The following is an 86,348-nucleotide window of genomic DNA, read 5'->3' on the forward strand; positions in this document are numbered from 1 at the left end:
GCGGCGCGGGCCTGACCCGGGCCTGCGGCACCGGCGCCTGCGCCGCCCTCGTCGCCGCGGCCCGCCGCGGCCTGACCGGGCGCGCGGCGACGGTGGAGGTCGACGGCGGCGAGCTGGACATCAACTGGGACGAGGCCACGGACCACGTCCTCATGACGGGTCCCGTGGTGGTCGAACGCACGGGCGCGCTTCGCGTGTGAAGCGCGGCGGCGGCGACGGCGGCTCCCGTCTCCTCCCCGCTCCGCGAGGAGGGGGACCGCGAAGCGGTGGAGGGGGCGGAGGCGGATCGCATGCGATCCGACGACGGGCCGCGCGCGCGGACAGACCCCTCCGTCACGGCGCGAAGACGCCCTGTTATCCGTGACGCTACTCCGCGAATCTATAGTCGGGTTGGCGAGACAATATCCCGCCGCATCAACAGCTTCCGCTTTTCCCAAACTATATTCCTGGCGCCGCTCCCCACGGCCTTATCATTCCCTCATCCCGTCGCGGGGGAGGGCGTCTGGCGCCAGGGCCAATCACGTGCGGCGGGTGTGATCGTTGCGGGACGTCGCGCGTCGCCTTCGGGGGGTGCGCGGCGGAACCGGCCGCGCTGGAGGACGGGTTGCTCCCCCTTCCGGCGCGCGCAGGGACTGTCCTCCGGGTTGAAACGGAGGAGCCCAGGAGCCTGGCCGCTCCTGCCCGCCCGGGCTTAGTTTCGAAAGGGCCTAAATGGCGAGAGATCGGGGGCCGAAAATTGGCAAGCCCCGATTGGCCATGGGATGCCCGCCCCGAAGCGCTCGGAAGCCGCGATCACGCGGAGCGCAGGCGGCGACGCCGAAAACACATCACGGTCCCCGTAACGCGAAAGCAGGGGGCCACATTCCGGTTCCGGGCCAAGCCGCCCGCGCTCCGCGACCTCCCCACCCTTTCCGGCGGCGACGCCGGCGAGACGATGACGCACGCCTGCTGTCTCTCCCTCCCCCTCGTGGGGAGGGTGGCCGCGAAGCGGACGGGTGGGGAACCCCCGCACGGCATCCTCTTCGACATACCCCACCCTGTCGTCGCTTCGCGCCGACATCCCTCCCCATGAAGGGGAGGGAGAACGCACGGGCCCAACACCCCACAACGGTTGTCCCGACCCGTCCCCCGCTCTAGGAACAGTCCATGGCCGACCTGACAGACAAACAGACCTTCTCCGACGAAGACGCCCTGGAGTTCCACCGCAGCCCGACCCCGGGCAAGATCTCCATGGCGCCGACCAAGCCGATGGCGACCCAGCGCGACCTGTCGCTGGCCTATTCGCCCGGCGTCGCCATTCCGGTCCTGGCCATCGCCGACGATGTCGACAAGGCCTACGACTACACCTCCAAGGGCAATCTGGTCGCCGTCATCTCCAACGGCACGGCCATCCTCGGCCTCGGCAACCTCGGCCATATGGCGTCCAAGCCGGTGATGGAGGGCAAATGCGTCCTCTTCAAACGCTTCGCCGACGTCGACAGCTTCGACGTCGAGGTCAAGACCACCGACCCGGACGAATTCGTCACCGTGGTCAAGAACATCGGCGACACCTGGGGCGGCATCAATCTGGAGGACATCAAGTCCCCCGAATGTTTCGTCATCGAAAGCCAGCTGCAGGACCTGCTGGACATCCCGGTCTTCCACGACGACCAGCACGGCACCGCCATCATCTCGACCGCGGCCCTGATCAACGCCGCCCATATCGCCGGCAAGCGGCTGGAGGATATCCGGGTCGTCCTGTCGGGCGCCGGCGCCGCGGGCCTGAGCTCGATCGCCCTGATGAAGGCCGCGGGCGTCAGGCTGGAAAACACCATCATCTGCGATCGTCAGGGCGTCATCTATCACGGCCGCGACAACGTCTCCCAGTGGCAGGCCGCCCATGCCGTCGACACCCCGCTGCGCACCCTGGCCGAGGCCATGGTCGGCGCCGATGTGGTGCTCGGCCTCTCCGCCAAGGGCGCGATCACCAGGGAAATGGTCGCCTCGATGGCGCCCGATCCGATCATTTTCGCCATGGCCAATCCGGACCCGGAGATCACCCCGGAAGACGTGCTGTCCGTCCGCTCCGACGCCATCATGGCCACCGGCCGGTCCGACTATGTCAACCAGGTCAACAATGTCCTCGGCTTCCCCTACATCTTCCGCGGGGCCCTCGACGTGCGCGCGCGGCAGGTGAACCACGAGATGAAGATCGCCTGCGCCCGCGCCCTGGCGGCCCTGGCCCGCGAGGACGTGCCGGACGAGGTCGCCGCCGCCTATCGCGGCCGCAAGCTCAAATTCGGCCGCGACTACATCATCCCCACGCCCTTCGACCCGCGCCTGATCTGGTACATCCCGCCCTTCGTCGCCCAGGCGGCGATGGACACCGGCGTGGCCCGCAAGCCCATCGAGGACATGGACGCCTACCGGACCCAGCTGCGCTCGCGGCTCGATCCGTCCGCGGCCCTGATGCAGAACATCTCCGGCGCCGTGCGCGCCGCCCCCAACAAGCGGGTCGTGTTCGCCGAGGGCGAGGAGACCGCCGTCATCCGCGCCGCCTGGGGCTTCAAACAGGCCGAGCTGGGCACCCCCATCCTGCTGGGCCGCGAGGAGCTGATCCGCAAGAACGCCGCCGAGGCCGGTCTCAATTTCGAGGAGATGGGCATGGAGATCGTCAACGCCCGGGTCAGCGAGCACAATGTCGACTACACCGACTGGCTCTACGCCCGCCTGCAGCGTCGCGGCTATCTGAAGCGCGACGTCCAGCGGATGATCAATCAGGACCGCAACTATTTCGGCGCCGCCATGGTCGCCCGCGGCCAGGCCGACGCCATGGTCACCGGCGTGACCCGCAATTTCAACATGGTGCTGAAAGAGGTCCGGCGCGTCCTCGACGTCAAGGAGCGGATGATCGGCCTGTCAATCCTGCTCGCCAAGGGCCGCACCCTGTTCGTCGCCGACACCTCGATCCACGAACTTCCGAACGCGGAGGAACTGGCCGAGATCGCCATCCAGGCCGCCGCCACCGTCCGCAAGCTGGGCAAGACCCCGCGCGTCGCCTTCCTCAGCTATTCGACCTTCGGCAACCCTCCGGGCGACCGGGCCGAAAAGGTGCGCGAGGCCATCCGCATCCTCGATTCCAAGGGCGTCGATTTCGAATACGAGGGCGAAATGCCGCCCGAGCTGGCCCTCGATCCCGAGGCCCGCGCCGCCTACCCCTTCATGCGCCTGACCGGCCACGCCAACGTCCTGGTCATGCCGGCCATCCATTCGGCCGCCATCTCAACCAAGCTGGTCCAGCAGCTGGGCGGGGCGACCGTGATCGGCCCCCTTCTGGTCGGCCTCGAGAAGTCGGTCCAGATCGTCAGCCTCGGCGCCTCGGTCTCCGAGATCATCACCGCCGCCACCTTCGCCGCCTATGACGAAGGGGCGGTGGTCGAGAGTTGAGGGATCAGGCGGAGGCTTCGAGCTTCCGCTTCTCCGCCGCCAACCGCACCCATTCCAGTATGCAGAAGACGACGGTGATCCCGCCGAGGGCCGCCGCGAAGACGAATACGGGGGCAAAGCCCTGTTTCTCGATCATCTCGCCCAACGCCCCGCGACCGAAGGTGCCAATCAACAGCGCGAGGGAGGTGAACACCGCGAACTGCACCGCGCCGAACATCTTGCTGGACAGCGCCGACAGATAGGCGACGAAGGCCGCGCCGGCGAAACCGCCCGCGATATTCTCGCCGGCGATGGCCAGCATCAGACGCGCCATCGGCTCGCCGAGCCCGAACGCCCCGAACAGGCCATACAGCCCGGTCGCGCTCATGAAGCCGCCGATCACCGGCGCGCCCATGGCGAGGTCGGCGAACAGCAGGTTGGTCGCGGCGGCGAGGACGGCGCCGATCAGCAGGGACGCCATCCGCCCGATGACCAGCAGCGCCCAGCCTCCCAGGCCGATGCCGACGATGGTCATGACGACGCCAAAGGTCTTCGACGCCAGCGCCACCTCGGTCTTGGTGTGCCCAAGCGCCCCGCCGGTGTCGCCCATGTAGAAGGGAAAGGCGAACGGACCCCAGACCCCGTCGGTGATGCGATAGGTCAGGATCAGGCCCAGAACGATCAGCGCGCCCCAGCCCAGCCGCCCCATCAGCTCGACGAGGGGGGCGATGATGGCGTCATACAGCATGGTCAGGATCGGCCGGTCGCCCGGGGCCGGAACCGCCACCCGACCGCGCCAGACGACGAAGCCGGCGAGCGCGCAAGGCAGCAGGACGGCGGCGCCGATGATCCACGGACCCCAGGTCCCGGTGAACTCCCCCGCGCTGGGCGCCGGGGTCGTGGTCAGGGCCGTGACCATGAAGTTGACCAGCATGAAGGCGGCCCAGACCCAGGCCGCCAGGGTCGCGACGAGGGCGAACAGCCTCAGGCGCGGCGAACCGAGCCGCTCCTTCGCGATCGCCTGCGGCGGGGCCGGCGCGGGCTCGGGGGCGATGGCCGCGCCCAGCAGTCCCAGCCCCATCAGCACGCCGCCGACCGCGAAGGTGGCCGGCCAGCCCGCGATGTCCGCCAGGACAAGGGCGCCGGCGCCTCCGACCAGCGCCGCGGTGCGGAATCCGAACTGGTAGATGGTCGACAGCAGGTCAATCGGCGCGCCCGGCCCCGCCACCTCGATCCGCCAGGTGTCGATGACGATGTCCTGTGTCGCGGAGGCGAAGGCCCCCAGAGCGGCCGCGCTGGCCAGCAGACCGAGCGTGCCGCCTTCGGGACTCGACACGGCGATGACGATCAGGGCCCCGCCAATGATCAGCTGACAGCCGATCATCCAGCTACGGCGCCGGCCGAGCCGTTTGCCGATCACGGGCGGAACCAGACCCACGACGGGCGACCAGAGGAATTTGAACGCCCCGAACAGTCCGATCCACGACAGGATGCCGATGGTCGAGATCGCCACCCCGGCGTCCGACAGCCATGCGTTCAGCGTGCCGATCAGCATGGTGAAGGGCAGGCCCGCGGAGAAGCCCAACAGAAGCATGGCCAGGGTGCGCCGGTCGCGGAAGGCGGCCTTGAGCACGCCCAGACCCTTCGGCGCGATGTCGGTGGCCGCGACGGCCGGCGCGTCGGTCGTGGTCGGGTCGGTCATGGGCGCGTCTCTCCGGACGCCCCCGAGCGTCCCTTATGCGACGGCGACCTTGGCGCGCTCCGCGCGGTTCGTCCAGCGGGCCAGAGAGGCGCGCAGACTTTCCAGTTCCAGCGGCTTGACCAGATGATCGTCCATCCCGGCCTCGAGGCAGGTGCGGCGATCCTCGGCGAAGGCGTGGGCGGTCAGGGCCACGATCGGCGTCCGGTCGCCGCCGGCGCGGATGGCCCGGGCCGCGCTGGGCCCGTCCATGCCCGGCATGCGCATGTCCATGAAGACCAGGTCGTAGCGGGCCCGCTTCATGGCGGCGACGGCCTCATGGCCGCTGGCCGCCGTCTCGACGGCGCAGCCCTCGCGCCGCAGCAGGGTCGCGGCCAGCAGGGCCCCGACCGGATTGTCCTCGACCAGCAGCACCCGCGTGCCCGAGAACCGGGTCGTGGCCACGCGATCGTCCTCGGGCGGCGGCGGCGGCGGCAGGCCGGGCTGCAGCGTGGACCGGCCGCCGGCCGCGGCCAGCACCCGTTCGGCCACCGAGGCGCGGCGCAGCGGCTTGATCAGATAGCCGTGGAACCCGGCGCCCTTGTAGCGGGCGATCAGATCGCGTTCCGACGGCTTCAGCAGGATGATGCCGCGCCCCTGGGCCGGGCGGGCGGCCAGTCCCGAGCCCGCCGCGCGGGCAGCGTGGTCGATCAGGACGACCTCGCCCGCGGGGCCCGGGCGTCCGCCGGACGCCTCGATCTGGGCGATGGCCCCGGCGCGAACGAAGGGGTCGGGGCTGATGACATTGACGGTGCAGCCCGCGAGCGGTCGGCCGCGGTCGGCCGCGCCCTTGGCGAGCGGGAAGGCGGCCTCGAAGCGGAATCGGGCGCCCGCCCCGTCGGGCCGGTCGCCGACCGTGACCACGCCCTTCATGGCCGAAGCGAGTTTGGACACCACCGCCAGCCCCAGGCCGGCGCCGCCGAAGCGGCTGGCGTCCGAGGCGTCGACGTGGCCGAACTCCTCGAAGATGCGTTTGCGCGCCTCGGCCGGAACGCCGGGACCGGTGTCGTCGATGATGAAGGCCAGCCGGGGCCGGTTGGCCGCGCCGCCGACCCGCTCGACCGTGATCCTGACCCCGCCGGTCTCGGTGAATTTCACCGCATTGCCGGCCAGGTTGAACAACACCTGCCGCAGCCGGCCCTCGTCGCCGATGATGTCGACCGCATCGGGGGCGACCGACCAGACGATCTCCAGACCCTTGTCGTGAGCCCGGGGGCTCAGCAATTCGGCGACGCCCCGCACCAGGCCTTCCAGATCGACCGGGGCGGCGTCGAATTCCAGCTTGCCGGCCTCAAGCCGGGCGTAGTCCAGCAGGTCGTTGACCAGACCCAGCAGATGTTCGGCCGAGGAACGGGCGGCCTCGGCGTAGGCGCGCTGCGCCCCGTCCAGCCGTGTGCGTTGCAGCAGGCCCAACATGCCGATGACGCCGTTCAGGGGCGTGCGCATCTCATGGCTCATCAGACGCAGGAACTGCTGTTCGGGCGCCTCCCCCCTGGCGGGTTTCAGGTCTGCCGGTTCGGTCGTCTTCCCACGTCGCGCCATTCTGGCCTCGCGTCCCTCACACTGTGCGGGAAACATGCGGCCCCAGGTATTAACGCCCGCTCAAAAGTCCTTCAGAAAACAGGCACGTCTGCGTGATGCGAGGTCTGACGTTCGAAATCGCCCTGCGCCCCCACGGTCGAGCGCCGGTAGACGAGGGCCTCGGCGATGTGCCGCCGCAGCACGCCGTCGCAGCCGTCGAGGTCGGCGATGGTGCGCGCCAGCCGCAGGGTGCGGGTCCAGCCCCGCGCCGTCAGTCCGCCCGCCTCTCCGGCCCGCATCAGCAGGGCGCGGCCCGGCGCGTCCGGCGTGGCGAACCGGTCCAGGGTCTCACCCGAGGCGCGGGCGTTGACGGCCTGGTCGCGGGCGACGGCCGGATCGATCCCGGCGGCGCGCAGCCGCTCCTCCTGCATGGCGCGGGCGGCGGCGACGCGGGCCGCGGCCTCGGCCGTGCCCTCGGCCGGGGGCGGCAGGGCCATGTCCGAGGCCGTGACGGGCGGCGTCTCGACGGTCAGGTCAATACGGTCGAACATCGGGCCCGAGATGCGGTTCTGATAGTCGCGCTGACAGCGCGGGGCCTTGCCGCACGCGCCCTTGCCGCCGCCTCCGACGCCGCACCGGCAGGGGTTCATGGCGGCCACCAGTTGGAAGCGGGCGGGATAGCGGACATGGGCGTTGGCCCGCGCCACCACGATCTCGCCCGTCTCCAGCGGCGCGCGCAGCGAGTCCAGGGCCTGGGCCGAATATTCCGGCAGCTCGTCGAGAAAAAGCACGCCGTTGTGGGCCAGGGAGGCCTCGCCCGGCTTGGCCTTCAGCCCGCCGCCGGTGAGGGCCGCCATGGACGCCGAATGATGCGGCGCGCGGAACGGCCGGGCGCGGGTCAGGGCCCCGCGCTCGATCAGCCCCGCCACCGACCAGACCATCGAGGTTTCCAGCAGCTCCTGCGGCGTCAGGGGCGGCAGCAGGCCCGGCAGGCGGGCCGCCATCATCGACTTGCCCGAGCCCGGCGGACCGACGAACAACAGGTTGTGCCCGCCGGCCGCAGCGATCTCCAGCGCGCGCTTGGCGCTCTCCTGGCCCTTGACCTCGCGCAGGTCGGGGACCGCCGCCCCCATCCGCACCGGACCCGGCTCGGGCGCGCGGAGCACCTGGGTCCCCTTGAAATGATTGACCAGACCGATCAGCGAACGCGGCGCCAGAATGTTGACGTCGCCGGCCCAGGCCGCCTCGGGCCCGTTGGCCTCGGGACAGATGAGGCCCAGCCCCATGGCCGAGGCCGCGACCGCCGCCGGCAGGGTTCCGCCCACCGGCGCGATCTGGCCGTCCAGATTCAGTTCGCCGACGGCGGCCCAGCCGTCGAGGGCGTCGGGCGTGATCACCCCCATGGCCGCCAGCAGGGCGAGGGCGATGGGCAGGTCGAAATGGCTGCCCTCCTTGGGCAGGTCGGCCGGCGCCAGATTGGCGATGATGCGCCGCGGCGGCAGGGCCAGGCCGATGCCGGCGAAGGCGCCGCGCACCCGCTCGCGGCTCTCGGCCACGGCCTTGTCGGGCAGGCCGACGATGGCGAAGACGATCGGCCCGTCATTGCCGACCAGTTGCACCTCGACGTCGACGCGCCGCGCCTCGACGCCTTCGAACGCGACCGTCACCACCCGAGCCGCCACCGCGCCCCTCCCGCTGCCGGCAGGGAACGAAACACGAACCCGGATGAAATGCAATCCAGATTTACGCCGGACCGCAACCCTGCATTGGGATCAGGCGGCGCGTTTGCGCTCGATCGCGTCCCACATCAGGGCGGCCGCATCCACGCCGGTGAAGCGCTTCAGCTGCTGGGCTCCCGTCGGCGAGGTGACGTTGATCTCGGTCAGGTAGTCGCCGATCACGTCGATGCCGACGAACAGCAGGCCCCGCGCCTTCAACGTCGGCCCTATGGCGGCGCAGATCTCGCGGTCGCGGGCGGTCAGTTCGACCGGGGCGGCCGTACCGCCGACGCGCAGGTTCGAGCGTACCTGTCCGGAAGCCGGAATCCGGTTGATGGCTCCGACCGGCTCGCCGTCGATCAGGATGATGCGCTTGTCGCCCTTCGACACCGCGGGGATGAATTTCTGGATCACCAGCGGATCGCGGCTGCCGGTCATGTGGATCTCGATCAGGGCCTCGAGATTGGGGTCGCCGGCCTTGAGCTTGACCACGCCCGACCCCGCCGCGCCGTGCAGGGGCTTGAGCACCACGTCGCCGTGCCGCTCATGGAAATCGACGAGGGCCACGGGGTCGGACGAGACCAGCGTCGGGGGCGTCAGGCCGGGAAACTGCGTCACCAGCAGCTTTTCGGGCGCGCTGCGGACCTCGGCGGGATCGTTCACCACCAGGGTCTTCGGATGCACCGTCTCCAGCAGGTAGGTGGCCGTCACATAGGCCATGTCGAACGGCGGATCCTGCCGCATCAGGATGACGTCGACATCCTCGCCGAGGTCCAGCTTCACCTCTTCGCCGAACGAGACATGGTCGCCTTCGGTCTGACGCAGGGTTACGGGCCGGGCGCGGCAGAACAGCTTCCCGTCCTCCAGGGCCAGGGTGCGGAAGTCATAGACCCACTGCGCGTGGCCCCGGTCCTGCGCCGTGGTCATCATCAGCCAGGTCGTGTCGGACTCGATATTGACCGCCTCTATGGGGTCCATCTGGATCGCGACTCTCAACATGCCCTGTCCTTCCAAACGTCAGCCATGGCTAATGGGCAGCCGGGCGGGGCGGCGCAAGCCTCGTCCGGTCTCAAGCCGCCCGAAGGGCGGCAGGCCGGCCTAATTAAGCTGAAGCCTCACCCGGTCGACCGACATGCGGCGCGTGATCTCCATCGGATCGTCCAGGGTCCGGGCCTGCGAGAGGGCTTCGAGCGCGCCGGCCAGGGCGCCCTGCTTCTCGCGCGCGGCGGCCACATCCAGCCACGGGCGGTGGTCCTCGGGGTCCAGCAAGGCGCGGCGCAGGGCGGACCGTTCGGCCCCTTCGAAATCCTGGGCGTGGATGGCGCGACTGAACAGGACGTTCTGCATCCGGATCAGGGCCTGTCGGTCGCTGACCGGGGCCATCAGCACGTCCAGACGGTCGGCCACATGCGGAGTCAGGCCCGCGCGCAGGGCCCGGCGCGTCAGCTCCGAAGGCAGGACCAGCCGGCCCTGGCTGAATGGATCCAGCGCCACCGGCCCCTCGGGCGTCTCGACCCGGAGCAGGAAATGGCCGGGGAAGTCGACGCCCTGCGCCTTCAGTCCCGCCCGCCGCGCGGCGTCGAGATAGAAGACACTCAGCGCCACCGACAGGCCACGCCGACGTTCGGCCACGTCGATGACGTCGGTGTTGGCGGCGGAGTCATAGTGCAGCAGGTCGCCGTTCAGGCGCAGGTCGACCGCCATGGTTTCGGTCAGGGCGTCATCGGGACTTTCGCCGCCGATGCGTTCGGCCAGCCGGTCGGCGGCGTGGTTGGCCAGTGTCCGAACGGGTTCGGGATCGCGGAACGGATAGTCGTGAATGGCGCAGGCGATGGCAGCCTCAAGCAGCGGAAAGGCGTCGTCGTCTGCCTGTCCGGCCTCGGTCAGCACGGCGATCGCGTCGTCGCGGGTCATGCGCCGCCCCTCCCGAAGGCGTCAACGCCGCGACGATGGCGCGGAAACCGTCCGGGAGCCAGCGCCACCATGTCGATTCGCAACACATGACCGGCCAGGCTGGGTCTTTGGCGCAACACCGCCCGACCCGCCGCCAGCAGGCGATCGAACTGATCCGGCGCCAGGGCGGTCAGGGCGCCTTCCATCGTCGCGCGCCGTTTGACCTCGACCACCGCCAGGGTCCGCCCCCGCCGCGCGAGGATGTCGATCTCTCCGGCGCGCGTCTTCAGCCGGAAGCCGAGGATCTGATAGCCCTCGGCCATCAACAGCGCCGCCGCCAGCCACTCCGAGCCGTGCCCGGCGCGGTGGGATTTCGCCCCCAGCCCGACCCGCCAGTCCCGCTTGATGCGCGCGGCCTTCGGCGCCTTGAGCCGGGTCGCGGGCTTCGGAGACTTCACCGACCCTGCATCTCCAGCGCCCGCTTGTAGAGCGGCTTGCGCGGCAGGTTCAGCGCCCGCGACACCTCGGCGGCCGCCTCGCCGGGCGGAAGACGGGTCATGGCCTCGGCCAGGGCCGCGTCGGCGTCGGCGTCGGAAGCGACCTCGATGTCGCCGGGACCGACGACCACCACGATTTCACCCTTGGGGGATTGGCAGCGGGGGTCGACGGCCAGTTCGGCCAGCGAACCCCGGACGCACTCCTCGTACAGCTTGGTCAGTTCACGGGCGACGGCGGCGGGGCGAGGTCCCAGCACGGCGGCCATGTCGGCCAGGCTGTCGGCCAGGCGGGGCCCGCTTTCGAAGAAGACCAGGGTCTGGCGCGCGGTCCGCACCTCTTCCAGCATGGTTCGGCGCGCGCCGGACTTCGGCGGCAGGAAGCCGGCGAACAACACCCTGTCGGCGGGCAGGCCTGCGATGCACAGCGCCGCCAGCAGGCTGGACGGACCCGGGATCGGATGCACCGGCAGTCCCTCGGCGATCACCGCGCGCGCGACGACGAAGCCGGGATCGCTGACCAGCGGCGTGCCGGCGTCGGACACCAGGGCCACCACCGCCCCCTCGCGCAACCGCTCGATGGCCAGGTCGGCGGCGCGGGCCGAGGCGTGGTCATCGCAGCGCTCCAGCCGGACCTTCAACCCATAGGCCGACAGCAGTTTGGCGGTCACCCGCGTGTCCTCGGCCAGGACCAGATCGGCGGCGGCCAGCACGTCGAGCGCCCGCAGCGTCATGTCGCGCAGGTTCCCGATCGGCGTCGCCACCAGATAGAGGCCCGACGCCACGGTGCGGCGCGGCGGGGCGGTCGGCGGAAACGGCGAAGGATCAGGGGAGGACTCTGGCATCGGCGGGACCGTGCCAGCCGGGGCGTCGCCGCTCAAGGGCGCGGCGACGAACGGAGATGACGGACGGCCGAAAACACCGTTCACACCGTGCGCATCGTGCGCATCGTGCGGCTCCGATTTCTGTGTTGCACCCGATTGTCAAAGACTGGCCTCCCGATTCCGGCAGTGAACCATGCGGCTACGTCAGATTCGGACGTGCGACGGCCTCGGGATCGCGCCGAACGGCCACAGGCCTATGTCAGCAGCGCCCTCAGAACGCCGTCGAGCACGGGTCGGCCTGCCCTCGTGGCGACGACCCTGTCGGCCCGGACGGCCAGGAAACCATCGGCCAGCAGAGCGGAAAGCGGCCCTGTCCCCGCCGCCAGTTCCAGCGTCGCCAGATCGGCCAGCGCCGCGCCCTCGACCGTCCGCAGGCCGAGCAGCACCTTCTCTTCCGCCGCATCCCGGCCCGACTGCGTCTCCCGCTCACTCCACGGCTCCGACGCCGCAACCCCGGCGACATAGGCGCCGATCCCCCGGTGCGCGACCGTCGCCGTCCGCGCTCCGCCGAGCGTCAGCCGTCCATGCGCCCCGGGGCCCACGCCCAGATAATCCCCGCCCCGCCAGACGTGCAGATTGTGCGACGACCGCGCTGCGACGCCGCGCGCGTGGTTGGACACCTCATAGGCCTCGAACCCGGCGCGCTCGAGTACGGTCTGGGTGGTCTCATAGAGGGCGGCCGACAGATCCTCGTCCGGGGGCGTCCAGGCCTGACGGGCGACGGCGCGGCCGAAGGCGGTCGCGGGCTCGATGGTCAGCTGATAGGGCGAGACGTGCTCGAACCCCATGTCCAGCGCCTCGCTCAGCTCCGCCGTCCATCCGCCGACGGTCTGGCCCGGCCGGGCGTAGATAAGGTCGATGGACAGCCGGTCGAAGGCGCGGCCGGCGACGGCGACGGCGCGCCGGGCCTCGGCCGCCGAATGATTGCGCCCGAGGAAGGCCAGGGCCGCGTCGTCCAGCGCCTGCACCCCCATGGACAGGCGGTTGACGCCCGCGTCGGCGAGGGCGGCGAACCGGTCGGCCTCGGCGTCGGTGGGATTGGCCTCGAGGGTGATCTCGATCGGCCCGCGCGGTTCGAACAGGGACCGCGCCCGGTCGATCACCGCGCCCACGGCCTCGGCCGCCATCAGCGAGGGGGTGCCGCCGCCGAAGAAGATCGACGCCAGCCGGCGCGGACCGGTCAGGGCCGCCTGCGCCTCGAGGTCCAGCAGTATGGCGCGGACCAGTCCGGCCTGCTCCGCCGTCCGCCCCCGGTCGCGCACGACGTTGAAGTCGCAATAGGGGCAGATGCGCGCGCAGTACGGCCAGTGGACGTAGAGGGCGACGTCGGTTCCAGGGTCGGGAACAGGCTCAGTCAATCAGCGCCGCCTTCAGCTTCGCGAACGCCCGGGCGCGGTGGCTGATGGAATCCTTCAGCGCCGGGTCCAGTTCGCCGAAGGTCTGGTCGTAGCCTTCCGGAATGAAGATGGGGTCATAGCCGAAGCCCCGGTCGCCGCGCGGCGGGAAGGTCAGCAGGCCGTCGACCCGCCCCTCGACCACCACCGCCGGGCCGTCCGGCCAGGCCACCGCGAGGGCCGAGGTGAACCAGGCGCGGCGATCATCCGAACCGATCTCCTCGAGTCTTTCTTCCACCCGGCGCATGGCAAAGGCGAAATCCTTGTCCGGCCCGGCCCAGCGGGCGGAAAATATGCCCGGCGCCCCGTCCAGCGCCGCCACCGACAAACCGGAGTCGTCCGCCAGCGCCACCTCGCCCGACCGGTCCGCCGCGTGGCGCGCCTTCAGCAGGGCGTTGCCCGCGAATGTGCTCTCGGTCTCCTCCGGTTCCGGAAGATTCAGGCTGGCCGCCGTGACCACCGCGTAATGTCCGTCCAGAAGGGCGTGGATCTCGACCGCCTTGCCGGGATTATGGGTCGCCACGACGAGACGCATCCCCTTGATAAGCCTGAGTTTCATCCCGATCACGCGCTCCGCAACAATCCATTGCCAAAGTTTAATATCGTTAAACGATATGTAACATGACTTCCTACAACGCACGTCCTATCTATGTCTTCAAGAACGGACGCCGCGACGTTCCCCGAACAAGCCGAAACCGGCAAGATCGATGCAGCGGATCAACGAACGAGGGGTGAAAACATCCCTCACTCAGGAACTACGGAGAAAGACCATGAACACCATGAACGCTTCCTACTTCATCGAAAAGGTCGGCCACGGCGTCCTGAACGCCATGCTGCTCGCCGCCCTGCCGACCGCCCTGGTCGCCACTCTGATCCAGGCCCTCTGATTCAGCCGATCCGGTCCCGGGTCGCCCCAACGGCGCCTGACCAAACAGAATGTCTCACCGGAGCTTTGACGATCGGCATGACAATCGCGATGAATAAGCCCGCGTGTGGGTTCGCCGGACCCCGCGCGGCATCCTCGCCCCGACCCCCGGCCTGAAACGAGGCCCCTGCATGCGCTTCCCGAAGACGAGGAAACTCGGGATTCGTGTACCGGCGGTGCCCGGCCTGCGCGCCCGCTCGATGTCACAGCTGCTGAACGCGGCTCTCGGCGTCGCCTACTGGCTGATGATCCTGTTGACGTTGATCGTGGTAGCGGCTTTCGTCGTCACCCTGTTCATTCCCATGGGACCCACCGGCCTGATTTTCAGTGATGAATCGGGCGGCACCCAGATTCCCGTTTCCCGCACCTACATCCTGTTCGGCTTCGGGGCCTTCGCCGGCTATTTCGGCGGGTTCGCCCTGATCCTGAGGCAGTTGCGCCGCATCTTCAGCACCCTGGCGACCGGCGATCCGTTCCATCCCACCAATGTCAGCCGGCTGAAGCAGATCGGCCTGACCCTGAGCGTGGTCACCGGCGGCGCCTGGATCGGCCAGACCCTGGTGGCGCGTCTGGCGCGCGGCGAGATGGATCCCCCCTCCCTGTTCGACCTCGTCACCCCCGCCTTTTCCGTCCTGGTCGTTTTCGTCCTGGCCGAGGTGTTCCGCGAAGGCGCCCGCCTGCGCCGCGAATCCGAACTGACAATCTGAAAAAGGTCCGCTAGAGCCCCGCCATGGCCATTCGCGTCCAGCTTGATCGCATTCTCCTCGAGCGGCGCATGTCGCTGACCGAGCTGGCCGACCGCGTCGGCGTGACCCTGGCGAACCTGTCGATCCTGAAGACCGGCAAGGCCCGCGCCATCCGGTTCTCGACGCTGGACGCCCTGTGCCGCGAACTGAACTGCCAGCCGGGCGATCTGCTGGTTCAGACGCCGGGGCCCCAGGATCCGGGCTCCGACGAGGACGCCGACGGGACCGCCCCCGGCGCGACATGAGCCGCCGCGACGACCTGAGCCCCGACGACCGCCGCATCTGGGCCCGCGTCGCCGGCTCGGTCACGCCCGCGAAGCCGAAGAAGGCCGCCCGCGTCATTCCCGGCGCCGCCATCGTCGATCCGCCCGCCGCCCCGCATCCGAAGACGGCGCCGAAAGGGCGTGGAGCGCCGCCGTCATACACGCCGCCCGTCGCTCACGAGCGCCCGCGCGGCCTGCCCGAGGCGCTGGAGCCGCGCCGTCAGCGCCGCCTGTCGCGCGAGCGGGATCCGATCGAGGCGCGCATCGACCTGCACGGTTTCGGCCGTTTCCAGGCCCAGGACGCCCTCACGGCTTTTCTGATCGGAGCACAGGCCCGCGGCTGTCGCTCGGTGCTGGTCATCACCGGACAGGGTCGGCGCGGCGGGACCGGCGTGATCCGGGCCTCGGTGCATGAATGGCTGCAGGGCGCCGCATTACGCGGCGTGGTGTCAGGGTTCGCCTCCGCCGCCCGCCATCACGGCGGCGACGGCGCCCTGTATGTGACGATCAGGCGGGGTTGAGCCGCAGACCGGCGTCTTTCGCCAGTGACTCCAGCGACGTCATCGGCCGCGGCCCCCAGTGGGCGATGACCTCGGCGGCGGCCAGCGAGCCCAGCTTGCCGGCGTCTTCCAGCGACAGGCCGCGCGCCAGCCCCAGCAGGAAGCCCGCCGCGTACTGGTCGCCGGCGCCCGTGGTGTCGACGACCTTGGCGACCGGCACGGCCGCGACCTCGACGCGCTCGGCCCCGCCCTCGCCGAAGACCACCGAGCCGGCGGCCCCGCGGGTGACGGCGGCGATCTCGACGATCCGGCCCAGATGGGCGGCGGCCTGGTCGAAATCCTCGGTCTCGAACAGGGCGTGGAGCTCGCCCTCATTGGCCAGGACGATGTCGGCCGAGGCCTCGATGAAGGCCAGCAGCTCGGTGCGCCAGCGGGCGACGACGAAGGTGTCGGACAGGGTGATGGCGACCTTGCGCCCGGCGGCGTGGGCGGCGGCGGCGGCGGCCTCGAAGGCGGCGCGGGCCGGGGCCGGATCGAACAGATAGCCTTCCAGATAGACGATGGCCGAGGCGCCGATCAGGTCCGCGTCGATGTCCGCGACGGCGAGCTGGTTGGCGGCGCCGAGGAAGGTGCACATGGTGCGCTGGCCGTCCGGCGTGACATTGATCATGCACACGCCGGTGGCCAGGCCCTTCTCCGCCCCGTCCTTCAGCGGCGGCGTCTCGAAGGCGACGCCGGCGGCGCGGATATCGTGGGTGAAGACGCCGCCCAAGGTGTCGTCCGCGACCTTGCCGATATAGGCGGCGCGACCGCCGAACGAACCGACGCCCGCGACCGTGTTGCCGGCCGAGCCGCCCGAGGCTTCCACGCCCGCGGCCATGGCGGCGTAGAGGTCGGCGCTCTGTCGCGCGTCGACCAGCTGCATCGAACCGGCGGTCAGGCCCTGGGCCGTCAGGAAGGCGGGCTCGCAGGGGGCGAGGACGTCGACGATCGCATTGCCGACGGCGCAGACATCATAGGAGGCGGGAATCTGGGTCATGGGCGGCCCATAGCCGAGGACCGACCCCGCGTCATCCAAAAACCCATAAGGAAAGCCTTATGCATTTGCCGTCGGTTCGCTAAGACGCGGTCATGACCGAAGTCGCCGTCCTCACCCCTGATCCGTCCGATCCCTCCTACGCCGGTCAGTGGCCCGGCGTGCTGGAACGGCTCGCTCAGGCCCTGTCGCTCGCCGACGTGACCGTGGCGCCGACGCCATGGACCGGGCACGTCGACGACGCTTCCGGCCTGACCGGCTATCCGCTGGTCCTGCCGCTGATCGTCTGGGGCTATCACCGGGACCACGGCCGCTGGATGCAGGCCTGCGCGACCTGGGCGGCGGCCGGGGTGCGGATGCTGAACCCGCCGTCGGTGCTGGGCTGGAATTCGGACAAGCGCTATCTGGGACGGCTGGCCGATCAGGGGATCGCCATCCCGGACACGGTCTGGATCGACAATCCCGGACAGGCCGACGTCGACGCAGCCTTCAACCGCTTCGGGACGGACCGGCTGGTGGTCAAGCCGCGCGTCTCGGGCGGGGCGTGGAAGACTCTCAGGCTGTCGCGCGGCGACCGGCTGACGGATGCGCCCGCGGGTCCGGCGATGATCCAGCCCTATCTGCCGACCATCGAGACGGAGGGCGAGACCTCGCTGCTGTTCTTCGGCGGCAGGCTCAGCCACGTCGTCAACAAGCGGCCGGTTCCCGGCGAGTTCAGGGTCCAGGTCCAGTACGGCGGCGGCTACACGGCGCTGGCCGAACCGCCGGCGGGCGCCCTGGCCCTGGCGGAACGGACACTGGCCGCCATCGATGAGGACCTGCTCTACGCCCGCATCGACATGGCCCCCGACGCCGACGGCCGCTGGCTGCTGATGGAGGCCGAACTGATCGAGCCCGACTTCTACCTGGGCTCGGCGCCGGAAGGCGGCCGGAATTTCGCGGACGCGGTGCGAGCCCGGCTCGGCTGATTCCTCATCTCCGAAGCAGGTAAGCTGATCGGAGGTCTTCGTACTCGAAGTAGCCGAGCTTTCCGGGAATGCAGGACAGGAAGGTTCCGAAATCGGATCCGACAACGCCAGACAATGCATCCCTCAGCGGCATTTCGCGTCCATCCATCTGCTTGTCGGAAGAGATGACAAAACAGGTTGGGGGCGCCCCGTACCTAAGGAGCAGCGCTTCCACGTTCGGCGCCGAGGCGACCGCTCCGTCCAGAAGGGTCGCGTGGCGATGATCGAGCGCAATGGCGTGGTCAAGCAGTGCGCGCACCTCCGGTCGCCGCTTCGCCCCCCGTTCCAGAAGGGTTCGCATCCGCCCCCGACCGGGTTCGGCGAGAAATTGAATAAATCCGAGCTCGTGATCGTTCACCTTACCCCTCCTCAGGCCGCCTCGCCCATCGCCACCAAATCGGGCCTCGACGGGCACAGGTCGCTGATCAGACAGGCGCTGCATTTCGGGCGCCGCGCCGTGCAGGTGTATCGGCCGTGCAGGATCAGCCAGTGGTGGGCCTTGGGCAGCCATTGTTCCGGCACGACGCGGAACAGCTGGGCCTCGACCTTGTCGGGGGTCGCGGCGTTGGCCAGGCCCAGCCGGTGCGAGACGCGGAACACATGGGTGTCCACCGCGATGGCGGCCTCGATCCCCAGTTCGTTCAGCACCACGCTGGCGGTCTTGCGCCCCACCCCGGGCAGGGCCTGAAGCCCGGCCCGGTTCAACGGGACCTCGCCGCCGTGCTGCTCAAGGATGATCCGGCTCAGGGCGATGACGTTGCGCGCCTTGCCGCGATAGAGGCCGATGGAGGCGATGTAGGGGACCAGCCCGGCCTCGCCGAGCGCCAGCATCTTCGCCGGCGTGTCGGCGACCTTGAACAGTTTTTCGGTCGCCTTGTTGACCGAGACGTCCGTCGCCTGGGCCGACAGGGCGACGGCGACCACCAGGGTATAGGGGCTGGAAAAATTCAGCTCGGTCTTCGGCTCGGGCATCACGGTCGACAGCCGTTCGAAGACGGCCTCGACCCGATCCTCGTCCGGCGGCCAGCCGAGCACGGGGATGACCGCGCCGGTCATCACGGCGGGGCGCCGGGGCAGGGCTTTCGTTCGGGCCTTCACGGGCTTCATGCGGTGTCGTCGCCGGGAGGGCCGCCGGGGTCAAGTCCGGCGCGGGGACAATGCGAAACATGACGTGTTGCGGCGCCGAACAGGCGGTATTGATTTTTGGACAGTATCGTCCATTTTATGTCGTCCTCCCCGACACCCTTCCCGAGCATTCCCCCCATGCCCCTGTCGCCCACCCTGAAAAAGCGCCTGCCCCTGATCGTGGGCGCCGTCGTCGCCGTCGCCGTCGTCATCGGCGGGATCGTCTGGTGGCAGGGCAAGCAGCGCTGGGTGTCCACCGACAACGCCTTCGTCGCCGCCGACACCACCGAGGTCAGCCCCCAGATCGACGGCTATGTCGTCGAGGTGCTGGTGGCCGACAACCAGCGCGTCGCGCCGGGCCAGATCCTGATCCGTCTCGACGACGCCAACGCCCGCGCCGCCCTGAGCCAGGCCGAGGCCAACCTGGCCTCGGTGATCGCCGCCGTCGGCAATGTCGACGCCCGCGCGGCCCAGGAGCAGGCCCTGATCGCCTCGCGCGCCGCCGGCGTCGCCCAGGCCCAGGCCCAGGCCGATCTGGCCCGCCAGCAGGTCGACCGCTACGGCAAGCTGGCCGAGCAGGGCTGGGTCTCGCAACAACGAATCCAGACGGAACAGGCCGGCGCCCGCACCGCCCAGGCCACCGTGGCCGAGGCCCAGGCCGCCCTGGTCGCCGAACAGCGCACCGCCGGCGTGCTGGGCTCGACCCGCAGCCAGAGCGTCGCCGCCGTCGACGTGGCCCGCGCCCAGGTCGAACAGGCCCGCATCGCCCTGGACCGCACCGTCATCCGCGCGCCTGTCGGCGGCGTGATCGGCGCCCGCGGCGTCCGCGTCGGCCAGTACGTCCGCCCCGGCGGCCAGATCCTGTCGATCGTGCCGCTGGGCGACGCCTATGTGGTCGCCAACTTCAAGGAGACCCAGGTCGACCGCCTGCGCCTCGGCCAGACCGTCGAGATCACCGCCGACGCCTTCCCGGGCGAACGCCTGACGGGCCATATCGACAGCTTCTCGCCCGCCACCGGATCCGAGTTCGCCCTGATCCCGATCGAGAACGCGACCGGCAACTTCACCAAGATCACCCAGCGGCTGCCCGTGCGCATCCGCGTCGACCATACCGCCGGCGCCGCCCTGCGGCCCGGCCTGTCGGTCGAGGTCAAGGTCGATCTGAAGAGCCGCGGCGGCCTCAGCTTCGCCCAGGCCGCGACCGGGACCATGGCCACGGCCGCCGCCGACACGGGCGTCGCGGTCCAGTGACCGCCGCCGCCCCCGCGGTCGCCGGGGCCCCTCCGGCCGAACCGAAGATCAACTGGACCATCCTGCTGCTCGGTTTCGCCGGGATGGTGATCGGCCAGTTCATGGCCATTCTCGACATCCAGATCGTGGCCTCGTCCCTGCCGCAGATCCAGGCCGGGGTCGGCGCCTCGGCCGACGAGATCAGCTGGATCCAGACCGCCTATCTGATCCCCGAGGTCGTGATGATCCCCCTGTCGGGATACCTCTCGCGCCTGTGGGGAACGCAGAAGGTCTTCCTCGTCTCCTGCGCCGGCTTCATGCTGATGAGCGTGGCCACGGGCCTGTCGACGTCGATCGACGCCATGATCTTCTTCCGGGCGCTTCAGGGCTTCGTCGGCGGGGCCATGATCCCGACCGTCTTCGCCGTCGCCTTCACCGCCTTCCCGCCCGAGAAACGCATCACCGCCAGCGTGGTCATGGGGCTGATCGTGACCCTGGCGCCCACCGTCGGCCCCACCCTCGGCGGCCACCTGACCGAGTGGCTGAGCTGGCGCTGGCTGTTCTTCATCAACGTTCCGCCCGGACTGCTGGTGCTGTTCCTGGTCGGCCGCTACGCCAATTTCGACAAGGGCGATCCATCCCTGACCAAGGGCTTCGACTGGTGGGGCCTGGCCCTGATGGCCGTCTTCCTGATGAGCCTCCAGTTCGTGCTCGAGGAAGGGTCGAAGAACGACTGGTTCTCGGACGACAACATCCTGTGGCTGTCGGTCCTGGCCGCCATCACCGGCCCGGCCTTCATCTGGCGGTCGCTGACCTACCGCAACCCCGTGGTCGAGCTGCGCGCCTTCACCAACCGCAACTTCATGGTCGGGGTGGTGATGACCTTCATCGTCGGCGCGGCCCTGTTCGGCGGCACCTTCCTGCTGCCGCTGTTCCTGTCGCGGGTGCGCGAATATTCGGCCGCCGAGGTCGGGACCACCATGGTGGTGTCGGGTCTGGCCATGTTCGCCACCGCGCCCTTCGCGGGCCGGCTGGTGCGCAAGGTCGACGCCCGCATCCTGATGTTCGGCGGCTTCATGCTGTGCGCCTGGGGCATGTGGGACGCCCACGCCGTGACCAGCGAATGGGGCTTCTGGCAGTTCGCCGGGGTTCAGGCCCTGCGCGGGGCCGGCGTCATGATGGCCATGATCGCGGCCCAGCAGGTGACCATGTCGACCCTGCCGCCGCACATGGTCAAGAACGCCTCCGGCCTGGTGAACCTGTCGCGCAACGTCGGCGGAGCCTTCGGCCTGGCCTTGTTGAACACCTCCCTGACGCAGAATACGGCGTCGCACATGAGCGAGCTGACCCAGAACATTTCCGTCACCAGCGGCGGCATGCAGGGCATGCTGGCCGGAATGCAGGAACGGTTCGCCGGCTCGATCGACCCGGCCGGGGCGGCGATGAAGGCGCTCTACGGCATGTTGTACAAACAGGCGACGACCCTGGCCTTCGGCGACGCCTTCGCCATGCTGGCGGTGGGCTGCGTCTTCGCCGCCTTCGTCACCCTGCTCTCCCGCCCCGCGAAGCCGGCCGCCGGCGCGCCGCCCGTGGACGCCCACTGATGGCGCGGGTCATCGGACAGGTCGACGAGACCAAGACGGAGGCCATTCTGGACGCGGCCCTCGCCCTGTTCTCCGAAAAAGGCGCCCTCGCCTCGATGGAGGCCATCGCCCGCCGGGCCGGGGTCTCGCGCCAGACCCTGTACAACCGCTTCCCGTCCAAGGTGGAGATCGGCCGCGCCCTGGCGGCCCGTCGCTCCGACGCCATCAGCACGCCGCTGCGGACCGGCGGCGATCCGGAAACGGTGTTGACCGCCATGGCCGCCGGCATGCTGGAAAAGCTGTGCGGCAAGGAGGCCGGCGCCTCGATGCGCGGGGTCGCCCTGATGTCGCCCAGCGATCCGGAACTGGCCCAGGCCATCTATCAGGCCGGGCCCGCCGAAGGCCTGCGCCGCCTGTCCGCCTGGCTGGCGGAGCAGGACGGCAAGGGGCTGCTGCGGATTCCCGATCCCGACGCGGCGGCCGAGATGTTCTCGGGCATGGTGCTGGGCCACGGCCATCTGCGCGGCGTGCTCGGCGTGCCCCACCCGGCCTTCGACCTGGGCGTCCGCGCCGCCGAGGCCGCCCGCCGCTTCCTGCGCGCCTTCGCCGCCTGACGGTTGGCCTCGTCCGCCAATCGGACTAGACCGCGCGGAGACTGTTCCGGAGCGTACCCATGCTGATCCATCTCTCCTCATGGCCCGAGATCGATGCGCGGCTGAAGACGACGAAGACCGTCGTCGTGCCCATCGGCTCCAATGAACAGCACGGCCCGACCGGCCTGCTCGGCACCGACTGGCTGTGCCCGGAGATCATCGCCCAGGCCGCCGAGGCGCAGGACGAGCGCCTGGTCGTCGCCCCGACCTTCAACATCGGCATGGCCCAGCATCACCTGGCCTTCGCCGGCACCATCTCGCTGCGGCCCTCGACCTTCATGGCCGCCATCACCGACTGGGTGTCCTCGCTGAGCCGCCACGGCTTCGAGCGGATCTACTTCCTCAACGGCCACGGCGGCAATGTCGCCACCATCGAGGCGACCTTCGCCGAGATCTACGCCGAATGGTCGTTCGTCGAGGAGCAGCCGCCCTTCGTGCTCAAGCTCAGAAACTGGTGGGATTTGCCGGGCGTCCACAGCCTCTGCAACCGGATGTTCCCGACTGGCCACGGCATGCACGCCACCCCCTCCGAGATCGCCGTCACCCAGGCCGCCTATCCGGACCGCATCAAGGTGGCCGATTACAGCCCGCAGATCGCCCCCAGCGGCCCCATCCGCGACGCGCTCGACTATCGCGCGCGGTTCCCCGACGGCCGGATCGGCTCGGACCCGGCCCAGGCCAGCCCCGAGAAGGGACAGACCATCATCGACGCGGCCGCGCCGGCCCTGTTGAAGGACGTGGCCGACTTCGCCTCGGAGGTCTTGCCCGCGACCTGATTGGGGCCCAAGGCTCGGCGCATGACCCAGTTCGACAAAGCCATCAAGACCGGCCGCCGCCTGACCCGCGACGGCGCCCGCGCGGCAAACACCGCCCTGTCCGGCGGCGAGATGCTGCAGGCGGCGGGCGACGTGATCAACGCCCGTATGGGGATCATGGCCGCGGGCATGGCCGATCCGCGCAAGGTCGACCTGAAGGAAATCTCGCTCATGAGCACCGAAAAGGTCGAGGCCCTGTCCGCCTCGGCCTCGGCCCTGGCGAAGACATTCGGCGACATAAGCGGCCGTGTCGGCTCCAGCGCCCTGACCGAAGCCGGCCTGGCGTCGAAGGCGGCGGCGTCGATCGCCTCCGCCTCGACCCCGGCCGCGGCCCTGCAGGCCCAGTACAGCTACGCCGTCGGCTGGTGGAGTCGGGCGGCGGGTCAGATGCTGACCCTCAACACCGAACTGCTGAAGGGCCACGCCGACGCCATGCGGCCGATCCACAAGACCGCCGTCGCCAATGCGAAACGGCTGAAGACGTAGCGGGAACGACCTGCCCCGCCCGGGATTACGTCAGGGCATCGAAGGAGTGATCGCCATGAGCGACGACCCGAAAAAAGACCCTCATCCCGGCATGATGGGCGACGGCACCGAAGAGCAGAACCTCAACCAGCCCGGCGATCCGTCGAAACGGATCACGAAGGACGAGGTCGAGGACGCTTTTTCGGACAAGACAAAAAAGCCCGACTGACTATCTGAACGGCGGTTCGTCGAAGGCGCGCAGTTTGCGCGAATGCAGGCGATTGCCTTCCGCGCGCAGCAGGTCGATGGCGTGAATGCCGATCTGCAGGTGCTCGGAGATCGAGCCCTCGTAGAAGCGGTTGGCCTGCCCCGGCAGCTTGATCTCGCCGTGCAGCGGCTTGTCCGAGACGCACAGCAGCGTCCCGTAGGGCACGCGGAAGCGATACCCCTGGGCCGCGATCGTGGCTGATTCCATGTCGATGGCCACGGCCCGGCTCTGGTTGAAGCGCAGCGCCGACTTGGAATAGCGCAGCTCCCAGTTCCGGTCGTCGGTGGTCACCACCGTGCCGGTGCGCAGCCGCCGCTTGACCTCTTCGCCGGGCGCGCCGGAGACGATCTTGGCGGCGTCGTACAGCGCCCGCTGGACCTCGGCGATCGACGGGATGGGGATGTCCGGCGGCAGCACCGCGTCCAGCACATGGTCGTCGCGCAGATAGGCGTGGGCCAGCACATAGTCGCCGATGCTCTGGCTGGGACGCAGGCCGCCGCAGTGGCCGATCATCATCCAGGCGTGCGGCCGGGTCACGGCCAGGTGGTCGCAGATGGTCTTGGCGTTCGACGGTCCGACGCCGATGTTGACCAGGGTGATGCCGCGATGGCCCGGCGCCGTCAGGTGATAGGCGGGCATCTGGTGCTTCTTCCAGGCCGCGTCCATGACCGCCGTCTCGGGGCTGGGCGTGTCGCGCGTGATCTCGATCCCGCCGGCGCAGACCAGCTTCTCATAGGCGCTGTTGGGATCCTGAAGCTGGGCGCAGGCCCAGCGCACGAACTCGTCGACATAGCGGTTGTAGTTGGTGAACAGGATGTAGCTCTGGACGTCCTCCACCGGCGTGCCGGTGTAGTGCCGCAGACGGGCCAGCGAGAAATCGGTCCGCAGCCCGTCGAACTGGGCCAGCGGGAAATCCCTGGTCAGGTCGAACATCCCGTCCGAGATTTCGTCGCCGATGTGGGCCAGGTCCGTGGTCGGGAAATAGCGCGCGACCGAGGCCGTCTGGCTGCGGTCCAGGGCGACGTCCGAGCCGTCCATCACATAGGGGAAGGGGATTTCCTGCTCCGACGGGCGCACGTCGAAGGTCGCGCCGTAATCGGCCTCCAGCAGGGTCAGCTGTTCCAGCAGATAGGGGCGGTACAGGTCCGGCCGGGTGATGGTCGTCGCATAGGCCCCCGGCCGCGAGAGCCGGGCGTAGGCGCGCTGCTCCAGATTGGCGGGCCGTTCGCCATACCAGCTGACCCTGAGCTCGGGATAGGCGAACAGCCCGCTGGCCCGGGCCTCGGGATCGGCGCGTTCGCCGGTCCGCAGGAAGGTCCCCACCGCGGTGCGCAGGTTGGAGACGGATTGATTGTAGAGGGTTTCGAGGCGGTCCAGCGCCGCCTGTGGAGTCATCGTTTCTGTCATGGCCTCCTCTAGCGGAAGAAGATGACCTTGGCGAGACGGTGGAGCTTCAACCCAGTTCGCGGTGCAGGAAGGCGGTGACATCGTCCAGCACCGGGGCCTTGCGACGGAACAGGGGCGAGAAGGTCGCGATCAGGTCGGCGTGGTTCAGCCCCGGATAGAGCCTGGCCTCGCACTGGCCGCCGACGGCCTTCATCCGCTCGCACAGGATGGTGGTGTCCTCGGCGTGGACCACCACATCCTCCACCCCATGCCCCAGCCAGAGCGGCGGGGCGTCGGCGCGGGCGAAGGTCACCGGCTGCGTCAGGGTCGGGTCCGGAACCCGTCTGAAGGCGTTGATCGAGGCCGGGACATCGAAGGGCAGGAAGTCGTAGGGGCCCGCCAGACCCGCCGCCGCCCTGATCAGGCCCGGCGCGCCGGCTCCGGTCATGTATCGCCGGTCGAGGGCGATCATCATCGCAAGATGGGCCCCGGCGGAGTGGCCGATGACGCCCAGCCGCGCCGGGTCCGCACCAAGCCGGCCCGCGATCTCGCCGGCCTTGGCGGTCGCCGCCGCGGCGTCCTCGATGAAGGCCGGGAAATGAACCTGGGGAACCAGCCGGTAGTCGGGCGTCGCCACCACGAAGCCGCGCGCCGCGAGCGCCTGCGCGGCCCAGGCGTACAGGCGACCCTCGCCGCTGTCCCAGCCGCCGCCGTAGAAGAAGACCAGCATCGGCCACGGCCGGTCGCCCGCCTCCACCGGAGCATGGACGTCCATCGTCTGCCGGGGGTCGTCGCCATAGGCGACGCCGCGCGCCACACGCCGCACGCCCCGGTCGCGCGGCCCCAGATTGTTCAGCAGGCCCAGAGGCGAGCAGGCCGCGGCGATCAGGCCGAGAGCGGGGGCGAACAGGCCTCTGCGGGTCATGCGATCCCTGGGTTCGGACGGAGAAGGTCCAAGATACGCATGGAAGGCCGTTCCGGCTCAACCATGCGCGAACTTATCGCGCGCCCGAGATCAGGGCGCCGCAGTTGGCGTCCTCGGCCAGGCCCGGATCGACGAACGGCAACAGCGCCACCAGCGGGTTGATGAGCGCCCCGAGCACGGTCCCCAGACCCACCTGACCCACGATCGCGGCCTTGTCGACGCCGATCCGCGGCGCCGTCAGCGGGCCGGTGATGTTGATCGGCGACCACAGCCGGATCAGGCGCGGCGACTTGGTCTCGCCGTCGATGCGCAGGTTCATCGTCTCGGCGCCCAGATCGATCGTGCCGCTTCCCCTGGCCAGGACCGGCGTGGTGTCGATGATGAAGGTGCGGGCCGTCGCCGTCCCGCCGCTGACCGTGAAATCGGCCACGGCGCAGCGGATCTCCGACGTTCCGCTGTCGCCGGACAGCAGCTTGCCCAGACCGGCGCTGGCATTGATCCCCAGAAGCTCGGCGAAGGCGGCGCGCATCCGGCCCTGCGGCACGACCAGGCTCATCACGCCCTTCGAATTGGCGGCGAAGTCGTGGATCGAGGCGCCCGGCCCCTCCAGCTTCGCCCGGCCGATGGCGCTGCCCGTCACCGTCGGCGCTCCGTTCCTCGCCGGCACGATCGATTCCAGCGGATAGCCGCGAAGGCGGAAGTCAGCGGTCGAATACGGGACCTTGTGATTGGCGTTGATGCGCGCCGTGCCGTCCAGCTCGCCGCGGTTGAAGTCGAAGGAGACGGGGTCGAGATTCAGGATGCCGTCCTTCAGGTCGGCGCCGAGATTCACCCGCCGCACGTCCAGTTCGTTGCGCTTCACCTGGGCCGCGCGATAGGTCAGCGTTCCGTCCATGACCCGCAGCCGCTCGACGTTCAGCGGCGCGTCCGGCAGCAGCTTGCCCGGCGCGCCGGAGGTCGCCACCGTGTCGCCCGACGCGGTCACCCGCGGCTCGGCCCCCAGCACGGACGCCAGGTCGTCGATGTCCAGCAGGCGCGAAAACAGGCTGGCCTCGACCCGCAGGCGGTTGTCGACCCTGTCGATCTTCAGATCGCCCGAGAGGTCGGACGAACCGACCCGGCCGTTGAAGTCGTTGAACGTATAGACGGTCTCGTCCCGGGTCAGCTTGCCGCTCAAATGGTAGGGCGGGGTGTTGGGCGTGGTGATCCCGGTCAGCAGATAGAGATCGGCCAGGTCGCGGCCGCGCAGGCTGAGGGTGGCGTTGAACTGGCCCAGGTCGAACGGCCGGGTGATCGCGCCGTCGGCCGTCAGGGTCGTGCCCACGCCCGACAACTCGGCCTTGAAGCCATAGGGCCGGTTCCGCTTGATGTTGATGAACGGCCCGCCCCGCACCTCCAGCGTCAGCGGCGTGCCGTTGACGGTTCCGCGCCCCGCCAGATGGAAGCCGGCGTTCCCGTCCGACCCCTCCCGCGCGTTGATCGTGGCGTTCAGGCGGATGTCGCGCGCCTGCTCGTCCAGCGACACCTGACCGTCGCGGATGACCAGCCGGTTGATCGGGGGCAGCTTCATCGGCCCCGTGTCGGGCTTGTCCGGATCCAGCACCCAGCTCTTGCGACCGTCCGCGGTCGAGATCAGCACCACCTGCGGCCGGACGATCTCCACCAGCGGCATCTCCACCTGGCCCGACAGCAGCGGCAGGAAGCGCACGGACGCCAGGGCGTCCTCGACCGTCAGGGTGTCCTTCTCCTTCGCCCAGTCGGGGCCGCCGACGCGCACGTCGCGGATGTGGGCCGACGGGGTCCAGCTGAACAGCTTCACGTCCAGATCGCCCTGCAGCACGATCTCCCGGTCGTATTTGGCCGAGGCCCAGCGGCCGATCGGCCCGCGCAGCCAGTTCCAGTCGAACAGCGCCAGGAAGACCACGACCAGGACGATCAGCGCCAGGGTCACGCCGGCGGCGATCTGTTCGGTCCGGCCGGGGCGGCGGAAGCTGGTGAAGACGGCGTCGTTCGCCTTGACCCAATCGCGCCGGTCGCGCGCCCACGCCCCCGCCGGGACCAGGGCGCGGTCGCGCACGGCCAGCCAGTTCGGATGGTCTTTCAAGGGGTTGGGCAAGGACGGAACTCCATCGAACCCTTCACAACGCGCGAACCGCTCGAAAGGCTCAGACGAAGGTTGCGTTTGCTCGCGAGCGACAAAAAGGGCGCGCCCGATGCGGACGCGCCCTTCCCTCATCCCGGCCCGGTCAGGGCGCGGGCTTCAGATATTTGTCCAGCCAGCCGAACACCTCATTGTGCCATTGCAGGCTGTTGGCCGGCTTCAGCACCCAGTGGTTCTCGTTCGGGAAGACGATCAGCCGGCTTTCGACGCCCCGCCGCTGAAGGGCGGTGAAGGTCGACAGGCCCTGCGAGGTCGGGATGCGGAAGTCGAGGTCGCCCTGCACGACCAGCATCGGAGTCTTCCACTGGTCGACGTGATGGACCGGGTTGAAGGCCTCATAGCCGCGCGGATTGTCATAGTGGGCGCCGCCGTATTCCCACTCGGTGAACCACAGTTCCTCGGTGCCATAGGCCATGCCGCGGATATCGAAGACGCCGTCGTGGTTGACCAGGCATTTGAATTCGTCGGACCAGCGCCCGGCGATCCAGTTGATCATGTATCCGCCGTACGAGGCGCCGAGGGCGCAGGCGTTGTCGCCGTCGAGGAAGCCGTAGCGTTCCTGCGCCGCGGCCCAGCCCTTCTGCAGGTCTTCCAGCGGGCGGTCGCCCCAGTGCTGGCTGATCGAATCCGTGAAGGCCTGGCCGTAGCCGGTCGAGCCGTGGAAATCGATCATCACCACCGCATACCCCGCGCCGGCGTAGGTCTCGGGGTTCCAGCGGTACGACCAGCCGTTGCCGAACGATCCCTGCGGCCCGCCGTGGATCAGGAAGGCGACCGGGTATTTCCGACCTTCGACATAGTTCGCCGGCTTGATGACATAGCCATGCACGGTCTCGCCGTTCCAACCGGCGAAGTTGAACTGTTCCGGCTCGCCGAAGACCTGGCCGTCCAGTTGCGGGTTCACATTGGTGATCCGGCGCGGCATGTCGCGGCCGCGGAAGGTCTTGACGAACAACTCGCTCGGGCGGGTCAGGCTGTCCTGGGCGAAGACGAAGCCCGACGGCGTCTGGGCGAAGGCCGAGACATGTCCCGGTCCCGTGACGGGCGTCACCGCGCCGTTGCGCGTGTCGATGGCGAAGATGCGGGTCTGGCCCACGTCGCCGGCCGTGACATAGACGGTTTTTCCGTCGGCCGCCCATTGCAGGCTGTCCGCCGAGCGGTCCCAATCCGCCGCGATCTGACGCGTCCGGCCCGTCGCGACATCGCGCAGGATGATGGCGAACCTGTCCGCCTCGAAGCCCGGGCGGGCCATGGCGCGGTACGCCATCGTCCGGCCGTCCGGCGAGAACACCGGGCCGGTGTCCCAGGCGTCATTGTCGTCGGTCAGGTTCTCGAACGTCCCGTCGCCCGACAGGCCATTGGTGCGCCAGAGATCGAAATTGGTGCTCCACGGCTCGCTCTGGCCGGCCAGACGGGCCGAGAAGACGATCGACTGTCCGTCGGGAGCGAAGGTGAACTCGCTCTCGTCGCCGAACGGCTTGGAGGGCGTGTCGCCGTCGAAGCCCTTCGTCACATGGACCGGCTGGCCCGTGGCGCGGCCGTCGGCGCCGATCGACTGGACGAACAGATGGTTCTGGGTCCCGTCGTTCCAGGTGTCCCAGTGGCGCACGAACATCCGGTCATAGACCTGGCCCGTCGCGGGATCGTCGGCCACGGCCTTGGTCCGGTCCACGGTGCAGGCGATGTCGCCGCATTCCGGGAACACCGCCAGTGACACCGCCACCTTGTCCGCGGCGGGGCTCAGCCGGTAGGCGTTGACGTCCACAGCCAGGTCCGTGACCTGCACCGGCCGCGTCCCGTCAGCCTCGGCGCGCCAGACCTGGCTCGTGCCCGAGCGCCCCGAGAGGAAATAGAGCCGGCCGTCCGAGCCCCAGCGCGCGGTGTTGGCGCCGCCCTCGCTGATCGCCAGCCGGCGGCCCTCGCCGCCGTCTCGCAGGTCCATGATGTAGAGCGCCCCCGCCCGCCTGTTGGCGGCCACGTCGGTCGTCGTCACCGCATAGACGACCCAGCGGCCGTCCGGCGACACCTGCGGATCGCCCAGCCGGTTGGCGGAGATCATGTCGCGATAGTCGAAGGCGTCGGTCGCCTGGGCCGTCGCCGCGGAGGGGGCTTCGGGGGGCGCTTCGGCCACGGCCGGAACGGCGGCGAACAGGGCGAGGGCGGCGCTGGCGCCGGCGAGCAGTGAACGGTGACGCATGGGCGGTTTCCTCGGTGATTTTGTCGTCAATCCCGGGCGCTGGCGTAGCACCACGCAGCGGGAGGCGGAAGCTGCTTGCCGTGCGCCGCGCGAGCGGCGACAACCGGCGTCGAATGACCGAGACCGTCGCCATCACGCCGACCCGCCGGGAACCGCACGTCTGCGACGTGCTGATCGCCGAGCGCGCGCCGCGCCTGACCGGATCCCTCGCCTGGCCGCTGGCCCGGCCCTTTCTCTACAAGCTGCTCAACTACCGCGCCGCCGTGCGCATGGCCGACGCCGTCAGACCGCTCTCCGGAGCCGGGGCGCTGGACTATATGAGCGACCTGCTCGACCTGAAGGTCGCGGTCATGAACCCCGAGCGGATTCCGTCGACGGGCCGCTGCATCGTCGTCGCCAACCACCCGACCGGCATCGCCGACGGCATCGCCGTGTTCGACGCCATCCGCACCCGGCGTCCCGACGCCGTCTTCTTCGCCAACGCCGACGCCCTGCGCGTCTCGCCCCGGCTGGGCGAGGCCGTCATCCCCGTCGAATGGGTGGTCGAAAAGCGCACCCGCGAGAAGACCCGCGCCACCCTGCACGCCGCCAGGGAAGCCTTCGAGGCCGAGCGCTGCGTCGTCATGTTCCCCGCCGGCCGCCTGGCCCGGGTCGCCCGCGACGGCTCGGTCACCGATCCGGACTGGGCCCCGACCGCCGCCTCCCTGGCGCGCAGATACGGCGCCCCCATCGTGCCGTTCCACGTCGCGGGACCGACCTCGCGCCTGTTCCACTTCTTCGACCGGATTTCGCCCGAACTGCGGGACATCACCCTGTTCCACGAACTACTGAACAAGCGCCGCAAGACCTACCAGCTGAAGGTCGGCAAGCCGATCCCGCCGACCCGCCTCGACATCGATGCGGTCAAGGCCACCTACGGGCTCAAGGCCTTCACCGAACGGGTCCTGCCCAGCCAGCCGGACGCCGACTTTGCCTGACCCGGACGCGATCCGCCTGACCCTGGCCGACGCCGACGCCACCGCCCGCCTCGGGGCCGCCATCGCGCCGCGCCTCGGGCCCGGGGAGACGGTGCTGCTGTACGGCCCGCTGGGCATGGGCAAGTCGACCCTGGCGCGCGGCCTGATCCGCGCCCTGACCCGCCCCGACGAAGACGTGCCCTCGCCCACCTTCACCCTGGTGCAGTTCTATGAGAGCGATCCGCCGGTGGCCCACTTCGACCTCTATCGCCTGACCCGGCCGGAAGAGGCGTCCGAGATCGGTCTGGACGAGGCGCTGGACGACGGCTGCGCCATCATCGAATGGCCCGAACGGCTCGGCGACCACCCGGCCCGCTGGCTGGGGCCCGACATCCTGACCGTGACCTTGGCCGAAGCGGGAGAGGGCCGGGTTGCGGCCCTTTGCGGCGCAGGGTCATGGGAGACCAAACTGAAGGACCTTCATGTCTGACCGCGAACAGCAGCGTCTCGACTTCCTCAGAGCCGCCGGCCTCGCCGATGCGGCGCGCACACCCTTGCCCGGCGACGCCTCGACGCGCCGCTATGAACGACTGACCACGCCGTCGGGCGTCCATCTTATGCTGATGGATCAACTGGCCGCCGCCGAGAGTGCGCCCGCCGATCCGTCATGGTCGCCCGAACGTCGCAAGGCCGAGGGCTGGAACGCCGTCGCCCGTCTGTCCGCCGGCCGCATCGAGGCCTTCGCCGCCGTCGCCGGCCATCTGAGATCGCTCGGCCTGTCCGCCCCCGAGATCGTCGCCGTCGACGCCGCCGCCGGCCTCGCCGTGCTGGAGGATTTCGGCGACGACCTGTTCGCCCGGGTCATCGAGGCGGGAGAGCCGGAGGAACCGCTGTATCTCGCCGCCGTCGAGGCGCTGGCGACCCTCCACGACGCCCCCGCCCCCGCCATCCTGTCCGGGGCCGCCGGCGACTGGCCCCTGCTGGCCTATGACGAGACGGCCCTTCAGGGCGGGGCTGATCTGTTCGTGGAATGGATGCCGGGGCTGGACCCGGCCCTGTCGTTCGACGAGGCCGCCATCGACGAATGGCGCGCGGCCTGGGCCCCGGTCACGGCCCGCGGCGCGGCCGGGGCCACGGTCATGGCCCATCGCGACTATCACGCTGAAAACCTGATCCGCCTGCCGGGCCGAAGCGGCGCCGCCGGCGTCGGGCTGATCGACTTCCAGGACGCCGTGCGCGCCCATCCGGCGTGGGACCTGCACTCCCTGCTGCAGGACGCGCGCCGCGACGTGCCGGCGGCGCTGGAGGCCCGGGCCCTGGATCACTATTTCGCCCTGCGCCCGGCGACGGACCGCGAGGCCTTCCTGCGCGACTACGCCGGTCTCGCGGCCCTGAACGAGGCCCGTATCCTCGGCGTCTTCGCCCGGTTGATCGTGCGCGACGGCAAGCCTCGCTACCGGGCCTTCATGCCGCGCATGTGGGCCCATCTGAACGCCAATCTGAAGACGCCCGGGCTCGAACCCGTCGCCCGCTGGTTCGACGCCCATGTCCCGCAAGCGAGACGACAATGACCGCGCCGACGTCAGCCATGGTCCTCGCCGCCGGCCTCGGCACCCGCATGCGCCCCCTGACCGACGACCGCCCCAAGGCCCTGGTCGAGGTCGGCGGCCGCGCCCTGATCGACCATGTGCTGGACCGCCTGGCCGAGGCCGGGGTCGAGCGGGCGGTGGTCAATGTCCACTGGTTCGCCGACCGCCTCGAACGTCATCTGGCCGCGCGCGGCCGGGGCCCGGCCATCGTCATCTCCGACGAACGCGCCGAACTGCTGGAAACCGGGGGCGGATTGAAGAAGGCCGCGGCCCTGCTGGGGCCTGACCCGGTCTTCGTCGCCAACATCGACAGCGTCTGGACCGACCCGCGCGGCGATGCACTGAATCAACTCGCCCGCCTGTGGAATCCGTCAATCATGGACGCCGCGCTTCTTCTCGCGCGACGCGAAGGCTCGATCGGGTTCGAGGGCGATGGCGATGTCTTCCTCGCCGACGACGGCAGGCTGACCTTCCGGGGCGACGCTCCGTCCGCGCCCTTCGCCTATATGGGCGTCCACATCTGCCGCCCCGACTATGTCGCCGACGGCCCGGCCGGACCCTTTTCGTTGAGCGGCTTCTGGCGCCGCTCCGCCGCCGCCGGTCGCCTCTACGGCTGTGTGCTCGATGGCGACTGGATGCACGTCGGCGATCCGCAGGCTCGCGACGAGGCCGAGGCGAAGCTGGCGGGCGGCGGATGATCGCATCGCGCCTCAATCAGCGAGACGCCGCGCGTCGAGCGGTAGGCGCCACATGACCCGCCGCTTCGATCCCTTCGAACGGGCGGGCCCGCGCTGGTATGCGATCGAGGCGCGCCGGCCCTTTCTCGAGGATCTCGCCGCCGGGGTGCTGGACTGGCTCGGCGACCATCCGCCGGAGGCGTTGTCCGACGCCGTCATCCTGCTGCCCAACCGCCGCGCCGCGCGCGCCTTCACCGCCGCCCTGTCGAAACACGCCGGCGGACGCCCCCTGCTGCTGCCCCAGGTCCGGCCCCTCGGCGATCTGGAAGAGGATGAGCCGCCCTTCGCTCCGGGCGAACTCGGCCTCGATCTGCCGCCGGCCATCGCCCCCCTGACCCGTCGTTTCGAGATGGCGCGGATGATCGTCGAGGATTTCCGCCCCGGCCTGTCGCCCTTGCGCGCGCTGGAGATGGCCGACGCCCTCGGCGGCTTCCTCGATTCCTGCCAGCTGGAGGAGATCGAGGACCTGCACCGGGTCGCGACCCTGGTCGAGGGCGATCTGGCCGAGCACTGGCGCGAGTCCGCCCAATTCCTCGCCCTGGCCGTCGAGGCCTGGCCGAAGCGTCTGGAGGCCATGGGGCTGGTCGACCCGGCCTGGCGCCGCGCCCGCCTGCTGCGCCTGCTGGCCACAGCCTGGACCGAGCGGCCGCCGGGCCAGACCGTCATCGCCGCCGGCTCGACCGGCACCGCCCCCGCAGCCGCCGACGTCCTGGCCGCCGTCGCCGCCGCGCCGCGCGGCTGCGTCGTCCTGCCCGGCCTCGACCGCGAGCTCGACCCGGCCGTCTGGGCCACCCTCGGCGACAATGAACAACACCCGCAAAACGCCCTCTGGCGGCTGCTGGACGGCCGCGCCGAGCGCGACGCCGTGGGCCCGTGGTTCCAGCCCGTCGAAGACCCCGTCGCCGAAGCGCGCGGCCGCGCCCGTCAACGGCTGATCAACGAGGCCCTGCGTCCGGCCGACGCCACCGACGACTGGCGCGCCGTCATCGCCGCCCTGCGCGCCGACGCCTTCCGCGAACAGTCCGCCGACCCGATCGCCCAGGGGTTGGCGGGCCTGTCGGTGGTCACCGTCCGCGCCGAGGAGGACGCCGCCGCCGCCCTCGCCCTGATGATGCGCGAGACCCTGGAGACCCCGGGAAAGACCTGCGCCCTCGTCACCCCCGACCTCGCCCTCGGCCGCCGTGTCGCGGCCCGGCTGGAGCGCTGGGGCGTGGTCGCTGACGTCTCGTCGGGCCAGCCGCTGTCGCGCATGGGCGCCGGCCGCCTGATCGACCTCGCCGTCCGCTTCATTGCGACGCCGCTCGACCCCCACGCCCTGCTCGGCCTGCTCAAACATCCCCTGACCCGGCTCGACCTCGGCGGGACCGACGCCGCGGCCGCCCTGCGCGCCCTTGAACACCACGCCTTGCGCGGCCCCCGACATCGCGACTGGGCCCGCCTGCGCCGCGCCCTGCTCAAGGCCGGCGAACCCCGCGACGATGGCAAGGCCCCGTCAGAGGGAACCCGCGCCCGCCTGACCGCCGCCACGGCCCTGGTGGACCGGCTGGAAGCCCTGTCCGCCGCCGCCCTCGCCCCCTTCACGCCGGACGCGCCGCTGGACGCCGCCGCCCGCAGCCTGACCGAACTGATCGAGGCCCTCGCCGGTCAGGACGCCTGGGCCGGCCCCGACGGCGAGGCCGCCGCCACCCTGCTGTCCGGCCTGATCGAGGGCGGGGCGTCTCTGGGGGGCGTCTCGCGCGCCGAATTCGCCGACCTGATCCGCGCCCTGCTGGCCGAGGAGACCGTGCGCACCGGCGGCGCCACCCAGCCGCGCCTGCGCATCCTCGGCGCCATCGAGGCCCGGCTGGTGCGGGCCGACCGCATGATCCTAGCCGGGCTGGAGGAGGGCGTCTGGCCCAACGCCGCCCCGACCGATCCCTTCCTGTCGCGGCCCATGCGCCAGACCCTCGGCCTGCCGCCGCCCGAGCGCCGCCTCGGCCAGACCGCCCAGGACTTCGTCCAGGCCGCCTGCGCCGACGAGGCCATACTGGTTCATTCCGAGCGTCGGGGCGGCCAGCCCGCCGTCCGCTCGCGCTGGCTGTGGCGGCTGGAGATGCTGACCCGCGGCGCGGACGCCCCGGCTGCGCCCATCGTCCTCGAACGGACTTCCGCGTCGGTGGCCGCCGCCCGGGCGCTTGATGTCCCGCCGCCGGGACCGCCGCGCTACGCCCGCCGTCCGGCCCCGACCCCGCCCGTCCATCGCCGCCCGCGCCGGCTGCCCGTCACCGGGATAGAGCGCTGGGTCCGCGACCCGTACGCCGTCTACGCCCGGCGCATCCTCGGCCTGCAGAAGCTCGAGCGGCCCGGCGCCTCGGCCGAGGCCATGGCGCGCGGCAACGCCGTTCACCGCGCCATCGAGCGCGTCGTGGTCAGCTGGCCCGACGCCCTGCCCGAGGATTGCGCCGACCAGATCGAGGGCTTCCTGCGCGAGGAGCTGGACGCCGCCGGCTTCGAGGACCACGCCATGGCCCGCGAGACGCCCCTGGCCCGCAACTGCGCCGTCTGGCTGGCGGGCTGGGAACGCGAACGCCGGGCGCGCGGCGCCACCCTGCTGATCGAACAGACCGGCGAACTGACCTTCGGCGCGCCCTTCGGCCCCTTCACCCTGACGGCCAAGGCGGACCGCATCGAGCTGGACGCCTCGGGCGCAGCCGTCATCGACTTCAAGACCGGCTCAACGCCGAGCGCGAAACAGGTCGCCCAGGGCTTCGCGCCCCAGCTGACCCTGACCGCCGCCATCCTCGCCGCCGGCGGTTTCGCGGACGCCCCGCCGACGCCGGCGTCGGAGCTGCTGTACGTCAAGGTCACCGGCCGCAAGACGCCCGGCGAGGCGATCGACGTCGGCAAGGTCAGCCGCAACCAGCCCCTGACCGCCGCCGAACTGGCCGAGCGCGAACTGGCCCGGCTGGTCGACGGCGTCGCCGCCTTCGACGACGAGTCCCGGCCCTATGTCTCCTGGGCCGCGCCCCAGTTCATGGGCAATTTCGGCGGCAACTACGACCATCTGGCCCGGGTCTGGGAATGGCACGTCGTCGGCGGCGAGGACGAGGCCCCGGAATGACCCTCTCCCCCCTCGACCAGGCCCGCGCCCACCAGACCGCCGCCGCCGATCCCGGCCGCTCGGTCTTCGTCACCGCCAACGCCGGCTCGGGCAAGACCACCACCCTCGTCGACCGCGTGGCCCGCCTGCTGCTGCAGAAGGCGCCGCCCGGCGAGATCCTGTGCGTCACCTACACCAAGGCCGCCGCCGCCGAGATGCAGGCCCGTCTGTTCGACAAGCTGGGCCGCTGGGCCGTCATGGACGACGCCGACCTGTCCGGCGATCTGGCCCGGCTGGACGGCCGCGACCCCGCCGGCCTGAAGCCCGCGGACCTGAAGGAAGCCCGCCGCCTGTTCGCCCGCGCCCTGGAGACGCCCGGCGGGCTGAAGATCCAGACCATCCACGCCTTCTGCGAAAAACTGCTGCGCCGCTTCCCCATCGAGGCCGGCGTCTCGCCCGCCTTCAAGGTGCTGGAGAATGAGGCCGCCGTCGCCCTGTCGCATGCGGCCCGCGAGGACCTGGCCCGCGCCGCCCTCGCCGATCCCGACGGCCGTCTGGGCGGCGCCTACGCCCATTTCGCCGTCGACCTGGACTGGAAATCCTTCCACGACCTGCTGGCCATGATCGAGGCCGAGCGCGGCAAGCTGGTCGCCTATGTCGATCGCTGGACCTCGGGCGCCGCCCCCGGTCCGCACATCCTCGCCGGCGTCTCGGAGGACGAGACGCCGGCCGCGATCGAGAGCGACTTCCTCAACTGGCTCGATCCCGCCGCCTGGCGCGCCGCCGCCGACGGCTTCGCCACGGGCTCGGCCAACGACCAGAAGATCGCGGCCCAGATGCGCGAGGCCGTCCCGCCCCACTCCAGCCTCGCCGCCATGAAGGCCCTCTTCATCGACTCAAAGGGCGAGGCGCGGACCAAATTCGGCACCAGGAGCGCCCCGCCCGCCGCGGCCGCCTACCTCGACTCCGTCTCGCTCAAATACTGCGCCGTCCTCGACCGGATGCGGGCCGCGAAGGTCGCCGACGATACGGTCAAGGCCCTGACCCTCGCCCAGGCCCACGCCGCCCTCTACGAGACCGCCAAGGCCCGGCAGGGCGCGCTCGACTTCTCCGATCTCGTCGTCCGCACCGTGGACCTTCTGACCAAGCGGGCCACCGCCGCCTGGGTGCTGTTCAAGCTGGACGGCGGCATTGAACATGTCCTCGTCGACGAGGCCCAGGACACCGCTCCCGACCAGTGGGCCATCTTCAAGGCCCTGACCGAGGAGTTCTTCTCGGGCGAAGGCGCGCCGCGCCGGGGTGAGACCGTTCCCCGCATCCCCCGCACCGTCTTCGCCGTCGGCGACGAGAAGCAGTCGATCTACTCCTTCCAGGGGGCCCGCCCCGAGCGGCTGCGGCAGGAGGCCCAGGCCTATGAGGCCCTGGCCCGCGGCGCGGGACGCCCGTTCGAGGAGGTGCCGCTCGACACCTCCTTCCGCTCGACCGAGGAGGTGCTGGCCTTCGTCGACGCCGCCTTCGAGGGCCCCGAGCGGACCCGCGCCCTCGTCGGCGTGGCGGGCGACATCCCGACCCACCATCCGGCCCGCGTCGGCGAGCATGGCGCGGTCGACCTCTGGCCGCTGTTCCGCGATCCCGCGACCCCCGACCGCGAGGCCTGGAACGCCCCGGTCGACAAGGAGGACGCCCGCAGCGGCCGCAAACAGCTGGCCCAGGCCCTCGCCCGGGACATCCGCAAACAGGTCGAGGCCGGGACCGCCGTCCACGACCGCGGCGCGCCCGAGGGCCTGCGCCCGGCCCGCTGGGGCGACTTCCTCGTGCTGGTGCGCCGCCGCGACGCCCTGTTCGAGGAGATCATCCGCGCCCTCAAGGCCGAGGCCGTGCCCGTCGCCGGGGCCGACCGGCTGAAGCTCAGCAGCCATATCGTCTTCGACGACCTGATCGCCGTGGCCCGTTTCGCCCTCTATCCCGACGACGACCTCAGCCTCGCCGAGGTCCTGCGCAGCCCCTTCTGCGACGTCACCGATTTCGGCGATCCGCACAGCCTGTATCCGCTGGCCGACAAGGAAGCCCGCGAGGGCCGCTCCCTGTGGCGCGAGCTGCGCGACCGCGCGGAAGAGCGGCCGCAATGGCGCCGCGCCCGCGACTTCGTCCAGGCCGCCCTGGACGCCCGCGACCGCGACCCCTTCGCCTTCTTCTCCAGCCTGCTGAACCGGGTCGATGCTGCCGGCGTCACCGGCCGCGCCCGCATCCTGGCCCGGCTGGGCCGCGAGGCCGAGGAGGCCATCGACGAAACCCTGGCCCAGGTCCTGGCCGCAGAGGACCGCGGCGGCGTCGATCTGGAAACCTGCGTCGCCCGGCTGGAAGCCGCCGACGTCGAGGTCAAGCGCGAGATGGAAGGAGCCCGTAACGAGGTGCGGGTCATGACCGTGCACGGGGCCAAGGGACTGGAGGCGCCCATCGTCATCCTTCCCGACACCACCTCACGCGCCAAGCCACAGGGCCCGACCCTGATGCCGGCCGCCACCGACGACGGCGGCGAGGGCGAAGGCTGGCTGATGTGCCCCGGCTCCTCGAAGGAAGACTGCCCCGCCTCGAAGGCCGCGCGTGAGGCCCGGGTCGCCCGCACCGACGCCGAGACCCTGCGCCTGCTCTATGTCGCCCTGACCCGCGCCCGTGACCGGCTGGTGATCATGGGACGGGCGGTCCGCCGGCCGGAGGAGGGGTTCGAGGCGGGCAGCTGGTGGAGCGTCATCGCCGAAACCTTCCAGCGGCTGGGCGACGAGGATCCGCTGAACGTGCGCGACATCGGCGACGGCGTGCTGCGGTCCGGCGTCGATCCCCGGGCCCTCGCCGCGAGGATCGCCCCGTCTCCGGCGCCCGTCGCCGTTCCGGCATGGGCGCGCACGCCGCCGGCGCCCGACGCCGCCGCGCGGTTCGCCTCTCCGTCGAAGATGGACGAGCTGATCCGCATTCCCGCCCCTTCGCCCCTGGCGACGACGGCCGGACCGGGCGCGCCGCTGGGCCGCTTCCGCCGGGGCGACCTGATCCACCGGCTGCTCGAGCGCCTGCCGGAAATTCCGCCCGCCGACCGCGCCGACGCCGCGCGTCGCATCCTGTCCCGCGAGCGTGACCTCGACGAGGTTCAACGCGCGGAGATGATCGCCGCCGCCTTCGCCGTCCTCGACGACGCCCGCTTCTCGCCGGTGTTCGGTGCGGGATCGCGGCCAGAGGTCGCCCTGACCGGCTCTGTCGGCCCTGTCCCGGTCTCGGGACGCATGGACCGGCTCGTCGTCACCCCGGACCGGGTTCTGGTGGTCGACTACAAGACCAACCGCCCGGCCCCCGACCGGATCGAGGACGCCGACCCCGCCTATGTGCTGCAGATGGCGGTCTACGCATCGGTTCTGGCGCGGCTGTATCCCGACCGGACGGTCGAGGCGGCCCTGGTCTGGACCGACGGGCCGCGCCTCATGCCGGTTCCCGGCCCCCTGCTGGAGGCGGCGCTGGCCGGCGCTTTGGAATCGTCGCCCCGGCCGCGTTGATTTGCGGCGCGGAACATCCCACATCGTCCGTAACGGGCCGGAATCAGCCAGTCTGACCGGCCGATCATTCGCGCCGCCGCCGCTCGCCGACGGGCGCCCCGGAACAGGATATCCCGCATGGCTACCATCAAGGTCACCGACGACAGTTTCGAAGCCGACGTTCTCAAGGCGTCCCAGCCGGTGCTGGTCGACTTCTGGGCCGAATGGTGCGGCCCCTGCAAACAGATCGGCCCGGCGCTCGAACAGATCGCCGACGACCTGGCGGGCCAGCTGGTCATCGCCAAGGTCAATATCGACGACAGCCCCATGATCCCGTCCAAACTCGGCGTGAAGGGGATTCCGACGCTGATGCTGTTCAAGGACGGCCAGATGGCCTCGATGAAGGTCGGCGCCATGCCCAAGGGCAAGATTCTGGAATGGCTGGCCGAGGTCGGCATTACGGCGCCCGCCGCCTGAGCCTGCCGGGGCAGGACGGCCCCGGATTTGCCTCCTCCGAGGATCGGTGTTCTCCTGCGGGCCCCTTGGGACCGCAGGAGTGACATCGCCATGCTGACCGCCATCCTGATCGCCGCCGCCCTCACATTCGACGGCGGGCAGGCGGTGACCGTCATCGCCTCCACCGCCCCGCCCGCCGAAGCCCGTCCCGCCGGAGCGCCGGAGGGGCCCGAGGGCGACTCCCGCCGCGTCTGCCGTCTCGAGCGCGCCACCGGTTCGAACATGCAGCAGCGCGTCTGCCGCAACATTCGCCGGGCCGGCGTCCAGGACCAGCAGACGCGCGAATTCATGCGCAATCTGCAACGTGTCCGCTTCCCGGATGAAGGCGCGGCGGCGACGCCTGGCGGCCCGAACGGCTGATCCCCGGCTCAGCCCGGCCAGGTTTCCCGCGCCGCGCCCAGGACTTCGCCGGCGAGATACAACGACCCGCAGATCGCCACCCGCCCCGCCCCGAGACGCAGGGCCCGCTCCAGCGCATCATTCACCGACGCACAGGCCGTCGCGCCCAGGCCATGGCCGCGGGCGACGGCGGCCAGAGCCTCGGGTTCGGCCGCGGCGCCGTCGAAGGGCGCGGTGAAGACGGCGGCCCCCGAGTCCTTCAGCGCCTCGAAGAAGCCGCCCGCATCCTTGTTGGCCAGCATGCCGACGATCAGGGCCAGCGGTCGCGGGGCCCGGGCCTGACGCTCGGCCAGGGCCGCGGCCAGGGCCCGGGCCGCGTGCGGATTGTGCCCGCCGTCCAGCCACAGCTCGGCGTCCGCCGCCCGCGCCGCCTCGCCATAGGGACCCGTCGTCAACCGCTGCAACCGCGCCGGCCAGCGCACGGCCCCCAGGCCCTCGACGATCGCGGCCTCGGGCAGATCCAGCTCCAGCGCCACGGCGACGGCCAGGCCGGCGTTGGCGATCTGGTGCGGCCCCGCCAGCGCCGGGGCCGGCAGGTCGAGGAACCGTTCCTGATCCTGAAAGGCCATGCCGCCGCGCTCGGCCCAGGCGTCGAAATCCACGCCCATCACCGTCAGCGGCGCATGCACGGCCTGCGCCGCCTTCTCGATGACCGCCATCGCCTCTTCGGATTGCCGCGCGATCAGGCCGCGCACGCCCGGCTTGAGGATGCCCGCCTTTTCCGCCGCCACACTGGACAGGGACGTGCCGAGGAACTCCGCATGATCCAGGTCGACGGGGGTGATGACACTCAACAACGGGCGTTCGATCACATTGGTGGCGTCCAGCACCCCGCCCAGACCGACCTCGACGATGGCCAGATCGGCCCGCGTCTCGCTCATGGCGACGAAGGCCGCGGCCGTGGTGCTTTCGAACACCGTCGCCTCGACCTCCAGCGCCTCGATGCGGTCGAGAATTTCGTTCAGCGCCGCGTCCCCGATCAGCTTGCCGTTTAACCGGATGCGCTCGTTGAACCGGACCAGATGCGGCGAGGTGTAGGCATGGACCCGCAGGCCCGCCGCCTCGGCGATGGCGCGGATGAAGGCGACGGTCGAACCCTTGCCGTTGGTGCCCGCCACATGGACGACGGGCGGCAGCCGGTGCTGCGGATCGCCCAGGGCGGCGCACAGCACCTTCATCCGGTCCAGCGACAGATCGATGCGCTGCGGGTGGCGCGCCCTCAGGCGTTGGGAGATCGGGTCCACGCCGCTCAGGCCGCCCGGCGCCGTCCGCCCATCAGCATCGACAGGATCTGGCCCAGCACCTTGGGCAGGTCCTCACGGGCGACCACGCGGTCGACCATGCCTTTTTCCTGCAGATATTCGGCGCGCTGGAAGCCCGGCGGCAGTTTCTCGCGGATCGTCGCCTCGATGACGCGCGGGCCGGCGAAGCCGATCAGGGCCCCCGGCTCGGCCAGATGCACATCGCCCAGCATGGCGTAGCTGGCGGTGACCCCGCCGGTCGTCGGATCGGTCAGCACCACGACGAACGGCAGCTGCGCCGCCTTCAGCTCCTGGATGGCCAGGGTGGTGCGCGCCATCTGCATCAGGCTCAGCGCGCCTTCCTGCATCCGGGCCCCGCCCGCGGCGGTGTAGCAGACCAGGGGCACGCCCCGCGCGACGGCCGCCCGGGCCGCGGCGATGAAGGCCTCGCCCGCCGCCATGCCCAGCGATCCGCCCATGAAGCTGAAGTCCTGGACGATCACCACCGCGGGCGTGCCGTCCAGCTCGCCGAAGCCGATCGCCATGGTGTCCTTGCGGCCGGCGGCCTTGCGGGCGGCGGCCAGACGCTCCTTGTACGGCTTGCCGTCCGAGAATTTCAGCGGATCCTCGGGCACGTCGGGCGTGTCGATGGCCTCGAACGCGCCGTCGTCGAAGGTGTAGCGCAGCCGCTGATCGGCGTTGATGCGCATGTGCCGGCCCGAGGGCGTGACCCACAGCGAGGTCTCCAGGTCCGACCGGTACAGCATCTCGCCCGTATCGGGGTCCTTGACCCAGAGGTTCTCGGGCGTGTCGCGCCGGCTGACGATCTTGCGCACGCCGGGGGCGAAGCGGCTGAGCCAGCCGCCGCGTTTCTCTTGTGGAGGTTTGTTCTTGTCGACCATGACGGCGCTTTAGACGCTTTCCTTGACGCGCGCACCCCGGACCGCGTCGGCGAGGGACCGCACCCTGGCCAGAACCCGCGTCGTCGCGGATTCGTTCGCCTCGAGCGCGGCGGCCACCTCGTCCACCAGCACCGAGCCGGCGACCACCGCATCGGCCACGCGGGCGATCTCGGCGGCCCGCTCCGGCGTCTTCACCCCGAAGCCGACCGCCACGGGCAGGCCCGAGGCCTTGCGCACCCGCTCCACCGCCGGCGCCACCGACAGGGCCTGGGCCTCCTTGACCCCGGTCACGCCCGCGACCGAGACATAGTAGACGAAGCCCGAGGTCCGCTCGGCGATGAGCTTCAGCCGCGCGTCGTCCGAGGTCGGCGTGGCCAGCCGGATCAGCGACACCCGCGCCGCGTCCAGGGCGTCCGACAGCGGCCCGGCCTCTTCGGGCGGGCAGTCGACGACGATCAGCCCGTCCACCCCGCTGGCCGCCGCGTCGCGCGCGAAGGCGGCATAGCCATAGGTCTCGATCGGATTGAGATAGCCCATCAGGATCACCGGCGTGTCGGCGTCGCCCGCCCGGAAATCCGCCGCCAGCGCCAGCGTCCCCTTCAGCGTCAGCCCGGCCTTCAGCCCGCGCAGGGCCGCGCGCTGGATCGGCGGCCCCTCGGCCATCGGATCCGAAAAGGGAAAGCCCAGCTCGATCAGGTCGGCCCCCGCCGCCGGCAGGCCGCGCAGGATCTCCAGCGCCTCCTCGCGCGTGGGGTCCCCGGCCATGACATAGGCCACGAACCCGGCCCGGCCCTCGGCTTTCAGGGCGGCGAAGCGGGCGTCGATACGCGGGGTGGTCATTGCGCCGGCGGAACCGCCGCCGCCGGAGCGGCCGGCCGGGCGGCGCAGACGTCGCCCGGAATCGGGCCGAAGCCGAGATAGCCGAGCGACCCCGGGCTGGCCGGCCGGGAGGTGTCGTAGAAGGCCTGCATCTGCAGGCCGTCGCACCCGCCGGCGTCGCGGCGGCGCACGAACACCACGCGATTCTCGTCGCCCCCGGCCGCAATCCAGCCCTTGGTCTGCAGCTCGGCGATATAGGCGTCGGCCAGGGCGCTGATCCCCGCCAGCGGCGCGCTGACGCAGAAGGCCCGGCCGGCCAGCCCGTACAGATTGCCGCAATCGGCCGCCAGGGTCGCGCCCGGCAGCACCAGACCCTCCGCCCCGGGGATGGCGGGCGCGGGGGCCGCCGGCTCCTGCGCCCGGGCGGGCCCGCTCAGAAGGACCGCCGCGGCGGCCAGCATCACGATCTTCATGGTCTACAACTCCACGCCCAGGTGTTTCGCCACAGCGAAAATGTCCTTGTCGCCCCGTCCGCACATATTCAGCACGACATCGCCGCCCTTGCCCACCTCCTTCGCGATCTCGCCGATCCGGGCGAGCGCGTGGCTGGGCTCCAGAGCGGGGATGATCCCCTCCAGCTTCGAGCACAGCTGGAAGGCCTCCAGCGCCTCGGCGTCGGTGGCGGCGCGATATTCGGCGCGGCCGATGTCCTTCAGCCAGGCGTGTTCGGGGCCGATGCCGGGATAGTCCAGCCCGGCCGAGATCGAATGGCCTTCCAGAATCTGGCCGTCGTCGTCCTGCAGCAGATAGGTGCGGTTGCCGTGCAGCACGCCCGGCCGACCGCCCTGCAGGCTGGCGGCGTGATCCGGGCCGTCCAGCCCGCGCCCGGCCGCCTCGACCCCGATCAGCCGCACGCCGGCGTCCTCGATGAAGGGGTGGAACAGACCGATGGCGTTGGACCCGCCGCCGATGGCCGCCACGCAGGCGTCAGGCAGCTTGCCCCGCCGCGCCAGCATCGCCGCCCGCGTCTCCTTGCCGATCACCGACTGGAAGTCGCGCACCATCGCCGGATAGGGATGCGGCCCCGCCGCCGTGCCGATCAGATAATAGGTGTCCTCGACATTGGTCACCCAGTCGCGCATCGCCTCGTTCATGGCGTCCTTGAGCGTCGCCCGGCCCGCCGTCACCGGCACGACCTCGGCCCCCAGCAGCTTCATGCGGAAGACGTTGGGCGACTGCCGCTCGACGTCGGTCGCGCCCATGTAGACGATGCATTTCAGGCCGAAGCGGGCGCACACCGTCGCCGTCGCAACCCCATGCTGGCCGGCGCCGGTCTCGGCGATGATCCGGGTCTTGCCCATCCGCATGGCCAGCAGGATCTGGCCCATGCAGTTGTTGATCTTGTGCGCGCCCGTGTGATTCAGCTCGTCGCGCTTGAACCAGATGTCGGCGGCCCCGTAGTGCTCCGTCAGCCGCTCGGCCAGATACAGCGGGCTGGGCCGGCCGACATAGTCGGTCAGGAAGCCGTCCAGCTCGGCCTGGAAGGTCGGGTCCGCCTTCGCCGCCTCATAGGCCGCGCCCAGCTCCAGAACCAGCGGCATCAGCGTCTCGGCCACGAACCGCCCGCCATAGGGACCGAACCGGCCCTCGGCGTCAGGCATGGCGTAATGGTTCGGCAGGATGGCGTTCACAGGCTTGTCTCGCGCGGGGGAGCGGCGGAAATCAGGCGGCCCGCACCGTATCGAGGAACGCCGTGATCAGGGCCGGGTCCTTAACACCCGGCGCGCTTTCCACGCCAGAGGACACATCCACCAAAGGCGCCCCTGACAGCCGGATCGCCTGCGCCACATTGTCCGGGGTCAGCCCCCCGGCCAAGAACCAGGGATGGCGGAAGGCCCGGTCGGCCAGCAGCGCCCAGTCGAACCGGGCCCCGACCCCGCCCGGCAGGACCGAGCCCTCGGGCGGTTTCGCATCGAACATCAGATGATCGGCGAACGGCTCCCAGTCGTCGGCCTCGGCGAAATCCTCATGCGTCCGGATCGGCAGCACCTTGATGATCCCCGCCCCCGCCAGCATCCGGACCCGCCCGGCCCGCTCGCGCGTCTCATGACCGTGCAGCTGGATCAGGTCCGGCTTCAGGATCAGGGCGATTTCGGTCAGCAGGGCGTCGTCGGCGTCTACCGTCACCGCCACGATCTTCGCTTTTCCCCGCGCCCGCTCGAACAGGGTCGCCGCGTGCAGCGGTTCGATGTGGCGCGGGCTCTTCGGGAACACCACCGCCCCGACGAAGGCCGCGCCGCCGGCGAGGGCGGCGTCGAGGGTTTCCGGCGTGGTCAGGCCACAGATCTTGGCGTGGGTCACAGGTCGATCACCTTCATGCCCTCGGCGACGGCGGCGTCCCTGAGCACGATGTCGAGCGTCGCCAACTCAACGCCATTCCGCAGCGCAATCGCGAGATGCAGCGCATCAGGCGCCCTCAAACGGGAATGCCTCTGAAGAAGGACGCGCGCGTTGTTGAACATGTCGGCCTCGAATTCGAGCATCTGGCCTTTTCGGCTCCAGCGGTCGAACGCTCTCTCAAGAGCCTTGCGTTCGGCTTCTGTGACATTCTTCAGGCGTACCTGCATGGACAGGGCGGATGAGAATTCGGTCACCGTCCATGCGCTGAGGACGATGCTCCGGTCACTTACCGCCCATGCGCGCACCCGGGGCGCGTGATCATCGTCCAGAAACAGAGGAACGACGACACTCGTGTCCAGATAAACGGTCAATAGCGGTAGCCGCGCCGCATTTCCTCGACGATGGAGCCCTTGATCGGCCCCTTGGCCGGCGTGACCCGGTTCGCATCCAGCCAGGCGAGATCGAGGACAAAGCCGACCTCCCGCTTCGTCTCCGGCGCCAGTCGCGCGATCGGCTTGCCGCGCCGCGTAATGACGACCTCCTCGCCGGCCAGCATGCGGTCGAGGAGTTTCGGCAGGTTGTTCTTGGCTTCCGCGACGGAATAGTGGCTCATAGGATGAAGATGTCTATCTTGATGGCCATCGTCAATCATATTGCATAGAGGTCCGCGTCCGGGTCCGCGCCGCCGCGCAGCGCCGCCGAAACCACCTGGGAGGCGATGACCGAATAGGTGATGCCGTTGCCGCCGAACCCCATCACCGCCCAGGCGTGATCCATGTCCGGCACGGGGGCGATCGACGGCAGGCCCGTGGCGCTCTCGCCGAACGCCCCGGCCCAGCTGTAGTCGACCTCGAACGCCAGCCCGGGCAGCAGGGCGTGGAGTTTTTTCACGATGGTCTCGCATTTCCGCTTCAGCTTCGCCGGATCGGCATGGGCGTCCGGCGTCGGCTCGTCCTCGCCGCCGACGATCAGCCGTCCATCGCCGCCCATGCGGAAATACAGATACGGATCCGACGCCTCCCACACCAGGGTCTCGCGCAGCCAAGCCGGGCAGCGCTGGCGCGGCTTCGAGGCCATGGCCCAGGTCGAGATCACCTTCGCCCCCGGCGTCGGCACGCCGCGGGGGAACTCATAGCCGCAGCAGAACACCACCGACCTGGCCCGCACCGCATGCCCGGCGTCGGTCAGCAGGGTCACGCCGTCCGGATCGCTGGCGGCCTCCATCACCTCGACGCGGGAATAGACTTTCGCCCCGGCCTTCTGGGCCCGCCGCAACAGCCCCGCCGCCAGCCGCGCCGGATCGGCGCTGGCCGAGCCCTGGCTGACGATGGCGCCCGTCCGCTCGATGCCGAACCGGTCGCTCAATTCGGTCGGACCGATGTACCGGCTTTCCAGCCCCAGCGCCGCCCGCGCCTCCGCCTCGGTTTCCAGCGCGCGATGGCCGTATTCGTCGCCGGCGAGGTACAGCGTATCCTTGTCCTTCAGCCCGCAGACGATTGTTTCCCGGCCCACGGTCCGCTTCAGGGCGTCGACGGCCGAGCGCGAGCGCAGATACGCCCGCTTCGCCTTCGCCATGCCGATCCGGTCGGCCAGGGCCGTCAGCGGCAGGTCGATCTCCCATTGCAGCAGGGCGGTCGAGGCCACGGTCGAACCCGTCAGCGGCGGCCGCCGGTCCAGCACCGCCACCGTGTGATCCCGGCTCAGCTCATGCGCCATGAAGGCCCCGCTGATCCCGGCCCCGACGATGGCGACATCGACCGAGATCGCCTCTTTCAGGGGCCGCACCGGCACGCCCAGCCCCGGACTGTCGGCCCAGAGCGATCGCCCGGTGCGCAGGTTTCGCTTGATCGTCGCCCCCGTCATGTCATCTCCGCTGCAAGCGGAGCGATAAGTCAGGCGCGCGTGCGAGGTTCCGTCACTGGAAAATCAGATCGATCTGGCCCTGATCCAGCAGCCGCCAGTCCCCCGGCGCCAGATCGTCCGGCAGGGCCAGTCCGCCGACCCGTTCGCGGTGCAGGCCGTCGACGTGATTGCCCACCGCCGCGAACATCCGCCGCACCATGTGATAGCGCCCCTCGGTCACCGTCAGCCGCGCCTCCGTCGGCGACAGAACCTCCAGCACGGCCGGCGACAGCGGCTTGTCCTCACCCTCCAGCACCAGCCCCCCGGCGGCGAAGACGTCCCCCTCGCTCCCGTCCAGCGGCCGCGCCAGGGTCGCGCGATAGACCTTGGCCACATGCCGCTTGGGCGAAATCACCCGGTGCAGCAGATCGCCGTCGTCGGTCAGCAGCAGCAGGCCCGTCGTCTGCTTGTCCAGCCGGCCGATGGTCGAGATGGCCGGATCGCGCCGCCGCCAGCGCGGGGGCAGGATGTCATAGACCAGGGCCCCGTCCTCCTTGCGCGAACAGGTCATGCCCAGCGGCTTGTGCAGCATCATCACCAGACCCGGGACGGGATCCAGCGGCTCGCCGTCGATCTCCATCCGCGCCGGCAGATCCGGGGTCACCGCGATCCGCTTCGACACGTCGGTCAGATCGACCCCGTCCAGCACGATACCGCCCGCCTTGCCCAGCCGCGCCATCTCGGTCCGGGAACCGTAGCCCATGGAGCCCAGCAGCTTGTCCACGCGGGCGGTCGGCGTCTTCACTTCACCGCCTCGAACACCTTGTAGCCGCCGACGTCGGCGGCCATTCGCACGCGTTTGAAGGCCGCGTTCAGTTCCGCCTCATAGGGCAGGTGACGGTTGGCGACGAGCCACAGCACTCCGCCCTTGCCGAGCATGCCCGCCGCCTGGCGGATAAAGGCCTGCCCCAGCCGCTTGTCCTCGGCGCCGCCGTCGTGGAACGGCGGATTGGTGACGATGAAGTCCAGATCGCCGGCCGTTTCGATCGTCCGCGCGTCAGCCCATTCGAAGGTCGCGCGGGGGTCGGTCACATTCTTCCGCGCCGCCGCGATGGCCCGGCGGTCCAGATCGATCAGCCGCAGCGAGGTCACCGCCGGCGACCCCAGGACCACCGTGGCCAGGGCGCCGTAGCCGCAGCCGAGATCGGCCCCCGCCCCCTTCAGCCCCGGCGCGGTCTGCGCCAGCAGCAGCGACCCCGCGTCGATCCGGTCCCAGGCGAAAATGCCCGGCTGCGACCAGGCGTCCAGCCCCTCGACCAGCCGGGGCGCCCCGGCGGCGATGGCTTCGTCGATCCCGGTCAGGGTCTCCGGCCGGATGACGACGCAGCGGCGGTGGTGCGCCTTGGCGCTCTCCCCGACCTCGACGCCGAAGCCTTCCAGCTCCTTCTTCAGCCGCGACCCGCCCTTGTCCTTGGCCGCCATGACGTCCAGCCGCCCGCCCGGCTTCAAGGCCTTCAGCGCGAGGGCCAGCGCATGGCGCCGTTCCAGCACCCCGGGCGGGGCGTAGATCATGACGGCGTCGGCCGAGCCTTCGGCGACATCCTCGAGCGGCGTGGAGCCGGGGATCAGCGGCGAAACCTGCGTCGCCTCGCCGGGGGGATCAAACACCGCCGGCGGGCGGCCATACAGAAGGGTGGTCATGGCGGGGCCTATAGCGGGAATGCGGCGCGGCGGGAAACCGCGCCCGCCCACTTCCCCTTCTCTCCTTGCGGGAGAAGGATCGTGATCCAATGCTGGCAATTCCCCGCCAGCCGGACGACTCCATCTTCATCCGGGCGATGGCCCGGACGCTCCGCCAAGCCTCCCGTTCACCGCCTGCTCCACAGGCGGGGCTTCCGCGCGCCGACTTCGCCGATGACAAATGAGAACAAATGAGGCACAAGCGCGTAATGCTCGCGGATTCAACCTTAACGTCAATTCCCTCGCCGTCGCTCGCCGACGCCCGCGCGACGCTCGAGCGGGTCTGGGGTCATGGCGACTTCCGCGGGCTCCAGGCCGACGTCGTCACCGAGATTCTCGCCGGCCGCGACGTCCTGGCCGTCCTGCCGACCGGCGGCGGCAAGTCGGTCTGCTACCAGATCCCGGCCATGCTGCGCCCCGGCCTCGGCCTCGTGGTCTCGCCCCTGATCGCCCTGATGACCGACCAGGTCGAGGCGCTGAAGCAGCAGGGCGTCGCCGCCGCCCGGCTCGATTCCGGCGTCTCCATGGACGACCGCTCCGCCATCTGGCGTCAGGCCCGGGCCGGCGAGCTCGACCTGCTTTATGTCTCACCCGAGGGACTGGCCCAGCCGCACCTGATCGACCGGCTGCACGACCTGCCGCTCAGCCTCATCGCCATCGACGAGGCCCACTGCGTCAGCCAGTGGGGTCATGACTTCCGTCCCGACTACCGCACCCTCGGCCGTCTCTCCGAGCTGTTCCCGGGCGTGCCCCGCATCGCGGTGACGGCCACCGCCGACGCCCGCACCCGCGACGACATCGTCCGCTCGCTGCGGCTGGAGGGCGCCCGGGTCCTCGTCGACAGCTTCGCCCGCCCCAATCTGCAGCTCTCGGCCGTGCGCAAGGAGAACGCCTCGCGGGCGAAGACCGACGCCGCCGTCATCGATCTGGTGCGTCAGCGGCGCGGCAAGTCCGGCGTGGTCTATTGCGGCTCGCGCGACGGCTGCGAGCGCGTGGCCGACGCCCTCAAGGCCGCCGGAACCAACGCCATCGCCTATCACGCCGGCATGGACGCCCGCGACCGCGACCGCCGGCTTGAGCGCTTTCTCGCCGAGGACGGCGCCGTCATGGTCGCGACCATCGCCTTCGGCATGGGGGTCGACAAGGCCGACGTCCGCTTCGTCATCCACGCTGATCCGCCCGGGTCGCTTGAAGCCTACTGGCAGGAGATCGGCCGCGCCGGACGCGACGGCGAGCCCGCCGAGGGGCTGACCCTGTACGGCCCTTCCGACATCGCCTGGACCCTGAAGCGGCTCGAGGGCCGCCCCATGGCCGAGGAGGTCAAGGCGGTGCAGGTGCGCAAGGCGCGCCAGTTGTTCGCCATGCTGGACGGGGCGACCTGCCGCCCGCAGACGGTGCGCCGCTATTTCGGCGAGGCCGAGGCCCGGCCCTGCGGCGTGTGCGACATCTGCCTCGACCCGCCCGCCGTCTTCGACGCCACCGTCCCGGCCCAGAAGGCCCTGGCCGCCGTCCAGCGCCTCGGCGAGCGTTTCGGCAAGACCCGCATCATCGACCACCTCCTCGGCAAGACGAAGGAGGTCCAGCCGTGGGAGACCGCCCTCTCGACCTGGGGCATCGGCGCCGACGTCGCCCTGCACACCTGGCGGGACGTGGTCGACCATCTGATGTTCGAGGGCCTGCTGGTCGAGGATCCCAACGACGGCAAACCCCTGGTCCGCATCGGCGACCCCGAGGCCGTGCGCGCCGTCTATCGCGGCGAACGAACCGTCGAGGTTCGCCTGACCCCCGCCCGCGTCGTCGGCGCGAAGGAGCGCGTCCGCACCGGCCGCAACGCCGCGCTCGAAACCATGGACGCCGACGTCCGCGCCCGCTTCGAGACCCTGCGGGCCTGGCGCCGCGACCGCGCCGCCGAACAGCGCGTCCCGCCCTATGTGATTTTCCAGGACAAGACCCTGCTGGAAATCGCCCTCGCCGAGCCCGGAAATCTCGAGACGCTCGGCCATATCTCGGGCGTCGGCCAGACCAAGCTGGACCGTTACGGCAAGGGCGTTCTGGCGGCCTTGTCCCAGCCTGTGGATTGAAACCGGCGTTCGAAAGGTAAGGTTCGGGCAAGGTCTTGGAAGGGGCGCCTTAAACATTCGCCGTCACAGTCCCGTTGTGATCCCGAACCGCGCCCCGATTCCGGTCGATAAACTCGCTCTGGCCGTCGTGCACGCGCCTGAGCGCGCCATTCCCGCGCCGGCCGGCGCGCGTGAGGAATCGCTGCGCTTCCTGCTCCAGACCGCCGCCGATTCCGGCGTCACCCGCGTCGCCACCCGCCCTGACGGCGACGGCGAACGCTGGCTGGGCCAGTCCTGGCCCTTCCCCTCGCCCTTCCAGGTCTCGGTCCGCACCGTGCCGGTCAGCGACGGCGTCGACCGGGTCGAGGCCCGCGCCCGCCGCTCGCTGGAGCGGCTCGGCCTGCCGCGCGGCGACGCCCTGCTGATCTCCAGCGCCGGCGATCTGGCCGGAACCGAGGGCCGCGCCCTGTGGGACAAGCTTCTGGCCCTGAAGGACCGCGGCCTGTACCGCCGCATCGGCTTCTGCGCCTCGGTCGAGGACGGCCCGGCCCTGCTCGCCCGCCGCTTCCAGCCCGACATCGTCCAGCTGAAATGCAACCTGCTGGACCAGCGCGCCCAGCACGCCGGCGTCCTCTCCGAACTGGCCTCGCTGGACGTGACCGTCCACGCCTCCTCGATCTTCGCCGACGGCCTGCTGTTCATGAACAGCGAGGCCCTGCCGGTCGAGATGCATCGCCACGCCCCGACCCTGTCGCGCATTCGACGCCGCCTGGCCGAGGCGCGGGTCGATCCGATGCAGGCGACCCTCGCCTATGCGCTGGGCCTGCCCGAAGTGTCCGCCGTGGTCGCCAGCGTCGCCTCGGCCGCCGAATTGCGCGCCGTCGTCGCCGCCGCCCACGCTCCGACCCCGGCCCTCGACTGGGCCTCGATGCAGCTGGAGCCGGCGACGGCTTCCGCCGCCGCCGGTCCCCGCCGGATCAGTAGCGCAGCCTGACCCCGACATAGCCGGACCGTCCCGGCTCGCCGTAGCCCAGCACCTGCTGGTATCGTTCGTCAGCCAGATTCTCGATCCGCGCCGTCAGCGTGACCTTGTCGGTCAGCGCATACGACCCGTTCAGATGGGCCGTGATGAAGGCCTTCCGGACTCCGCCGGAGTCGTCCTGATCGCTCTCGCCCCGCACCGTCAGGGCGCCCGAAAGCCGCTCGCCGGTCCAGCCCAGGGTGGCCGATCCCGATCGCTCCGGCACGCGCAGCAGCCGGGCGCCGGTCGTCTCGTCCCGTGCATCCGTCCAGGCGTATGCGATGGTCAGGTCGAAGCCGCCGCCCAGCCTGCCCCGGCCTTCCAGCTCGATTCCGTCGGTCGCCGTCTCGGCCACATTGACGTAGGCGCTGTCGAAGGTGACCGGGTCGAACACATAGGTGATCTGATCCTCGACGTTGAGCCGATAGAAGGTCAGCCGCCCCGCGACGCGGCCGTCCGCCGATCCCCAGCCGATCGCCCCCTCATAGCCCTCGGCCGTCTCGGGCCGCAGGACCGGGAAGGGCTGTGACGAGAAACAGAAGTCGCACACCGCCTGGCTGATCGACGGCGCCTTGAACCCGGTCCCATAGGCCGCCGACAGGATGAAGCCCGCGCCCGCCTCGAAGGCGCCTGACACCCGGCCCGTCGTCTTCGAACCGAAGTCGTCCGTATCGTCGAACCGCAAGGCCCCGGTCAGGCTCAGCCGGTCGGTCGCATCGATCCGCGCCGTGGCGAAGGCCGAACTCGTCCCCAGCGCCTCGGTCAGCCCACTGGACAGGCTCCCCTCCGTGTCCTCGCGCTCGGTTCCGATGACGAAGGCGACGCCCGCCGCCGATCCGTCCGCCTGCCAGCGGAAGACCTGCCTGTCGGCCTCGAACACCGAAGGGAAGGACGACACGACTTCACGGGTGATGTCTGACGCCGAGACGCTGAACTGATGCGCCAGGCCCAGCGCGCTCAGTCGCAGCCGCCCGAACCCGGACCACTGCTCGCTGGCCTGCGCGTCCAGGGTGTCCGCGAGGGCGTAGGCCGGCGCGGGATAGCCGTCCAGATCGACCTCGCTGTCGGTCCACCGCGCCGAGCCGTCCACGGCCACGCCGGGCGTGAAGGCGTAGCGCCCCCTGGCCCCGATGGTGGTCGAGGTGAAACCGTCCGCCTCGGGATTGCCGTCCGCCGCGTCGGCGGCGGAGACGCCGTCGGTGTCGAAATGCGAAACCCAGGCGCCGAAGCCGTACTGTTCGCTCGACACCCCCGCCGCCAGCCGGCCGCGAACCGTCCCGAACGAACCGGCCTCCAGATCGGCGCCGAGGCCGTCCAGATCCCGCGTCGTGAAGGCGATGACCCCGCCGATGGCGTCCGAGCCCCACAGCGACGACTGCGGGCCCGACAGCACCTCGATGCGTTCGATGTCCGACAGCTCCAGGCCCGAGAAGTCAAAGGCGCCATTGACCTCGGCCGGGTCGTTGACGGGCACGCCGTCGACGAGAACCAGCGTCTTGCCCGGCGTCGCGCCGCGCATCCGCACCTGGGCCACGCCGCCGAAGGCGCCGGAGCGCACCACCGACAGGCCCGGCACGTCATGCAGGATGTCGGCCGCGAACACCGCCCCGCGCTGCTCGATGGTCGATCGGTCGATCACCCGCGCCCCCGGCGTATCGGCGACGATGGCCGGCAGGCGGGTGGCGGTGACCACCACCTCGGACAGGGCGTCAGGATCCGGGGACTGGGCGTAAGCGGACAGGGGAAACAGCACGGCCGCGGCCGTGGCGTAGAGGATGGATCGCGTCATGTGCGGATCTCCGTCGGCCCCGCGCTGGCGCTGCGCGGCGGCGTGTGAAAGCGACCGACCCGGCCCCGGAAGGGGCGCGGCGCTTGGGTCGGGTCGCTTCGACGGAACAGCTTCCGCGCGAGCGGAAGGGTTGGCCCCACGCCTCTGTCTGGTCCCGGACAGCGGACGAGCGACGTCGGCGGCCAGGTCTCCTGGCTTGCGGGTCAACAGCCGCCGCTCTCGCCTTCCCGGTTGCCCAGTGGCGCCGGAAGCAAGCTTCCGGATCGAACGACGGCCTCGCCGCCTACAGTTGCGGGCACAGCCGCGGCATCACACCGCGTTCCCTTAACCGCCTGCCGGGCTTGTCGCAGTGCGGCAGAGCTTGCGCAAGACGCTTGAGGCGCGGCGCGCAATCCTTCACCTTGCGGCGCTCCCATGAACGCCCCCCTCGTCCACCCTCCGAAAGCCGACGCGGTCCCGTCCAGCGAGGGGACGACGCCGGTCATGGCCCAGTTCCTGGCGGCCAAGGCCAGTCAGCCCGACGCCATCGTGTTTTTCCGCATGGGCGATTTCTACGAGCTGTTCTTCAAGGACGCCGAGATCGCCTCCGCGGCCCTCGGCATCACCCTGACCAAACGCGGCAAGCATCAGGGTCAGGACATCCCCATGGCCGGGGTGCCGGTCCATGCGCTCGACGGCTATCTGGCCCGCCTGATCCGCCAAGGGTTCAAGGCCGCCATCTGCGAACAGCTGGAAGCCCCGGCCGAGGCCCGCAAACGCGGCTCCAAGGCCGTGGTCCACCGCGACATCGTCCGCGTCGTCACCCCCGGCACCCTGACCGAGGACAGTCTGCTGGACGCACGCGGAGCCAACCGTCTGGCCGCCGTCTCGATCCGCAAGGGACGCGCCGCCGTCGCCGTGGTGGAGCTGTCGGCCGGCTCGGTCGACGCCGTCGCCTGTTCGCTGGAAGACCTCGGCGCCACCCTCGCCTCGTTCAGGCCGTCCGAGGTCCTCGTGCCCGATCGCCTGTTCTCCGACGAGGCGACGAAGGCCGCGCTCGACGGCTCGGGCGGCGTGGTCCAGGCCCTGCCCCAGGCGCTGGCCGAGCCGGTCGGCGCTCGCGCCCGGGTCGAGCGGATGTACGGCGTCGCCTCGCTGGACGGCTTCGGCGCCTTCGAGGAGGCCGAGGTCTCGGCCCTCGGGCTGATCGCCGCCTATCTGGAGACGACCCAGGCCGGAAAGATCCCCGCCCTGGCCCCGCCGCGCCGTTCGGGCGACAGCGGTTTCCTCGCCATCGACCCCGCGACCCGGCTCAGCCTCGAGATCGACCGCACCCAGCGCGGCGAACGCGACGGCTCGCTGCTGGCCTGTATCGATCGCACCGTCACCTCGGGCGGTGCGCGGGCCCTGGCCGAGCGGATCGCCCGTCCGCTGCGCGACACCACAGCCATCAACCATGGACTCGACGCCGTCGAATGGCTGCTGGAGCGTCGCGACCTGCGGCGCGACCTGCGCGACGGCCTGCGGGCCTCGTCCGACGTGGCCCGCGCCACCTCGCGCCTCGTGCTGGGCCGCGGCGGTCCGCGCGACCTCGCCGCCATCCGCACCGGCCTGTCGATCGCCGAAGGCATCGCCGGCCTGTTCCCGCCCGCCCGCGATCCGCTGACCGGCCCGCCCGCGCGCATCGTCGCCGCCCTGGACCGACTGGCCCTGTCGCCGGAGCTCGGCCGCCTGCTGATCGATCTCGCCGAGGGTCTGGTCGCCGAGCCCCCGCACCTGGCCCGCGACGGCGGCTTCGTCTCGGCCGGCTACCGCCCCGAGCTGGAAGAGGCCCGCCGCCTGCGCGACGACAGCCGTCGCGTCGTCGCCGATCTTGAGGCCCGCGCCGTGGCCGAAGCCGGCGTGCCGTTCAAGATCCGCCACAACGCCGTCCTCGGCTATTTCCTCGAGACCAGCGCCAAGGCCGCCGAACCGCTGCTGCGTCCCTCGGGCGAGAGCCCCTTCATCCACCGCCAGACCCTCGCCAACCAGGTCCGCTTCACCACCGTCGAACTGTCCGAGCTGGACGCGAAGATCAGCCAGGCCGGTCACCGCGCCCTCGCCATCGAGGGCGAGACCTTCGAGGGCTGGCGCACGGCCGTGCAGTCGCTGGCCCAGCCGCTGCAAGCCGTGGCCGAAGCCCTCGCCGAACTGGACGCCCACGCGGCGCTGGCCGAATGGGCTGAAGAAGTGGGCGCCGTCCGACCCGCCGTCGACGATACGACCTGTTTCGAGGTCACCGCCGGCCGCCATCCTGTGGTCGAGGCGGCGGTCAAGGCGCAGGGCGACCCGTATACGCCGAACAACTGCAAGCTCGACGGATCGGGGGCCGGCTGCGCCCGCCTGTCGATCGTCACCGGGCCGAACATGGCCGGCAAGTCGACCTTCCTGCGCCAGAACGCGCTTCTGGTCGTGCTGGCCCAGGCCGGGGCCTTCGTGCCCGCCCGCGCCATGCGGCTGGGCGTGGTCGACCGTCTGTTCAGCCGCGTCGGCGCCGGCGACGATCTGGCCCGCGGCCGCTCCACCTTCATGACCGAGATGGTCGAGACCGCCGCCATCCTGACCCAGGCCACGGACCGCAGCTTCGTGGTGCTGGACGAGATCGGCCGCGGCACCGCCACCTATGACGGCCTCGCCATCGCCTGGGCCGTCGCCGAGGCCCTGCATGACCGCAACCGCGCCCGCACCCTGTTCGCCACCCACTATCACGAGCTGGCGGGCCTTGAGACGCGTCTGGCCCACGTCTGCAACCTGTCGATGGTCGCCAGGGAATGGAACGGCGACCTCGTGTTCCTGCACGAGGCCGCGCCCGGCGCCGCCGATCGCAGCTACGGCGTCCAGGTGGCCAGACTGGCCGGGGTTCCAGCCGCCGTCGTGACCCGCGCCCGCGAAGTGCTGGACCGGCTGGAAGGCGAGAAGAACGCGGCCATCAGTCTGGATGACCTGCCCCTGTTCGCCATCGCCGAGCCGGCCCGCCCGCCCCTTTCATCCGCCGTCGAGGACGCGCTCCAGGCCATCGAGCCCGACGAGCTGTCGCCGCGCGAGGCGCTGGAGGTCCTGTACCGGCTGAAGGGTCTGGGTCGCCGGTGACCCCCGCCCTCGACGACCGGCTGATCGAGGCCGCGTCCGCCCCCGATGTGCGCAAGGCGGTCGCCGCCATCCTGCGCGAAAATTATGACGCCGCCCGCGCCCGCGCCGCCCGCCGCCTCGACGCCGGCGGCGAGGGGGTCGAGGTGGCCCGGCTCTATTCGAGCGCCGCCGACGACCTGCTGACCGCCTTGTGGCGGTTCACGACCGAGACCCTCTATCCCGCCCACAACCCGACCGAGGCCGAGCGGCTCAGCCTGATCGCGGTGGGTGGTTACGGCCGGGGCGTGCTGGCGCCCTTCTCGGATCTCGACCTGCTGTTCCTGCGCCCGTGGAAATCGATCCCGCGCACCGAGCAGGTGATCGAGTTCATGCTCTACGTCCTGTGGGACCTGGGCCTGAAGGTCGGCCAGGCGGCGCGCTCGATCGATGAATGCCTGGCGCTCGCGAAGTCCGACATGGTCATCCGCACCACCCTGCTCGAGGCCCGGCCGCTGGCCGGAGACGACCGGCTGGCAGAGGACTTCATCGTTCGTTTCCGGGCCGTGGTGATCAGGGCCGACCCGCGCCCCTTCATCGCCGCCAAGCTGGAAGAACGAGACCTCCGTCACCAGAAGGCCGGCGCCGTCCGCTATCGCGTGGAGCCGAACGTCAAGGACGGCAAGGGCGGCCTGCGCGACCTCAACACCCTGTTCTGGATCGCCCGCTCGCTGGCCCCGGAAAGCCCGTTGGGCGCCCGTGTCCTCGACGATCTGCTGACAGCGCGCGAACGACGAACCTTCGAGGAGGCCTTCGATTTCCTGTGGCGCACCCGGGCGCACCTGCACCTGACCGCGGGCCGCGCAGAGGAAAAACTGACCTTCGACTTCCAGCCCGAGGTCGCGCGGCGCATGGGGTGGCGCGGTCGCGGCGACGAGCCGGCGGTCGAGCGTTTCATGCGCCGGTATTTCCTCGTCGCCCGCGACGTCGGCGCCCTGACCCGCGCCATGTCGGCCAAGCTGGAGGCGCGTCAGCAAAAGCCGACCATGAGCCTGTCGCGCCTGATCCCGGGCCGCAAACGCAAGCTGGGCGTCGAGGGCTTCATTGAGGACGCCGGTCGCCTGTCCGTCACGGGTCCCGGGATTTTCGCCGCGGCCCCCGAGAAACTCCTGATGCTGTTTCGCTGCGCCGACGAGCATGACCTCGACCTGCATCCCGACGCCTTCTCGGCCGTCAGCCGCTCGCTGTCGCTGGTCACGCCGTCCCTGCGCCGCGACCCCGAGGCGACCCGCGCCTTCCTCGACATCCTGGCCCACGGCCAGCGCCCCTACCGCGTCCTGACGCTGATGAACGAGACGGGTCTGCTGGGCCGGTTCCTGCCCGAATGGGGACGGATCGTCGGCCAGACCCAGTTCAACATGTACCACGCCTATACGGTCGACGAGCACACGCTGCAGGCCATCGGCATCATCAATGACATCTGGCGCGGCAAGCTGAAGGCCGACCATCCGGCCTCGACCGAGATCGTCCACCGCATCGACGACTTCGAGGCCCTGATGCTGGCCATGCTGCTGCATGACGTCGGCAAGGGCGGCGACCGGGGCCAGCTGGAAGACGGGGCCATCGCCGCGCGCCGAGCCTGCGACCGGCTGGGTCTCGATCCGCGCCGCACGGAATTCGTGGTCTGGCTGGTCCGCAATCACCTGGCCCTCAGCGACTACGCCCAGAAGCGCGACGTCTCCGACCCGGCGACGGTCCGCGCCTTCACAAGGCTGGTCGGCGACCCCGAACGGCTGCGGACCCTGCTGATCCTGACCGTGGCCGACATCCGCGCCGTCGGCCCGGGCGTCTGGAACGCCTGGAAGGGCAACCTCATCCGCGACCTCTACCAGCGCACCGAGGGCGTGTTCCGGGGCGAGGACATGACCCATGCCGACCCGCTGGACGACTATCCCGATCTGGTCGCCCGGGCCCGGGCTGATGGTGCGGCCGCGGAAGCCGTGACCGTCGGCGGGAGCGAGGACGATGAGCGGGCCGCCACCCGCGTCGCCGTCGCGGCCCGCGACCGGCCAGGCCTGTTCGTCGATCTGGCCGACGCCCTCGCCGCCGCCGGGGCGGATGTCGTCGGCGCCCGCGTGGCCACCGCCCGCGACGGCACGGCCCTGGACGTGTTCGAGCTTCAGGACGGCGGCGGCGCTCCCTATGGTCAGTCCGAGCCGCGCCGCCTGACCCGGCTGATCGAGGGACTGGAAACCGCCGCGCGCGGCGGCGTCCCGACAGCGCCGGCCCCCACCGCGCCGCATAACCCTCGCCGCGCCGCCTTCGACGTCCGGCCGACCGCCATGATTGATCTGGACGAGAGCCCCTCGGCCGCGGTGGTCGAGGTCTCGGGCGCGGACCGCCCCGGTCTGCTGGCCGATCTGGCCCGCGCCTTCGCCATTCACCGGCTGTCGATCCGTTCGGCCCATATCGCCGGCTTCGGCGAACGCGCGGTCGACAGCTTTTACGTCACCGACGCGGCGGGCCAGAAGCCGAAGCCGGGCCCACAGCTGGATGCCCTTCGCGCCGATCTGGAAGCCGTCCTCGACTTCACCGAGCGCGGCGATCACCGAGTCTCGGCTCCCGTCCGGGCCAGCCTGCGCGACGTCTCCGAGGTCGGCCGCCGCCGATCGACGCAGGAGCCGGTATCGCGCGCGCCGGAACCACGCTAAGGCGCTGACATGGCCAGAAAGATCGACCCCGAAGCCGAGCCGATCGAGGCCGCGCCGCCCGTGCCTTCGGCCACGGCGACGACCGATCCGATGATTCAGCCCCCCGCCTCGGCCATCACTTCGCGCAAGGGCGGCGGGATGATGCGGTCGTCGGCGATTTTCAGCGGCCTGACCCTGGTCAGCCGCTTCGCCGGGTTCGCGCGCGACATCCTCATTTCGGCGGCGCTGGGCGCCTCGGTCGGCCCGGCGGCGGACGCCTACAATACGGCGCTGAACTTCCCCAATCTGTTCCGCCGCATCTTCGCCGAGGGGGCCTTCGCCGCCGCCTTCGTGCCGGCCTACGCCAAGACGCTCGAAACCGAGGGCGAGGCCGTCGCCGACAAGATCGCCACGGATGCGCTGGCGGCGGTGGCGTTCGCCACCTTGGCGCTGACCATCGTCGCCCAGCTGGCCATGCCGTGGCTGATGGCCGTGATCAACGTCGGTTTCCTCGACGATCCTGCGCGTTTCAAGCTGGCGGTCGTCCTGACCCAGATCACCATGCCCTACCTGCCCTGCATGGCCGTCGCGGCCCTGCTCAGCGGCGTGCTGAACGCCCGGGGCAGGTTCATCGTCTCGGGCGCCTACCCCATCCTGCTCAACCTCATCATGCTGGTCGCCGTGATCCCGGCGCAAGGCGGTCAGATCGGCGCGGCCTATGCAGCGTCCTGGGCCGTGCTCGTGGCGGGCATATCGCAGGCCGGCCTGTGCTGGTGGGCGGCGCGCCGGGCGGGGGCCGACATCCGCCTGGCCCTGCCGCGGCTGACGCCGGCGGTGAAGGCCATCATCATCACCGCCATTCCCGCCGCCATCGGCAATTCGGCGACCCAGATCAACGTCTTCATCTCGGGCAACCTGTCCAGCTTCGTGGCCGGCGGCCGGACCTGGCTGGCGACGGCCGACCGTCTGTACCAGCTGCCGCTGGGCCTGGTCGGCGTCGCCATCGGCATCGCCCTTCTGCCGCGCCTGTCCCGCGCGGTGGCGTCGCAGGATCACGGCCAGCAGCAGGCCTCGATGGATGAGGCCCTGACCCTGTCCATGGCCCTGACCCTGCCGGCCGCCGCGGCCCTGATGGCCATGCCCTATTTCCTGATCGACGCCCTGTTCACGCGGGGCGCCTTCCTGCAGATCGACGCCGTCAATACGGCGCGCGCCCTGTTCCAGTTCGGCTGGGGCGTGCCGGCCTTCGTCCTGATCCGCATCCTGGCGCCCGCCTTCTTCGCCCGGCGGGACACGCGCACGCCGATGATGTTCGCCCTGGTCTCCGTGGCGGTGAACGCGGCCTTGGCCATCGGCCTGTTCAACCTCGGTTGGGGCATAGCCGGCATCGCGGCGGCGGTTTCCGCCGCCGCCTGGACCAATGTGATCCTGCTGGCCGTTACGCTCTGGCGGCGCGGGCTCTACCGGCCGAGTCCGCTGGCTCTGGCGCGCCTGGCGCGGATCGGCCTGTCCGCCGCCGGTCTGGCGCTGATCGTCGGTCTGGCGGCCGCCAGCCGGTCCCGGATCGAGGCGCCGGTGGCCGATATCCTCGGCGCCGTCGGCGTCGGCGTGGGCGCCAAGGAGGCCGCCCTGCTGCTGGTCACCGCCGCCGGCGGACTAGCCTACATCGGTCTGGCCTTCGCCACCCGGGCGATCACGCCGGCCGAGGTGAAGGGCCTGCTGCGGCGAACCGGCAAGTAACGGCTTGCTCCTTGGGCGGCGGTCGGGCATTGCGCCTCGACATGACCGACGCCTCCCCCGCCGTTCCGGCCTATCAGGGCCCTCGCCGCGTTCTCAGCGGCATCCAGGCCTCCGGCGCCCTGCATCTGGGCAACTATCTGGGGGCGTTGAAACGCTTCACCCAGCTGCAGGACACGGGCGCGCCCTGCTTCCTGTTCGTGGCCGATCTGCACGCCATCACCGTCTGGCAGGACCCGGCCCTGCTGACCGCCCAGACGCGCGAGATCGCCGCCGCCTACCTGGCGTCCGGCCTCGACCCGGCGCGCTCGATCATCTGGCCGCAGTCGGCTGTGCGCGCCCATTCGGAGCTGGCCTGGATCCTGAACTGCGTCGCCCGCCTCGGCTGGCTGGACCGCATGACCCAGTTCAAGGAGAAGACCGGCAAGCACAAGGAGCGGGCCTCGGTCGGCCTCTACACCTATCCGGTGCTGCAGGCCGCCGACATCCTGCTGTACAAGGCCACCGAGGTGCCGACCGGCGAGGACCAGAAACAGCATCTGGAGCTGACCCGCGACATCGCCCAGAAGTTCAACACCGACTTCAACGCGCCGGGCTTCTTCCCCCTGCCCGAGCCCCTGACCCAGGGGCCGGCGCCGCGGGTCATGAGCCTGCGCGACGGGGCGGCCAAGATGTCCAAGTCCGATCCGTCGGACCAGTCGCGCATCAATCTGACCGACGACGCCGACGCCATCACGGCCAAGATCCGCAAGGCCCGCACCGACCCGGACCCGCTGCCCGAGACGCTGGAAGGCCTCGAGGGCCGCGCCGAGGCGAAGAACCTCGTCACCCTCTATGCGGCCCTGGCCGACATGAGCCGTGAGGCCGTGCTGGCCGAGTTCGCCGGCCAGGGCTTCGGCGCCTTCAAGCCGAAGCTGGCCGATCTGGCCGTCGCCTCCATGGCGCCGGTGACCGCCGAGATGCGCCGGCTGATGGCGGACACGGGCGAGATCGACCGCGTCCTCAAGGACGGCGCCGAACGCGCCGCCGCCATCGCCGATCCGGTGGTGGACGAGGTCAAGAAGATCGTCGGCTTCTGGCGCGCCTGACGGCGGATTTCGGACGCCGCGCTTCGGCCCCTCTGGCGCCCCGTAGCGCTTGCGGTAGACAGGGCCGATGAGCCCGCCCCATCCGCTGGACCGCGCCGTCTGGAACGCCCTGACCACCCGGCAGGCGCCCCGAGCCCTGGTCCGGGGCGAGGTGCGTCGCTTCGATCCGGCCTTCGCCCTGTTCGCGGCCGCCGGCGGCGGCGCCGACGACGCCGACTGGGTCGCGCTCGCCCGCGCGACCGGTCCGCTCGCCCTGTTCGAGGCCAACCCGGTCGTGCCGCGCGGTCTGGTCGAGGTCGATCGGATCGACTGCCTGCAGATGACGGCGGAGAGGGTGGCCTCCGGCGGCCGCGACATCGCCTTCGAGCCCCTGACCGACGCCGACGGCCCGGAGATGCTGGCGCTCGCCACCCTGACCCGGCCGGGTCCCTTTTTCTCGCAGACCCACCGTCTGGGTCCCTTCATCGGCGTTCGACGCGAAGGGCGGCTGATCGCCATGGCGGGCGAGCGTCTGACGCTCGACGGTTTCAGCGAGGTCAGCGGCGTCTGCACCCATCCGGACCACCGCGGCGAGGGCTACGCCGGCGTGCTGATGCGGGCCGTGACCCGGCGCATCCTCGACCGCGGCGACACGGCCTTCCTGCACGCCCGGGCCGGGCACGCGGACACCATCGCCTTTTACGAGACCCTCGGGTTTTCGGTGCGGACGCCCGTCGCCTACATGGTGCTGGACGAGCCGGAGATGTCTCCAGAGTAGCGGGTCGGTCCCGAAAAATTGTGAAGGCCGGGCGCCCGGGCCGGAGGTCGCGGGCGTTTTGCGAAAGCCGGCGCCTGGACGGCGGCGGCGGAGGGTTCAGCACTGTCAAAGACCAGGCCCGGCGGGCCTCTGGTCAGTATCCACGGCCGTGCGTCAGAAACGGACGCAGGGGTGGGAAGGCCGTCGTTCCGTCTTGAGGCGAAGGGGCGGGAGTGGCGGGTTTCGGGGACGGGAGTCGCGGGTCGGAGGGGGCGAGAGTCTTCATGTCCGCCGGCGGCCTGGCGCCGTGTGACGCACCTGAGGGGGAGCGAGCCTCCACCGTGGGGCCGGTTCAATACGCATCGAAGTCACAGGCGACGAACGTCCGCGTCTGGCCCCGGAGGCCGTGTCCGCTGACGACCCGTTGCGGACATCAGCCGTCTCGCAGATTATGGCAGCATGACTTTTCCGACAAAGCTCGCCTTCATCCATCCGATCTGGTTCCTCGTGCTCACGGTCGTCGCATTCGTCGCGCCGCTCTTCACCATGAACGCGGACATTGGTGCGATGGTCGCGATAGCGTTGATGTCCGTCTGGGTGCTCCTGCTTCCCCTCGGATGGGCGCACGGCATCTACCGGGGGTCGAGGTCAGCGCTCGCCAGGATCGGCGCGGTTGGCCCGAGCCGTGACTGGGTATTCTACATCGCCGAGGTCGGCGTCGTCTGCCTTCCGATTTTTGGTTTGGGAAGCAACATCGTAGAGGTATCTGGGGAAGCTCTTAACGGCATGTTCGGCTTCGGCATGCTCGCGCTCATCGCCAGCTATTTCACGTCCCTGTGGCTCGCTTCGGCGGCTCTGGTGGCATCCGAGGATGGAACGTCGAAGGTCGCGATCCACAAGGTCGTGGGGACGTTTCTGCTGATGGTCTACTGGATGATAGGCGCGTGGGTGATGCAGCGTCGCTTGAAGACGATGCGTGAGGCGCTCACGGTTGGTGGATCGTCTGTCGAATAGGCGTGTCTCCGAAGTTCCGCTTTTCAGCCTCAGATTGCGGTCCGCTTGCGACCCATCGCGGACATTCGCGGGACAGGACGGGCAACGGATACCAACCCCTTGGTGACGCGACTTTCCATCTAGTCCTCGCCCTCGACCGGATCAGCCTCTTGAGCGCCCCGATACTCCCGCGCGATGTTGTCCGAAATCGCGTGCACCTGACTGTTCTGGCTGATGCGGGCCCACGTCGCCCCGTACAGGCCCTCCAGATAGGCTGTGTCCCAACCGCTTAAACCGGCCACGGCAGTCGGATCGTCGAACAGATTGAGGATGGTGTCGAAGCGGCGGGTATCTGCGTCAGGATCAATCTGGGCCAGAGCGACCATGGCGATGTAATCGCTCAGTTGGGCCAGCGTCACGTCGCCCAGTCTGTCGACATCCACAATCACAAAGGTACGCTTCAGGTCCTGCCGATATTGCGCAGACAGGCGCGAAACGCTTCTCACCGGCGTGTTCGGAGCGAACTCGAACACCGAACTGGAGTTGCCGCTCATCGGGCTGCATGACAAGTTGCACTGGCCCGGCATCCGCACGACGGACTGGCCGGTATCCGAATCCGTCGGCTGACTGACATTCCACCAGCGGACGACCTGTCCGGAGTTCATGAACCGGTCCAAGGCAGCGCCACCGCGGTCCATTCCGCTTCCGCCCGGACGGAACAGCACGGGCCTCATGGCGACAAAGTCTTCGGCGAAGGCGTCGGCGTCAGTGGTGGCGATGATAAGGATGGTTGGAGCGCAGGACGGTTGGCCGGCGGTCAGACCCAGCTCGCGGGCTACGTCCGAGACGCGGTCGACCAGGTACTGGGCGATCTCGGGCTGGAGATTGGCCACGCCGACGCAGACGCCCCTGTGCCACCGGGCCATGCCGCGCCTGCGGACCGGAGCCGCCACCTCGTTGACGAACTCTTCAGCGGCGTCTTCCAGCCGCCGGGCGTCGACGACGACATCTTCGAGACGAATATAGGGGTCGGGGTCAACAGGCGCCCGGGGCGCGGGCGTCTGGGGCAAGACAAGAGCGGCGGCGACCATGAGGGTGGTGAGCATGAGCGTTTTCCAGTCCGGACGTTACCTCTCCAAGTATCACACCCGAGGGAACGTTGCTATCTATACGCGCGCGATCTCAGCGTCTCGCGTGGTGCTCACAGCTTCATAGAACCCGCACCCGGGCTGACGTCCGCTAGCCACCCTCAGCGGACATTCCCTGCGTCCGCTGTCCGGGCGTCAGCGCACCCGGACGCCCACTCTCAGCCCACCCGGTCGAGCCGGGCGATGAAGAAGCCGTCGAGGCCGCCCTTTTCAGCCCACATGGAGGGCAGGATGCGCAGCCAGCCCTCGGGGGTCAGGGCTTCGTCAGGCGCGCCGATGTCGGCGGGGACGGCGGGCGTCGTTTTGAAGGCCGGGTTGCGGCGCAGGAAGGCGATGATCTGGGTCTCGCCCTCCTCGCGCTCCAGCGAGCAGACGCAATACACCAGCCGTCCGCCCGGCTTGACCCGTTCGGCGGCGGCGTCGAGCAGGCGGTGCTGGACGTCGGCCAGCTTGGCGACGTCGGCGGGCTTGGTGGCGCGCAGGACTTCGGGGTTGCGGCGGAAGGTGCCGGTGGCGGTGCAGGGGGCGTCGAGCAGGACGGCGTCGAAGGTGCGGGCGTCGTCCCAGTCCTCGGCGGGCGTGGCCACGACCTCGGCGGTCAGGCCCGTGCGGGCCAGATTCTCTTCCAGCCGCTTGAGGCGCACCGCCGAGCGGTCCAGCGCCACCACCGTCGCGCCCGAGGCCGCCAGCTGCAGCGTCTTGCCGCCCGGGGCCGCGCACAGGTCGATGACCGTCTCGCCCGCCTTCGGGGCCAGCAGGCGTCCGGGAACGGCCGCGGCCGCGTCCTGGACCCACCAGACGCCGTCGTCGAAGCCCGGCCAGGCCGAGATGTCGCCCCGGATGCCGGTGCGGACGGTCCCGCCCGGCAGGACCTCGCCCTCGACGGCTTCGGCCACGGCGGCGGGATCGACCCCGGGCTTGACGCTGAGGTCCGTCGCCGGCTCCTCGCGCGCGGCCAGGGCCAGGCCGATCAGGGTCGACTCGCCATAGGAGGCGCGCCAGCGGGCGGCCAGCCATTCGGGCAGGTTGCTCTCGGCCGTGGTCAGGCCGGGACCCTCGCGGTCGATGCCGCGCAGGACGGCGTTGACCAGATTCTTGTAGGGGCGCGTCTTGGGTTCGCGCTCGGCCAGTTTGACCGCCGTCGACACCGCCGCGAAGGCCGGCGTCTCGAGGATCAGCATCTGGGCCAGGGCCACGCGCAGGATGGTGCGCACGGCCAGGGGCGGGCCCTTCTGCAGCTTGCGGTCCAGGATCTGGTCGATCTCGCCCAGGCGGCGCAGGGCCGCCATGGCCACGGCGCGGGCGAAGGCCCGGTCCGGGCCGGGGAGGCTGGAGACCTCGCGGAACGACAGGGCCGCGTCGAGCCCGCCCCGGCCTTCGAGGGCGGCGTTCAGCAGCACGCCGGCGGCGATCCGCGCCTCGACGCCGATGTCGGGGCTGTCATCGACGACCTCGACCCGGGCCGGGCGCGGCGCACGGGTTCCGGCGCGCGCCTTGTCGGCCATGCGGCGGCCGCGGGCGGCGGAGCTGCGCCCCTGTTCCGGCGGGCGGCTCACACCGCCACCTGGGCGCCGAGCTCGACCACGCGTCCCGGCGGGATGTGGAAGAAGTCGGTCGGGTTGGCGGCGTTGCGGGTCAGGAAGATGAACAGCCGGTCCTGCCACAGCGGCATGCCCTGGGTGGCGGAGGCGATGACGGAGCGGCGGCCGAGGAAGAAGCTGGTCGACATGATGTCGAACTTCAGACCCTGTTTGCGGCACACGCCCAGCGCTTTCGGCACATTGGGCTGCTCCATGAAGCCGTAGCTGATGGTCAGCTTCTTGAAGTCGTCCGAGATCGGCTCGATCGTGACGCGTTCGCTGTCGGGCACGCGCGGCCGGTCGGTGGTGCGCACGGTCAGGATGACGTTCTTCTCGTGCAGCACCTTGTTGTGCTTGAGATTGTGCATCAGGGCGACCGGGGCGACGTCGGGGTCGGAGGTCAGGAAGATGGCCGTGCCGGGCGCGCGGTGCGGCGGGCGGGCCCGCAGCATCTCGATCAGGTCGGTCAGCGGCAGGCTGTCCTTGCGGGTCTTTTCCGACAGGATCTGGGTGCCGCGCACCCAGGTCCACATCAGCAGCACCAGGGCCGCGCCCAGCACCAGCGGCATCCAGGCCCCGTCCGGAATCTTCAGCAGGTTGGAGGTCAGGAAGACGGTGTCGATGAAACCGAACGGGATCAGCGAGCCCAGCACGGCCCAGACCGGCCAGTTCCACTTATGCCGGATGACGAACCAGGCCATCAGGGTGTTGATCAGCATCACCCCGGTCACCGCCACGCCATAGGCGGCGGTCAGGTTGTGGGAGCTCTGGAATACGAACAGCAGAACCAGCACGCCGATCATCAGCAGATTGTTGACCGCCGGCACGAAGATCTGGCCGGCCTGGGTCTCGGAGGTGTTCTTGATCTCGATGCGGGGCAGCAGGCCCAGCTGGACGGCCTGCTGGGTCACCGAGAAGGCGCCGGTGATGACGGCCTGGCTGGCGATCACGGTGGCGGCGGTGGCGAGGGCCAGCATCGGCCAGTAGATGGCGGTCGGCACCATGCTCCAGAACGGATTCTCGGCGGCGCCGGGATGGGACAGGATCAGGGCGCCCTGACCCAGATAGTTCAGGGTCAGACAGGGCAGGACGAAGCCGACCCAGCCGATGCGGATCGGCGCCTTGCCGAAATGGCCCATGTCGGCGTAGAGCGCCTCGGCCCCGGTCACGGCGAGGAAGACGCTGCCCAGGATGATGAAGCCGAGGAAGCCGTCCTTGAACAGCAGCATCACGCCATAGTGCGGCGACAGGGCGCGCAGGATCGAGACGTCGTCGAAGATGTGGATCAGGCCCAGCACGCCCAGGCTGAGGAACCAGACGGCGGTGATCGGGCCGAAGAACCGCGCCAGACCCGCCGTGCCGCGCGCCTGGACCAGGAACAGGGTGATCAGTATGCCCGCCGAGATGGGCACGATGAAGGGATCCAGCTTGCCGCCGACGCCGGGGGCGTCCTTGACGCCCTCGATCGCCGACAGGACCGAAATGGCCGGGGTGATGATGCCGTCGCCATAGAACAGCGCCGCGCCGCAGATGCCGAGGATGAAGATGAAGGCGCTGCGCCGGCCGACCGCGTGGGTGGCCAGGGCCATCAGGGCCAGGGTGCCGCCCTCGCCCTTGTTGTCGGCCCGCATGAGGAACATGACGTATTTGAACGTCACCACGATCATCAGCGCCCAGAAGGCCAGCGAGACCACGCCGATCACGGCCAGATCGCCGCCGACGCCACGCTGGGCGTGGCCGATGGCCTCGCGCAGGGCGTAGAGCGGGCTGGTGCCGATGTCGCCGAAGACGACGCCGATGGCGCCGATGACCAGGCCCCATTTGCCGGCCTTGACGTGGCCGCCCTCGCCGGCCGCCGCGGGATGCGGATGGGCCGGGGCGACGGACTTGTCGGAGGGTGTGGGAGAGTTCGAGGCGGCGGCGCCGGCGCCGTCTTCACCTTGGGGAGAGGCCCCGGCCATAGAGTTCCTCCGGGACCCCGCACAACGCGGTTCCCATCAAAAGAGCGGCGAGCCTTTAGGCCCTTTCATTCCGCGGTTCAATCGTGCTGCGAGTGCGAAGGTTGCACAACAGCCCGCCCTGAAGTCGTCCGGTTTGTGAAAGAGGGCCGCAAGGCCTATCTTGAGACCTGAACCATGTCAGACAGCCAACGTTTTCCCGTCGCCGCCCACACCCTGGCCTATCTGGCCCACAAGGGCGCCTTCTCGCCCGCCGATGCGGCGGCGAGCGCGGTTCTGGCCGCCTCCATCCCGACCAATCCCGTCGTCGTGCGGCGCGTGACCGCCCTGCTGGCGAAAGCCGGCCTGATCGCCACCCGCCCCGGCGCCTCGGGCGGGGCCTGGCTGCTGCACCGGCCGGAAGACATTTCGCTGGAGACCGTGCTGCGCGCCGTCAACGGCTGCGCCCACCTGGGTTCGCCGCCGGCGGGGGCCAAGGGCTGTCCGGTCAGCGAACATATCCCGCGTCAGGTGGCCAAGGCCCTGACCGCCGCCGACCAGGCCGCCGGCGCGGCCCTGTCGAAGATCACCATCGCCGACCTGCTGGACCACGAGCCGGCGTCGCTGGCCGCCTTCGCGCCCCACGCCTCCTGTCCGGTCGCCGCCTGAGATGAGCCTGCCCTCGCGGCCGAGGCCGGTCATGCTGGTCACCGGCGCGTCCGCCGGCATCGGCGCGGCCCTGGCCCGGGTCTATGCAGAGGAAGGCTGGGACCTGGTGCTGACCGCCCGGCGCGAGGGCCCGCTGAACGCCCTGGCCGAAGACCTGTCCCACAGGGGCGCCAGCACGGTCCTGACGGAGGATCTCGCCGATCCCGACGCGCCGCGCCGGCTGTTCGACGCGGTGGGCGCGCGCGGCCTGCACATCGACGGCCTGATCAACAACGCCGGCTTCAGCCGCACGGCGGGGTTCCTCAACACCGACCCGGCCGCCCACGCCGCCATGATCCGCGTCATGCTGGCCGCGCCGGTCGAGCTGGCCCGGCTGTTCGCCCCCGGGATGGTCGAGCGCGGCTTCGGCCGCATCCTGAACGTCGCCTCGCTGGCGGGACAGATGCCGGCCACGGGCGGCGACACCCTGTACGGGCCGATCAAGAGCTTCCTGATCAAGGCCTCGCAGGGGCTGCACCTCGAACTGCGCGGGACAGGCGTCCACGTCACCGCCCTGTGCCCCGGCTACACCCTGACCGAGTTCCACGACGTCAACGGGACCCGCGAGGAGGTCTCGACCGCCTATCCCGCCTGGATGTGGCAGACGGCCGACCATGTGGCGCGGGTCGGCTACGCCGCCTGCGAGGCCAACCGGCCCAGGGTCACGCCGGGGGTGATGAACAATGTGCTGGCGGGGCTGGCGAAACACCTGCCCGACCGCATGGCCCTGAACATGGTCGGCGGCCATGCGAAACGGCTGAAGCGGATCTAGTGACCGCCCTGGGGATACGGCGTCGTCACCGCCCCCGAGATCATGCCGGGCAGGGCTTCGGACAGGCCCATCAGGATGAACTGGATCGCCAGGGCGCACAGGATCAGGCCCAGCACCCGGACGATGATGGCCATCCCGACCTCGCCCAGCAGCCGGCTGATCGGGACGGTCAGGGCGAAACAGGCGAAGGTGGCCAGTCCGGCCGCGACGATGGCCGCCACCCCGGCCGCCTGGCCGGCCGGACCGATCTTCTCGGCCTCCCCCGCCTGGATGATGATGGTCGAGATGGCGCCGGGCCCGATCAGCAGCGGCATGGCGAACGGCACCACCAGCCGCTGGAACCGGCGACGGGCGTAGCCGCGCACATCGGCGGCGTCGGCCACCGCATCGGCGTCGGCGAACATCTTGAGGAAATCCTCGCGGGTCATGTCGAGTCCCAGCAGCAGCAGCAGGATGCCGCCCGCGATCCGGAAGGCCGCCAGCGAAATGCCGAAGAACTGCAGCAGCCCCAGGCCGGTGAAGAAGAAGAAGGCCAGGAAGGCGACGATGAACAGGCAGATCAGGAACGACACCGACAGCCGCTGGCGCATGCTGGCGCCCGCCGTCGCCGCGGCGAAGATCGGGATATTGCCGATCGGATCCACCAGGGCGAACAGGGCCACGAACAGGTTGACCCCCAGATCGACCGCGTCCATGTGCTGACCTCGCCCTTGCCCATTCACGTCCCGCGGCCATCAAGGCTGACGCCTGCCCGCGCGTCCAGCCCTAGCCGTTCAGGAGGAGCGACGCCATGACCGCCTTGACGACCGCCGCAAAATCGGACCCCCGCCTGATCGTCGGTCTGGACCTGCCGTCGGTCGACGCGGCCCGGGCCATGGTCGAGCGGCTGGGCGACGCCGTCAGCAGCTACAAGATCGGCCTGACGCTTCTGGCCCGGCCCGGCGGCGTCACCTTCGCCCATGCGCTGCGGGCGGCGGGCAGGTCGGTGTTCCAGGACTGGAAGCTGCACGACATCGGCGCCCAGGTCGAAGGCGCGGCGCGGGCCGTGGCCGAGGGCGGCTGCGACCTGCTGACCGTCCACGCCGAGCCGCAGGTGATGCGCGGGGCGGTCAAGGGACGCGACGCGGCGGGATCGGACACGAAACTGCTGGCCGTCACCGTCCTGACCAGCCTGTCGGACGCCGACCTGTCAGAGCTCGGCTACGGCTTTTCCGCGGCCGGCCTGGTCGAACGGCGGGTGCGGCAGGCGCTGGACTGCGGCGTCGACGGCGTGGTGTCGAGCCCGCTGGAAGCGGCCCGGGTGCGCGAGATCGCCCGGGACGCCGGCCGGCCCGATTTCCTGATCGTCACGCCCGGCGTGCGGCCCGCCGGCGCCGACAGGGGCGACCAGCAGCGGGTGGCGACGCCCGCCGAGGCCCTGGGCGCCGGCGCGAGCCATCTGGTCGTCGCCCGGCCGGTGGTCGGGGCCGCCGATCCCGCCCAGGCGGCGGCGGCGATCGTGGCGGAGATGCGCGCCGTCTAGCCGCGCTCGCCCGGTTCCTGGCTGTAGCGCTGCCGGGGCGGCGGGGCTTCGCCGCCGATGCCGTAATACTGGTTCGGCGTCATCGGGGCTTCATAGACCGGCGCGGGCGGCGGTTCCGGCGCATAGCCGTACGGGGCCGGCTCGGGCGCATGGACGTAAGGCTCGCCATCCCGACCATCGGGGCGGCAGTCGCAATCGCGCCGCCCGTCCATATAGCCCCGGTCGTATTCGCGGGCGCCGATGACAGGGTCGCCGCCCCGTTCTTCATGGCGCCCGTCCCGGCGGCCGTGGTCCGCGTCGCGATAGTCGGCGCGGGCCTCGAACGACCCGTATTCCTCGTACGATTCGTACCGGCTTTCCTCGTAGCGGCTCTCTTCCCGGGATTCGCGCCGCTCGCTGTAGCCGTAGCGGCCGCCGCGGTCGCCGTCCTCATAGTAGCGGGAGCCGCAGACGGGGACATGGCGCTCGTCGCGGCCGAAGCCGCCCAGCACATAGCCGAAGGGGGCGGGGGCGCAGGCGCGACCCTCGTAGACGGCCTCGTTGTAGATCGGGACGCCGTAGAAGCCGCCGCCGTCGCCGCCATAGCCGCCGCCGACATAGACCGTACCGCCGCCGACCGCGCCGCGCGCGCCGCCGACAGTGTAGCTGCGGGCGTTCAGATACGACCGGGCCGAAGCGCCGGCGTAGGCGCTGGCGCTGGCGCTGGCGCTGGCGTTCGCATTGACGTTGACGTTGATGTTTCGGCTGCCGCCGGCGTGGCCGCCGCCGCCGCATCCCGAGCCGCAGCCGGGGCGTCCGCCGCCGGGATGGCCGCCGCCTGTCGGACCGCCGGCGAGGGCGGGGCCGGCGGCGAGAATCAGAAAGGCGGCTCCGGCCGCGACGGTAAGCATACGCATGAGACGAACTCCGGTGTTGAGCCGTTGTAAGTCTCTGGAAAGACAAAGGGTTCGGATTGCACCAAAGGGGGGAAACGGGAGGCGATTCATTCCCCCGGGACCCTTCAATTTAACCTTACCGGCGCCGTTCAGGCCGGGGCGGGCGTCAGAAATCGACCGCCAGACCCTTCTTCTCCCAATCGCCATAGCGCGTCGGTTCGGGACCGCGCGGACCGCCGTGCTCGATCGGAAGGTCCGCCTTCGCCCCGGCCGCGCGGCGCCCGGCGGCCTCCAGCAGGGCGCGGCGCGCGGCCTCGCTCAGCGGCCGTTCGGGCGTGGCGTGGGGCACGTCGCCGTTCAGGGCCGGAGCGGCGGCGGTCTCGGGGGTGGGATGATCGGTCACAGCGGCCTCGCCTTGAGCTGGGCGTTGATCTCCACAAGGTAGGGGTTCGCCCCGCAGGCGCCAGCACCGATCCAGTAAAACGACATGAATCACCTGAAAACCTTTGCGCTCCTGGCGGCCCTGACGGCCCTGTTCATGGGCGTCGGCTATATGATCGGCGGCGTGACCGGCATGCTGATCGCCCTGGTCTTCGCCGGCGGGCTGAACCTGTTCAGCTACTGGAACGCCGACAGGATCGTCTTGAAGATGTACCGGGCCCAGCCGGTCGACGAACAGCATCCCAACGCCGTGGTCCGCGCCTATGTCGCGGACGTGGTGCAGATGGCGCGGGACGCCGGTCTGCCCCGGCCCGTCGTGGCCATCATCCCCAACGACCAGCCCAACGCCTTCGCCACCGGCCGCAATCCGGCCAACGCCGCCGTCTGCGCCACCACCGGCCTGCTGGACATGCTGACCCGCGACGAGATCCGCGGCGTGATGGCGCATGAGCTGGCCCATGTGAAGAACCGCGACACCCTGACCATGACGGTCACCGCGACGGTGGCGGGCGCGATCGCCGCCCTGGCCAATTTCGGCCTGTTCTTCGGCGGCGGCGACGACCGCGAACGGCCCGGCGGGATCATAGGGACCCTGGCCCTGATGATCCTCGCCCCCATGGCGGCCGGTCTGGTGCAGATGGCCATCAGCCGCTCGCGCGAATACGAGGCCGACCGCATCGGCGCGGAGATCGCCGGCGACCCCCGGGCCCTGGCCGCGGCGCTGCAGAAGATCGACGCCTACGCCCGCCGCATCGTCAATGTGACGGCGGAGCGCAATCCGGCTTCGGGCCAGCTGTTCATAATCAACCCGCTGGCCGGACGCGGCGCCGACAATCTGTTCTCGACCCACCCGGCCACCGGCAACCGGGTGAAGGCGTTGGTCGAGCTGGGTACGAAGATGGGTCTGGCGCCGCGCCGGGCGGATTTCGTCGGGGCGCGGGTCTCGACCAGCGTGCCCACGACGCCGTCGCGTGCGGGGCCCTGGGGCTGACAACTCGATCCCGAATTGAAATCATCGCAGCCTGACCCTGGAGGGCGAAAATGACATTTTCAGAGATTGACGGACCCCGACTCCCCACGGACCAGGACCTTCTGATCGACTTCCTCGTTGATCTGAGGTCCGATCTGGACTTCTGGACGTCCGAAGCCGGCGAAAACCCTGACATCGAAGGCTCGGTCCTGTGGCCCGATATCGAGGTCAGAAGGCTGGCGAGGGCGGCGTTCGAAGACGGCGTTGATGCGAGATTGTCCCAGATAATTTCCGCTCTGACGAACAACTGGCTTCTTTATGAGCCGGCCCTTCAGGTCAACGGCTTGACTGGTCCCAATCTGGTCTTGAAGACAACGATGGCTGCCGGGTTTCGCAATCCGGCGCCCGACCGGACCCGATCAACCCGGCGCATGTTCGGGGACCTCAGCCGCTATCTGGGAGTGGCGTCATCCATTCTCAGCAGCCTCAAGGACGTGCTGGAAAACAAGATGCCGTGGTGGGCCAAGCTCCTGGTCGAGCTGGTCAAGGAGTTCGTTGATATGGCGGAGGCCCAGGCCGCCGCCAGATCCGAGCCCCCGCCCCCGCAAGGCGGCAGCTTCACGCTTTGAGGCCCGCCCCATTCCCGCCCTTGCATCGCGGGGCGTCTGGTCCTTTAAGCGCGCGCAACACCGCTGACGCCTCCCCGCGTTCGTTGAAGGATTCCGCATGACCCAGCCCGCCCCCAAGAAGGTCGTCCTCGCCTATTCCGGCGGTCTGGACACCTCGATCATCCTGAAATGGCTGCAGACCCAATACGGGGCGGAGGTCGTGACCTTCACCGCCGACCTGGGCCAGGGCGAGGAGCTGGCGCCGGCGCGCGAGAAGGCGCTGAAGATGGGCATCAAGCCCGAGAACATCTTCATCGACGACCTGCGCGAGGAATTCGTGCGCGACTACGTCTTCCCCATGTTCCGGGCCAACGCCCTGTACGAGGGCCAGTATCTGCTGGGCACCTCGATCGCGCGGCCGCTGATCGCCAAGCGCCAGATCGAGATCGCCCGCATGGTCGGCGCCGACGCCGTCTGTCACGGCGCCACCGGCAAGGGCAACGATCAGGTCCGCTTCGAGCTCGGCTACTATGCGCTGGAGCCCGACATCCGCGTCATCGCCCCGTGGCGCGAATGGGACTTCAAGTCGCGCGAGCACCTGCTGGACTTCGCCGAGAAGCACCAGATCCCGATCGCCAAGGACAAGCGCGGCGAGGCCCCGTTCAGCGTCGACGCCAACCTTCTGCACTCGTCCAGCGAGGGCAAGGTGCTGGAGGATCCGTCGGTCGAGGCCCCCGAATTCGTCCACCAGCGCACCCTGTCGCCCGAGGACGCGCCCGACGTGGCCACCGTCATCACCATCGGCTTCGAAAAGGGCGACCCGGTCTCGATCAATGGCGAGGCGATGTCGCCGGCGACCCTGCTGACCGCCCTGAACCAGTACGGCCACGACAACGGCATCGGCCGCCTGGACCTGGTCGAGAACCGCTTCGTCGGCATGAAGTCGCGCGGCGTCTATGAGACCCCCGGCGGGACCATTCTTCTGGCGGCGCACCGGGGCGTCGAGTCCATCACCCTCGACGGCGGGGCCATGCATCTGAAGGACGAGCTGGCGGTCAAATACGCCCATCTGGTCTATAACGGCTTCTGGTTCTCGCCCGAGCGCGAGATGCTGCAGGCGGCCATCGACCATTCGCAGACGAAGGTCTCGGGCACGGTGCGGGTCAAGCTGTACAAGGGCAACGCCACCGTCATCGGCCGCGAGAGCGCCGAGAGCCTGTACGATCAGGAGCTGGTCACCTTCGAGGACGGCGCCGTCGCCTATGACCAGAAGGACGCCGCCGGCTTCATCAAGCTGAACGCCCTGCGGCTGCGGGTGCTGGGCAAGCGGGACGCGCGCGACCGGGGCTGACCGGCGAATTGATCTCGCCCGGCTGGCGGATATCCGTCATTCTGACGGGAAGGAGCCCGAGCTCCTTCCCGCATCAGGAAGCCGTCATGTCCATCCGAATGATCCTCGCCGCCGCGGCCGTTCTGGCCCTCGGCGCCCCCGCCTTCGCCCAGGACGCGCCGGCCGCGGCGCCGGCTACGCCGCCGGCCGCCGGGGCGGTCGATCCCGCCGAAGCCGCGCTGGAAGCCAGGGGCGAGGCCTTCGGCGCCCGTATGCAGACGATGGGGGCCGAGATGCAGTCCGCCATCACCGCGGCGGCCGGCGACCAGACCGCCGCTGACGCCGCGCTGGACGCCATCGTCGCCCGGTACCAGCCGGAAGCGGACGCCTTCAGCGCCGAACTGAAAACCTTCTTCGACGCCAGGGCGACGACCGGCACGGAGGAAGAAAAGGCCGAGATGGCGACGGCGGCCTCGACCGTCGTGCCGATGATCCAGGGCCTGCCCGCCATGGTGCGCGGCCGGATCCAGCAGGCCGCCGCCGCACCCGCTCCCGCGACGCCGCAGTAAGGTATTGACGCAAAAGGCGGCGGGATCGCACCCGCCGCCTTACCGCGATTTCACTTGAGACAGGACCGCGTTCGGCGGACCTTGCGCCCGCACGCTCAAGGAACCCGCCCGATGATCAAGGCCCTCTCCCTCGCCGCCGCCCTGGCCCTGCTGCCGCTCTCGGCCGCCGTCGCCGCCGATGTGCGCGGCCCGTCCGAAGACGCGCTGGAAGCCGCCGCCAACGCCTTCGAGGCCCGGATGGAAGCCTTCGGCGAACGCGCCGAGGCCATTTCCGACGACAAGAGCCTGACCGAGGACCAGCGCGAGCGGCGCATCGCCGCCCTCTGGACCGAATATCAGCCCGACGTCACCGCCTTCACGGCCGCGGCCACGCAGCACGCCTCGTCCATCGCCGCCGAGGCCCTGGCCGACATCGATGTGAACGCGATCGTCTCGGAAGCCCTCGCCGGCGTCGATATCGGCGCGGTCGTCTCGGAAGCCATGGCCGAGGTTCCCGGCGCCCTGGCCGCCGCCCAGGGCATCGCCGCGAACGGCGCCTGGGCCTCCAATGATCCGGAACACATGGCCACCTACGGCCTGGTGGCCGAATACGCCGTCGGCGAGGCCATGGATTCGCTGGATGAAGCCGGGGTCGCCGCCGATGACGCCCAGGCCGCCGAAGATCTCGCCGCCCGGAAATCCGAAGCGGCCAAGGACGCCGACGAGGACTGATCCGCCGGTCCGGCCGAAGCCGCCGCGCCACACACGGTCCCCGACCGGCGGGCCGGCCGCTCAACAGGCTTGACCGTGACCGCCGGCCGACCGACAGGACGGCATGGCCAGCCTGCCCGTCGATCCGCACCTGTATCTGACCTTCCTCGGGGTCATGACGGTGATGGCGATCACGCCGGGCCCGGCCAACGTCTTCTCCGTCGCCAACGGCGTCCAGCGCGGCAAGGCCGGGGCGCTTCTGGGCGTGGTCGGCATGAACGCCGCCACCCTGGTCTGGTTCGGGGCCGCGGCGCTGGGCCTCGGAGCCCTGGTGATCGCCTTTCCGCAGGTCTTCCGCCTGATCTCGATCGGCGGCGCCCTCTATGTGGCCTGGCTGGGGATCAAGGCCCTGCGCGGCGCCTTCGGCTCAGCCCCCGATCCTGACGCGCCGACCGTCCGCATGGGACGCAGCGCCCTCGTCGACGGCTTCATGGTCCAGATCGCCAATCCCAAGGCGGTGCTGTTCTTCACCGCCGTCCTGCCGCCCTTCATCGATGTGAACCGGCCCGCGGCGCCCCAGCTGGCCCTGTTCGCCCTCGCCACCATCGGCATGGACGTCATTTCGATGTCCGCCTACGGTCTGGGCGGGGCCGCCCTTGCGCGACGCATGGGCGAGCCGCATTTCCGCAAGGGTTTCGCGATCATGACCGGCCTTCTCCTTCTAGCTGCAGCTGTCCTTATTGTTTCGCGTTTATAAGGACTTGCAGCCAGACGGAACCGCGCTGTTCATGTCCCGTTCAGCAAGCAGGGCGCGTCGTGACGCGTCAAGGAGAGTTCCCATGAGACATCGGTTCCTCAAGCCCGCGCTTCTGGCGGCGACGGCGGCTCTGGCCCTGTCCGCCTGCGCCACGGCCACCCCCTACGGCCCCGCAGGCGTCGACAGCCGCTACGGCTATGCCGAACAGCGCATCGACGCCGACCGTTACCGCGTCAGCTTCTCGGGCAATTCCGTCACCTCGCGCGACCAGGTCGAGATGGCCCTGCTGCTCCGGGCCGCCGAAGTGACCACCCAGAACGGCTATGACTGGTTCGCCACCGTCAACCGCGCCACCGACCGCGACGTGCGCCTGCAGGCCACGCCCGATCCCTTCTATTACGACCGGTACAGCCCCTTCTGGGGTCCGTCGTGGCGTTACTATCGCCGCGGCCTGTGGAGCCCGTGGGGCGATCCGTTCGGCCGTGATTTCGACGTGCGCGAGATCGACCGGTTCGAGGCCTCGGCCGAGATCGTCATGGGCCGCGGCGCCAAGCCGGCCAACGACCCCAACGCCTTCGACGCCCGCGAGGTCATCTCCAACCTCGGCCCGCGCGTCACCCGGCCCATGTGAGTTAGGGACTAGGTTCTAGGGTCTAGGGTCTAGGGTCTAGGGTCTAGGGTCTAGGTTCTAGGTTCTAGGTTCTAGGGTCTAGGTTCTAGGGTCTAGGTTCTAGGAGCTTCATCATCAATGCTCCCCGAGCCAACCCTAGAACCTAAGACCTAGTCCCTAGAACCTACCCCACCCTTGGCGACTTGAGCCGGCGCTTGTTGACGTGGGTTTCGGGCGCCGTGCCCAGATCCTCGGGAATCTCGCCCTTGAAATAGTAGCGCTGCCACGCCTCCTTGGCGGCGTCGGGGTCGCCCGAGGCCAGCCGCTTGTTGAAGTCGGTGCGGGCCCGGTTCCAGGCCTCGAACTGGCCGTGCATGACCGGATTGGACTCCAGCGAGCGGATCACCGGCTGCATGGTCTCGACCTTGCGGTGCTCGATCGGGGTGATGAAGCAGAAGGGTTCGCCCTTTTCGAACTTCACCTTGCCGGGGCGGGTGAAAAGCCAGTTCATGGTGAAGGGGAAGGGCAGCCAGTCGGTCTCGATCAGGCCGGTCAGCGGCTGGATGCCGTCCTTCAGATGGTTGGGCGAGCCGCCGGCCAGCAGGCCCCAGCCCGGCGGGGTGCGGAACAGATACTGCGGATGCATGGTCAGCACCCCGCGCGAGAAATGCGAGGTCACGACGTGGGTCAGGTCGGCGTTGGGCCGCTCGGGGGTGATGACGATGTCCGCCTGGCTGGGCCCGCCGTTCCATTCGGCGGTGAAGGTCAGGGGGCACAGGATCTCCCAGCCCGTGGTGTTGGCCATGGTCAGCGGCAGGCAGCGATAGGGGTGCCGGCTGGCGAAGGCGTCCATCCAGTTGCGCGATTGCCGGCCGGGCACCAGGTCCGGCGGCGTTTGCGTCATCGGATAGCATTCGAGTTCCACAGGGAGCCTCCGGGCGGTATCGAGGGGACGTCCTCATCCCTAGCGGCGCCGCATGACCCAAGACAAGCCGACCCCGCCTCCCGCCTTCGACCGCGACAGCCTTCTGGCCTGGATGGCGGCGAACGGCGTGGGCCAGACGACCCACGACCACCCCGCCGTCTTCCGCGTCGAGGAGGGGCTGGAGCTCAAGGCCGCCATGCCCGGCGCCCACACCAAGAACCTGTTCCTCAAGGACAAGAAGGGCCGGCTGTGGCTGATCTCGGCCCGTCAGGACACGGTGGTCGATCTGAAGCGGGCGCCGAAAACCATCGGCTCGGACAAGCTGTCCTTCGGCAATGAGGCCCTGCTGTACGAGACCCTCGGCGTGCGCGGCGGGTCGGTCACGGCCCTGGGCCTGATCAACGACCCCGACCGACGCGTGACCTTTGTCCTCGACAAGGCCCTGTGGGACGCGGACATCGTCAACTTCCACCCCCTGACCAACACCGCGACGACGGCGCTGGGTCAGGCGGACTTCCGCCGCTTCCTGTCACTGATCGGGCGCGAGCCCATGGTGGTGGATTTCAGCCGGCTCGGCGACTGACGTTCTCTTTCAGGTGGCTGGTTTCCTCAGGGACCTGTCGACGGCGCGGTTGCGACTGTCCCGGTTGTCGCGGGCCCTCGGCCTGTCCGCGCGCGCATGCACGCTGACGCACCTGTAGTCCTGCCGCGCGTCACCGGTCTGTCGGCCGGTCGGCGCCAATCTGGCGCCTGAACCGCACTCGGTTGCGTCAGCCAGCGCCAGTTGATCGGGTTCCGCCGAGGTGGCGCAGGCGCCGAGTGCGAGTACGCCTCCGGCCAGAAGAATGGAAACGATCGAAACACGCATACGTCGTCCTCCTCCGGGCCGGAGATCGACCCCTGTATTGAAGCAGACACCTGCCAGCGTTGCCCGTCAAGGTTGATGAACCCGGGCCTGACGTTGCGCTTCCAGTTGCAGGCGACATCCCGAACGTCCGGGCCCGATCGCCCATCCGGCGCCCCCCTCCCCGATTTCTCAGACCCGATCCGACCAGGCCGGTTCAATCCGCGAGCGGACAGTGCTAGAGGCGGCGCGTCTCCCCGACCCCCCACGCCAGATACGGACGCCGCCATGCCCGCCGCTCCCGACTTTCCCCCCGCGCCCGACCGCGTGGCGCCGCAGCGCGCCCTGATCTCCCTGTCCGACAAGACCGGGCTGGAGGAGGCCGCCCGCACCCTGCACGCGCTGGGCGTCGAACTGGTCTCGACCGGCGGCACCCGCGCCGCCATCGCCGGCTTCGGCGTACCGGTGAAGGACGTGGCCGAGCTGACCGGCTTCCCCGAGATGATGGACGGCCGGGTCAAGACCCTGCACCCCGTGGTCCACGGCGGCCTGCTGGGCGTGCGCGGCGCGGCCGACCACGCCGAGGCCATGACGACCCACAACATCGGCCCCATCGATATCGTCTGGGTCGACCTCTATCCGTTCGAGGCCACAGTGGCCTCGGGCGGGGGATTTGACGCCGTGGTCGAGAACATCGACATCGGCGGCCCGGCCATGATCCGCTCCGGCTCCAAGAACCACGGCTATGTCGCCGTCTGCGTCGACCCGGCCTCGGTCGCCGAACTGCTGGACGCGCTGAAGGCCGACGGCGCCACCACCCTGGCGCTGCGCAAACGCCTCGCCGCCCGCGCCTTCGCCCGCACCGCCGCCTATGACGCCGCCGTTTCCGGCTGGTTCGCCGGCCAGGTCGGCGACGCCGCTCCGGCGCGCAAATCGATCAGCGGTTCGCTGGCCCAGACGCTGCGCTATGGCGAGAACCCGCACCAGACGGGCGCCTTCTACCGCACCGGGGATACGCGGCCCGGCGTGGCCCACGCCCGCCAGCTGCAGGGCAAGGAGCTGGGCTACAACAACATCGCCGACGCCGACGCGGCCTATGAGCTGGTGGCCGAGTTCGACGGCCCCGCCTGCGTCATCGTCAAACACGCCAACCCCTGCGGCGTCGCCGTCGGGAACGACCTGTCGGCCGCCTACGCCCGCGCCCTGGAATGCGACGCCGTCTCGGCCTTCGGCGGCGTGGTCGCCGTCAACCGGCCCCTGTCGGGCGCCGACGCGAAGCTGATCACCGACATCTTCACCGAGGTGGTCATCGCCCCCGGCGCCGACGACGAGGCGAAGGCGATCTTCGCGGCCAAGAAGAACCTGCGCCTGCTGCTGACCGACGGCCTGCCCGATCCGCTGGCGGCCGGCGAGGTGTTTCGCTCGGTGGCCGGCGGCTTCCTGGTCCAGTCCCGCGACCGAAGCCGCATCGCGCCCGCCGACCTGAAGATCGTCACCCGCCGCCAGCCGACGCCGCAGGAGATCGAGGACATGCTGTTCGCCTTCACCGTGGCCAAGCATGTGAAATCCAACGCCATCGTCTATGCGAAGGACGGCCAGACCGCCGGCATCGGCGCCGGCCAGATGAACCGCCGCGACAGCGCCCGCATCGCCGCCATCCGCGCCCGCGAGGCCGGCGAGGCCAAGGGTCTGGCCCATTCGCTGGCGCAAGGGTCGGCCTGCGCCTCGGAAGCCTTCTTCCCCTTCGCCGACGGTCTGCTGGAAGCGGTCGCGGCGGGCGCCACGGCGGTGATCCAGCCCGGCGGCTCGATCCGCGACGACGCGGTCATCGCGGCGGCGGATGAGGCGGGCGTGGCCATGGCCTTCACCGGCGTGCGGGTGTTCCGGCACTGAAGCCTGGAGCGCTAACGCTCGCCGCGCGGCGGCTCGCTACTTGAGCGCGGACGTCTCCTCCCCGTTCGCCTCTTGCGAATGGGGAGGGGGACCGCGAAGCGGTGGAGGGGTGACGACCGCGCCGCTGCTTGCCCCTCCACCACCCTTCGGGTGGTCCCGCTCCCCATCGCTACGCGACAGGGAGGAGACGGGAGCGGCGCTGACGGCTAGGTTTCCCCCATGCAGACTCTCTCCCAGCGCTGGTCGATGCTCGAGCCCGCCGTCGCCGTCGTCGGCCCCGACGACGTCCGGCCGCGGCCGACGGTGATCCTGTTCCACGGCTGCGGCGGCCTGCGGGGCCATCTGCCGAAATACGCCGAGGCGGCCAGGGCGGTCGGGTGGCGGGCGGTCATCGTCGATTCCTACGCGCCGCGCGGCTGGAGCCGCCAGTTCGCCATGGCCACGGTCTGCCTGGGCCTGCTGTTGCACGGCTGGCAAAGAGCGGGCGACGTGCTGGCGGCCCTGTACGGCGTTTCCCGGCGGCCCGACGTCGACGCCTCCAAGATCGTGCTCGCCGGCTGGAGCCATGGCGGCTGGGGCATCATGGAGGCGATGAGTTCGGACCGGGCGCCGGGCCAGCTGGGCGTCGCCGATCCCGGCGCGGTTTCGCTGGACGGGGTGGTCGGGACCTGGCTGGCCTATCCCTACGTCGGCATCGGCGCCTTCAACCGGATGCGGCCCTGGCGTCATTGCCCGAAGACCTTGGCGGTCATCTCGCGCACCGACCATCTGACCACGGTGCGCAACGCCGAGCGGGTGCACGACATGGTCCGCAATTGCGGGGCGGATGTGGAGACCTGGATCGCCGAGGGCAGCCACGCCTTCGACGAACCCATGGCCGCCGGACCGATGCGCTATCACCCCGAACTGGCGGCCGAGGCCGAGCGCCGGTTCGTCGCCCTGCTGTCCGACGTGGCTGTCGCGCCCCCGGTCTAGCGCGGCTCGATCGTGACCTCGGCCCGGATCGAATTGGCGATGTAGCAGGCCTCGTGGGCGCGGTGATGCAGGGTGTCGATGGCGGCGGCGTCAGGTCGATTGTCGCCGGAGAATGCGACGGCCGGCCTCAGCGTCACGGAGGTGATCGAGGTCTTGCCCCGCTCGTCCCGCCCCAGAACTCCGATCGCCTCATCGCGATAGCGATCGACCGTGAAGCCGCCCTTGGCCGCGAAGGCGAGGAAAAACAGCATGTGGCAGCTCGACAGGGCCGCCACCAGCGCCTCCTCCGGATCGACCGCGGCCGGATCCGACAGCGGCGCCGGCACGAGGTCGGACGGCGCCGAGGACCCGCGGACCTCTGCCCCGCCGTCAAAGCGCCAGTCGTGGGCGCGGGCGTAGCGCCTGTCCAGGAACGGCTGGTCGCCGCGGCTCCATTCGATGGTGGCGAGGTGTTCGCTCATGACTGTCCTCCATTGGGCGATGAACCAGCCGTGTAGCACGACACGGCCGGGAAACCCGGCGCGCGCCTTGCTCCCGCCCGCGACCCGCCTTATCCCGCTGACATGACCGCGCCCCTGATCTGCCCCTCCATCCTGGCCAGCGACTTCGCCCGCCTCGGCGAGGAGGTCCGCGCGCTCGACGCGGCCGGCGCCGACTGGATCCACGTCGATGTGATGGACGGCCATTTCGTGCCCAACATCACCATCGGCCCGGACGTGGTGAAGGCGCTGCGTCCGCACACCGCCCTGCCGTTCGACGTGCACCTGATGGTCGCGCCGGTCGATCCGTGGCTGGAGGCCTATCGCGAGGCCGGAGCCGACATACTGACGGTCCATCCGGAAAGCGGTCCGCACCTGCACCGGACCCTGGGCCGCATCCGTCAGCTGGGGGCGAAGGCCGGGGTGGTGCTCAACCCCGGGACCCCCCTGGGCGTGCTGGAGGACGTCATCGACCTTGTCGATCTGGTGCTGCTGATGTCGGTCAATCCCGGCTTCGGCGGCCAGTCCTTCATCGACTCCACCCTGCGCAAGATCGGCAGGACCCGCGCCCTGCTGGACGCCGCCGGATCGACGGCCCACCTGCAGGTCGACGGCGGCGTGACCGCCGCCAATGCGGGCGCCTGCGTCGCCGCCGGAGCGGACGCCCTGGTCGCCGGCACCGCCGTGTTCCGCGGCGGCCCGTCCGCCTACGCCGCCAACATCCGGGCTCTGAAGGCAGCGTGAGCCCTCTCGGTCCCTTCGCCCGCCCCGAAGCCGACGGTCCCGCGCCGGGACAGATTCCCGGCCTGCGCGGCGCGCCGATGCGCACCCCGGTCCGCACCACCGGCGCTTCGAACGGGCCCGGCCTGTGGCCCGCCGTCATCGGCCGGCTGCTGACCCGCCAGCTGCTGATCGAACTCTATGGCCTGCCCGGCTACAGCCTGACCCTGAAGGGTCGCGCGGCCCAGGGTTTCGCCGCCACGCCGCGCGACTTCCGCCCGGTCGATCCGGCCCAGGGCAAGGCCGTGCTCGGCGGCAAATTCGCCCTCGCCGGATCCAGCCTCGAGGCCGCCGCGCCCGAAGACCCCTGGAACCGGCCCAGCCCCACCCGGGCCTTCGCCGTCGAACTGCACAGCTTCGCCTGGCTGCCGTCCCTGATGCTTCAGGGCGAGCGCGGCGCGCGCGAGGCCGTGCGGCTGACCCTGGCCTGGGCCGACGCCTTCGCCCGTTGGTCGCCCTTCGCCTGGGGCCCGGAGATTCTGGCCCGTCGCACCGTCAACCTGGCCTGCGCCGCCCGCCGCATGGGACAGATCGCCACCGAGGCCGAGCGGCTCAGGCTGGCCGACGTTCTCGGCCGCCAAGGGCGCCAGCTGCTGCGCCCGCCCGGCGGCCTGGCCGGCAAGGCCGAGCGGCTGACCGCGGCCGCCGTCGCCGGCTGCGCCCT

General features: G+C 70.3%; 77 protein-coding genes, 2 pseudogenes and 1 riboswitch. Of the genes and pseudogenes, 43 read left to right on the forward strand and 36 right to left on the reverse strand.

Annotated features, from left to right (window positions below):
* A pseudogene (locus WC555_RS05150) lies at positions 1-200 on the forward strand (diaminopimelate epimerase); the annotation flags it as partial.
* Between the two features lie 946 nt (positions 201-1,146).
* Positions 1,147-3,426, forward strand: a complete 2,280-nt coding sequence (locus tag WC555_RS05155) for an NADP-dependent malic enzyme (protein WP_373251772.1) — start codon at positions 1,147-1,149, stop codon at positions 3,424-3,426.
* Positions 3,427-3,430: 4 nt separating this feature from the next.
* Here WC555_RS05155 and WC555_RS05160 read toward each other — a convergent pair whose 3' ends face one another.
* The 9 genes from WC555_RS05160 to rdgB form a co-directional block, all read right to left on the reverse strand.
* Complete coding sequence (locus WC555_RS05160; protein ID WP_373251773.1) at positions 3,431-5,107, reverse strand: MFS transporter; 1,677 nt, start codon at positions 5,105-5,107, stop codon at positions 3,431-3,433.
* 33 nt (positions 5,108-5,140) lie between these two features.
* Positions 5,141-6,685, reverse strand: a complete 1,545-nt coding sequence (locus WC555_RS05165; RefSeq protein ID WP_373251775.1) for a response regulator — start codon at positions 6,683-6,685, stop codon at positions 5,141-5,143.
* A 71-nt stretch (positions 6,686-6,756) separates the two neighbouring features.
* Positions 6,757-8,346, reverse strand: a complete 1,590-nt coding sequence (locus WC555_RS05170; RefSeq protein WP_373251777.1) for a YifB family Mg chelatase-like AAA ATPase — start codon at positions 8,344-8,346, stop codon at positions 6,757-6,759.
* A gap of 90 nt (positions 8,347-8,436) precedes the next feature.
* A complete protein-coding gene (gshB, locus tag WC555_RS05175; RefSeq protein ID WP_373251779.1) occupies positions 8,437-9,381 on the reverse strand; it encodes a glutathione synthase in 945 nt (314 codons plus the stop codon).
* Positions 9,382-9,480: 99 nt separating this feature from the next.
* Positions 9,481-10,296 carry a SirB1 family protein gene (locus WC555_RS05180; RefSeq protein ID WP_373251782.1) on the reverse strand — a complete coding sequence of 272 codons (816 nt, stop codon included), beginning with the start codon at positions 10,294-10,296 and terminating at the stop codon, positions 9,481-9,483.
* The gene (locus WC555_RS05185; protein WP_373251917.1) at positions 10,293-10,682 is read right to left on the reverse strand and encodes a YraN family protein; all 390 of its coding nucleotides are present in this window, start codon (positions 10,680-10,682) and stop codon (positions 10,293-10,295) included. The genes WC555_RS05180 and WC555_RS05185 overlap by 4 nt, the downstream gene beginning before the upstream one ends.
* A gap of 47 nt (positions 10,683-10,729) precedes the next feature.
* Positions 10,730-11,614 (reverse strand): 16S rRNA (cytidine(1402)-2'-O)-methyltransferase, encoded by an 885-nt coding sequence (gene rsmI / locus WC555_RS05190; RefSeq protein ID WP_373251784.1) that lies wholly within the window; start codon positions 11,612-11,614, stop codon positions 10,730-10,732.
* A gap of 233 nt (positions 11,615-11,847) precedes the next feature.
* Positions 11,848-13,011, reverse strand: a complete 1,164-nt coding sequence (gene hemW / locus WC555_RS05195; protein ID WP_373251785.1) for a radical SAM family heme chaperone HemW — start codon at positions 13,009-13,011, stop codon at positions 11,848-11,850.
* On the reverse strand, positions 13,004-13,606 hold the full coding sequence (rdgB, locus tag WC555_RS05200) for an RdgB/HAM1 family non-canonical purine NTP pyrophosphatase (protein ID WP_373251787.1): 603 nt from the start codon (positions 13,604-13,606) through the stop codon (positions 13,004-13,006). The genes hemW and rdgB overlap by 8 nt, the downstream gene beginning before the upstream one ends.
* A 497-nt stretch (positions 13,607-14,103) precedes the next feature.
* Here rdgB and WC555_RS05205 point away from each other — a divergent pair, with 497 nt between their 5' ends.
* Genes WC555_RS05205 through WC555_RS05215 form a run of 3 tightly spaced genes read left to right on the forward strand, consistent with a single transcriptional unit; the run spans position 14,104 to position 15,502 of the window.
* Positions 14,104-14,679: a DUF2975 domain-containing protein gene (locus WC555_RS05205; protein WP_373251788.1), complete on the forward strand. Its 576-nt coding sequence runs from the start codon at positions 14,104-14,106 to the stop codon at positions 14,677-14,679.
* A gap of 23 nt (positions 14,680-14,702) precedes the next feature.
* Positions 14,703-14,963 (forward strand): helix-turn-helix domain-containing protein, encoded by a 261-nt coding sequence (locus tag WC555_RS05210; RefSeq protein WP_373251789.1) that lies wholly within the window; start codon positions 14,703-14,705, stop codon positions 14,961-14,963.
* A complete protein-coding gene (locus tag WC555_RS05215) occupies positions 14,960-15,502 on the forward strand; it encodes a Smr/MutS family protein (RefSeq protein WP_373251791.1) in 543 nt (180 codons plus the stop codon). Before WC555_RS05210 ends, WC555_RS05215 begins: the two co-directional genes overlap by 4 nt.
* Here the strand turns inward: WC555_RS05215 and WC555_RS05220 are convergent.
* Positions 15,489-16,520 carry an adenosine kinase gene (locus tag WC555_RS05220; RefSeq protein WP_373251793.1) on the reverse strand — a complete coding sequence of 344 codons (1,032 nt, stop codon included), beginning with the start codon at positions 16,518-16,520 and terminating at the stop codon, positions 15,489-15,491. The genes WC555_RS05215 and WC555_RS05220 overlap by 14 nt on opposite strands.
* A gap of 92 nt (positions 16,521-16,612) precedes the next feature.
* Here WC555_RS05220 and WC555_RS05225 point away from each other — a divergent pair, with 92 nt between their 5' ends.
* Complete coding sequence (locus tag WC555_RS05225; RefSeq protein ID WP_373251795.1) at positions 16,613-17,485, forward strand: RimK family alpha-L-glutamate ligase; 873 nt, start codon at positions 16,613-16,615, stop codon at positions 17,483-17,485.
* A 4-nt stretch (positions 17,486-17,489) separates the two neighbouring features.
* Here the strand turns inward: WC555_RS05225 and WC555_RS05230 are convergent, their stop codons facing one another.
* On the reverse strand, positions 17,490-17,882 hold the full coding sequence (locus tag WC555_RS05230; RefSeq protein WP_373251796.1) for a hypothetical protein: 393 nt from the start codon (positions 17,880-17,882) through the stop codon (positions 17,490-17,492).
* A gap of 11 nt (positions 17,883-17,893) precedes the next feature.
* The gene (gene nth, locus WC555_RS05235) at positions 17,894-18,631 is read right to left on the reverse strand and encodes an endonuclease III (protein WP_373251799.1); all 738 of its coding nucleotides are present in this window, start codon (positions 18,629-18,631) and stop codon (positions 17,894-17,896) included.
* A 156-nt stretch (positions 18,632-18,787) separates the two neighbouring features.
* Between nth and WC555_RS05240 the strand changes: the two genes are divergently transcribed.
* Genes WC555_RS05240 through WC555_RS05265 form a run of 6 tightly spaced genes read left to right on the forward strand, consistent with a single transcriptional unit; the run spans position 18,788 to position 23,624 of the window.
* Complete coding sequence (locus tag WC555_RS05240; RefSeq protein WP_373251800.1) at positions 18,788-19,900, forward strand: HlyD family secretion protein; 1,113 nt, start codon at positions 18,788-18,790, stop codon at positions 19,898-19,900.
* Positions 19,897-21,483, forward strand: a complete 1,587-nt coding sequence (locus WC555_RS05245) for a DHA2 family efflux MFS transporter permease subunit (RefSeq protein ID WP_373251802.1) — start codon at positions 19,897-19,899, stop codon at positions 21,481-21,483. The genes WC555_RS05240 and WC555_RS05245 overlap by 4 nt, the downstream gene beginning before the upstream one ends.
* The gene (locus tag WC555_RS05250; RefSeq protein ID WP_373251803.1) at positions 21,483-22,076 is read left to right on the forward strand and encodes a TetR/AcrR family transcriptional regulator; all 594 of its coding nucleotides are present in this window, start codon (positions 21,483-21,485) and stop codon (positions 22,074-22,076) included. The genes WC555_RS05245 and WC555_RS05250 overlap by 1 nt, the downstream gene beginning before the upstream one ends.
* Before the next feature lie 59 nt (positions 22,077-22,135).
* The gene (locus WC555_RS05255) at positions 22,136-22,891 is read left to right on the forward strand and encodes a creatininase family protein (protein WP_373251805.1); all 756 of its coding nucleotides are present in this window, start codon (positions 22,136-22,138) and stop codon (positions 22,889-22,891) included.
* A gap of 21 nt (positions 22,892-22,912) precedes the next feature.
* A complete protein-coding gene (locus WC555_RS05260) occupies positions 22,913-23,416 on the forward strand; it encodes a phasin (RefSeq protein ID WP_373251807.1) in 504 nt (167 codons plus the stop codon).
* A 55-nt stretch (positions 23,417-23,471) separates the two neighbouring features.
* Complete coding sequence (locus WC555_RS05265) at positions 23,472-23,624, forward strand: hypothetical protein (RefSeq protein WP_373251809.1); 153 nt, start codon at positions 23,472-23,474, stop codon at positions 23,622-23,624.
* Here WC555_RS05265 and WC555_RS05270 read toward each other — a convergent pair whose 3' ends face one another.
* From WC555_RS05270 to WC555_RS05285, 4 genes are all read right to left on the reverse strand, one after another.
* Positions 23,625-25,070, reverse strand: coding sequence for an AMP nucleosidase (locus WC555_RS05270; RefSeq protein WP_373251812.1), 1,446 nt, complete (start codon positions 25,068-25,070; stop codon positions 23,625-23,627).
* 46 nt (positions 25,071-25,116) lie between these two features.
* Positions 25,117-25,974 (reverse strand): alpha/beta hydrolase, encoded by an 858-nt coding sequence (locus WC555_RS05275; protein ID WP_373251813.1) that lies wholly within the window; start codon positions 25,972-25,974, stop codon positions 25,117-25,119.
* A 73-nt stretch (positions 25,975-26,047) separates the two neighbouring features.
* Positions 26,048-28,090: an AsmA family protein gene (locus WC555_RS05280; protein ID WP_373251814.1), complete on the reverse strand. Its 2,043-nt coding sequence runs from the start codon at positions 28,088-28,090 to the stop codon at positions 26,048-26,050.
* A 130-nt stretch (positions 28,091-28,220) separates the two neighbouring features.
* A complete protein-coding gene (locus WC555_RS05285) occupies positions 28,221-30,332 on the reverse strand; it encodes a prolyl oligopeptidase family serine peptidase (RefSeq protein WP_373251816.1) in 2,112 nt (703 codons plus the stop codon).
* Positions 30,333-30,445: 113 nt separating this feature from the next.
* On the opposite strand from WC555_RS05285, the gene WC555_RS05290 reads away from it, so the two are divergent.
* From WC555_RS05290 to WC555_RS05325, 8 genes are all read left to right on the forward strand, one after another.
* The gene (locus tag WC555_RS05290; RefSeq protein ID WP_373251818.1) at positions 30,446-31,309 is read left to right on the forward strand and encodes a GNAT family N-acetyltransferase; all 864 of its coding nucleotides are present in this window, start codon (positions 30,446-30,448) and stop codon (positions 31,307-31,309) included.
* Positions 31,302-31,778: a tRNA (adenosine(37)-N6)-threonylcarbamoyltransferase complex ATPase subunit type 1 TsaE gene (tsaE, locus tag WC555_RS05295; RefSeq protein WP_373251821.1), complete on the forward strand. Its 477-nt coding sequence runs from the start codon at positions 31,302-31,304 to the stop codon at positions 31,776-31,778. Before WC555_RS05290 ends, tsaE begins: the two co-directional genes overlap by 8 nt.
* A complete protein-coding gene (amgK, locus tag WC555_RS05300) occupies positions 31,771-32,859 on the forward strand; it encodes an N-acetylmuramate/N-acetylglucosamine kinase AmgK (protein WP_373251823.1) in 1,089 nt (362 codons plus the stop codon). Before tsaE ends, amgK begins: the two co-directional genes overlap by 8 nt.
* Positions 32,856-33,575 (forward strand): N-acetylmuramate alpha-1-phosphate uridylyltransferase MurU, encoded by a 720-nt coding sequence (gene murU, locus WC555_RS05305; RefSeq protein ID WP_373251825.1) that lies wholly within the window; start codon positions 32,856-32,858, stop codon positions 33,573-33,575. The genes amgK and murU overlap by 4 nt, the downstream gene beginning before the upstream one ends.
* Positions 33,576-33,627: 52 nt before the next feature.
* On the forward strand, positions 33,628-36,714 hold the full coding sequence (gene addB / locus WC555_RS05310; protein WP_373251827.1) for a double-strand break repair protein AddB: 3,087 nt from the start codon (positions 33,628-33,630) through the stop codon (positions 36,712-36,714).
* Positions 36,711-40,235 (forward strand): double-strand break repair helicase AddA, encoded by a 3,525-nt coding sequence (addA, locus tag WC555_RS05315; protein WP_373251829.1) that lies wholly within the window; start codon positions 36,711-36,713, stop codon positions 40,233-40,235. The genes addB and addA overlap by 4 nt, the downstream gene beginning before the upstream one ends.
* A 117-nt stretch (positions 40,236-40,352) precedes the next feature.
* A complete protein-coding gene (trxA, locus tag WC555_RS05320; protein ID WP_373251831.1) occupies positions 40,353-40,691 on the forward strand; it encodes a thioredoxin in 339 nt (112 codons plus the stop codon).
* A gap of 90 nt (positions 40,692-40,781) precedes the next feature.
* Positions 40,782-41,090: a hypothetical protein gene (locus WC555_RS05325; RefSeq protein WP_373251833.1), complete on the forward strand. Its 309-nt coding sequence runs from the start codon at positions 40,782-40,784 to the stop codon at positions 41,088-41,090.
* A gap of 8 nt (positions 41,091-41,098) precedes the next feature.
* On the opposite strand, the gene WC555_RS05330 is transcribed toward WC555_RS05325, so the two are convergent.
* The 11 genes from WC555_RS05330 to WC555_RS05380 all read right to left on the reverse strand — a co-directional run bounded on the left by WC555_RS05330 (position 41,099) and on the right by WC555_RS05380 (position 50,034).
* The gene (locus WC555_RS05330; RefSeq protein ID WP_373251835.1) at positions 41,099-42,373 is read right to left on the reverse strand and encodes a folylpolyglutamate synthase/dihydrofolate synthase family protein; all 1,275 of its coding nucleotides are present in this window, start codon (positions 42,371-42,373) and stop codon (positions 41,099-41,101) included.
* Between the two features lie 5 nt (positions 42,374-42,378).
* Positions 42,379-43,272 (reverse strand): acetyl-CoA carboxylase, carboxyltransferase subunit beta, encoded by an 894-nt coding sequence (gene accD / locus WC555_RS05335; protein WP_373251838.1) that lies wholly within the window; start codon positions 43,270-43,272, stop codon positions 42,379-42,381.
* Between the two features lie 9 nt (positions 43,273-43,281).
* Entirely contained in the window at positions 43,282-44,112 is an 831-nt protein-coding gene (trpA, locus tag WC555_RS05340; RefSeq protein WP_373251840.1) for a tryptophan synthase subunit alpha, read from the reverse strand.
* Entirely contained in the window at positions 44,109-44,564 is a 456-nt protein-coding gene (locus tag WC555_RS05345) for a hypothetical protein (protein ID WP_373251842.1), read from the reverse strand. Before WC555_RS05345 ends, trpA begins: the two co-directional genes overlap by 4 nt.
* A gap of 3 nt (positions 44,565-44,567) precedes the next feature.
* Positions 44,568-45,752, reverse strand: coding sequence for a tryptophan synthase subunit beta (gene trpB, locus WC555_RS05350; protein ID WP_373251919.1), 1,185 nt, complete (start codon positions 45,750-45,752; stop codon positions 44,568-44,570).
* A gap of 61 nt (positions 45,753-45,813) precedes the next feature.
* Positions 45,814-46,452 carry a phosphoribosylanthranilate isomerase gene (locus WC555_RS05355; RefSeq protein ID WP_373251844.1) on the reverse strand — a complete coding sequence of 213 codons (639 nt, stop codon included), beginning with the start codon at positions 46,450-46,452 and terminating at the stop codon, positions 45,814-45,816.
* Positions 46,449-46,862, reverse strand: a complete 414-nt coding sequence (locus tag WC555_RS05360) for a type II toxin-antitoxin system VapC family toxin (protein WP_373251847.1) — start codon at positions 46,860-46,862, stop codon at positions 46,449-46,451. Before WC555_RS05360 ends, WC555_RS05355 begins: the two co-directional genes overlap by 4 nt.
* On the reverse strand, positions 46,859-47,104 hold the full coding sequence (locus tag WC555_RS05365; protein WP_373251849.1) for a type II toxin-antitoxin system Phd/YefM family antitoxin: 246 nt from the start codon (positions 47,102-47,104) through the stop codon (positions 46,859-46,861). The genes WC555_RS05360 and WC555_RS05365 overlap by 4 nt, the downstream gene beginning before the upstream one ends.
* A gap of 35 nt (positions 47,105-47,139) precedes the next feature.
* A complete protein-coding gene (locus WC555_RS05370) occupies positions 47,140-48,354 on the reverse strand; it encodes an NAD(P)/FAD-dependent oxidoreductase (RefSeq protein WP_373251851.1) in 1,215 nt (404 codons plus the stop codon).
* Positions 48,355-48,406: 52 nt separating this feature from the next.
* Positions 48,407-49,096: a pseudouridine synthase gene (locus WC555_RS05375; RefSeq protein WP_373251921.1), complete on the reverse strand. Its 690-nt coding sequence runs from the start codon at positions 49,094-49,096 to the stop codon at positions 48,407-48,409.
* A 38-nt stretch (positions 49,097-49,134) separates the two neighbouring features.
* Positions 49,135-50,034 carry a class I SAM-dependent methyltransferase gene (locus WC555_RS05380; RefSeq protein WP_373251854.1) on the reverse strand — a complete coding sequence of 300 codons (900 nt, stop codon included), beginning with the start codon at positions 50,032-50,034 and terminating at the stop codon, positions 49,135-49,137.
* A 248-nt stretch (positions 50,035-50,282) separates the two neighbouring features.
* On the opposite strand from WC555_RS05380, the gene recQ reads away from it, so the two are divergent.
* Together recQ and WC555_RS05390 are read left to right on the forward strand one after the other, a co-directional pair.
* Positions 50,283-52,154, forward strand: a complete 1,872-nt coding sequence (gene recQ / locus WC555_RS05385) for a DNA helicase RecQ (RefSeq protein ID WP_373251857.1) — start codon at positions 50,283-50,285, stop codon at positions 52,152-52,154.
* A gap of 76 nt (positions 52,155-52,230) precedes the next feature.
* Complete coding sequence (locus WC555_RS05390; RefSeq protein WP_373251860.1) at positions 52,231-53,127, forward strand: aldo/keto reductase; 897 nt, start codon at positions 52,231-52,233, stop codon at positions 53,125-53,127.
* Here the strand turns inward: WC555_RS05390 and WC555_RS05395 are convergent.
* Positions 53,111-54,943 (reverse strand): TonB-dependent receptor plug domain-containing protein, encoded by a 1,833-nt coding sequence (locus tag WC555_RS05395; protein WP_373251861.1) that lies wholly within the window; start codon positions 54,941-54,943, stop codon positions 53,111-53,113. The genes WC555_RS05390 and WC555_RS05395 overlap by 17 nt on opposite strands.
* Before the next feature lie 184 nt (positions 54,944-55,127).
* A riboswitch (cobalamin riboswitch) is annotated at positions 55,128-55,269 on the reverse strand.
* An 88-nt stretch (positions 55,270-55,357) separates the two neighbouring features.
* Between WC555_RS05395 and mutS the strand changes: the two genes are divergently transcribed.
* The 6 genes from mutS (at position 55,358) to WC555_RS05425 (ending at position 65,292) form a co-directional block, all read left to right on the forward strand.
* Complete coding sequence (gene mutS, locus WC555_RS05400) at positions 55,358-58,051, forward strand: DNA mismatch repair protein MutS (RefSeq protein WP_373251862.1); 2,694 nt, start codon at positions 55,358-55,360, stop codon at positions 58,049-58,051.
* Positions 58,048-60,738, forward strand: coding sequence for a [protein-PII] uridylyltransferase (gene glnD, locus WC555_RS05405; RefSeq protein WP_373251865.1), 2,691 nt, complete (start codon positions 58,048-58,050; stop codon positions 60,736-60,738). The genes mutS and glnD overlap by 4 nt, the downstream gene beginning before the upstream one ends.
* A 9-nt stretch (positions 60,739-60,747) precedes the next feature.
* A complete protein-coding gene (gene murJ, locus WC555_RS05410) occupies positions 60,748-62,457 on the forward strand; it encodes a murein biosynthesis integral membrane protein MurJ (RefSeq protein WP_373251866.1) in 1,710 nt (569 codons plus the stop codon).
* Between the two features lie 41 nt (positions 62,458-62,498).
* Complete coding sequence (gene trpS, locus WC555_RS05415; protein WP_373251867.1) at positions 62,499-63,542, forward strand: tryptophan--tRNA ligase; 1,044 nt, start codon at positions 62,499-62,501, stop codon at positions 63,540-63,542.
* A gap of 67 nt (positions 63,543-63,609) precedes the next feature.
* Positions 63,610-64,299: a GNAT family N-acetyltransferase gene (locus tag WC555_RS05420; RefSeq protein ID WP_373251868.1), complete on the forward strand. Its 690-nt coding sequence runs from the start codon at positions 63,610-63,612 to the stop codon at positions 64,297-64,299.
* A gap of 438 nt (positions 64,300-64,737) precedes the next feature.
* Positions 64,738-65,292: a hypothetical protein gene (locus tag WC555_RS05425; protein WP_373251871.1), complete on the forward strand. Its 555-nt coding sequence runs from the start codon at positions 64,738-64,740 to the stop codon at positions 65,290-65,292.
* Positions 65,293-65,411: 119 nt separating this feature from the next.
* Here WC555_RS05425 and WC555_RS05430 read toward each other — a convergent pair whose 3' ends face one another.
* The 3 genes from WC555_RS05430 to WC555_RS05440 all read right to left on the reverse strand — a co-directional run bounded on the left by WC555_RS05430 (position 65,412) and on the right by WC555_RS05440 (position 69,960).
* Complete coding sequence (locus tag WC555_RS05430; protein WP_373251874.1) at positions 65,412-66,377, reverse strand: hypothetical protein; 966 nt, start codon at positions 66,375-66,377, stop codon at positions 65,412-65,414.
* A 200-nt stretch (positions 66,378-66,577) separates the two neighbouring features.
* Positions 66,578-67,924: an RsmB/NOP family class I SAM-dependent RNA methyltransferase gene (locus WC555_RS05435; RefSeq protein WP_373251923.1), complete on the reverse strand. Its 1,347-nt coding sequence runs from the start codon at positions 67,922-67,924 to the stop codon at positions 66,578-66,580.
* A gap of 47 nt (positions 67,925-67,971) precedes the next feature.
* The gene (locus tag WC555_RS05440) at positions 67,972-69,960 is read right to left on the reverse strand and encodes a potassium transporter Kup (RefSeq protein ID WP_373251876.1); all 1,989 of its coding nucleotides are present in this window, start codon (positions 69,958-69,960) and stop codon (positions 67,972-67,974) included.
* Positions 69,961-70,134: 174 nt separating this feature from the next.
* On the opposite strand from WC555_RS05440, the gene WC555_RS05445 reads away from it, so the two are divergent.
* Together WC555_RS05445 and WC555_RS05450 are read left to right on the forward strand one after the other, a co-directional pair.
* Entirely contained in the window at positions 70,135-70,605 is a 471-nt protein-coding gene (locus WC555_RS05445) for an Rrf2 family transcriptional regulator (protein WP_373251878.1), read from the forward strand.
* A 31-nt stretch (positions 70,606-70,636) separates the two neighbouring features.
* Entirely contained in the window at positions 70,637-71,416 is a 780-nt protein-coding gene (locus tag WC555_RS05450; protein WP_373251880.1) for an SDR family NAD(P)-dependent oxidoreductase, read from the forward strand.
* On the opposite strand, the gene WC555_RS05455 is transcribed toward WC555_RS05450, so the two are convergent.
* Positions 71,413-72,111 (reverse strand): MarC family protein, encoded by a 699-nt coding sequence (locus WC555_RS05455; protein WP_373251881.1) that lies wholly within the window; start codon positions 72,109-72,111, stop codon positions 71,413-71,415. The two genes, WC555_RS05450 and WC555_RS05455, sit on opposite strands and share 4 nt — an antisense overlap.
* 95 nt (positions 72,112-72,206) lie before the next feature.
* On the opposite strand from WC555_RS05455, the gene pyrF reads away from it, so the two are divergent.
* Positions 72,207-72,938, forward strand: a complete 732-nt coding sequence (gene pyrF / locus WC555_RS05460) for an orotidine-5'-phosphate decarboxylase (RefSeq protein WP_373251883.1) — start codon at positions 72,207-72,209, stop codon at positions 72,936-72,938.
* Here pyrF and WC555_RS05465 read toward each other — a convergent pair.
* Positions 72,935-73,834 (reverse strand): hypothetical protein, encoded by a 900-nt coding sequence (locus tag WC555_RS05465; RefSeq protein WP_373251886.1) that lies wholly within the window; start codon positions 73,832-73,834, stop codon positions 72,935-72,937. The genes pyrF and WC555_RS05465 overlap by 4 nt on opposite strands.
* A gap of 145 nt (positions 73,835-73,979) precedes the next feature.
* Positions 73,980-74,216, reverse strand: coding sequence for a DUF1674 domain-containing protein (locus tag WC555_RS05470; RefSeq protein ID WP_373251888.1), 237 nt, complete (start codon positions 74,214-74,216; stop codon positions 73,980-73,982).
* Positions 74,217-74,300: 84 nt separating this feature from the next.
* On the opposite strand from WC555_RS05470, the gene htpX reads away from it, so the two are divergent.
* The 7 genes from htpX (at position 74,301) to WC555_RS05505 (ending at position 79,809) form a co-directional block, all read left to right on the forward strand.
* Positions 74,301-75,245 (forward strand): zinc metalloprotease HtpX, encoded by a 945-nt coding sequence (htpX, locus tag WC555_RS05475; RefSeq protein ID WP_373251890.1) that lies wholly within the window; start codon positions 74,301-74,303, stop codon positions 75,243-75,245.
* A 50-nt stretch (positions 75,246-75,295) separates the two neighbouring features.
* The gene (locus WC555_RS05480; RefSeq protein ID WP_373251892.1) at positions 75,296-75,853 is read left to right on the forward strand and encodes a hypothetical protein; all 558 of its coding nucleotides are present in this window, start codon (positions 75,296-75,298) and stop codon (positions 75,851-75,853) included.
* A 97-nt stretch (positions 75,854-75,950) separates the two neighbouring features.
* Positions 75,951-77,183 carry an argininosuccinate synthase gene (locus tag WC555_RS05485; protein ID WP_373251894.1) on the forward strand — a complete coding sequence of 411 codons (1,233 nt, stop codon included), beginning with the start codon at positions 75,951-75,953 and terminating at the stop codon, positions 77,181-77,183.
* Positions 77,184-77,269: 86 nt separating this feature from the next.
* The gene (locus WC555_RS05490) at positions 77,270-77,731 is read left to right on the forward strand and encodes a translation initiation factor IF-2 (RefSeq protein WP_373251896.1); all 462 of its coding nucleotides are present in this window, start codon (positions 77,270-77,272) and stop codon (positions 77,729-77,731) included.
* A gap of 111 nt (positions 77,732-77,842) precedes the next feature.
* Entirely contained in the window at positions 77,843-78,442 is a 600-nt protein-coding gene (locus WC555_RS05495; RefSeq protein WP_373251897.1) for a hypothetical protein, read from the forward strand.
* Between the two features lie 103 nt (positions 78,443-78,545).
* A complete protein-coding gene (locus WC555_RS05500) occupies positions 78,546-79,178 on the forward strand; it encodes a LysE family translocator (RefSeq protein WP_373251899.1) in 633 nt (210 codons plus the stop codon).
* An 82-nt stretch (positions 79,179-79,260) separates the two neighbouring features.
* Positions 79,261-79,809, forward strand: coding sequence for a hypothetical protein (locus WC555_RS05505; RefSeq protein ID WP_373251901.1), 549 nt, complete (start codon positions 79,261-79,263; stop codon positions 79,807-79,809).
* A gap of 163 nt (positions 79,810-79,972) precedes the next feature.
* On the opposite strand, the gene WC555_RS05510 is transcribed toward WC555_RS05505, so the two are convergent.
* The gene (locus WC555_RS05510; RefSeq protein WP_373251904.1) at positions 79,973-80,713 is read right to left on the reverse strand and encodes a DUF6065 family protein; all 741 of its coding nucleotides are present in this window, start codon (positions 80,711-80,713) and stop codon (positions 79,973-79,975) included.
* A 52-nt stretch (positions 80,714-80,765) separates the two neighbouring features.
* Here WC555_RS05510 and WC555_RS05515 point away from each other — a divergent pair, with 52 nt between their 5' ends.
* From WC555_RS05515 to WC555_RS05525, 3 genes are all read left to right on the forward strand, one after another.
* Positions 80,766-81,296 carry a prolyl-tRNA synthetase associated domain-containing protein gene (locus WC555_RS05515; RefSeq protein WP_373251906.1) on the forward strand — a complete coding sequence of 177 codons (531 nt, stop codon included), beginning with the start codon at positions 80,766-80,768 and terminating at the stop codon, positions 81,294-81,296.
* Positions 81,297-81,845: 549 nt separating this feature from the next.
* Positions 81,846-83,450, forward strand: a complete 1,605-nt coding sequence (gene purH, locus WC555_RS05520) for a bifunctional phosphoribosylaminoimidazolecarboxamide formyltransferase/IMP cyclohydrolase (protein WP_373251909.1) — start codon at positions 81,846-81,848, stop codon at positions 83,448-83,450.
* 219 nt (positions 83,451-83,669) lie between these two features.
* Positions 83,670-84,425 (forward strand): dienelactone hydrolase family protein, encoded by a 756-nt coding sequence (locus WC555_RS05525; RefSeq protein WP_373251911.1) that lies wholly within the window; start codon positions 83,670-83,672, stop codon positions 84,423-84,425.
* Here WC555_RS05525 and WC555_RS05530 read toward each other — a convergent pair.
* The gene (locus WC555_RS05530) at positions 84,422-84,886 is read right to left on the reverse strand and encodes an OsmC family protein (protein WP_373251913.1); all 465 of its coding nucleotides are present in this window, start codon (positions 84,884-84,886) and stop codon (positions 84,422-84,424) included. The two genes, WC555_RS05525 and WC555_RS05530, sit on opposite strands and share 4 nt — an antisense overlap.
* A 102-nt stretch (positions 84,887-84,988) precedes the next feature.
* Between WC555_RS05530 and rpe the strand changes: the two genes are divergently transcribed.
* Together rpe and WC555_RS05540 are read left to right on the forward strand one after the other, a co-directional pair.
* Entirely contained in the window at positions 84,989-85,648 is a 660-nt protein-coding gene (gene rpe, locus WC555_RS05535) for a ribulose-phosphate 3-epimerase (RefSeq protein WP_373251915.1), read from the forward strand.
* Positions 85,645-86,348 (forward strand): annotated as a pseudogene (locus WC555_RS05540) (heparinase); the annotation flags it as partial. The gene rpe and the pseudogene WC555_RS05540, both read left to right, overlap by 4 nt.

It is taken from the genome of Brevundimonas sp. (assembly GCF_041648615.1).
Taxonomy (GTDB): Bacteria; Pseudomonadota; Alphaproteobacteria; order Caulobacterales; family Caulobacteraceae; genus Brevundimonas.

What these genes read in the sequence shown, in the direction of transcription:
- WC555_RS05155 (WP_373251772.1), top strand. Translation starts at nt 1,147, where the DNA reads ATGGCCGACCTGACAGACAAACAGACCTTCTCCGACGAAGACGCCCTG.
- WC555_RS05160 (WP_373251773.1), bottom strand. Translation starts at nt 5,107, where the DNA reads ATGACCGACCCGACCACGACCGACGCGCCGGCCGTCGCGGCCACCGAC.
- WC555_RS05165 (WP_373251775.1), bottom strand. Translation starts at nt 6,685, where the DNA reads ATGGCGCGACGTGGGAAGACGACCGAACCGGCAGACCTGAAACCCGCC.
- gshB (WP_373251779.1), bottom strand. Translation starts at nt 9,381, where the DNA reads ATGTTGAGAGTCGCGATCCAGATGGACCCCATAGAGGCGGTCAATATC.
- WC555_RS05180 (WP_373251782.1), bottom strand. Translation starts at nt 10,296, where the DNA reads ATGACCCGCGACGACGCGATCGCCGTGCTGACCGAGGCCGGACAGGCA.
- rsmI (WP_373251784.1), bottom strand. Translation starts at nt 11,614, where the DNA reads ATGCCAGAGTCCTCCCCTGATCCTTCGCCGTTTCCGCCGACCGCCCCG.
- rdgB (WP_373251787.1), bottom strand. Translation starts at nt 13,606, where the DNA reads ATGAAACTCAGGCTTATCAAGGGGATGCGTCTCGTCGTGGCGACCCAT.
- WC555_RS05205 (WP_373251788.1), top strand. Translation starts at nt 14,104, where the DNA reads ATGCGCTTCCCGAAGACGAGGAAACTCGGGATTCGTGTACCGGCGGTG.
- WC555_RS05210 (WP_373251789.1), top strand. Translation starts at nt 14,703, where the DNA reads ATGGCCATTCGCGTCCAGCTTGATCGCATTCTCCTCGAGCGGCGCATG.
- WC555_RS05215 (WP_373251791.1), top strand. Translation starts at nt 14,960, where the DNA reads ATGAGCCGCCGCGACGACCTGAGCCCCGACGACCGCCGCATCTGGGCC.
- WC555_RS05220 (WP_373251793.1), bottom strand. Translation starts at nt 16,520, where the DNA reads ATGACCCAGATTCCCGCCTCCTATGATGTCTGCGCCGTCGGCAATGCG.
- WC555_RS05225 (WP_373251795.1), top strand. Translation starts at nt 16,613, where the DNA reads ATGACCGAAGTCGCCGTCCTCACCCCTGATCCGTCCGATCCCTCCTAC.
- nth (WP_373251799.1), bottom strand. Translation starts at nt 18,631, where the DNA reads ATGAAGCCCGTGAAGGCCCGAACGAAAGCCCTGCCCCGGCGCCCCGCC.
- WC555_RS05240 (WP_373251800.1), top strand. Translation starts at nt 18,788, where the DNA reads ATGCCCCTGTCGCCCACCCTGAAAAAGCGCCTGCCCCTGATCGTGGGC.
- WC555_RS05250 (WP_373251803.1), top strand. Translation starts at nt 21,483, where the DNA reads ATGGCGCGGGTCATCGGACAGGTCGACGAGACCAAGACGGAGGCCATT.
- WC555_RS05255 (WP_373251805.1), top strand. Translation starts at nt 22,136, where the DNA reads ATGCTGATCCATCTCTCCTCATGGCCCGAGATCGATGCGCGGCTGAAG.
- WC555_RS05260 (WP_373251807.1), top strand. Translation starts at nt 22,913, where the DNA reads ATGACCCAGTTCGACAAAGCCATCAAGACCGGCCGCCGCCTGACCCGC.
- WC555_RS05265 (WP_373251809.1), top strand. Translation starts at nt 23,472, where the DNA reads ATGAGCGACGACCCGAAAAAAGACCCTCATCCCGGCATGATGGGCGAC.
- WC555_RS05270 (WP_373251812.1), bottom strand. Translation starts at nt 25,070, where the DNA reads ATGACAGAAACGATGACTCCACAGGCGGCGCTGGACCGCCTCGAAACC.
- WC555_RS05275 (WP_373251813.1), bottom strand. Translation starts at nt 25,974, where the DNA reads ATGACCCGCAGAGGCCTGTTCGCCCCCGCTCTCGGCCTGATCGCCGCG.
- WC555_RS05285 (WP_373251816.1), bottom strand. Translation starts at nt 30,332, where the DNA reads ATGCGTCACCGTTCACTGCTCGCCGGCGCCAGCGCCGCCCTCGCCCTG.
- WC555_RS05290 (WP_373251818.1), top strand. Translation starts at nt 30,446, where the DNA reads ATGACCGAGACCGTCGCCATCACGCCGACCCGCCGGGAACCGCACGTC.
- amgK (WP_373251823.1), top strand. Translation starts at nt 31,771, where the DNA reads ATGTCTGACCGCGAACAGCAGCGTCTCGACTTCCTCAGAGCCGCCGGC.
- murU (WP_373251825.1), top strand. Translation starts at nt 32,856, where the DNA reads ATGACCGCGCCGACGTCAGCCATGGTCCTCGCCGCCGGCCTCGGCACC.
- addB (WP_373251827.1), top strand. Translation starts at nt 33,628, where the DNA reads ATGACCCGCCGCTTCGATCCCTTCGAACGGGCGGGCCCGCGCTGGTAT.
- addA (WP_373251829.1), top strand. Translation starts at nt 36,711, where the DNA reads ATGACCCTCTCCCCCCTCGACCAGGCCCGCGCCCACCAGACCGCCGCC.
- trxA (WP_373251831.1), top strand. Translation starts at nt 40,353, where the DNA reads ATGGCTACCATCAAGGTCACCGACGACAGTTTCGAAGCCGACGTTCTC.
- WC555_RS05325 (WP_373251833.1), top strand. Translation starts at nt 40,782, where the DNA reads ATGCTGACCGCCATCCTGATCGCCGCCGCCCTCACATTCGACGGCGGG.
- accD (WP_373251838.1), bottom strand. Translation starts at nt 43,272, where the DNA reads ATGGTCGACAAGAACAAACCTCCACAAGAGAAACGCGGCGGCTGGCTC.
- trpA (WP_373251840.1), bottom strand. Translation starts at nt 44,112, where the DNA reads ATGACCACCCCGCGTATCGACGCCCGCTTCGCCGCCCTGAAAGCCGAG.
- WC555_RS05345 (WP_373251842.1), bottom strand. Translation starts at nt 44,564, where the DNA reads ATGAAGATCGTGATGCTGGCCGCCGCGGCGGTCCTTCTGAGCGGGCCC.
- trpB (WP_373251919.1), bottom strand. Translation starts at nt 45,752, where the DNA reads ATGCCTGACGCCGAGGGCCGGTTCGGTCCCTATGGCGGGCGGTTCGTG.
- WC555_RS05365 (WP_373251849.1), bottom strand. Translation starts at nt 47,104, where the DNA reads ATGAGCCACTATTCCGTCGCGGAAGCCAAGAACAACCTGCCGAAACTC.
- WC555_RS05370 (WP_373251851.1), bottom strand. Translation starts at nt 48,354, where the DNA reads ATGACGGGGGCGACGATCAAGCGAAACCTGCGCACCGGGCGATCGCTC.
- WC555_RS05375 (WP_373251921.1), bottom strand. Translation starts at nt 49,096, where the DNA reads ATGGGCTACGGTTCCCGGACCGAGATGGCGCGGCTGGGCAAGGCGGGC.
- WC555_RS05380 (WP_373251854.1), bottom strand. Translation starts at nt 50,034, where the DNA reads ATGACCACCCTTCTGTATGGCCGCCCGCCGGCGGTGTTTGATCCCCCC.
- recQ (WP_373251857.1), top strand. Translation starts at nt 50,283, where the DNA reads ATGCTCGCGGATTCAACCTTAACGTCAATTCCCTCGCCGTCGCTCGCC.
- WC555_RS05395 (WP_373251861.1), bottom strand. Translation starts at nt 54,943, where the DNA reads ATGACGCGATCCATCCTCTACGCCACGGCCGCGGCCGTGCTGTTTCCC.
- mutS (WP_373251862.1), top strand. Translation starts at nt 55,358, where the DNA reads ATGAACGCCCCCCTCGTCCACCCTCCGAAAGCCGACGCGGTCCCGTCC.
- murJ (WP_373251866.1), top strand. Translation starts at nt 60,748, where the DNA reads ATGGCCAGAAAGATCGACCCCGAAGCCGAGCCGATCGAGGCCGCGCCG.
- trpS (WP_373251867.1), top strand. Translation starts at nt 62,499, where the DNA reads ATGACCGACGCCTCCCCCGCCGTTCCGGCCTATCAGGGCCCTCGCCGC.
- WC555_RS05420 (WP_373251868.1), top strand. Translation starts at nt 63,610, where the DNA reads ATGAGCCCGCCCCATCCGCTGGACCGCGCCGTCTGGAACGCCCTGACC.
- WC555_RS05425 (WP_373251871.1), top strand. Translation starts at nt 64,738, where the DNA reads ATGACTTTTCCGACAAAGCTCGCCTTCATCCATCCGATCTGGTTCCTC.
- WC555_RS05430 (WP_373251874.1), bottom strand. Translation starts at nt 66,377, where the DNA reads ATGCTCACCACCCTCATGGTCGCCGCCGCTCTTGTCTTGCCCCAGACG.
- WC555_RS05435 (WP_373251923.1), bottom strand. Translation starts at nt 67,924, where the DNA reads ATGGCCGACAAGGCGCGCGCCGGAACCCGTGCGCCGCGCCCGGCCCGG.
- WC555_RS05440 (WP_373251876.1), bottom strand. Translation starts at nt 69,960, where the DNA reads ATGGCCGGGGCCTCTCCCCAAGGTGAAGACGGCGCCGGCGCCGCCGCC.
- WC555_RS05445 (WP_373251878.1), top strand. Translation starts at nt 70,135, where the DNA reads ATGTCAGACAGCCAACGTTTTCCCGTCGCCGCCCACACCCTGGCCTAT.
- WC555_RS05450 (WP_373251880.1), top strand. Translation starts at nt 70,637, where the DNA reads ATGCTGGTCACCGGCGCGTCCGCCGGCATCGGCGCGGCCCTGGCCCGG.
- WC555_RS05455 (WP_373251881.1), bottom strand. Translation starts at nt 72,111, where the DNA reads ATGGACGCGGTCGATCTGGGGGTCAACCTGTTCGTGGCCCTGTTCGCC.
- pyrF (WP_373251883.1), top strand. Translation starts at nt 72,207, where the DNA reads ATGACCGCCTTGACGACCGCCGCAAAATCGGACCCCCGCCTGATCGTC.
- WC555_RS05465 (WP_373251886.1), bottom strand. Translation starts at nt 73,834, where the DNA reads ATGCGTATGCTTACCGTCGCGGCCGGAGCCGCCTTTCTGATTCTCGCC.
- htpX (WP_373251890.1), top strand. Translation starts at nt 74,301, where the DNA reads ATGAATCACCTGAAAACCTTTGCGCTCCTGGCGGCCCTGACGGCCCTG.
- WC555_RS05480 (WP_373251892.1), top strand. Translation starts at nt 75,296, where the DNA reads ATGACATTTTCAGAGATTGACGGACCCCGACTCCCCACGGACCAGGAC.
- WC555_RS05485 (WP_373251894.1), top strand. Translation starts at nt 75,951, where the DNA reads ATGACCCAGCCCGCCCCCAAGAAGGTCGTCCTCGCCTATTCCGGCGGT.
- WC555_RS05490 (WP_373251896.1), top strand. Translation starts at nt 77,270, where the DNA reads ATGTCCATCCGAATGATCCTCGCCGCCGCGGCCGTTCTGGCCCTCGGC.
- WC555_RS05495 (WP_373251897.1), top strand. Translation starts at nt 77,843, where the DNA reads ATGATCAAGGCCCTCTCCCTCGCCGCCGCCCTGGCCCTGCTGCCGCTC.
- WC555_RS05500 (WP_373251899.1), top strand. Translation starts at nt 78,546, where the DNA reads ATGGCCAGCCTGCCCGTCGATCCGCACCTGTATCTGACCTTCCTCGGG.
- WC555_RS05505 (WP_373251901.1), top strand. Translation starts at nt 79,261, where the DNA reads ATGAGACATCGGTTCCTCAAGCCCGCGCTTCTGGCGGCGACGGCGGCT.
- WC555_RS05515 (WP_373251906.1), top strand. Translation starts at nt 80,766, where the DNA reads ATGACCCAAGACAAGCCGACCCCGCCTCCCGCCTTCGACCGCGACAGC.
- purH (WP_373251909.1), top strand. Translation starts at nt 81,846, where the DNA reads ATGCCCGCCGCTCCCGACTTTCCCCCCGCGCCCGACCGCGTGGCGCCG.
- WC555_RS05525 (WP_373251911.1), top strand. Translation starts at nt 83,670, where the DNA reads ATGCAGACTCTCTCCCAGCGCTGGTCGATGCTCGAGCCCGCCGTCGCC.
- WC555_RS05530 (WP_373251913.1), bottom strand. Translation starts at nt 84,886, where the DNA reads ATGAGCGAACACCTCGCCACCATCGAATGGAGCCGCGGCGACCAGCCG.
- rpe (WP_373251915.1), top strand. Translation starts at nt 84,989, where the DNA reads ATGACCGCGCCCCTGATCTGCCCCTCCATCCTGGCCAGCGACTTCGCC.